This window comes from Actinomadura chibensis NBRC 106107 (assembly GCF_001552135.1).
Classification (GTDB): domain Bacteria; phylum Actinomycetota; class Actinomycetes; order Streptosporangiales; family Streptosporangiaceae; genus Spirillospora; species Spirillospora chibensis.
In genome coordinates this window covers 1-111,966 of sequence record NZ_BCQP01000038.1, presented here as the reverse complement: position 1 = coordinate 111,966, position 111,966 = coordinate 1, and the positions used below count along the sequence as shown (strand labels likewise).

The 111,966-nt window shown below is 74.3% G+C and carries 105 protein-coding genes (1 of these 105 only partly in view); 69 read left to right on the top strand and 36 right to left on the bottom strand.

Features of this window, described 5'->3' with window-relative positions; genetic code table 11:
• The 3 genes from ACH01S_RS22435 to ACH01S_RS22425 all read left to right on the top strand — a co-directional run.
• Positions 1-254, top strand: partial view of a PadR family transcriptional regulator gene (locus ACH01S_RS22435; protein WP_067894583.1) — the final stretch only. Its footprint begins 391 nt before the window's first position; 254 of the gene's 645 nt are visible here — the last part of the coding sequence; its start codon lies off the left edge, out of view; it ends in the stop codon at positions 252-254.
• A 154-nt stretch (positions 255-408) separates the two neighbouring features.
• Complete coding sequence (locus tag ACH01S_RS22430) at positions 409-1,404, top strand: ATP-binding cassette domain-containing protein (RefSeq protein ID WP_067894581.1); 996 nt, start codon at positions 409-411, stop codon at positions 1,402-1,404.
• A complete protein-coding gene (locus ACH01S_RS22425) occupies positions 1,401-2,177 on the top strand; it encodes an ABC transporter permease (protein WP_067894578.1) in 777 nt (258 codons plus the stop codon). The genes ACH01S_RS22430 and ACH01S_RS22425 overlap by 4 nt, the downstream gene beginning before the upstream one ends.
• Before the next feature lies 1 nt (position 2,178).
• Here ACH01S_RS22425 and ACH01S_RS22420 read toward each other — a convergent pair whose 3' ends face one another.
• A complete protein-coding gene (locus tag ACH01S_RS22420) occupies positions 2,179-3,480 on the bottom strand; it encodes a M20/M25/M40 family metallo-hydrolase (RefSeq protein ID WP_067894681.1) in 1,302 nt (433 codons plus the stop codon).
• Between the two features lie 249 nt (positions 3,481-3,729).
• Here ACH01S_RS22420 and ACH01S_RS22415 point away from each other — a divergent pair, with 249 nt between their 5' ends.
• The 7 genes from ACH01S_RS22415 to ACH01S_RS22385 all read left to right on the top strand — a co-directional run bounded on the left by ACH01S_RS22415 (position 3,730) and on the right by ACH01S_RS22385 (position 12,611).
• The gene (locus ACH01S_RS22415) at positions 3,730-5,361 is read left to right on the top strand and encodes a peptide ABC transporter substrate-binding protein (protein ID WP_083980990.1); all 1,632 of its coding nucleotides are present in this window, start codon (positions 3,730-3,732) and stop codon (positions 5,359-5,361) included.
• A gap of 6 nt (positions 5,362-5,367) precedes the next feature.
• Complete coding sequence (locus ACH01S_RS22410; RefSeq protein ID WP_067894570.1) at positions 5,368-6,294, top strand: ABC transporter permease; 927 nt, start codon at positions 5,368-5,370, stop codon at positions 6,292-6,294.
• Positions 6,287-7,207: an ABC transporter permease gene (locus ACH01S_RS22405; protein ID WP_067894567.1), complete on the top strand. Its 921-nt coding sequence runs from the start codon at positions 6,287-6,289 to the stop codon at positions 7,205-7,207. The genes ACH01S_RS22410 and ACH01S_RS22405 overlap by 8 nt, the downstream gene beginning before the upstream one ends.
• Positions 7,208-7,212: 5 nt before the next feature.
• A complete protein-coding gene (locus ACH01S_RS22400) occupies positions 7,213-8,271 on the top strand; it encodes an ABC transporter ATP-binding protein (RefSeq protein ID WP_083980989.1) in 1,059 nt (352 codons plus the stop codon).
• A complete protein-coding gene (locus ACH01S_RS22395; RefSeq protein WP_067894564.1) occupies positions 8,255-9,274 on the top strand; it encodes an ABC transporter ATP-binding protein in 1,020 nt (339 codons plus the stop codon). Before ACH01S_RS22400 ends, ACH01S_RS22395 begins: the two co-directional genes overlap by 17 nt.
• A 31-nt stretch (positions 9,275-9,305) precedes the next feature.
• Positions 9,306-10,166: a spermidine synthase gene (locus tag ACH01S_RS22390; protein WP_067894560.1), complete on the top strand. Its 861-nt coding sequence runs from the start codon at positions 9,306-9,308 to the stop codon at positions 10,164-10,166.
• 441 nt (positions 10,167-10,607) lie between these two features.
• On the top strand, positions 10,608-12,611 hold the full coding sequence (locus tag ACH01S_RS22385; RefSeq protein WP_067894557.1) for an ATP-binding SpoIIE family protein phosphatase: 2,004 nt from the start codon (positions 10,608-10,610) through the stop codon (positions 12,609-12,611).
• Positions 12,612-12,623: 12 nt separating this feature from the next.
• Here ACH01S_RS22385 and ACH01S_RS22380 read toward each other — a convergent pair whose 3' ends face one another.
• The 11 genes from ACH01S_RS22380 to ACH01S_RS22335 form a co-directional block, all read right to left on the bottom strand.
• On the bottom strand, positions 12,624-13,769 hold the full coding sequence (locus tag ACH01S_RS22380) for a VldE C-terminal domain-containing protein (protein WP_067894555.1): 1,146 nt from the start codon (positions 13,767-13,769) through the stop codon (positions 12,624-12,626).
• Between the two features lie 83 nt (positions 13,770-13,852).
• The gene (locus ACH01S_RS22375; protein ID WP_067894553.1) at positions 13,853-15,418 is read right to left on the bottom strand and encodes a fused response regulator/phosphatase; all 1,566 of its coding nucleotides are present in this window, start codon (positions 15,416-15,418) and stop codon (positions 13,853-13,855) included.
• Positions 15,415-17,178 carry an ATP-binding response regulator gene (locus tag ACH01S_RS22370; RefSeq protein ID WP_067894550.1) on the bottom strand — a complete coding sequence of 588 codons (1,764 nt, stop codon included), beginning with the start codon at positions 17,176-17,178 and terminating at the stop codon, positions 15,415-15,417. Before ACH01S_RS22370 ends, ACH01S_RS22375 begins: the two co-directional genes overlap by 4 nt.
• Positions 17,175-18,248 carry an anti-sigma regulatory factor gene (locus ACH01S_RS22365; RefSeq protein WP_067894547.1) on the bottom strand — a complete coding sequence of 358 codons (1,074 nt, stop codon included), beginning with the start codon at positions 18,246-18,248 and terminating at the stop codon, positions 17,175-17,177. Before ACH01S_RS22365 ends, ACH01S_RS22370 begins: the two co-directional genes overlap by 4 nt.
• Positions 18,236-18,646: an ATP-binding protein gene (locus tag ACH01S_RS22360; RefSeq protein ID WP_067894544.1), complete on the bottom strand. Its 411-nt coding sequence runs from the start codon at positions 18,644-18,646 to the stop codon at positions 18,236-18,238. The genes ACH01S_RS22365 and ACH01S_RS22360 overlap by 13 nt, the downstream gene beginning before the upstream one ends.
• Positions 18,647-18,659: 13 nt before the next feature.
• The gene (locus tag ACH01S_RS22355) at positions 18,660-19,082 is read right to left on the bottom strand and encodes an STAS domain-containing protein (RefSeq protein WP_083980988.1); all 423 of its coding nucleotides are present in this window, start codon (positions 19,080-19,082) and stop codon (positions 18,660-18,662) included.
• Positions 19,082-19,915, bottom strand: coding sequence for an STAS domain-containing protein (locus ACH01S_RS22350; protein WP_067894541.1), 834 nt, complete (start codon positions 19,913-19,915; stop codon positions 19,082-19,084). Before ACH01S_RS22350 ends, ACH01S_RS22355 begins: the two co-directional genes overlap by 1 nt.
• 221 nt (positions 19,916-20,136) lie before the next feature.
• Positions 20,137-21,009, bottom strand: a complete 873-nt coding sequence (locus tag ACH01S_RS22345; protein WP_067894531.1) for a DUF4253 domain-containing protein — start codon at positions 21,007-21,009, stop codon at positions 20,137-20,139.
• An 85-nt stretch (positions 21,010-21,094) separates the two neighbouring features.
• The gene (locus ACH01S_RS43715; RefSeq protein ID WP_157406300.1) at positions 21,095-21,265 is read right to left on the bottom strand and encodes a hypothetical protein; all 171 of its coding nucleotides are present in this window, start codon (positions 21,263-21,265) and stop codon (positions 21,095-21,097) included.
• Positions 21,266-21,291: 26 nt separating this feature from the next.
• The gene (locus ACH01S_RS22340; protein ID WP_083980987.1) at positions 21,292-23,727 is read right to left on the bottom strand and encodes an FtsX-like permease family protein; all 2,436 of its coding nucleotides are present in this window, start codon (positions 23,725-23,727) and stop codon (positions 21,292-21,294) included.
• Positions 23,724-24,470, bottom strand: a complete 747-nt coding sequence (locus tag ACH01S_RS22335; RefSeq protein ID WP_067894528.1) for an ABC transporter ATP-binding protein — start codon at positions 24,468-24,470, stop codon at positions 23,724-23,726. The genes ACH01S_RS22340 and ACH01S_RS22335 overlap by 4 nt, the downstream gene beginning before the upstream one ends.
• A 172-nt stretch (positions 24,471-24,642) precedes the next feature.
• Between ACH01S_RS22335 and ACH01S_RS22330 the strand changes: the two genes are divergently transcribed.
• Genes ACH01S_RS22330 through ACH01S_RS22320 form a run of 3 tightly spaced genes read left to right on the top strand, consistent with a single transcriptional unit; the run spans position 24,643 to position 26,962 of the window.
• On the top strand, positions 24,643-25,884 hold the full coding sequence (locus tag ACH01S_RS22330) for a sensor histidine kinase (RefSeq protein ID WP_067894525.1): 1,242 nt from the start codon (positions 24,643-24,645) through the stop codon (positions 25,882-25,884).
• Positions 25,872-26,510, top strand: coding sequence for a response regulator transcription factor (locus ACH01S_RS22325; protein WP_067894522.1), 639 nt, complete (start codon positions 25,872-25,874; stop codon positions 26,508-26,510). Before ACH01S_RS22330 ends, ACH01S_RS22325 begins: the two co-directional genes overlap by 13 nt.
• Positions 26,507-26,962 carry an NUDIX domain-containing protein gene (locus ACH01S_RS22320; protein WP_067894520.1) on the top strand — a complete coding sequence of 152 codons (456 nt, stop codon included), beginning with the start codon at positions 26,507-26,509 and terminating at the stop codon, positions 26,960-26,962. Before ACH01S_RS22325 ends, ACH01S_RS22320 begins: the two co-directional genes overlap by 4 nt.
• Here ACH01S_RS22320 and ACH01S_RS22315 read toward each other — a convergent pair.
• A complete protein-coding gene (locus ACH01S_RS22315; RefSeq protein WP_067894517.1) occupies positions 26,959-27,612 on the bottom strand; it encodes a TetR/AcrR family transcriptional regulator in 654 nt (217 codons plus the stop codon). The two genes, ACH01S_RS22320 and ACH01S_RS22315, sit on opposite strands and share 4 nt — an antisense overlap.
• A gap of 73 nt (positions 27,613-27,685) precedes the next feature.
• Between ACH01S_RS22315 and ACH01S_RS22310 the strand changes: the two genes are divergently transcribed.
• Positions 27,686-29,275, top strand: a complete 1,590-nt coding sequence (locus ACH01S_RS22310) for an ABC-F family ATP-binding cassette domain-containing protein (RefSeq protein WP_067894514.1) — start codon at positions 27,686-27,688, stop codon at positions 29,273-29,275.
• 49 nt (positions 29,276-29,324) lie between these two features.
• Positions 29,325-30,188 carry an alpha/beta hydrolase gene (locus ACH01S_RS22305; RefSeq protein ID WP_174564903.1) on the top strand — a complete coding sequence of 288 codons (864 nt, stop codon included), beginning with the start codon at positions 29,325-29,327 and terminating at the stop codon, positions 30,186-30,188.
• Here ACH01S_RS22305 and ACH01S_RS22300 read toward each other — a convergent pair.
• Complete coding sequence (locus tag ACH01S_RS22300) at positions 30,185-31,153, bottom strand: LysR substrate-binding domain-containing protein (RefSeq protein ID WP_067894511.1); 969 nt, start codon at positions 31,151-31,153, stop codon at positions 30,185-30,187. The genes ACH01S_RS22305 and ACH01S_RS22300 overlap by 4 nt on opposite strands.
• A 113-nt stretch (positions 31,154-31,266) precedes the next feature.
• Between ACH01S_RS22300 and ACH01S_RS22295 the strand changes: the two genes are divergently transcribed.
• The 7 genes from ACH01S_RS22295 to kynU are packed head-to-tail and all read left to right on the top strand — an operon-like array spanning position 31,267 to position 37,562.
• Entirely contained in the window at positions 31,267-32,706 is a 1,440-nt protein-coding gene (locus ACH01S_RS22295) for a 2-hydroxymuconic semialdehyde dehydrogenase (protein WP_067894508.1), read from the top strand.
• A gap of 11 nt (positions 32,707-32,717) precedes the next feature.
• A complete protein-coding gene (locus ACH01S_RS22290) occupies positions 32,718-33,506 on the top strand; it encodes a 2-keto-4-pentenoate hydratase (protein WP_148344815.1) in 789 nt (262 codons plus the stop codon).
• Complete coding sequence (locus ACH01S_RS22285; protein WP_067894505.1) at positions 33,506-34,249, top strand: 2-keto-4-pentenoate hydratase; 744 nt, start codon at positions 33,506-33,508, stop codon at positions 34,247-34,249. Before ACH01S_RS22290 ends, ACH01S_RS22285 begins: the two co-directional genes overlap by 1 nt.
• Positions 34,246-34,689 carry a RidA family protein gene (locus ACH01S_RS22280; protein WP_246237218.1) on the top strand — a complete coding sequence of 148 codons (444 nt, stop codon included), beginning with the start codon at positions 34,246-34,248 and terminating at the stop codon, positions 34,687-34,689. The genes ACH01S_RS22285 and ACH01S_RS22280 overlap by 4 nt, the downstream gene beginning before the upstream one ends.
• Entirely contained in the window at positions 34,686-35,258 is a 573-nt protein-coding gene (locus ACH01S_RS22275; protein ID WP_067894502.1) for a 3-hydroxyanthranilate 3,4-dioxygenase, read from the top strand. Before ACH01S_RS22280 ends, ACH01S_RS22275 begins: the two co-directional genes overlap by 4 nt.
• Positions 35,251-36,312 (top strand): amidohydrolase family protein, encoded by a 1,062-nt coding sequence (locus tag ACH01S_RS22270; RefSeq protein WP_246237219.1) that lies wholly within the window; start codon positions 35,251-35,253, stop codon positions 36,310-36,312. The genes ACH01S_RS22275 and ACH01S_RS22270 overlap by 8 nt, the downstream gene beginning before the upstream one ends.
• Positions 36,309-37,562, top strand: coding sequence for a kynureninase (kynU, locus tag ACH01S_RS22265; RefSeq protein WP_067894499.1), 1,254 nt, complete (start codon positions 36,309-36,311; stop codon positions 37,560-37,562). The genes ACH01S_RS22270 and kynU overlap by 4 nt, the downstream gene beginning before the upstream one ends.
• Positions 37,563-37,568: 6 nt before the next feature.
• Here the strand turns inward: kynU and ACH01S_RS22260 are convergent, their stop codons facing one another.
• Positions 37,569-38,813 carry an MFS transporter gene (locus ACH01S_RS22260; protein ID WP_067894495.1) on the bottom strand — a complete coding sequence of 415 codons (1,245 nt, stop codon included), beginning with the start codon at positions 38,811-38,813 and terminating at the stop codon, positions 37,569-37,571.
• Positions 38,814-38,886: 73 nt separating this feature from the next.
• Here ACH01S_RS22260 and ACH01S_RS22255 point away from each other — a divergent pair, with 73 nt between their 5' ends.
• Positions 38,887-39,906 carry an ROK family transcriptional regulator gene (locus ACH01S_RS22255; protein WP_218010352.1) on the top strand — a complete coding sequence of 340 codons (1,020 nt, stop codon included), beginning with the start codon at positions 38,887-38,889 and terminating at the stop codon, positions 39,904-39,906.
• 9 nt (positions 39,907-39,915) lie between these two features.
• Here ACH01S_RS22255 and ACH01S_RS22250 read toward each other — a convergent pair whose 3' ends face one another.
• Positions 39,916-40,602: a TetR/AcrR family transcriptional regulator gene (locus tag ACH01S_RS22250; RefSeq protein ID WP_067894490.1), complete on the bottom strand. Its 687-nt coding sequence runs from the start codon at positions 40,600-40,602 to the stop codon at positions 39,916-39,918.
• Positions 40,599-41,822: an acyl-CoA dehydrogenase family protein gene (locus tag ACH01S_RS22245; protein ID WP_067894488.1), complete on the bottom strand. Its 1,224-nt coding sequence runs from the start codon at positions 41,820-41,822 to the stop codon at positions 40,599-40,601. The genes ACH01S_RS22250 and ACH01S_RS22245 overlap by 4 nt, the downstream gene beginning before the upstream one ends.
• A gap of 45 nt (positions 41,823-41,867) precedes the next feature.
• On the opposite strand from ACH01S_RS22245, the gene ACH01S_RS22240 reads away from it, so the two are divergent.
• Together ACH01S_RS22240 and ACH01S_RS22235 are read left to right on the top strand one after the other, a co-directional pair.
• Positions 41,868-42,614 (top strand): SDR family NAD(P)-dependent oxidoreductase, encoded by a 747-nt coding sequence (locus tag ACH01S_RS22240; protein WP_067894485.1) that lies wholly within the window; start codon positions 41,868-41,870, stop codon positions 42,612-42,614.
• A 63-nt stretch (positions 42,615-42,677) separates the two neighbouring features.
• Entirely contained in the window at positions 42,678-43,631 is a 954-nt protein-coding gene (locus tag ACH01S_RS22235; RefSeq protein ID WP_067894483.1) for a quinone oxidoreductase family protein, read from the top strand.
• Between the two features lie 29 nt (positions 43,632-43,660).
• On the opposite strand, the gene ACH01S_RS22230 is transcribed toward ACH01S_RS22235, so the two are convergent.
• Positions 43,661-44,335 (bottom strand): response regulator, encoded by a 675-nt coding sequence (locus ACH01S_RS22230; protein WP_067894463.1) that lies wholly within the window; start codon positions 44,333-44,335, stop codon positions 43,661-43,663.
• A 25-nt stretch (positions 44,336-44,360) separates the two neighbouring features.
• A complete protein-coding gene (locus ACH01S_RS22225; protein ID WP_083980985.1) occupies positions 44,361-45,632 on the bottom strand; it encodes an ATP-binding protein in 1,272 nt (423 codons plus the stop codon).
• Between the two features lie 148 nt (positions 45,633-45,780).
• On the opposite strand from ACH01S_RS22225, the gene ACH01S_RS22220 reads away from it, so the two are divergent.
• The 4 genes from ACH01S_RS22220 to ACH01S_RS22205 all read left to right on the top strand — a co-directional run bounded on the left by ACH01S_RS22220 (position 45,781) and on the right by ACH01S_RS22205 (position 50,863).
• A complete protein-coding gene (locus tag ACH01S_RS22220) occupies positions 45,781-46,413 on the top strand; it encodes a class I SAM-dependent methyltransferase (protein WP_067894461.1) in 633 nt (210 codons plus the stop codon).
• Between the two features lie 87 nt (positions 46,414-46,500).
• Entirely contained in the window at positions 46,501-47,961 is a 1,461-nt protein-coding gene (locus tag ACH01S_RS22215) for a sugar porter family MFS transporter (RefSeq protein WP_067894460.1), read from the top strand.
• A 295-nt stretch (positions 47,962-48,256) separates the two neighbouring features.
• Positions 48,257-50,233, top strand: coding sequence for a threonine--tRNA ligase (gene thrS / locus ACH01S_RS22210; protein ID WP_067894458.1), 1,977 nt, complete (start codon positions 48,257-48,259; stop codon positions 50,231-50,233).
• 36 nt (positions 50,234-50,269) lie between these two features.
• A complete protein-coding gene (locus ACH01S_RS22205) occupies positions 50,270-50,863 on the top strand; it encodes a hypothetical protein (protein WP_067894453.1) in 594 nt (197 codons plus the stop codon).
• Here the strand turns inward: ACH01S_RS22205 and ACH01S_RS45435 are convergent.
• A complete protein-coding gene (locus ACH01S_RS45435; RefSeq protein WP_218010351.1) occupies positions 50,842-51,564 on the bottom strand; it encodes an Asp23/Gls24 family envelope stress response protein in 723 nt (240 codons plus the stop codon). The two genes, ACH01S_RS22205 and ACH01S_RS45435, sit on opposite strands and share 22 nt — an antisense overlap.
• Positions 51,565-51,754: 190 nt before the next feature.
• Between ACH01S_RS45435 and ACH01S_RS22195 the strand changes: the two genes are divergently transcribed.
• Positions 51,755-52,375, top strand: coding sequence for an HIT family protein (locus ACH01S_RS22195; protein WP_370671581.1), 621 nt, complete (start codon positions 51,755-51,757; stop codon positions 52,373-52,375).
• The gene (locus ACH01S_RS22190; RefSeq protein ID WP_067894451.1) at positions 52,372-52,788 is read left to right on the top strand and encodes a thiol-disulfide oxidoreductase DCC family protein; all 417 of its coding nucleotides are present in this window, start codon (positions 52,372-52,374) and stop codon (positions 52,786-52,788) included. The genes ACH01S_RS22195 and ACH01S_RS22190 overlap by 4 nt, the downstream gene beginning before the upstream one ends.
• 643 nt (positions 52,789-53,431) lie before the next feature.
• On the opposite strand, the gene ACH01S_RS22185 is transcribed toward ACH01S_RS22190, so the two are convergent.
• On the bottom strand, positions 53,432-54,274 hold the full coding sequence (locus ACH01S_RS22185; protein WP_067894448.1) for a polysaccharide deacetylase family protein: 843 nt from the start codon (positions 54,272-54,274) through the stop codon (positions 53,432-53,434).
• A 144-nt stretch (positions 54,275-54,418) separates the two neighbouring features.
• Positions 54,419-56,584: an elongation factor G-like protein EF-G2 gene (locus ACH01S_RS22180; RefSeq protein ID WP_067894445.1), complete on the bottom strand. Its 2,166-nt coding sequence runs from the start codon at positions 56,582-56,584 to the stop codon at positions 54,419-54,421.
• A 369-nt stretch (positions 56,585-56,953) separates the two neighbouring features.
• Between ACH01S_RS22180 and pgsA the strand changes: the two genes are divergently transcribed.
• The 18 genes from pgsA (at position 56,954) to ACH01S_RS22090 (ending at position 75,347) form a co-directional block, all read left to right on the top strand.
• Positions 56,954-57,592 carry a phosphatidylinositol phosphate synthase gene (gene pgsA, locus ACH01S_RS22175; protein WP_067894442.1) on the top strand — a complete coding sequence of 213 codons (639 nt, stop codon included), beginning with the start codon at positions 56,954-56,956 and terminating at the stop codon, positions 57,590-57,592.
• Positions 57,589-58,524, top strand: a complete 936-nt coding sequence (locus ACH01S_RS22170) for a phosphatidylinositol mannoside acyltransferase (protein ID WP_148344816.1) — start codon at positions 57,589-57,591, stop codon at positions 58,522-58,524. The genes pgsA and ACH01S_RS22170 overlap by 4 nt, the downstream gene beginning before the upstream one ends.
• Before the next feature lie 4 nt (positions 58,525-58,528).
• On the top strand, positions 58,529-59,698 hold the full coding sequence (locus ACH01S_RS22165; protein ID WP_067894441.1) for a glycosyltransferase family 4 protein: 1,170 nt from the start codon (positions 58,529-58,531) through the stop codon (positions 59,696-59,698).
• Between the two features lie 3 nt (positions 59,699-59,701).
• A complete protein-coding gene (locus ACH01S_RS22160; RefSeq protein ID WP_083980983.1) occupies positions 59,702-60,244 on the top strand; it encodes a LemA family protein in 543 nt (180 codons plus the stop codon).
• Between the two features lie 103 nt (positions 60,245-60,347).
• Positions 60,348-61,385, top strand: coding sequence for a DUF3048 domain-containing protein (locus ACH01S_RS22155; RefSeq protein WP_083980982.1), 1,038 nt, complete (start codon positions 60,348-60,350; stop codon positions 61,383-61,385).
• Positions 61,386-61,477: 92 nt separating this feature from the next.
• Positions 61,478-62,401: a pyridoxal 5'-phosphate synthase lyase subunit PdxS gene (gene pdxS, locus ACH01S_RS22150; RefSeq protein WP_067894438.1), complete on the top strand. Its 924-nt coding sequence runs from the start codon at positions 61,478-61,480 to the stop codon at positions 62,399-62,401.
• A 112-nt stretch (positions 62,402-62,513) separates the two neighbouring features.
• The gene (locus tag ACH01S_RS22145; protein ID WP_067894435.1) at positions 62,514-63,128 is read left to right on the top strand and encodes a DUF6928 family protein; all 615 of its coding nucleotides are present in this window, start codon (positions 62,514-62,516) and stop codon (positions 63,126-63,128) included.
• A gap of 118 nt (positions 63,129-63,246) precedes the next feature.
• Positions 63,247-63,864 (top strand): pyridoxal 5'-phosphate synthase glutaminase subunit PdxT, encoded by a 618-nt coding sequence (pdxT, locus tag ACH01S_RS22140; RefSeq protein WP_067894432.1) that lies wholly within the window; start codon positions 63,247-63,249, stop codon positions 63,862-63,864.
• Between the two features lie 3 nt (positions 63,865-63,867).
• A complete protein-coding gene (locus ACH01S_RS22135) occupies positions 63,868-64,623 on the top strand; it encodes a YebC/PmpR family DNA-binding transcriptional regulator (protein ID WP_067894429.1) in 756 nt (251 codons plus the stop codon).
• A 78-nt stretch (positions 64,624-64,701) separates the two neighbouring features.
• Positions 64,702-65,853: a GNAT family N-acetyltransferase gene (locus ACH01S_RS22130; protein ID WP_067894426.1), complete on the top strand. Its 1,152-nt coding sequence runs from the start codon at positions 64,702-64,704 to the stop codon at positions 65,851-65,853.
• 93 nt (positions 65,854-65,946) lie between these two features.
• On the top strand, positions 65,947-66,522 hold the full coding sequence (gene ruvC, locus ACH01S_RS22125) for a crossover junction endodeoxyribonuclease RuvC (protein ID WP_067894418.1): 576 nt from the start codon (positions 65,947-65,949) through the stop codon (positions 66,520-66,522).
• Positions 66,519-67,127, top strand: coding sequence for a Holliday junction branch migration protein RuvA (gene ruvA / locus ACH01S_RS22120; protein ID WP_067894415.1), 609 nt, complete (start codon positions 66,519-66,521; stop codon positions 67,125-67,127). Before ruvC ends, ruvA begins: the two co-directional genes overlap by 4 nt.
• Positions 67,128-67,179: 52 nt before the next feature.
• Positions 67,180-68,247, top strand: coding sequence for a Holliday junction branch migration DNA helicase RuvB (gene ruvB, locus ACH01S_RS22115; protein WP_067894412.1), 1,068 nt, complete (start codon positions 67,180-67,182; stop codon positions 68,245-68,247).
• Between the two features lie 178 nt (positions 68,248-68,425).
• Positions 68,426-68,929 carry a preprotein translocase subunit YajC gene (gene yajC, locus ACH01S_RS22110; protein WP_067894409.1) on the top strand — a complete coding sequence of 168 codons (504 nt, stop codon included), beginning with the start codon at positions 68,426-68,428 and terminating at the stop codon, positions 68,927-68,929.
• A 119-nt stretch (positions 68,930-69,048) separates the two neighbouring features.
• A complete protein-coding gene (secD, locus tag ACH01S_RS22105) occupies positions 69,049-70,782 on the top strand; it encodes a protein translocase subunit SecD (RefSeq protein ID WP_246237220.1) in 1,734 nt (577 codons plus the stop codon).
• 3 nt (positions 70,783-70,785) lie between these two features.
• Positions 70,786-71,958 carry a protein translocase subunit SecF gene (secF, locus tag ACH01S_RS22100; RefSeq protein ID WP_067894403.1) on the top strand — a complete coding sequence of 391 codons (1,173 nt, stop codon included), beginning with the start codon at positions 70,786-70,788 and terminating at the stop codon, positions 71,956-71,958.
• 124 nt (positions 71,959-72,082) lie between these two features.
• A complete protein-coding gene (locus ACH01S_RS22095) occupies positions 72,083-72,607 on the top strand; it encodes an adenine phosphoribosyltransferase (RefSeq protein WP_067894400.1) in 525 nt (174 codons plus the stop codon).
• A 565-nt stretch (positions 72,608-73,172) separates the two neighbouring features.
• Positions 73,173-75,347, top strand: a complete 2,175-nt coding sequence (locus ACH01S_RS22090) for a RelA/SpoT family protein (RefSeq protein WP_067894642.1) — start codon at positions 73,173-73,175, stop codon at positions 75,345-75,347.
• A gap of 25 nt (positions 75,348-75,372) precedes the next feature.
• Here ACH01S_RS22090 and aspS read toward each other — a convergent pair whose 3' ends face one another.
• The 3 genes from aspS to ACH01S_RS22075 are packed head-to-tail and all read right to left on the bottom strand — an operon-like array spanning position 75,373 to position 79,145.
• On the bottom strand, positions 75,373-77,133 hold the full coding sequence (gene aspS / locus ACH01S_RS22085; RefSeq protein ID WP_067894397.1) for an aspartate--tRNA ligase: 1,761 nt from the start codon (positions 77,131-77,133) through the stop codon (positions 75,373-75,375).
• Entirely contained in the window at positions 77,130-78,410 is a 1,281-nt protein-coding gene (hisS, locus tag ACH01S_RS22080; protein WP_067894393.1) for a histidine--tRNA ligase, read from the bottom strand. The genes aspS and hisS overlap by 4 nt, the downstream gene beginning before the upstream one ends.
• 12 nt (positions 78,411-78,422) lie before the next feature.
• Positions 78,423-79,145, bottom strand: coding sequence for an MBL fold metallo-hydrolase (locus ACH01S_RS22075; protein WP_067894390.1), 723 nt, complete (start codon positions 79,143-79,145; stop codon positions 78,423-78,425).
• Positions 79,146-79,353: 208 nt separating this feature from the next.
• Between ACH01S_RS22075 and ACH01S_RS22070 the strand changes: the two genes are divergently transcribed.
• Both ACH01S_RS22070 and ACH01S_RS22065 read left to right on the top strand, forming a co-directional pair.
• Entirely contained in the window at positions 79,354-80,106 is a 753-nt protein-coding gene (locus ACH01S_RS22070; RefSeq protein WP_067894387.1) for a peptidylprolyl isomerase, read from the top strand.
• A gap of 73 nt (positions 80,107-80,179) precedes the next feature.
• Positions 80,180-81,415, top strand: coding sequence for a DUF349 domain-containing protein (locus ACH01S_RS22065; protein WP_067894384.1), 1,236 nt, complete (start codon positions 80,180-80,182; stop codon positions 81,413-81,415).
• 25 nt (positions 81,416-81,440) lie between these two features.
• Here ACH01S_RS22065 and ACH01S_RS22060 read toward each other — a convergent pair whose 3' ends face one another.
• From ACH01S_RS22060 to ACH01S_RS22045, 4 genes are all read right to left on the bottom strand, one after another.
• Complete coding sequence (locus tag ACH01S_RS22060) at positions 81,441-82,007, bottom strand: TIGR03086 family metal-binding protein (RefSeq protein ID WP_067894381.1); 567 nt, start codon at positions 82,005-82,007, stop codon at positions 81,441-81,443.
• An 89-nt stretch (positions 82,008-82,096) separates the two neighbouring features.
• A complete protein-coding gene (locus tag ACH01S_RS22055; RefSeq protein ID WP_067894378.1) occupies positions 82,097-82,723 on the bottom strand; it encodes a DUF305 domain-containing protein in 627 nt (208 codons plus the stop codon).
• The gene (locus ACH01S_RS22050; protein ID WP_067894376.1) at positions 82,720-83,337 is read right to left on the bottom strand and encodes a thioredoxin-like domain-containing protein; all 618 of its coding nucleotides are present in this window, start codon (positions 83,335-83,337) and stop codon (positions 82,720-82,722) included. Before ACH01S_RS22050 ends, ACH01S_RS22055 begins: the two co-directional genes overlap by 4 nt.
• A 100-nt stretch (positions 83,338-83,437) precedes the next feature.
• Entirely contained in the window at positions 83,438-83,896 is a 459-nt protein-coding gene (locus ACH01S_RS22045; RefSeq protein ID WP_067894374.1) for a hypothetical protein, read from the bottom strand.
• A 172-nt stretch (positions 83,897-84,068) separates the two neighbouring features.
• On the opposite strand from ACH01S_RS22045, the gene ACH01S_RS22040 reads away from it, so the two are divergent.
• The 8 genes from ACH01S_RS22040 (at position 84,069) to ACH01S_RS22005 (ending at position 92,394) form a co-directional block, all read left to right on the top strand.
• Positions 84,069-84,851, top strand: coding sequence for a phosphatase PAP2 family protein (locus ACH01S_RS22040; protein ID WP_169809331.1), 783 nt, complete (start codon positions 84,069-84,071; stop codon positions 84,849-84,851).
• Between the two features lie 165 nt (positions 84,852-85,016).
• Positions 85,017-86,270, top strand: coding sequence for a replication-associated recombination protein A (locus ACH01S_RS22035; protein WP_083980993.1), 1,254 nt, complete (start codon positions 85,017-85,019; stop codon positions 86,268-86,270).
• A gap of 118 nt (positions 86,271-86,388) precedes the next feature.
• Complete coding sequence (locus tag ACH01S_RS22030; protein WP_067894369.1) at positions 86,389-86,841, top strand: DUF948 domain-containing protein; 453 nt, start codon at positions 86,389-86,391, stop codon at positions 86,839-86,841.
• On the top strand, positions 86,838-87,212 hold the full coding sequence (locus tag ACH01S_RS22025; protein ID WP_246237221.1) for a hypothetical protein: 375 nt from the start codon (positions 86,838-86,840) through the stop codon (positions 87,210-87,212). Before ACH01S_RS22030 ends, ACH01S_RS22025 begins: the two co-directional genes overlap by 4 nt.
• A 2-nt stretch (positions 87,213-87,214) precedes the next feature.
• Positions 87,215-89,884 carry an alanine--tRNA ligase gene (alaS, locus tag ACH01S_RS22020; protein WP_067894366.1) on the top strand — a complete coding sequence of 890 codons (2,670 nt, stop codon included), beginning with the start codon at positions 87,215-87,217 and terminating at the stop codon, positions 89,882-89,884.
• Positions 89,885-89,924: 40 nt separating this feature from the next.
• Positions 89,925-90,383, top strand: coding sequence for a Holliday junction resolvase RuvX (gene ruvX / locus ACH01S_RS22015; protein ID WP_067894363.1), 459 nt, complete (start codon positions 89,925-89,927; stop codon positions 90,381-90,383).
• On the top strand, positions 90,380-91,543 hold the full coding sequence (gene mltG / locus ACH01S_RS22010; protein ID WP_067894360.1) for an endolytic transglycosylase MltG: 1,164 nt from the start codon (positions 90,380-90,382) through the stop codon (positions 91,541-91,543). The genes ruvX and mltG overlap by 4 nt, the downstream gene beginning before the upstream one ends.
• Positions 91,540-92,394: a shikimate dehydrogenase gene (locus ACH01S_RS22005; RefSeq protein WP_067894359.1), complete on the top strand. Its 855-nt coding sequence runs from the start codon at positions 91,540-91,542 to the stop codon at positions 92,392-92,394. The genes mltG and ACH01S_RS22005 overlap by 4 nt, the downstream gene beginning before the upstream one ends.
• A gap of 6 nt (positions 92,395-92,400) precedes the next feature.
• Here ACH01S_RS22005 and ACH01S_RS22000 read toward each other — a convergent pair whose 3' ends face one another.
• Positions 92,401-93,768 carry a prenyltransferase/squalene oxidase repeat-containing protein gene (locus tag ACH01S_RS22000; protein WP_067894358.1) on the bottom strand — a complete coding sequence of 456 codons (1,368 nt, stop codon included), beginning with the start codon at positions 93,766-93,768 and terminating at the stop codon, positions 92,401-92,403.
• 166 nt (positions 93,769-93,934) lie between these two features.
• Here ACH01S_RS22000 and ACH01S_RS21995 point away from each other — a divergent pair, with 166 nt between their 5' ends.
• Positions 93,935-94,648 (top strand): HIT family protein, encoded by a 714-nt coding sequence (locus ACH01S_RS21995; protein ID WP_067894355.1) that lies wholly within the window; start codon positions 93,935-93,937, stop codon positions 94,646-94,648.
• Here ACH01S_RS21995 and ACH01S_RS21990 read toward each other — a convergent pair.
• Both ACH01S_RS21990 and ACH01S_RS21985 read right to left on the bottom strand, forming a co-directional pair.
• The gene (locus ACH01S_RS21990; protein ID WP_067894353.1) at positions 94,624-95,568 is read right to left on the bottom strand and encodes a PfkB family carbohydrate kinase; all 945 of its coding nucleotides are present in this window, start codon (positions 95,566-95,568) and stop codon (positions 94,624-94,626) included. The genes ACH01S_RS21995 and ACH01S_RS21990 overlap by 25 nt on opposite strands.
• Before the next feature lies 1 nt (position 95,569).
• A complete protein-coding gene (locus ACH01S_RS21985; RefSeq protein ID WP_067894350.1) occupies positions 95,570-96,073 on the bottom strand; it encodes an NUDIX domain-containing protein in 504 nt (167 codons plus the stop codon).
• A gap of 632 nt (positions 96,074-96,705) precedes the next feature.
• Between ACH01S_RS21985 and infC the strand changes: the two genes are divergently transcribed.
• The 8 genes from infC to pheT all read left to right on the top strand — a co-directional run bounded on the left by infC (position 96,706) and on the right by pheT (position 104,729).
• Positions 96,706-97,215 (top strand): translation initiation factor IF-3, encoded by a 510-nt coding sequence (gene infC / locus ACH01S_RS21980; RefSeq protein ID WP_067894347.1) that lies wholly within the window; start codon positions 96,706-96,708, stop codon positions 97,213-97,215.
• A 184-nt stretch (positions 97,216-97,399) separates the two neighbouring features.
• Positions 97,400-97,594, top strand: coding sequence for a 50S ribosomal protein L35 (gene rpmI, locus ACH01S_RS21975; protein WP_067894345.1), 195 nt, complete (start codon positions 97,400-97,402; stop codon positions 97,592-97,594).
• Positions 97,595-97,663: 69 nt separating this feature from the next.
• Complete coding sequence (gene rplT / locus ACH01S_RS21970) at positions 97,664-98,044, top strand: 50S ribosomal protein L20 (protein ID WP_083980979.1); 381 nt, start codon at positions 97,664-97,666, stop codon at positions 98,042-98,044.
• Positions 98,045-98,078: 34 nt separating this feature from the next.
• Positions 98,079-98,894 carry a TrmH family RNA methyltransferase gene (locus ACH01S_RS21965; protein WP_067894338.1) on the top strand — a complete coding sequence of 272 codons (816 nt, stop codon included), beginning with the start codon at positions 98,079-98,081 and terminating at the stop codon, positions 98,892-98,894.
• A 268-nt stretch (positions 98,895-99,162) separates the two neighbouring features.
• A complete protein-coding gene (locus tag ACH01S_RS43710) occupies positions 99,163-99,723 on the top strand; it encodes an STAS domain-containing protein (RefSeq protein ID WP_148344817.1) in 561 nt (186 codons plus the stop codon).
• A 203-nt stretch (positions 99,724-99,926) separates the two neighbouring features.
• The gene (locus tag ACH01S_RS21955) at positions 99,927-101,024 is read left to right on the top strand and encodes a PAS domain-containing sensor histidine kinase (RefSeq protein WP_067894633.1); all 1,098 of its coding nucleotides are present in this window, start codon (positions 99,927-99,929) and stop codon (positions 101,022-101,024) included.
• 118 nt (positions 101,025-101,142) lie between these two features.
• The gene (gene pheS, locus ACH01S_RS21950; protein WP_067894336.1) at positions 101,143-102,252 is read left to right on the top strand and encodes a phenylalanine--tRNA ligase subunit alpha; all 1,110 of its coding nucleotides are present in this window, start codon (positions 101,143-101,145) and stop codon (positions 102,250-102,252) included.
• A complete protein-coding gene (pheT, locus tag ACH01S_RS21945) occupies positions 102,252-104,729 on the top strand; it encodes a phenylalanine--tRNA ligase subunit beta (protein ID WP_067894333.1) in 2,478 nt (825 codons plus the stop codon). Before pheS ends, pheT begins: the two co-directional genes overlap by 1 nt.
• 51 nt (positions 104,730-104,780) lie before the next feature.
• Here pheT and ACH01S_RS21940 read toward each other — a convergent pair whose 3' ends face one another.
• From ACH01S_RS21940 to ACH01S_RS46545, 4 genes are all read right to left on the bottom strand, one after another.
• Positions 104,781-105,575, bottom strand: a complete 795-nt coding sequence (locus ACH01S_RS21940) for an ABC transporter permease (RefSeq protein ID WP_067894330.1) — start codon at positions 105,573-105,575, stop codon at positions 104,781-104,783.
• Positions 105,572-106,360 carry an ABC transporter permease gene (locus tag ACH01S_RS21935; protein ID WP_148344818.1) on the bottom strand — a complete coding sequence of 263 codons (789 nt, stop codon included), beginning with the start codon at positions 106,358-106,360 and terminating at the stop codon, positions 105,572-105,574. Before ACH01S_RS21935 ends, ACH01S_RS21940 begins: the two co-directional genes overlap by 4 nt.
• Positions 106,357-107,298, bottom strand: a complete 942-nt coding sequence (locus ACH01S_RS21930; RefSeq protein ID WP_246237222.1) for an ABC transporter ATP-binding protein — start codon at positions 107,296-107,298, stop codon at positions 106,357-106,359. Before ACH01S_RS21930 ends, ACH01S_RS21935 begins: the two co-directional genes overlap by 4 nt.
• Before the next feature lie 76 nt (positions 107,299-107,374).
• A complete protein-coding gene (locus ACH01S_RS46545) occupies positions 107,375-110,113 on the bottom strand; it encodes an ATP-binding protein (RefSeq protein WP_169809329.1) in 2,739 nt (912 codons plus the stop codon).
• A gap of 262 nt (positions 110,114-110,375) precedes the next feature.
• On the opposite strand from ACH01S_RS46545, the gene ACH01S_RS21920 reads away from it, so the two are divergent.
• The coding region (locus ACH01S_RS21920) for an ABC-F family ATP-binding cassette domain-containing protein (RefSeq protein WP_067894630.1) at positions 110,376-111,966 on the top strand (1,591 nt) is incomplete at its 3' end.

Here is a 111,966-nt window from a genome sequence, read left to right as displayed (position 1 = left end):
ACCTCATGGAGCGGCGGATCGCCGACGACGAGGCCGCGCTCGCCGCCGCGTCCGACCTCCCCCGGCTCTTCCTGATCGAAAGCGAGTACGACCTCGCGATCCAGCGGGCCGAGGTCGCGTGGGTGCGCGGCTTCCTCGCCGAGATCGAGGACGGCACGCTCCCGCACCTCGACCTCTGGCGGGCCTTCCACGAGACCGGGGAGCTTCCGCCCGAGCTCGCCGAGCTGGCGGAGAGGGGAGCGGCCCCGGACTAGCGCGACGGAGGCCCGGCGGCGGTGCTGCAACACCGCCGCCGGGCCGGAGAACCCACCACCGAACCCGCGCGGAGCGCGGCCCGGACGGCGAGCACGCACGTCAAGCCTATCCGGGTCGCTCCGCTCGGCACTCCTTGCGAACACGGAGACGACCATGGCGCACGCCATCGAGGCCGAGGGCCTCGTGAAGACCTATCCCGGTGACGTCCGGGCCCTGGACGGGCTCGCCGTCACCGTCGGCCGGGGCGAGATCCTCGGCCTGCTCGGCCCGAACGGGGCGGGCAAGTCCACCACCGTCAAGATCCTCACCACGCTGATCCGGCCGGACGCGGGCGCCGCCGCCGTCGCCGGGCACGACGTGCTGCGCCGCCCGGACCGGGTGCGGCGCGTCATCGGCGTCGTGTCGCAGCGGTCCGGCGCCGACCCCGACGCGAGCGGCGTCGCGAACCTCGTCCTGCAGGGCCGCCTCTACGGGCTCGGCGGGGGAGACGCCCGGCGGCGCGCCGCCGAGCTGCTCGCCCGGTTCGGGCTGGAGGACGCCGCGTCCCGGCCGGTGAAGACCTACTCGGGCGGGATGCGCAGGCGGCTCGACGTCGCGCTCGGGCTCGTCCACCGGCCGCAGGTGCTGTTCCTGGACGAGCCCACCACCGGCCTCGACCCGGAGGCCCGCGCGTCCATGTGGGCCGAGATCGCCCGGCTCGCCGGGGACGACGCCCTCGCCATCCTGCTCACCACCCACTACCTGGAGGAGGCCGACCGGCTGGCGCGGCGGCTCGCGATCGTCGACCGCGGGCGCGTCGTCGCCGAGGGCACCCCCGACGGGCTCAAGGGCGAGCTGCGCGGCGACGCCGTCCACGTGGAGTGGGCGGAGGCGCCGCCCGAGCCGCTGGTGCGCGCCGCGCTCGACCGCCTGCCCGGCGTCCGGGAGGTCGTCGTGGACGGGCCGCGGCTCAGCGCCCGCGCCGACGACGGCGCGGCGGCCGTGCCCGCCGTGCTCGCCGCGCTCGACCAGGCGGGCGCCCCGGCCGCGGCGGCGACCGTCGCGCGGCCGTCCCTGGACGACGTCTACCTCCGCTACGCCGGACGCCGCTTCGCCCAGGCCGACGCCGCGCAGGCCCCCGCGCCCGCGGCGGCGGGAGGCGCCCGATGAGCGCGCTGGTGACCGGAACCTGGTGGATGACCCATCGGCGGCTCACGGCGCTGCTGCGCAACCCCGCCGTCCTCGTCCTGACGCTGGCGCAGCCGATGATCTGGCTGTTCCTGTTCGGCGAGCTGTTCAAGAAGATCGTGGAGCTGCCCGGGTTCGGGACTCAGTCCTATATCGACTACATCGTCCCCGGCGTCGTGATCATGAACGCGGTGTCGCTGAACTCGTTCGCCGGGATGGCGACCATGGACGAGATCGAGCGCGGCACCCTGAACCGGTTCCTGGTCACGCCGGTGCGGCGCAGCGCCATCGCCAACGCGGGCGTGATCGAGCAGGCGCTCAGCACGGCGTTCCAGTCGCTCGTGATCGTCCTGCTGGGCTGGGCGGCGGGCGCGCACTACCCGGGCGGGGCGGCCGGGCTGCCCGTGCTCGTCGCGGCGGCCGTGCTGGTCGGGGTCGTCCTCGCCGCGCTGTCCAACACCCTCGCGCTGCTGGTCCGGGACCGGAACACGATCATCGGCCTGAACGTGATGCTGCTGCTGCCGCTCACGTTCCTGTCGTCGGCGTTCATGGCGAAGGGCCTGATGCCGCCGTGGATCCGGCACGTGTCGGCGGCGAACCCGGTGAGCTGGGCGCTGGACGCCGCCCGCGCCGCGCTGTCGGACGACCCCGACTGGGGCTCGGCCGCCCTGCACGGATCGTGGCTGCTCGCCCTGACCGTCGCGGCGGTGAGCCTGGCGGTCTTCTCGTTCCGCAGCTACCAGCGGTCGCAGTGACTCAGCGGGTGTCGAGGAAGCGGTCGAGGACGCGGGTGCCGAACGCCAGCCCGTCCAGCGGGACGCGCTCGTCCACGCCGTGGAACATGCCGAAGTAGTCGAGGTCCGCGCCGAGGGCCAGCGGGGTGAAGCCGAAGCTCGTGACGCCGATCCGGTGGAACGACTTCGCGTCCGTGCCGCCCGCCATCACGTACGGGACGGGGCGGGCGGCCGGGTCCTCGGCGCGGAGCGCGGCGGCGAGCGCGGCGAACGTCGGGCCCTCCGGGTCGGCCGCCGGGGCCTCCTCGTGGTTGACGAACTCGCGGGTGACCTTCGGGCCGAGGAGCCGGTCGACGGTGGCGAGGAACTCGTCGCCGGTGCCGGGCAGGTAGCGGCCGTCGACCTGCGCGGACGCCGTGCCGGGCACGACGTTGACCTTGTATCCGGCGTCCAGCCGGGTCGGGTTGGCGGAGTTGCGGACCGTCCCGGCGAACAGGCGTCCGACGCCGCCGAGCCGCGCCGCCTCCGCGTCCAGCCGGTCGTGGTCGATGGTCGTGCCGAGGGCGTCGGCCAGGCCGTCCAGCAGGGCGCGGACGCCGGGCGTCAGCCGCACCGGCCACTCGTGGGCGGCCAGCCGCGACACGGCGTGCGCCAGTTCGGCGACCGGGTTGTCGGGCGCGGGCTTCGACCCGTGCCCGGCCGTCCCGCGCGCCGTCAGCCGCATCCAGGCGGTGCCGCGCTCGCCGGTCGCGATCGGGTAGATCCGCGCGCCGCCCGCCGCGACGCTGAACCCGCCCGACTCGCTGATCGCCTCCGCGCAGCCCGCGAAGAAATCGCGGTGCTCGCGGGCGACGTACCGGGAGCCGTACTCGCCGGTGCACTCCTCGTCGGCGAGGAACGCCAGCACCAGGTCGCCGCGCGTGCGCCGCCCCTCGCGCAGCCGCCGCCGGACGGTCGCCAGCGTCATCGCGAGGGCGCCCTTCATGTCCACGGCGCCGCGGCCCCACACGCAGCCGTCGCGGACCTCGCCGGAGAACGGCGGGACGGTCCACTCCGCCGGGTCGGCGGGCACCACGTCCAGATGCCCGTGGACGAGGAACGCCGGATGCGACGGGTCGGTCCCGGGCAGCCGGGCCAGCACGCTCGCGCGGCCGGGCGCGGACTCGACGACCACGGGGGCGGCGCCGGCCTCGTCCAGCAGCCCGGCGACGTGCTCGGCGGCCGGACGCTCCGGCCGCGCCACGCCCTCGCCCCGGTTCGTCGTGTCGAACCGGATCAGGTCGGCGCAGATCTCCGCCGCCTCCGCCGCCGTTTTCGCCGACATTTCCGCCGCCTGCTCGGCGCCCGGTGAATCGTCGCGAACCTCCATTCCCGTCCCACCCCTTTCGGAACAAACCTTCATTTTCCTCCGCCGCTGACCTGTGTCAACGGTTGATCAAAAACGTCTCGATCCGGTTTCGACTCCGTCAGCGGCGTATCCAAACGGTCACCGCGAGTACGACGCTGCCAGCAATCTAGGTGCGGCGGGCGGCCAAGCGCCCGCGGCGCGACGGTGCGAGGGCCGAGGAGGAGCATGACCAGCCAGAGGGGTGCCGGAAGGGGACCGCGCCGGACGGCCGCCGGGCTCGCCGCCATGTCGCTCGCCCTGTCGCTCGCCGCGTCGCTCGGCCTGTCGGCGTGCGGCGGGGGCGACGCGGGCGCGAGCGACGGCACGTTCACGGTGGGCCATCCCGAGCCCGACCACCTGGTCCCGGGCAACACGACCAGCAGTTACTCGTTCGACGTGCTCAGCGGCCTGTTCGACAACCTGGTGGGGCTGAGGCCCGACGGGACGTCCTACGACCTCGCCGCCGAGTCGGTGACGAGCGACGACCAGAAGGTCTGGACGATCAAGATCAGGCCGGGCCGGAAGTTCCACAACGGCGAGCCGGTGACCGCGCGGAGCTTCGCGGACGGCTGGAACAACGCCGCCTACGGCCCGAACGCCTACGGCGCCAACGACTACTTCTCGCATTTCCAGGGGTACGCCGACATGAACCCCGAGGACGAGAAGGCGAAACCGAAGGCCGACAAGCTGTCGGGCGTCGAGGTCGTCGACGAGAACACGCTCAAGGTCACGCTGACCGACCCGTTCAACCAGTTCCCGCTCCTGCTGACGTATCCGGCCTTCGCGCCGATGCCGCAGGCGGGGCTGAAGGACCTCAAGGCGTTCGACGTCCACCCGATCGGCAACGGCCCGTACAAGATGGACGGGAACTGGGAGCGCAACAGGCAGGTGCGGCTCGTCCCGTTCGACGGCTACGCCGGGCCGCGCAAACCGAAGAACAAGGGCGTCGTCTGGAAGAGCTATTCCAGCGCCGACACCGCCTACACCGACCTGCGCGCCGGGCGCATCGACGTACTGCAGACGATCCCGGCCGCGAAGGTGCCCGAGGCGAAACGGCTGCTCGGCGAGCAGTACCTGCCGCGCAGGATGGGCACGATGGACTACCTCGGGTTCCCGCTGTGGGACGGCCGGTTCGCGAGCCCCGACCTGCGCAGGGCCATTTCGATGGTCATCGACAGGCAGGGCATCAACAAGGCCGTCTACAACGGCGACTACCTTCCCGCCGACTCGCTGCTCCCCGCCATCATCCAGGGGCACCGGCCGAACGCGTGCGGCGAGGCGTGCACGTTCAACCCCGCGAAGGCCAAGCAGTTGTTCCAGAAGGCCGGAGGGTTCAAGGGGACGCTGGAACTGTACTTCTCCAACGCCCAGCCCACCTACGCCCAATGGATGCAGATCGTCGCGAATTCGCTTCGCCAGAACCTCGGAATCCAGGACATCCAGTTCCGGCAGGTGCCCGCGTCCGACTACTTCTCCATGCTGAACAAGCACGAGGAGAAAGGCCCCTACCGGCAGAACTGGGAGGCCGACTACCCGAGCGCCCAGAACTACCTGGAGAACATGTGGAGCTCCGGAAGCAACCGCATGGGCTGGAAGAACAAGGAGTTCGACGACCTCATCGCCCAGGCCAACCGGACGCCCGACCGCACCGCCGCGCTCGGCCTCTACCAGCGGGCCGAGGACGTCGCCGTCCGCGAGCTGCCGATGATCCCGCTGTGGACGTGGGCGGGCCAGGGCGGGCGCTCCGACCGGGTGGAGCACGTGACGATCACCCCGTGGGCGACCGGCCTGGTCGTCAACGAAGTGACGGTGAAGTAGCCGGCGATGTGGCGCTACGCCCTCCGGCGGCTCCTCCAGGCGGTCCCGGTGTTCATCGGCACCACCCTGCTGATCTACGCGATGGTGTTCGCGCTGCCCGGCGACCCGATCCAGGCGCTCGCCGGGGACAAGCCCGTCCCGGAGAACGTCCTGCAGACGCTCCGCGAGCGGTACAACCTGAACGACCCGCTGCTCGTCCAGTACGGGAAGTACATGTGGGGGCTCGTGCGGGGTGACCTCGGCGAGAACTACACGGGCCAGAGCGTGTCGGAGATGCTCGGCGGCCGCTGGACGGTCACCGCGCTGCTCGCGCTCACCGCGTGGATCTTCGAGCTGGTCGTCGGGATCGCGCTCGGCACCTGGGCGGGGCTGCGCCGCGGCAAGCTCGCCGACACGCTCGTCCTCGGCGGGACGACGCTGGTCATCGCGGTGCCGGTGTTCGTCCTCGGGTACACGGCGCAGCTCCTGTTCGGGCTGCACTGGAAGCTCCTCCCGACCGCCGGGACGGACGACGGCTGGCCGATGAGCTACATCCTGCCCGGGATCGTCCTCGGCTCGCTCGGCCTGTCGTACGTCGCGCGGCTGACCCGGACGAGCCTCGCCGAGAACCTGCGCGCCGACTACGTCCGCACCGCGAACGCCAAGGGGCTGTCGCGGGCGCGGGTCGTCGGGCGGCACGCGCTGCGCAACTCGCTGATCCCGGTCGTCACCTACCTCGGCGTCGACTTCGGGAACCTGATGGGCGGCGCGATCGTGACCGAGGGCATCTTCAACCTGCCCGGCATCGGGCAGCAGGTGTTCACCTCCATCCAGCTCAAGGAGGGGCCGGTGGTGGTCGGCGCGGTCACCGTGCTCGTCCTGATCTTCCTGCTGGTCAACCTGGTCGTGGACCTGCTGTACGGCGTGCTCGACCCGAGGATCCGCTATGAGTGAGGGCCCGATGAGGACGCTGGAGCCGGACGGCGCGGCGGCGGTCGCGGTCGCGGGCGGCGAGATCGGCCGCGCCTCGCTGTGGGACGACGCCTGGCGCGACCTGCGCCGCCGCTGGGTGTTCTGGGGGTCGGCGGTGATCCTCGCGCTGGTGGCGCTGATGGCGGCCGTGCCCCGGCTGTTCACCGCGACGGGCCCGAACGAGGGCTGCGACCCGAACGTGTCCAAGCTCGGGCCGTCCGGCGCGCACTGGTTCGGCACCGACCTCGCGGGCTGCGACTACTACGCGCAGGTCGTGCACGGCGCCCGCCCGACGCTGCTGATCGGCGTCGCCGTCACGCTGGTCGCGCTGCTGATCGCCGTGCTGTTCGGGACGCTCGCCGGGTACTACGGCGGCGTCGCGGACGCGCTGATCGCCCGGCTCACCGACGTGTTCTTCGGGCTGCCGTTCGTGCTCGGCGCCACGGTGATCCTCGTCGCGTTCCCCGGGCACGGCATGTGGGCGATGACGCTCGTGCTCGTCCTGCTCGGCTGGACGACGATGATCCGCATCATGCGCGGCCAGGTCATCTCCGTGCGGGACGCCGACTACGTGCAGGCGGCGCGGCTGCTCGGCGCGTCCGACCGGCGGATCATGGCCCGGCACGTACTGCCGAACGCGATCGCCCCGGTGATCGTCGTCGCCACCCTCAACGTCGGCCACGTGATCGTCGGGGAGGCGACGCTCGACTTCCTCGGCGTCGGCCTCCAGTACCCGGAGGTGTCCTGGGGCCTGCAGCTCGGCCAGGCCAAGGACTTCGTCGTCGACCACCCGCACCTGCTGGTCTTCCCCGGCGCGTTCCTGTCGGCGACGGTGCTCAGCTTCCTGATGCTCGGCGACGCCGTCCGCGACGCCCTCGACCCGAAACTGCGGTGACGCCCATGACCGAAGCGACGACCGGCGGGAAGGGCTCCGCGGTCCCGGCGCCGCGTCCGGACGCCCCGCGCCCGGACGCCCCGCTCCTGGAGGTCGACGACCTGCACGTCCGGTTCCGGGTGCGCGGACGCGACGTCCACGCCGTGAACGGCCTCTCCTACACGCTCGACGAGGGCGAGACGGTCGCGATCCTCGGGGAGTCCGGGTCGGGCAAGAGCGTCGCGGCGCAGGCCGTGATGGGCATCCTCGACGTCCCGCCCGCGCGGATCGAGCGCGGCTCGGTGAGGCTGCGCGGCACCGACCTGCTCGGCCTGCCGGAGCGCAGGCGCCGCGAGTACCGGGGCGACCGCGTCGCGATGGTCTTCCAGGACGCGCTGACCGCCCTCAACCCGGTCTTCACCGTCGGCGACCAGATCCGCGAGCTGTACCGGGTCCGGCGCGGGCTCGGCCGGAGGGAGTCGAAGGCGAGGGCGGTCGAGCTGATGGAGCGGGTGCGGATCCCGTCCGCCGCGCGGCGGCTCGGCGACCACCCGCACCAGTTCTCCGGCGGCATGCGGCAGCGCGTCATGATCGCGATGGCGCTGGCGCTGGAGCCGGACGTCCTCATCGCCGACGAGCCGACCACCGCGCTCGACGTGACCGTCCAGGCGCAGATCATGCGGCTGCTCGCCGACCTCCAGGACGAGCTGCGGATGGGCATGGTGCTGATCACCCACGACCTCGGCGTCGTCGCCGGGGTCGCGGACCGGATCGTCGTCATGTACGCCGGGTCGGTCGCCGAGCAGGCGCCCGCCCGCGCGCTGTACGCGCGTCCCGCGCACCCGTACACGCGGGGGCTGCTGGCGTCGGTGCCGCGGCTCGACCGGCGCGGCGGGCCGCTGCTGCCGATCAAGGGCGCGCCGCCGGACCCGGCCGCGCTGCCGCCCGGGTGCCCGTTCCACCCGCGCTGCCCGCGCGCCGAGGCGGTGTGCGCGGCGGAGCGCCCGCCGCTCGTCGCGGTCGCGCCCGGCCACGCCGCCGCCTGCCACTTCGCCGCGGAGGTCCACGGTGCCGAAGCCGAATGACGACCCGATCCTGCGGGTGGAGGGCCTCGTCAAGCACTACCCGGTGACCCGGGGCGTCGTCGTGAAACGCGCGGTCGGGCACGTCAGGGCGGTGGACGGCGTCGACCTCGAACTGCGCCGCGGCGAGACGCTCGGCGTCGTCGGCGAGTCCGGCTGCGGGAAGTCGACGCTGGCGCGGCTGCTGCTCGCGGCCGAGCGCCCGACCGCCGGGACGGTCCGCTTCGACGGCCGCGACGTCTTCGCGCTGCGCGGGCGGGAGCTTCGGGCGCTGCGCCGCCGCATCCAGATGGTGCTGCAGGACCCGTACTCGTCCCTGAACCCGCGCATGACGGTCGGGGACATCGTGGGGGAGCCGTTCGCCGTCCACCCGGAGGCCGCGCCCAAGGGGGAGCGGCGCAAGCGCGTCCAGGAACTGCTGGAGCTGGTCGGGCTCGACCCGGGGCACGTGAACCGGTACCCGCACCAGTTCTCCGGCGGGCAGCGCCAGCGCGTCGGCATCGCCCGCGCCCTCGCGCTGCGGCCGGACGTCGTCGTGTGCGACGAGCCGGTGTCCGCGCTGGACGTGTCCGTCCAGGCGCAGGTGATGAACCTGCTCGCCGACCTGCAGCGCGAGCTGGGCCTCGCGTACGTGTTCATCGCGCACGACCTGGCGGCCGTCCGGCACATCTCCGACCGTATCGCCGTCATGTACCTCGGCAAGGTCATCGAGACGGGCGACGAGGAGCAGATCTACGAGCACCCGACCCACCCGTACACGCGGGCGCTGCTGTCGGCCGTCCCCGTGCCCGACCCGGACGCGCCCGGTTGGGCCGGGCAGATCCAGCTCGAAGGGGAGCCGCCGTCGCCGCTGGACCCGCCGTCCGGCTGCCGGTTCCGGACCCGCTGCTGGAAGGCCCAGGCGGTCTGCGCGGACGAGGAGCCCGCGCTGGCGGAGCGGGACGGCTCCGCCCACCCGAGCGCCTGCCACTTCGCCGCCGAGGGCGCCGTCCCGGAGCCGACCTGACGGCCCGGTCGGGGTTCCGTAGGGTGGGGCCATGGCACGCAAGGGCAGGCACGGTCCGAGCGCGAACCTCTACGGGATCGACGCCGGGGAGGCCGAGCTGCTCCGCGACGCCGACCGCGACGGCGGCTGGATGCTGCTCATCGGCGGCGTGCCGCAGTCCTACGTGGACCTGTCCGACCCCACCTACCTCGACTTCGAGTACATGCGGCTGATGGGCGACGTCGTCGACGCGATCGGCGCGGACGGGCAGGCGTTCGACGCCGTCCACGTCGGCGGCGCCGGGTGCACGCTGGCCCGGTACATCGCCGCCACCCGGCCGGGGTCGCGGCAGGTCGTCCTGGAGCCGGACGCCGGGCTGGTGCGGCTCGTCCGGGAGCAGCTGCCGGTCAAGAACGTCCCGGGCCTGCGGATCCGGGTGACCGACGGGCGCAGCGGCGTCGCGGCGCTCGCCGACGAGTCCGACGACCTCGTCGTGATGGACGCGTTCGCCGAGGCGTCGATGCCGCCCGAGCTCGCCACCCGCGAGTTCGTCCTCGACGCGGCCCGCGTGCTGCGCCCCGGCGGCGTCTACCTCGCCAACGTCGCCGACGGGTTCCGGCTGCCGTTCGCGCGCCGCGCCGCCGCCACGGTCCGGTCGGTGTTCCGGCACACGCTGCTGATGGGCGACCCCGGCGTGCTGCGCGGGCGCCGGTTCGGCAACCTCATCGTGGCCGGGTCGCGCGAGCCGCTGCCGGTGGCCGAGCTGACCCGCCGCGCGGCGGGCGGGATCGTCCGGGCCCGGCTGCTGGAGGGCGGCGACCTCACCGCGTTCTGCGCGGGTGCCGCGCCGCTGCGGGACGGGGAGGAGATCGTCGCGCCCGTCCCGCCGCCGCAGGTGTTCGGCAAGCCCTGAGGAAAACCGGCGGGACGCTCGGCCGCCCGCTCAATCGCTAAAGCCGGACGAAGCACGCGGTGGAGCGGCTCGTCGAGGAATCCGGACCGCCGTACACGATCTTGCGGACGACGCAGTTCCACGACCTTCCGGACATGAGGCTGAACGTCCTCACCAAGGTCCGGCGTGATCGCGCCGCCCGGGAAAACCGCGCGACCAGCCGATCGACGTCGGCGAGGTCGCGGCGCGGGGGCCGCGGCGCCCGGTCCGGGCGCCGCTCCCGCCGCCCGGACGGGCCGGGCGCGGGTTCCGCGCGGGCCGCCGCCCGGCGGCGGTACCTGGCCGAACGGCACAGCCGTGGCTGGGGTTCGGGGTGGGTCGTGAGAGGCACCGGTTTGCGGCCGTCCGGTTTACCGCCGCGTATCGGCCGCACGCGACCCCGCCATGTCCCATAATCGAGCGATGGAGTCGTCCACCCGAATTCTGATTCTCGGCACGGATTCGTCGGGGAAAATACTCCAGTTCGACCGTAACGCCGACGCAGTTCTGGCCGGAAATGGCGTCGACCTGGACGGCGCCCAGCTCGACGAGGTCATCCCCGGCGCGCTTGAGCCGCTCCTGGAGGCGGTCAAGGCCGGGCGGGAGCGCACCGCCATGCTCCCGGTGGAGACGCGTCCCGGCGTGACGCTGGACGCGGTCGTCACCGTCCACCCGATGAGCGGGAGCGCGCCCGACGTCGCGGCGCTCGCCGTCGTCAAGGTGCCGGTGCCGCTCGCCGACCGGTTCGTCGACCCCGCCGTCATCCGCCGCGCCCTGCTGGACGACGCCCTCCCGCGCATCGGCTCCACGCTCGACCTGGAGATCCTGGCCCGCGGGCTGATGGACGTGCTCGTCCCGCACTTCTGCAACTCCGGCGCGCTGCTCCTGCTGGAGAGCCACCTCGACGCCGACGAGCCGCCGGAGGGCCCGGACGGCCCGCAGCTCCGCCGGATGGCGATCGGGTTCGACGACGACGACCCGTCCTGGGACGCGCTGTTCCCCACCGGCGAGTCGCTCGTCTACCCGCCGGGAACGCCGCACGCGCGGTGCCTGGAGACGGGCGAGGCGGTGCTGTGCCCGCCGCACGGCGACGGGTCGGCCGAGCTCGCCGCCGCCTGGGGCCGCCCGCCGGTCGGGAACATGCTGAAGGGCTCCTCGAAGCTGCTGCTGCCGATCACGTCGGCGGCGGGCATCCTCGGCTTCTTCGCCTGCACCCGCAACGCCGCGCACCGCCCCTTCGACGCCTACGACGTCGAGATCGGGGTGGAGTTCGCCAACCGCGCGTCGATCTTCGTGGAGAGCGCCCGGCAGTACTCGCGGGAGCGCGCCACCGCGCTCACGCTGCAGCGCAGCCTGCTGCCGACCGGGCTGTCGGCGCCGTCCCCGGTCGAGGTGCACCACCGGTATCTGCCGGGCAGCCGCCTCATCGAGGTCGGCGGCGACTGGTACGAGTCGATCGCCCTGCCCGGCGCCCGCGTCGCGCTCGTCGTCGGCGACGTCGCCGGGCACGGCGTGAAGGCCGCGGTCACCATGGGGCGGCTCCGCACCGCGATCCACACCCTCGCCGGGCTCGAACTGCCGCCCGCCGAGGCGCTGGAGCGGCTCGACTCGCTGATGCGCACCCTCGGCGAGCGGGAGCCGCACTTCGCCACCTGCGCCTACGTCGTGTACGACGCGGTCAGCGGACGCTGCGAGGTGGCGAGCGCCGGGCACCTGCCGCCGCTGCTCGTCCCGCCCGGCGCGGAGCCGGAGTACCTGCCGGTGCCGCCCGCGCCGCCGCTCGGCGTCGGCGGCGACGGCCCGATCGTCAGCCGCGAGTTCACCGTCGAGGACGGCACGCTCCTGTTCCTCTACACCGACGGCCTCGTCGAGAACCGGGCCCGCGACATCGACGACGGGCTGGACCGGCTGCGGCACACGTTCGGGAACGGCGCCGCCGCGCGCCCGCTGGAGGACCTCTGCCAGGCCGCGCTCGACGGCGTCTACGACGACCAGCACCGCGACGACATCGCGATGCTCGTCGCGCGGCTCGCGCGCATCCCGGCGGACCGGCACGCCACCTGGGAGCTGCCCGCCGACCCGGCCGCCGTCCGCCGGGCGCGCGGGCTGATCCGCGACCGGCTCGCCCGCTGGGGCCTGGACGACCTCGTCCACCCGACGATGCTGCTGGCGTCGGAGCTGGTCACGAACGCGATCCGGCACGCGGGCGGGCGGATCAGGCTGCGGCTCGTCCGGGAGGGCGGGCTCGTCTGCGAGGTCTTCGACTCCTCGGACGGGCGGCCCCGGATCCGGCACCACGACGACTCCGAGGAGATGACCGAGTCGGGCCGCGGCCTGCACGTCGTCGGGCGCCTCGCGCAGCGCTGGGGCGTCCGCCGCACCCCGGACGGCAAGGTCGTCTGGTGCGAGCAGGGCCTCCCGCGCTGACCGTTCCCGCGGCTACCTCAGCACCGAGACGTGCACGTGGTCGTAGTGGTTCTGCGTGATGCTCCCGCGGTCCTCCATGGGCCGCCAGCCGCCGCCCCGCACGTTCCAGATGCGCTGCCGCCAGATGACGTAGGAGATCCCGAGGCGGCGCGCGTTCGCGACCGCGTACGCGGCGACCTGGTCGCCGTGGCGGCGGGCCGCCTCGGTCGGCGCGCGGCCGCCGGTGCTCTCCATGAAGTCGCAGGCGCGGCCGTCGCCGTGGTCCTGCGGGTCGCCGGTGGAGCGGTAGCAGCCGATCGTCGGGAACGGGCCGAACATCCCGGCGATCTCCAGCAGCGCGGACCGCATGGTGGGGGTCATCATGTTGCCGGTGATGGGGGAGCGGCCGCCGGTCACGCCGTCGGGGCGCCCGGTCAGCTCCGGCCCGGCGCGCCCGCCGGCCGTCGGCGCCGTCCGCGCCGGGGCGAGCGCGGCGACCTTCGTGCCGCGCGGGAGGATCTTCCTCAGCCGGGCCGCGAGAGCGCGCGTGTCGGCCTTCGGGGCGCTGATGACGAGGGCGTTGCCGTCCGGCATGCCGAGCGCCCGGGCCTGCTCGCGGGACACGACGGCGTCCACGTCGCCGATCCCGAGCGAGGCGTAGGCGCCGACGCGGACGCGTCCCGGGTCGCTGCTGCGGCCCGCCTCGACGACGGCGCCGAGCGGGAACGCGCCGTCGCGGCCCCGCTCGAACGAGACGGCGAGGCCGCCCGCCGCGATCGTCTGCCAGAGCCGGTCGGACGCGGCGGTCGGCTCCGGCGCGAACGCCCGGAACGCCGACGGGTCCACGCCGAGCAGCCCCATCCGCCGCCCGCCGACCATGGCGCGGGCGGCGTCCACGACGGCGACGCCCGCGACGCCCTTCAGGCCGCGCGCCCGCTCGACGGCGCGGGGCGGCAGCGCGGAAGTCCCGGCGACGAGCAGGTGCGGCGTGTACCGGCGGGTCAGCGGCGCGACGGCGGGCACGCGCGGCGCGGCGGCCCGGTCCACCGACACGAGGTCGCCGCGCCGCTCCGGACGGCCGGACGCCCGCCAGGAGACGACGACCCCGCCGTCCACCGCGAGCGTGAGGACGATTCCTGCCGCGATGCCCGTGGAGAGGGCCCTGCCGGTCCGTCGCATCGCGCCCCGATCACCCGCCCGTCACTCGCCGATCACTACGCCGCCGTTGGCCGCATCGTAGGCGAGCCGCGGGCCCGGCGGCATCAGCCCGCGTCGCGGCGCAGGACGACGAGGGCGACGTCGTCCTCGCGGGGGCCGAACTCGGCGATGACGCGGTCGCCGAAGCGCTCCAGCTCGTCCTCCACGTCGGCGGCGACGAGGCGGAGCCGCTCCATGTTGTCGGTGAGCGGGATGCCCCGGTCCTCGATCAGCCCGTCGGTGAGCAGGACGACCACGCCGCCCGGCGGCACCCGCGTCTCCTCGACCGCCACCCCGCCCGCCGGGAAGCCGAGCAGCACCCCGCCGCCGCCCCCGTACCGGGCGCGCCCGCCGTGCACGTGCAGCGGCGGGAGGTGCCCGGCGTTCGCGACGTGCGCGGCGCCGCTGCGCGGGTCGAGCGTCATGAGGCACATCGTGGCGGTCTGCTCGTCGTGGTACTTCTCCATGACGCCGTTCAGCAGCCGCAGGATCGTGACGGAGTCGTGGCCCTCGACGGCGAACGCGCGCAGCGCGTGCCGGATCTCCGCCATCACGGTCGCGGCGAGCAGCGAGTGGCCCTGGACGTCCCCGATGGCGACGAGCACCCGGTCGCCGCAGTCGAGCACCTCGTAGAAGTCGCCGCCCACCTCGGCCTGGTCCCCGGCGGGCTCGTACCGGACGGCGAGCGACCAGCCGGGGATCGGCGGCAGCGACGCCGGGAGCAGGCTGCGCTGCAGCGTCAGCGAGATCGAGTGCTCCTCGGTGTAGGACCGCAGCGCCTCCATCGCGAGCGCCACCGCCTGCCCGAGCTGGCGGAGCAGGTTGACGTCGTCCTCGGTCCGCGCGCCGCGCGCGGTGACGCCGATGGCGATCGGCGGGCGGTCGTGCTTGAGCCGCGACACCACGAGCGTGATGTCGCCCTGCGACATGCTGTCGGGCAGCAGTTCCAGCCACTCGTCCTCGGGCACCTCCGTGACCTCGGTCCCCGTGTCGTCGCCGAGCCTCGCGACCTCCGCCAGCCGCGCGGTGGTCTCCGGCGGGCAGCCGCGGTGCCACGGGCCGACGCCGAAGTCGATGGTGCGGCGGCCCCGGCCGTCCGGCGGCAGCACGAACACCCCGACCGGCACCCCGAAGATCGCGAACGCGCCGCGCGCCGCGACCGCCGCCATGTCCTCGAACGAGGTGGCCGCGTTGATGGCGAGGGAGGTGCGGGTCAGCTCGGCCATCCGGGCCGCCATCCGCTCCGCCGCGCGGCGCGCCTGGTAGTAGCGCAGCACCGCCTCCACGGTCGCGATGAACTCGCCCGGGTCGATCGGGTCGGTCATGTAGGCGTCGGCGCCGCGCCGCAGGCCCTGCGTGCGGTCCTCGACGTCCACGGCCTGCGCCGAGATGTGGATGACGGGCAGCGACCGCGTGTCCGGCGCGGTCTTGATCCGCTCGCAGACCTCGATGCCGCTCATGTCGGGCAGCCGGACGTCCAGCACCACCAGGTCGATGGCGTGGTCGGTGAGCCGCCGCCACGCCTCCGCCGCCGTCGCCGCCTCCACCACGGTGTGCCCGGCGCGGCGCAGCCAGCTGCCGATGATGTAGCGCTTGGTGTGGTTGTCGTCGACCACGAGCGTCTGCGTCACGGCCGTTCGCCCCCGCCGTCCCGGGCCCTGCGGATCGCGTCGGCGAGGGTCTCCGGGCGGATCCGGTCCTTGCCGAGCAGCGCGCCCGCGCGGGCCAGCCGCGGGTCGCCGGCGGGCGACGCCTCCGCCGAGGTGACCAGCACGACCGGGATCCCGGACGGCAGCCGGGCGAGGACGTCGTAGCCGTCCAGGCCCGGCATCCGCAGGTCCAGCAGGACGAGGTCGGGCCGGTCCGCCGCGACCGCGTCCAGGGCGGCGCGGCCGTCGGCGGCCTCGGTGACGCGGCCGCCGCCGTCCTCGACCAGGCCGCGCAGGACGCGCCGGGTCGGCGCGTCGTCGTCGGCGACCAGGACGTGGCCGAGGCCGAGCTCGGCGAGGCCGCGGAACGGCGGGAGCCGCAGGGTGGCCGTCGTGCCCTCGCCGGGGACGCTGTCCAGCAGCAGGTCGCCGCCGAGCGCGCGGGCGAGCCGCAGCGCGTACGGCAGGCCGAGGCCGGTCCCGCCCGCCGCGCCGCCGGGGACGCGGTAGAACTCCTCGAAGACCCGCTCCAGGTCGGCGGCCGGGATGCCGACGCCGGTGTCGGACACGACGAACTCGGTGTGCTCCGGCGTCGCCCGCGCCGTGACCCGCACCTCGCCCGCCTCGGTGAACTTCAGCCCGTTGCCGACGAGGTTGCGCAGGATGCGGGTCAGCATCTCGGCGTCGGTGACGATGACCGGGGGCGCGTCGTCCGCGTCGACGGCCAGCGCCAGCCCGGACTCGTCCGCCATCGGGCTCAGCAGCTCCGCCAGCTCGTCCAGCAGGGCGCGGACGCGCACCGGCGCCGGGCGGGCCTCGACCGCGCCCCGCTCCGCCCGCGCCATGTCCAGCAGTTCGTTGACCAGCGCGAGCAGCGTGCCGCCGGTGTCGGCGATCAGGGTGATCTGGTGGCGCTGCTCGGCGGTGAGCGGCTCGGCGGCCGGGTCGAGCAGCAGCCGGGTCAGCCCCAGGACGCCGTTCACCGGGGTGCGCAGCTCGTGGCTCACGTTCGCCCAGAACCGGTTCTTCGCCTCGCCCGCCTCGCGGAGCTGCGCCGACTTCTCCTCCAGCTCCGCGTACAGCGCGACGACGCCCCGGTTGGTCTCCGCCAGCTCCTCGGAGAGCTCGCCGTAGAGGGCCATCACGCCCCGGTTCGTCTGCTCCAGCTCGGTGTTGAGGCCGCGCAGCTCCTCCTTCTGCCGCTGGACGTCCTCCAGCGCCGCCATCAGGTCGGCGTTCTGCGTCCGCAGCTCCTCCAGCGCGGGGACGGGCTCCAGCCGGCGCAGCCGGGCGCGCAGCTCGTCCAGGTCCGCGCCGGCCGGGGGCGCCGTGCCCGGCGGCAGGTTCTTGCGGAGCCGGACGCGGACGCCGCCGCCCGGCCGCTCCTCCCGCTCGACGAGGCTCATCAGCCGGGACACGGCGGCCTGGCACGCGTCCGCGCCCTCCATCGACGCGCGCTCCATGGACGCGCGCGGCACGAGGTCCAGCTCGACGACGAGGCCGGGGCGCCGCCCCCGGTCCAGCCGGAACGCGACCGACACGGTCTCGGCGCACGCGTGCAGCTCGCGCCCGGCCTCGCTCAGCGCGGTCGCGACGCGCACCTGGTCGTGGTCGTCGAGGCCGACCTCGGCGGCGACCGTCCGGCCCGCCCGCCGGACGGCGAACACGCCCGCCTCGTCCGTGATCTCGATGCGGAGCAGCTCGGCGGTCGCGTCGGGGCCGGTCGCGTCGGGGGCGGTCACGGCGCGCCCCCGCCGGACGTCGCGACGGCGAGCACGGACCGGTCGTCGTGCCGCACCCCGGCGTCGCGCAGCAGCGTCGCCGCGATCAGCAGCGGGTCGCAGCCGAGCAGGCCGGGATGGTCGTCGAGCCGCCAGCGGCCGGTGAGGCCGTCGGAGTGCAGCACCACCGCCGCACCCGGCGGCAGCGCGTAGCCGTGTTCGCGGATCCGCTCGCCGCGCGCGCCCGCGATCCCGGGCACCGAGACCATCCCCTGCCGCCGGTCCGGCCCGACGATCCACGCGGCGACGTTCCCGATCCCGGCGAACCGGACCCGCCCGGCGGCCGGGTCGACGGCGGCGACCGCGACGGCCCCGCCGCGCGTCGCCGCCATCCCCCGGTGGACCCGCCGCAGGACGTCCGCCGGACGGGCGGGGCCGGGCGTCTCGTGCGCGGCCCGGACCGCCGCCCGCGCCGCCCGCGCGGCGAGCGGGCCGTGCCCGAGGCCGTCGCAGAGCAGGGCGTACAGGACGCCGTCCACCACGCGGGCGGTGTAGGCGTCGCCGCACTCCTCCTCGCCGTCGATCGGCAGGTTCAGCCCCGCGTACGGCGCCCCGGCCGCCGCGCCCGGCCGCTCGGCGGGCGGCTCGCCCGGCGGCCGGAACCGCGCGAACAGCACCGTGCCCGCGCCCGGACGCGAATACAGCCCGCTGTGGTCGGCGAGCCGCTCGATCGACCCGAGCCCGAGGCCGAGGGTGCCGCGCGTCGAGTAGCCGTCCACCCGGGACACCGGGACGTCGGCGATGCCCGGCCCCCGGTCGGCGCACACGAACTCCAGCGCGGCCGTCCCGCCGTCCCGCACGATGCGCAGCAGCATCTCGCCCTCCCGCGCGTGCTCGGCGAGGTTCGTCGCGGCCTCGGTCGCCGCGAGCCGCACCCGCTCCAGCCGCTCCCCGGCGAATCCGAGCCGCTCGGCGAGCGCGGTGATCCGCCGCCGGACGCCCGCGGCGGCGCTCCGCTCCTCCACCCGGACCAGCAGCGAGTCGCCCGCGGGCGGGCTGGTCGTCCATCCGGCGCCGCTCAGCGGATCCATTTGGCCACCGTCACCGTGGTGCCGACGCCCGCCTCGCTCCGCAGCCCGAACTCGTCGCAGAGCTGCCGGGCGCCGGGCAGGCCGAGGCCGAGGCCCGTCCCGCTCGACCAGCCCTCGCTGAGCGCCCGGTCCACGTCGGCGATGCCGGGTCCCGCGTCGGTGAAGACGAGCCGGACGCCGCGCCTGCCGTCCCCGCCGGTCGCCGGCTCCACCCGCATGGTGCCGCCCCCGCCGTGCGCGTAGGTGTTGCGCGCCAGCTCGCTGGCCGCCGTGACCAGCTTGGTCTGGTCGACCAGCGACAGCCCGGCCGCCGCCGCGGCGGCCCGCACCACCTGCCGGACGCGGACCACGTCGTCGTTCGACGCGATGGGCACCTCCTCGCCGGACGCGGGTGTCACGGTTCGTCCGCCATCACGGCCCGTCGTCCGCCGCGGCGGGACCGGGGCGGGCGGGCCGCGCGGCGCCCGCCGGGCCCGCCTGCGGGAGCCCGGCGCCGAGCAGCCGCATGCCCTCCTCCAGGTCCAGCGCGGTGCGCACGCCGCCGAGCGACAGCCCGAGCTCCACCAGTGTGATCGCGACCGCCGGGCGCATCCCGACCACCACCGTCTCGGCGTCCATCAGCCGGGACATGGACGCGATCGTCGCGAACATCCGGCCGATGAAGGAGTCGACGACGTCCACCGCCGTGATGTCGATGATCACGCCGTGCGCGCCGGTGGCGACGATCCGCTCGGACAGGTCCTCCTGCAGCTCCAGGGCCGTCCGGTCCTGGAGGTCGGTCTGGATCGACACGAGCAGGACGTCCCCGATCTTGAGAATCGGCACGCGTTCCATCAGCCCTCCGGCTCGCCGACGACACGCAGGCCGGAACGTTCCAGGACGTACGCGAGCGCGTCCGCGAGGGTCGCCTTCGTCACGATGTCGCCGAACTCGATGCCGAGCGCCACGATCGTCTGCGCGATCTGCGGGCGGACGCCGGACACGACGCAGTGCGTGCCCATCAGCCGCGCCGCCATCACGGTCTTCATCAGGTGCTGCGCGACCTCGGTGTCCACGGCGGACACCCCGGTGATGTCGATCACCGCGTACCGGGCGCCGGTGTCCACCAGCGCCTGGAGCAGCGTCTCCATCACGGTCTGCGTGCGGGCGGAGTCGAGGGTGCCGACGAGCGGGACGCCGAGCACGCGGTCCCACAGCCGCACCACGGGTGTCGACAGCTCCAGGAGTTGCTCGGTCTGGTCGGCGATCACCTGCTCCCGCGCCGCCGCGTACGTCTCGAACGTCGCGAGGCCGAGCTCGTCGACAAAGGACGAGAAGTCGATCAGCTCGGAGTAGGCCCGCTGGTCGCGGGTCGTCCGGATCTGCTCGTAGAGCGACTGCTTCAGCGCGAACACGCCGATCGCCGTCTCGGTCGGGCTGAACCCGTACCGGGCGCGGGCCCGGGAGATCTCGGCGAGCGCGGCCCGCAGCTCGCCCCCGGCGGTGGCGTCCCCGGCGAGCGCGCGTTCGACGAGCCCGTAGAGCTCGGTCAGCTCGGTCCGCACCTCGGCCTCGGAGAGCCGCCCGCGGACGGTCTCGCCGACCAGCTCGATCCACCGGCCGAGCACCGGCTCGCGCCAGGAGCGCAGCAGCTCCGCGATCGGAGTGTCGTCCGCGCCGCCGGTCATGCCCGCGGTCCCATCCGTGCCCCCGTCCTCGCCGCCCGTCCGCCCGGCGGTCGCGCGACGGGGCGGCGCCCGCGGCGGGTCGCCGGGTGCTCGCTCCGGGGCGTCCGTGCCACTCGCGCCACCCGGTGCTCGTCCCGTCCCACCGTAACCGTGGAAAAGCCCCGCACCACCGCGAATGACCTGGACGTTTACGCCTTATGACCAGTTTTTGGGGAGGTCGGTCAGTCCCACCAGAACGACCAGTTGGTCTTGCCGCGGATCTCCTCGGCGTACCCGGCGAGGGTCCCCGGGCCCTGGAAGAGGATGTCGGGGCAGAACGTCCAGTGCTCGGCCGCGACGTGCACCGCGTGCCGGACGGTGACCGGCGGCGCCGCGACGCTCAGCTCCAGCGTGTTGAACCCGAGCGCGACGACGCGGGCGCCGAACCTGTCCTCCCAGCCGCGCAGGACGGCGGCGAGCGGCGCCGTCCACTCGTTGTGGTTGAGGGCGCCCTGCCAGCCGACGGCGGCGATCGCGTCGGCGCCCCGCTCGACGGCGGCGAGGCCGAGGGACAGCCCGCGCCCGGCGAGGGCGCGGGCGTACCGGTCGGCCATGGCGTCGGGGTCGTCCAGCGGGACGCCCGCCGGGGCGAGCCCCGGGCAGTGCCGCCCGTAGGGGGCGAGGTCGTCGAGGTCCTCCTCGGACGCCTGCTCCGCCCAGTCGGCCCACACCTCGGACATGAACGCGTGCGGGAGGTAGTTCGCGATCTCGTCCACCGGCTCGGGCGCGATCTGGCCGGACGCCCAGGGCTGGTCGGTCTCGTCCATCAGCAGCGGCCAGAGGCCCGACGCGGCGTGCTCGGCGCGGAGCCTGCACCACAGCTCGCCGTGGACGGGCTCGTCGCTCAGCCAGAACGCGGGGCGCATCAGCAGCCGCCGCTGCGGGTAGCCGGGGTCCGGCCAGACCAGGTCCCCCTCGGGCAGCGGCACGGCCAGCGTCCGCTCGGCGGACTCGCCGCCCGGGCCGTCGCCGGGGCCGTCGCCCGGGGCCGCGGGCCGCGGGTCGAACAGCCGCGCCAGGTCGCCCGGCAGGGGCCGGACCTCCACATCATCCATTTCACGCCGTTCCGGTACAGAGCAGGCCAACGGGATCTTGGCTCTGGAGATGGTAACGGCGCGGGGCCCGCTCCCGCGGCCGGTCTCAGGGTTCCCGCCTGCCCCGGGCCAGGTAGTCGATCAGCACGGCGACGACGCCGACGCCGGTGACCGAGCTGACGGCGATCGCGAACCACGTGTCGCCGAGGACCACGTTGGCGACGGCGTTGACGGCGATGAGGATGCCGACCACGGTCCAGCGGGTGGAGTTGCTCATGGCTCGTGCCTTTCCGGTAGGGGATGTCAGGTGAGGTTCGGGGACGTGCGGCGGCGCAGCAGCGCCCGCGCCGGGAGCATGATCGCGGCCGCGCCGGTGCCGGCCACGCCGCCGAGGATCGCCGCGCCGGTCAGCGGCGGGACGGACGGCAGCGGCAGCCCGGTGACGGCCGTCGCGAACGCGAGGAGCGTGACGGCGGCGATGAGCGTCCCGGCCGCGACGCCGGTGCCGAGCACGATCGCCGCCTCCAGCCGGAGCATCCGCAGCACCTGGCGGCGGGTCGCGCCGACCAGCCGCAGCAGGGCGAACTCGCGGCGCCTGGCCGCCGTCGCCAGCGCCAGCGTCGTGACGACGCCGATGAGGATGAACCCGGCGATCGCCGCCACGACGATGTAGCTGATGAAGCCCTGGAGCCTGATCTCCTGCGACAGGCCCGCCTGGAGGTCGCCGGGGGAGACCACGCGGGTCCCGGCGTAGGCGGCGGTGACGGCGCGCAGGTCGGCCTTCCCCCGGACGAGGACGTGGTCGTCCAGCGGGACGGACGAGTGCGCCGCGACCAGGTCGCGGGGGAGCAGCACGTCGCCGAAGCCGAGCCCCCGGTCGTAGACGGCGACGACGCGGGCGTCGGTCCTCGTCCCGTCGCCGAGCCACAGCCGCGCCGTCGATCCGACGCGCAGGCCGCTCGCGACGTCGCGGCTGAGCGCCACCGTGGCGGCGCCGCGCAGGTCGGCGAGGCGGCCGGAGGAGACGTCCGGGTCCATGGTGGCGGCGGCGTCCGGGCCGACGCCGCGCGCGTTCAGCGAGCGCAGGTTCCGGTCGCCGAGCTCCTTGACCGACATGACCACGGTGGTCCGCTTGACCGGCGTCGCGGCGGTCACGCCGGGGACGCGGCGCGCGGCGGCGGCGACGTCCCGGGGGAGGCCGGGGCCCGCCGAGACGATGACCTGGTCGGCGCGGTCCCCGGCCGCGGCCTGCACCCGCGTGGCGTGCGCGACCGTCGACTGGGCGAACAGCTGGACGCCCGCGAACGCCACCGCCAGCGCGACCGGAGTGATGATCGACCCCGCGCGCAGCGCGGCCGCCCCGGCGGAGTGCTGCGCGAGCCGCCCGGCCACCGGCGAGACGGCCCGCGCGGCGCGCCCGAGGACCCGGTTTCCCGCCCGCGCCACCAGCGGCCCGAGCAGCGCCGTCGCGACGATCAAAGACATGACCAGCCCGCCGACCGACGCGCTCGCCGCCGGGCCGGTCGTGGCGGCCGAGAACCCGAGCGCGTTCACCCCGAGGACCAGGAACGCCACCCCGGTGATCACCCGCCAGCGGGGGAGCCGCGCGGACTCGGCGGCGGTCTCGCCGAGCGCCCGCACCGGCCGGATCCGGGACACCCGCAGCGAGGCGAGGAGCGCGGCCGCGACGGCGGCGAGCAGCGTCACCGCGAACCCGGCGAGCGCGGGCAGCGGGCTCAGCGACAGGCCGAAGCCGTCCGGCAGGACGCCCCGGCGGACCATCGCGGCGTGCATCGCGGCGCCGAGCCCGAGCGACAGGACGCCGCCCGCGAGCGCGGCGGGCGCGCCGATCCGCGCGATCTCCCGGACGATCCGCGCCCGCACCTGCCAGGGCGTCGCGCCGACCGCGCGGAGCAGCGCGAGCTCGCGCGCCCGCTCCCGCACCGACAGCACGATCAGCCCGCCGACCACGACCAGCGCCGTCATGATCGCGATGCCGCCGAGCGAACCGGCGATCTCCACGATGTCGGGCCGCGCCGCCGCGACCGCCCGGTCCTCGGCGTCGCCGCGCGCCGCGCCCGTCGCGACGGTCAGGCCGGGCGCGGCGGCGCGGAGCGCGCCGTCCCCGACCTTCCCGTCGGCGATCACGGCCAGCGCGTCGGCGTGGCCGGGACGCCCGTAGAGCGACGCGGCCGTCGCGGTCGTGAAGAACGCCGCGCCGGGACCGTCCCCCACCAGCCCCGCGACCCGGAACGGGCGGGGCGCCCCGTTCACCTGCACCTGGACGGTCCCGCCCGGCCGGACCCCGGACGACTCGCTCAGCACCACCTCGTCCGGCCCCTGCGGCGCGTGCCCGGCGGCCAGTCGGTAGGGGCGGAGCGGGGCCGACTCCCAGCCGTGGCCCGTGACCGCCCGCCCCGAGCCGAGCAGGACGGGGAACGACACGTCCGCGACCACGTCCCGGACGCCCGGCACCGCCCGCAGCTTCGCCGCCGCCGCGACGGGCACCGGGGCGCGCTCGGCCAGCGGGCGGCGCTGCCGCTCCGGCTCGGACCCGAGCTGCTTCATCCACTGCTCGACCTCGGCCGGTCCCGTCACGACCGCCGCGGCCGCGCCGTACCGCTCGACCGGCGCGTGCGCGCGCAGCGCCGACTCCAGCAGCACCCCGCACGCCCCGACGAGCGTCGCCGCGAACGCCAGCGCGACGAAGATCCCGACGAAGGCCCCCCTGATCCTCACAGCGTCTCCCAGCGGCTCATGACGGCGGAGACCGTCGGGGCGACCAGCTCGTCGACGACGCGGCCGCGGCTGAGGAACACGACGGAGTCGGCCCACGCGGCGGCCACCGGGTCGTGGGTGACCAGCACGACCGTCTGCCCGGTCAGGTCGGCGGCCTCGCGCAGCAGGCGCAGGACGTCCCGCGCGGTGCGGGGGTCGAGCGCGCCGGTCGGCTCGTCGGCGAACACGACCTCCGGGCGGGTGATCAGCGCGCGGGCGAGCGCGGCGCGCTGCTGCTGCCCGCCCGACAGCTCGGCCGGGCGGTGCCGCAGCCGGTCCGCGAGCCCGACCCGGCGGACGACCTCGTCCAGCCAGGCCGGGTCGGGAGCGGTCCCGCCGAGGTGCAACGGCAGCGTGATGTTCCGCTCCACGTCCATCGACGGGACGAGGTTGAAAGCCTGGAACACGAACCCGATCCGCTCGCGCCGCAGCCGGGTGAGCTTCGCCTCGCCGAGCCGTCCGAGGTCGACGCCGCCGACCCGGACCGTGCCCTCGCTCGGACGGTCCAGCCCCGACGCGCAGTGCAGGAACGTGCTCTTGCCCGACCCCGAGGGGCCCATCACGGCGGTGACCGCGCCGCGCGGGAACGTCCAGGTGACGCCGTCCAGCGCCCGCACGTCGCCGTAGTCCTTGGTGACCGCCTCAAGCGCCACCGCCGCGGCCGCCGCGGTCGCCGGTGCGGTCCCGGCCGTCAAGGTCGTCATGGGTTCCCTCCGTGGAATGCCGCCTCTCACCTGGTCGAACCTAGGTTTCGGCGGGGGCCCGGCACATGGGCGCGCGCTCCCGAATCGGTGGTGTAGCGGGCTACACCACCGGCCCGGGGGCTGACCCGGGTGCGCGCCGCTCCGCCGCCGCATACGGTGGCGGAGGGGTGACATGAACAGCGGTCTGGGCAGGGCGGTACGGCGCAGCGCGGGCGCGACCTGGCGGTTGGTCGGCGCGCTGCGCACGGCGGTGCCCGCGATGGCGGGGCTCGCCCCGCTGCTCGCCGGGCTGGTGCTGATGGTCGTCCTGCTGCCGTGGCTCCCGGCGGTGGTGCGGCCGCTGCGGGCGCTCGCCAACGCCGAGCGCCGCCGGGCCGGGAAGGTGCTCGGCCGCGAGATCCCCGCCCCGTACCGGCCGCCGCGCGGCGACGGCCTGGCGGAGGCGGGACGGCTCGTCCGCTCCCCGGACACCTGGCGCGACATCGCCTGGATGGCCGTGCACGGCTTCACCGGCGTGGTCGCGGCCGTGCTCGCCGTGGGGCTGTGGCCCCAGATCCCGTACTCGCTGTCGCTGCCGCTGTGGTGGTGGGCCGCGCCCGACGGGTCCACGTCCGCGTTCGTCACGCTGGACAGCTGGCCGCGGGCGCTGACGATGCCGTTCCTGCAGGCCGCCCTCGACGTGCTGCTCCTGCTGTGGCTCGTGCCGCGGCTCGCCCGCTGGCAGGCGCGGCTGGCCGAGGTGCTGCTCGGCCCCACCCGCCGCAGCCTCGCCGAGCGGGTCGAGGAGCTGACCGAGACCCGCGCCGAGGCGCTGGAGGCGCACGGCGCGGAGCTGCGCCGGATCGAGCGCGACCTGCACGACGGGACGCAGGCCCAGCTCGTCGCCGCCGCGCTGCGGCTCGGCCTCGCCGACCGCCGCTTCGACGCCGACCCGGACGCCGCCCGCACCCTGTTCCTGGAGGCCAGGGAGGGCGTCGAGGAGGCGCTGACGCAGCTCCGCACGGTGATCCGCGGGATCTACCCGCCGATCCTGTCCGACCGGGGCCTCGGCGGGGCGCTGCGCGCCCTCGCCGCGGGCCAGCCGATCCCCGTCGACCTGGACCTCGGCGACGGCGAGGCGGCGGCGCGCGCGCCCGCCGCCGTCGAGGCCGCCGCCTACTTCGTCGTCGCGGAGGCCCTCACCAACATCGCGCGGCACAGCGGCGCCCGGCACGGCTGGGTCACGGTCCGCCGCGAACCCGGCCGCCTCCTGGTCGCCGTGCGGGATGATGGCAAGGGCGGGGCCGATCCCGCCCGGGGCAGCGGCCTCGCCGGCATCCGCCGCCGGGTCGCCGCGCTCGACGGGACGACCCGCATCGACAGCCCCGACGGTGGAGGGACGACGCTCGACGTGGAGCTGCCGTGCGGATCGTGATCGCCGAGGACAACGTGCTCCTCCGCGAGGGCCTCGTCATGCTGCTCACCTCCGACGGCCACGAGGTCGTCGCGGTCGCGGGCACGGGCCCGGACGTGCTGCCCGCGCTGCTGGAGCACCGGCCGGACGCGGCCGTCCTCGACGTCCGGCTGCCGCCCGGGTTCCGCGACGAGGGGCTGCGCGCGGCCGTCGAGGCGCGCAAGCGGCTGCCGGGGCTGCCCGTCCTCGTGCTGTCCCAGTACGTCGAGGAGACCTACGCCGCCGAGCTGCTCGCGGGCGGCGCGGAGGGCGTCGGCTACCTGCTGAAGGACCGGGTGAGCCGGGTCGACGAGTTCCTGGACGCGCTGTCCCGCGTCGCGGCGGGCGGCACCGCGCTCGACCCGGAGGTCGTCTCGCAGCTCATGACGACCCGCCGCGACCCGCTCCAGGCGCTGACGCCGCGCGAGCGGGAGGTCCTCGGCCTGATGGCGCAGGGGCTCGACAACGCCACGATCGCCGCCACGCTGGTCATCACGGAGCGGTCGGTCAGCAAGCACATCGGCGCGGTGTTCGCCAAGCTCGGGCTTCCGCCGACCGACAGCGGGCACCGCCGGGTGCTCGCCGTCCTGGCCTACCTGAACTCGTGACCGAGACGCCGAGAGTGCGGCGGGCCGTCCGCGCGCTGCTCCTGGACGGCGACGCCCTCGTCCTGCTGCGCCGGACCCGCCCCGACCGCCCCGTCTACTGGACGACCCCCGGCGGCAAGATCGAGCCGACCGACGCGTCGCCGGAGGCCGCGCTGCGCCGCGAGCTGGACGAGGAGCTCGGCGCGACCGCCGGGCCCGTCCGCCAGGTGTTCGCGTGCGCCGAGCGGTCGCCCGAGATACACCGGGTGAACACCTTCTACGTGTGCCGCCTGACGTCGATGGACCTGTCGCGCAGGCACGGCCCCGAGTTCGCCGACCCCGCCAACGGGCGGTACGACCCGGACCTCGTCCCGTGCACGCCGGAGGCGCTGGCGTCCGTCGCCCTGATCCCGGAGATGCTCCGCGCCTACCTGCGCGACCACGCGGCCGACCTGCCCGGCCTGGTCCGCTAGCGGACCAGGCCGTCGAGGACGTAGCCGAGGCCCTCGGCGAAGGCGGCGTCCCAGCCGCCGTCCGGCAGGTGGCCGTGCGCGGCGAGGGACGGGTACCGGTCGCGGTGGCGGCGCAGGTGCTCCCCGGCGGCGCGGCGCGCGTCCGGCCCGCCGCCTTGGGCGCCGACCTGCATCAGCGCCGACCCGATCGTGTAGTTCGCCACCGCGTACGCGGCCGCGGCCGGGGACGGCCCGCCCGGCCGCGCCCGCTCCAGCGCGGCGTAGAGGAAGTCGGTGCGGGCGAGCACATTGGGGCCGAGCAGCGGGCGCCCGCCGAGGACGGCCGCCGACCACGGGTGCCGGAGCATGGCGTCCCGCCAGCCCGACACGAGCGCGATCACGTCGGCGCGCCAGTCCGGGCCGGGGGAGGGCAGCGGGACGTCCCCGAAGATCGCGTCGAGGGCCAGCTCCAGCACGTCGTCCTTCGTCTCGACGTGCCAGTACAGGGTGGTGGACCCGGTGCCGAGGCGCTCGGCCAGGCGGCGCATCGTCAGCCGCCCGGCGCCCTCCGCGTCGAGCAGCGCCACCGCCGCGGCGACGATCCGCTCGCGGGTGAGGGGCGGCGCCTCCCGGCGCGGCCGGTCCTCCCGCAGCCACACGCTGTCCGTCATGCGCCCCAGGCTAGTACATTGAGCGGGTACCGGATCAACGATCCAGTTTCCTAAACAGCGTTCAAGGAGTTGTGTGGGGCACATCGAGGTGAGCCGCCTGACCTACGCGCTGCCGGACGGCCGGATCCTGCTGGACGACGTCTCGTTCCGCGTCGGGGCGGGGGCCAAGGCGGCGCTGGTCGGCCCGAACGGCGCGGGCAAGACGACCCTGCTGCGGCTGGTCGCGGGCGACGTCCGGCCGACGGACGGCGTCGTGACGAGCTCCGGCGGCCTCGGCGTCATGCGCCAGTTCATCGGCGGCATTCGGGACGGCAGGACCGTCCACGACCTGCTGCTGTCGGTCGCGCCCGGCCGCGTGCGGAAGGCGGCCGACGCCCTGGCCGAGGCGGAGGGCGCGCTCGACGACACCGCGCCGACCCAGCTCGCCTACGCGCAGGCGATCACCGACTACACCGACGCGGGCGGCTACGACATCGAGGTCGTCTGGGACGCCTGCACGACGGCCGCGCTCGGCCTGCCCTACGACGAGGCGAAGGGCCGAGGCGTCACGACCCTGTCGGGCGGCGAGCAGAAGCGGCTCGTCCTGGAGGCGCTCCTGCGCGGCCCGGACGAGGTCCTCCTCCTGGACGAGCCCGACAACTACCTGGACGTCCCCGCCAAGGAATGGCTCGCGGAGAAGATCCGGGCCACGGCAAAGACCGTCCTGCTGGTGTCGCACGACCGGCAGCTCCTCGCGGACGCGGCCGACCGCGTCGTCACCGTCGAGTCCCGCGACGTCTGGGTGCACGGAGGCGGCTTCGCGGGGTACGCGCAGGCCCGCCGCGACCGGACCGAGCGCCTCCACGAGCTGCGCCGCCGCTGGGACGACGAGCACGCGCGCCTGAAGGGGCTCGTCCACACGCTGCGCCAGCGCGCGACGAACAACGACGCGGTCGCCTCGTCCTACCAGGCCGCGCGGACCCGGCTGCGGCGCTTCGAGGAGGCGGGGCCGCCGCAGAGCGCGCCGAAGGAGCAGAACGTCCGGATGCGGCTGCGCGGCGGCCGCACCGGCAAGCGCGCCCTCGTCTGCGAGTCCCTTGCGCTGACGGGCCTGACGCGCCCGTTCGACACCGAGGTCTGGTACGGGGAGCGCGTCGCGGTGCTCGGCTCGAACGGCTCCGGGAAGTCGACGTTCCTGCGCCTGCTGGCCGGTGACGACGTTCCGCACGGCGGCGCGTTCCGGCTGGGCGCGCGGGTCGTGCCGGGGCACTTCGTCCAGACGCACGCGCGGCCCGACCTGCACGGCCGCGCGCCCGCCGAGATCGTCATGGCGGCGAACGCGCTGACCCGCAACGACGCGATGGCCGCGCTCGCCCGCTACGAGCTGGCCCCGGCGGGCGCCCGGCCGTTCGAGACGCTGTCCGGCGGGCAGCAGGCGCGGCTCCAGATCCTGCTGCTCGAACTGTCCGGCGCGACGCTCCTGCTGCTGGACGAGCCCACCGACAACCTCGACCTGGCCAGCGCCGAGGCCCTCCAGGAGGGGCTCGCGTCCTACTCGGGGACGGTGCTCGCCGTCACCCACGACCGGTGGTTCGCCGCCGACTTCGACCGCTACCTCGTCTTCGGCGCGGACGGCGGCGTCCGCGAGTCGGACGCGCCCGTCTGGACCGCCGCCGGTAGTTGATCAATCCGCTCCGGGGCGGGAGGCTGTGCCGGAGCGGAGGGGGTTCGACATGGGCGGATGGCCGGGCAGCGAGCTGACCGACGAGGAGCTGGACGTCGCCTACAACGTGCGGCGCAAGGCGGGCGAGGAGCTGTTCGCGCGGCACATGCGGCAGTACCGGGACCTGTCGGCGCGGGCCGTCGACGGCCTGCCGGGCAGCCCCGGGATCGTCTACGACGACGCGAGCGGCGAACGCCTCGACGTCTGGGGCACCGGCGACGGAGAACCCCGGCCGGTGTTCGTGTTCCTGCACGGCGGCTACTGGATGGCGCTGTCGCGCGCCGAGTCGTCCTTCATGGCGCGGGGCCTTCACGAGCAGGGCGTCGCGACCGTCGTGCCCGACTACACGCTCGCGCCGAAGGCGACGCTGGAGGAGATCGTCCGGCAGGTGCGCGCGGCGGTCGCCTGGGTCTACCGGAACGGGGCCGAGCACGGCCTCGACCCGGACCGGATCGTCGTCGGCGGCAGCTCGGCGGGCGGCCACCTCACCGGCATGACGATGGTCGGCGGCTGGCAGGAGCCGCTCGGCCTGCCCGGCGACGTCGTCAAGGCGGCGCTGCCGGTCTCCGGCCTGTTCGACATCCGGCCGATCACCCGCGTCTACGTGAACGAGTACGTCCGGCTGGACGAGGCGCGGGCCGCCGCGCTGAGCCCGGCGCTGCTGCCCGCGGACCGCCGCTGCCCGGCCGTGTTCGCCGCCGCCGAGCACGACGGCGCCGGGTTCCTCGACCAGTCGAGGAGGTTCCACGCGCGGTGGGGCGCGGGCGACCTGATGATCGTCCCGGACCGGGACCACTTCGACGTCGTGCTCGACCTCGGCGACGCCGGGTCGGCGCTCGGCGGCGCGCTCGCCGACCTGGTCCGCGCGGTCTAGTCGGCGGGCTGGTCGGTGGGCTGATCGGCGGGCGGGGCGGTGCCGCTGATCTCGGCGGCCTCGCGGCGCAGGTGGTCGAGCATCAGCCGGGCGGACGGCGTCGGCGCGCGCTGCGCGGGCAGCGTCACCCCGACCTGGCGGCGAACGGTCTCCAGCGGCACCGGCAGCGGCTCGATCTCGGCGTCGGTGCGCGCGACCAGCTCCGGCAGCGCCGCGATCATGTCGGTGTCGCGGACGAGCGTCCGCACGGTCAGCACCGACGTGCACTCGACCAGGTTCCCCGGCGGGACGAGCCCCTGCGCGCGGAACACCTGCTCCAGCTCCGCGCGCAGCGCCGTCTGCTCCAGCGGCAGCACCCACGGGTAGTCGAGCAGGTCCGCGAGCGTCAGCGGGGCCCGCGACCGGGCGGGGTGGCCGCGCCGGGCGACCAGCCGGACCGGCTCCCCGTACAGGGTGATCTGGCGGAGGCCGCGCAGGTCGCCGATCGGGTTGAGGCGGCCGAGGATCAGGTCGATCTCGCCGTCCAGCAGCCGCGGGACCTGCGCGTCGAACGTGGCCTCCCGGACGACCACCGTGACGCCGGGGCGCTCCCTCTTCAGCGCGGCGATCGCCCGCGGCAGCAGGACGTTCGACCCGGCGAGCAGCGTGCCGATCGCGACGGTGCCGACGTCGCCGTCCGCGAGGCCCCCGATCCGCTCGCCCGCGCGCCGCAGCTCGGCGAGGACGGCCCGCGCGTGCTCGACGAACACGTCCCCGAACAGGGTGGGCGTGACGCCGCGCGGGCCGCGGGTGAACAGCTCGACGCCGAGGACGTCCTCGACCTCGCGGAGGCTGCGCGTCACGGCGGGCTGCGCCAGGTGGAGGTGCTCGGCGGCGCGCAGCACGCTGCCCCGCTCCGCGATGGCGACGACGAGCACCAGGTGCCGGAGCTTCAGCCGCCCGTTGAGCAGGTCGATCGCGCGCATGCCGCCTTACTATCACAATTTCGTGATAGCTCCTCGGCCGATTGGTATTTGCCAGGCATAGCTTCCGCGGCGGAGGATCGGATCATCGCGCGACGGCTCCCCGGGAGGGACAGATGAAGGCTGAGCACTTTGTCGGCGGCGTCTTCCGTTCGGACGGACGCCCCTTCCCGCTGGTCTCGCCGGTCGACGGGACGGAGTTCGGCACCGTCCCCGAGGCGACGCGCGAGGTCGTCGACGACGCCGTCACCGCCGCGCGGGCCGCGCTCACCGGGCCGTGGGGCGCGCCGGGCGGCGAGCCGGAGCGGGCCGCCGCGCTGCGCCGGATCGCGGACGGCATCGACGCCCGGTTCGCGGAGTTCGTCGACGCCGAGGTCGCGGACACCGGCAGGCCCCGCGAGTTCGCGGAGACGGTCGACGTCCCGCGCGCCGCGGGCAACTTCCGCGCCTACGCCGATCTGCTCTACGGGCGTCCCGAGCGGTCGTACACGACGCCGGTCCCCGGCTGGAGCGTCGGGACGGGCCAGGCCCTCAACTACACGGTGCGCCGCCCGCTCGGCGTCGTCGCGGTCGTCTCGCCGTGGAACCTGCCGCTGCTGCTGTCCACCTGGAAGATCGCCCCGGCGCTCGCCTGCGGGAACGCCGTCGTGCTCAAGCCGTCGGAGGAGACGCCCTCGACCGCGACGCTGCTCGCCCGCGTGATCGCCGACGCGGGACTCCCGGACGGGGTGTTCAACGTCGTCCACGGGCACGGCGCGGGCGCGGCGGGCGAGTTCCTCACCGCCCACCAGGGCGTGGACGCGATCGCGTTCACCGGCGAGTCCGCCACCGGCGCCGCGATCATGCGGAACGCCGCCGACCACGTCACGCCCGTGTCGTTCGAGCTGGGCGGCAAGAACCCGGCGCTGGTCTTCGCCGACGCCGACCTCGACGCCGCCGTGGACGGGACGGTCCGCTCCTGCTTCACCCACTCCGGGCAGATCTGCCTCTGCACCGAGCGCGTCTACGTCGAGCGCCCGATCTTCGACGAGTTCGTCGCCCGGCTCGCGGGCCGCGCCCGCGCGCTCGACGGCTACGGCCCGATGATCTCCGCCGAGCACCGCGACAAGGTCCTGTCCTACTACGCCCTCGCCCGCGCGGAGGGCGCGACGGTCGTCGCGGGCGGCGGCGTTCCGGAGTTCGGCGACGCCCGCGACGGCGGCTTCCACGTCGAGCCGACCGTCCTCACCGGCCTGCCGGAGACGGCCCGCGCCGTCCGCGAGGAGATCTTCGGGCCGGTCTGCCACGTCGCGCCGTTCGACACCGAGGACGAGGCGCTCCGGCTCGCCAACGACAGCCCCTACGGCCTCGCCGCCACGGTGTGGACGCGGGACCTGTCCCGCGCGCACCGGGTGGCGCCGCGTGTCGAGACCGGGATCGTCTGGGTGAACTGCTGGAATCTCCGCGACCTGCGCACCCCGTTCGGGGGCGTGAAGGCGTCCGGCATCGGACGCGAGGGCGGGGAATACTCCCTGGACTTCTTCTCCGAGCCCGTCAACGTGTGCGTCCAGATCTGAGAGCGAGCCCCGTGACCACGACGAACATCGACGCCGCCGCCGAGCGCCTGCTCGGCGCGCACTCCGGCGGCATCCCGTGCGCGCCCGTCCGCGACCTGGTCGCGACGGCGGACGACGCCTACGCCGTCCAGGACCGGCTGACCGAGCGCTGGCTCGCCGGGGGCCGCCGCCTCGCCGGACGCAAGATCGGCCTGACGTCGCGCGCCGTGCAGGAGCAGCTCGGCGTGGACAGCCCCGACTTCGGCATGCTGTTCGCCGACATGGCCGTCCCGGACGGCGCGGAGATCCCGGCGGGCGCGGTCCTCCAGCCGCGCGCGGAGGCCGAGGTCGCGCTCGTCCTGGAGCACGACCTGACGCACGAGCGGCACACCGCCGCCGACCTGATCCGCGCGACCGCGTTCGCGCTGCCCGCCGTCGAGGTCGTCGGCAGCCGCGTCCGCGACTGGGACATCACGCTCGTCGACACCGTCGCCGACAACGCCTCGTCCGGGATGTACGTGCTGGGGAACCGTCCCGTGCTCCTCAAGGACGTCGACCTGCGCCTGTGCGGGATGGTCATGGAGCGGCGCGGCGAGCAGGTCTCCACCGGCAACGGCGCCGCCTGCCTCGGCCACCCGCTGAACGCGGCGCTGTGGCTCGCCGACACCCTCGTCCGGGTCGGGCGCCCGCTGCGCGCGGGCGACACGGTGCTGACCGGCGCGCTCGGCCCGGTCGTCCCGGCCGCGCCCGGCGACGTGTTCGAGGCCCGCGTCGACGGCCTCGGCGACGTCCGCGTGGCGTTCGGGAAGGAGGAGGGCTGATGGTGGACGTCGAAGGGCTCGCCGCCCGGCTGGACGAGGCCGCCCGCGACCTCGCCGCCGTCCCGAAGCTCACCGACACCGCCCCGCTGGACGTCCCGACCGCGTACGCGGTGCAGCGGGCCGGGATCGAGCGGCGGCGCCGCGCGGGGGAGCGGCTCGCCGGGGTCAAGATGGGCTTCACCAGCCGCGCGAAGATGGCGCAGATGGGCGTGGACGACGTCATCTGGGGTCTGCTCACCGACGCGATGGTCGCCGAGTCGTCCGTGGACGTGTCCCGGCTGATCCATCCGAGGGTCGAGCCGGAGATCGCGTACCTGATCGGGCGCGAGGTCCGCTCGCCCGCCGAGGTCGAGTCGGCCGTCGCCGGGGTCGCGGTCGGGTTCGAGGTGCTCGACTCCCGCTACAGCGACTTCAAGTTCACGCTCCCGGACGTGATCGCCGACAACGCGTCCGCCGCCCGGTTCGGGTTCGGCGCCTGGCGCCCGCCGCGCGACGTGTCCAACGTCGGGCTGCTCCTGGAGGTCGACGGGCGCGTGGCGCAGGCGGGGTCGTCCGCGGCGATCCTCGGGGACCCGGCGCGCTCGCTGCGCGCCGCGGCGCGGCTCGCGCTCGGCGCGGGCATCGCGCTCGAACCCGGATGGGTCGTCCTCGCGGGGGCGGCGACGGCGGCCGTCCCGCTGCCGAAGGACGCGCACGTCCGCGTCACCGGCGCCGGGCTCGGCTCGGTGGAGGTGACCACGTGACCGACGACGCGATCCTCGTCGCCGGCAAGGCCCGCCCGCGCGGGCGGTTCCCGCACGTCAAGCGCGCCGGAGACTTCCTGTACGTGTCCGGCACCAGTTCCCGCCGCCCGGACGGGACGTTCGCCGGGGCGTCCGCCGACCCGATGGGCGTCACCGACCTCGACATCCGGGCGCAGACCCGCGCCGTCATCGAGAACGTCCGCGACCTGCTGGAGGCGGCGGGCGGCGGGCTGTCCGACGTCGTCAACGTGACGGCCTACCTGGTGAGCATGAACGACTTCGGGGGATACAACGAGGTCTACGGCGAGTACTTCGACGAGACGGGCCCGGCCCGCACGACGGTCGCCGTCCACCAGCTCCCGCACCCGCACCTGCTGATCGAGATCGCCTGCGTCGCCCACGTCCCCGCTGACCGCCCCGCTGAGGAGGCCGGATCATGACCCTGCCGCAGCTGTCCTTCGGACGGCCGTTCAACTTCGAGTCCTGGATCGACGAGCACCGCGACCTGCTGAAGCCGCCGGTCGGCAACGTCCAGGTGTTCGAGGACGCCGGGCTGATCGTCATGGTGGTCGGCGGCCCGAACCAGCGGACCGACTTCCACGACGACCCGAAAGAGGAGTTCTTCTACCAGCTCAAGGGCAACATGGTCCTCCGCGTCATGGAGGAGGTCGGCCGCCCGCCGGTCGACCTCCAGATCAACGAGGGCGACGTGTTCCTGCTGCCGCCGCACGTCCGGCACTCGCCGCAGCGGCCCGAGGCCGGCTCCATCGGCCTCGTCGTGGAGATCCCGCGCCCGGAGGGCACGACCGAGGCGTTCGAGTGGTACTGCACCGAGTGCCACCACCTCGTCCACCGCGCCGAACTCCAGGTCCGCTCGATCGTGGACGACCTGCCGCCGGTGTTCCAGGGCTTCTACGACGGCGACCGCAAGTGCCCGAACTGCGGGGCCGTCCACCCGGGGAAGCAGTGGCCGCAGGCGATGGTCCCGGCGACGGCCCCCCGTGACTGACGGCGTGACCGGCGGCGTGACCGGCGGGTGGGTCGTCGACGTCCACGCGCACGTCTTCCCGCCGATCAGCCGGGACGAGGGCCGGACGCTGGCGGGTGCGGGCGAGCCGTGGCTGCGCCTCGACGGCGGCGGCGCCGGGACGATGATGAGCGGCGACGACGAGTACCGCCCGGTCGGCGAGGCACTCTGGGACCCGGCGCGCCGGATCGCCGACATGGACGCGGCGGGCGTCGACGCGCAGGCCGTGTCGTCCACGCCGCTGATGTTCGGGTACGCGGCGGAGCCGTCCCGCGCCGCCGACTGGTGCGACCTCGTCAACGACCGTATCCTCGCGTTCTGCGCCGCCGAGCCGGACCGGCTGCTGCCGCTCTGCCAGGTCCCGCTCCAGGACCCGGCGCTCGCCTGCGAGGTCGCGACACGGGCGGCGGCGGACGGGCACCGCGGCGTCCACATCGGCAACCACGTCGGCGACCGCAACCTCGACGACGACGGGATCGTCGCGTTCCTCGCGCACTGCGCCGGGCTCGGGCTGCCCGTCCTCGCCCACCCGTGGGACATGCTCGGCGCGTCCCGGATGCGCGGGCACATGCTGCCGTGGCTGTGCGGGATGCCCGCCGAGACGCAGCTCAGCATCCTCGGGCTGATGCTGTCCGGCGCGTTCGAGCGGATCCCGCGGTCGCTGCGGCTGTGCTTCTGCCACGGCGGCGGCAGCTTCGCGTTCCTGCTCGGACGCGCCGACAACGCCTGGCGGCGGCGCGACCTCGTCCGCGCCGACTCGCCGCGCCCCCCGTCGGAGTACGTGGACCGCTTCTGCGTCGACTCCGCCGTGTTCGACCCGCGCGCCCTCCGCCTGCTCGTGGACGTGATGGGCCCCGAACGCGTCATGCTCGGCACCGACTACCCGTTCCCGCTCGGCGAGCAGGAGCCCGGCGCCGCGATCCGCGCCTGCCCCGGCCTGGACGACGCCGAACGCGCCCTTCTGCTCGGCGGCAACGCCGAGGCGTTCTTCGCCCCGGCCCAAGACCTCGTGACGACCGAAGGACTGGCGCAGTGAGTCCCGAAGAGGAGGCCCGGCGGCTCGACGCCGCCGACCCGCTGCCGACGCTGCGCGGCGAGTTCCACGTCCCGCCCGCGCCCGGCGGCCCGTACGCGGAGGCGGCGTACTTCGCCGGGAACTCCCTCGGCCTCCAGCCGCGCCGCACCGCGGACCTGCTCCGCGAGGAGCTGGACGACTGGGCGCGCCTCGCCGTCGAGGCGCACACGCGGGGCCGCCGCCCGTGGGTGTCCTACCACGAGCTGCTCCGCGAGCCCGCCGCCCGGCTCGTCGGCGCGCTGCCGCACGAGGTCGTCGCGATGAACTCGCTGACGGTGAACCTGCACCTGCTGATGGCGAGCTTCTACCGCCCGGCCGGGCCGCGGACGCGGATCGTGATCGAGGACGCGGCGTTCCCGTCCGACTCGTACGCGGTCGCGAGCCAGGCCGTCCACCACGGGCTCGACCCGGCCGGGACGGTCGTCCGGCTGCGGCCCCGCCCCGGCGAGGACGCCCTGCGCACCGAGGACGTCCTCGCCTTCCTCGAACGCGAGGGCGGCACGGTCGCGCTCGTCCTGCTCGGCGGCGTCAACTACCTGACCGGACAGCTCATGGACATCCCGGCGATCACCAAGGCGGGCCGCGCCGCCGGTGCCGCGGTCGGCTGGGACCTCGCGCACGCGGCGGGGAACGTCCCGCTGCGGCTGCACGACTGGGACGTCGACTTCGCCGCCTGGTGCACCTACAAGTACCTGAACTCGGGGCCGGGCGCGGTCGCCGGATGCTTCGTGCACGAGCGGCACGTCCGGGACGCGTCCGTGCCGAAGCTCTCGGGCTGGTGGGGGACGGACCCGGCCGTCCGGTTCCGCATGGACCCGGACATCGCGCCGCCCGCCTCCGCCGACGCCTGGCAGCTCTCCAACCCGCCGATCCTCGCCCTCGCCCCGGTGCTGGCCTCGCTGGAGATCTTCGACCGGGTCGGGATGGACGCGCTGCGCGCCAAGAGCGAGCGCCTCACCGGCTACCTCGCGTCCAGCCTCGCGCCCGTCACCGAGATCGTCACCCCGTCCGACCCGGCCGCGCGCGGCGCCCAGCTCTCGCTGCGGGTCCCGGACGCGGGCGGCCTGACGCGGCGGCTCGCGGAGGCGCACGGCGTGGTCGTGGACGCCCGCGAGCCCGACATCGTGCGCCTGGCGCCCGTCCCGCTGTACTGCACGTTCCACGACTGCCACCGCGCCGCCGAAGCCCTCGCCGACCTCCTCGGGCGGTAGGCCCGGTCAGCGATCCTGTGCGGTCAGCGTCGGGCTCTCGCTCGGTTCGGGCCGGGTCGCCGGTGTGGCGGCCCCGCCGGACGGGCGGGGGCGCAGCGCGCCCGCCGAGACCGTCATCACCGCGACGATGCAGGTGATCATGGCGAAGGCGGCCGGGTAGGAGAGGGTGCCCGCGGTCCAGCCGGTGACGGCGGGCGCGGTCAGCCCGGACAGGTAGGTGATCGTCGCGACGCCCGCCACGCCCTCGCCGGGCGTCGCGCCCCGGTCGGCGGCGGCGGCGAACACCAGCGGGACGACCGTCGCGACGCCGACGCCGATCAGCGCGAACCCGGCGATCGCGGTCCACGGCGCGCGGGCCGCCACGACGAGGACGCCGCCGAGCACCGCGACCCCGCCGCCGCAGCGGACGACCTTCGCCGCGCCGAGCCGCCGCACCAGGCGGTCCCCGGCGAGCCGCGTCGCCGCCATGCAGGTCATGAAGACGGTGAAGCTGGCGGCGGCGAGGCCGGGGCCCGCGTCGGTGACCTCGGTGAGGTAGACGGCGGTCCAGTCGGCGCTGGCGCCCTCGGCGAACGTCCCGCAGAACCCGACGAGCCCGATGGCGAGGACGGCCCGGTTCGGCAGCGCGAACCGGCGCGGCGCGGGGGCGCCCGCGGCGGGACGGTCGGGCAGCAGCCCGCGCCCGCCCGCGACGCCGACGCCGAGCAGCACGGCGGCGACCAGCCCGAGGTGCAGCCGGGCGTCCACGCCGTGGTGCGCGGCGAGGATCCCGACGCCGCCCGCCGCGAGGCTGCCGACGCACCACAGCCCGTGCAGCCCGGACATGACCGGGCGTCCGATCGCCCGCTCCACCGCGACCGCGTGCGAGTTCATCACGACGTCGCTCATCCCGGCGGCGGTGCCGTAGAGCAGCATCGCGGCGAACAGCCAGCCGGGCGCGGGCGCGAGCGCGGGCAGCGCGATGATCGCGCACCAGGCGGCGATCAGCAGCCGGACGGCGCGCCGCTCGCCGATCCGGTGCGCCACCCGGCTCGCCGTCGGCATGCCGGTGAAGGCGCCGACGGACGGGCACAGCAGCGCGAGGCCGAGGACGGTGGGGGACAGGCCGAGGTGGTCCTGGATCCAGGGGATGCGGGTGGCGAGCGTCCCTGCGACGGCTCCGTGGGCGATGAAGATCACGCCGATGGCGCGGTGCTCCCGGCTTTTCCGGGGGGCCCGGGGGGTCGTCCCCCCGGAATGACGGAGATGCATGTCCCGGAAACTAACAGGAAGGCTTCCTGATGAAAAGAGATATCAGGCAGGAACCCTGACTAATATGGCCTCCGTGAAGACCGCCGACCCGACGATGGCCCGCGCGATCAACGACCGGCTCGCGCTCGACCTGCTGCTGGAGCGCGGCCCGCTGACCGCGCCGCAGCTCCGCGACCTGACCGGGCTGTCCCGGCCGACCGTGGCCGACCTGATCGAGCGGCTGCGCGCGAGCGGGCTGATCGAGGTGGCGGGGGAGACCGGCGCGAACCGGCGCGGCCCGAACGCCCGCCTGTACGGCCTGGTCGCGGACCGCGCGCACGTGGCGGGGGTGAACCTGCGCCGCGACGCCGTCCACGTGACGGTCGCCGACATCGCCGGGAACGAGATCGGCGCCGTGTCCCGGCGGCTCCCGGCGGAGCCGGACCTCGTGGCGCTCATCGCCGACACGGTGTCCGAGGCGGCGGACGGGCGCGTCCCGCACACGCTCGTCCTCGGCACGCCGGGGCTGATCCATCCGCGCACCGGGCTCGCCGTCGGCGGCGACGTGCCCGGCGGACGGCCCGACCTCGGCCCGGCGCTGCGCGACCGGCTCGGCACCCGGGTGATCGTGGAGAACGAGGTCAACCTCGCCGCCATCGCCGAGCACCGGGGCGGCGCGGCGGCCGGGCGCGACGACTTCGCGCTCCTCTGGATGGACGACGGCGTCGGCGCGGCGATCGTCCTGGACGGGCGGCTGCGGCGCGGCGCGTCCGGCGGCGCGGGCGAGGTCGGCCTCCTCAAGATCGGCGGCGAGGACTTCTGCGACCTGGTCGAGGCCGGGGTCGCCCGGGACCTCGGCCCGGAGGCGCTCGCCGACGTGCTCGTCGAGAGCGTGTTCGTGCTCGTCGCCGTCATGGACCCCGGCCTCGTCGTCCTCGGCGGCGGCATCGGCCGCGACGGCGGCGACCGCCTCGCCGGGCTGGTCGCCGCCCGGCTCGACGCCGTCTCGCCCGCCCCCACCGAGGTGCGGGCGAGCGCGGTCGAGGGCGACACGATCCGCCGCGGCGCGGTGCTGACCGCTCTCGACCTCGTCCGCGACGACGTCTTCGGCTGACGGGTCCGGCTAGCCGCTGATCTTCGGCAGCCGCTCGCCCGTGCGGAGCCGGTCGAGGCCGAGCCAGATGAACTCGCCCGCCATCTGCTCGGCGCGCTCGCGCGGCGTGTCCGGATGCTCCAGCCACCACGACACCATCGACAGCATCGACCCGTACATGAGCGGGACGAGCAGCCGCGCCCGAGCCTCGTTCACCTCCAGCGCGGCCCGCGACAGCTTCGGGTCGGCGCGGCGGCGGCGCAGCAGCAGGTCGGCGAACGCGGCGCCGAGCCGGTCGCGGAGTTCGCGCAGCTCCAGCCCGACCTCGGGCTTGTCGATGTGCCGGACCAGCAGGGCCCACGCGGCGGGCTCCTCGGTGGCGTAGTCGAACAGCACCCGGATCATGGCGCGGATGCCCTCGGCGGAGCCGTGCTCGGCGAGCACCGCCGCGTTCAGCCGCCGCGTCAGCTCGGCGACGATCGCCTCGGTGACCTCGGCGAACAGCTCCTCCTTCGAGGCGAAGTGCTGGTAGAGCAGCGCCTTGGACACCTCGGCCGCGGCCGCCACGTGCTCCATCTGGGTCAGGTGGTAGCCGCGCGCGCCGAACTCCTCCAGCGCCACCCGGAGGAGCTGCTCGCGCCGCCGGGCGTGCGGCATCCGCCGCCGCGCGCCCGGCGCCGTCCCGGGCGGCGCCGTCCCGCCCGCGCCGTCCGTCATTTCCCCGTGTACTTGGCCAGCTCGGCGCGGGCCACGGAGCGGACGTGGACCTCGTCCGGGCCGTCCGCGAGGCGCAGCGTGCGCAGGCCCGCCCACATCGCGGCGAGCGGCGTGACGTCGCTGACGCCTGCGCCCCCGTGGATCTGGATCGCGGTGTCGACGACCTCCAGCGCGACGCGCGGCGCGATCACCTTGATCGCCGCGACCTCCGACCGCGCCGCCTGCGCGCCCTGCTTGTCGATCAGCCACGCGGTCTTCAGCGTGAGCAGCCGGGCCTGGTCGATCGCCATCCGCGCCTCGGCGATCTGCTGCTGCACGACGCCCTGCCTGGCGAGCGGCCCGCCGAACGCCTCGCGCGACAGGGCGCGCTCGCACATCAGCTCGAGCGCCCGCTCGGCGACGCCGATCGCGCGCATGCAGTGGTGGATGCGGCCGGGCCCGAGCCGGGCCTGCGCGATCGCGAACCCGCCGCCCTCCTCGCCGACGAGGTTCTCCACCGGGACCCGGACGTCGGTGAGCGTGATCTCGCAGTGGCCGTGCTGGTCCTGGTAGCCGAACACGGGCAGCGGCCGGACGATCTCCACCCCGGGCGTGTCCATCGGGACGAGCACCATCGACTGCTGCCGGTAGGGGTGCCCGTCCGGGTCCGTCTTGCCCATCACGATCATGATCCGGCAGCGCGGGTCGGCGGTGCCGGTGATCCACCACTTCCGGCCGTTGATCACGTAGTGGTCGCCGTCGCGCTCGATGCGGGTGGCGATGTTCCGCGCGTCCGAGCTCGCGACGTCCGGCTCGGTCATCGCGAAGGCGCTGCGGATCTCGCCGTTCAGCAGCGGCCTCAGCCACCTCTCCTTCTGCTCGGGCGTCCCGAACAGGTGCAGCACCTCCATGTTGCCGGTGTCGGGCGCCGCGCAGTTGATGGCCTCGGGCGCCAGCTCGACGGACCGGCCGGTGACCTCGGCGAGGCTCGCGTAGTCCGTGACGGACAGGCCGTGCGCCGGGTCGTCGCTGTCCGGAAGGAACAGGTTCCAGAGGCCCCGCTTGCGCGCCTCCACCTTGAGGTCCTCGACGACCCGCGGGACGTGGTGCTCCCGTCCCGCCGCGCGCAGCTCGGCCCGCTGCGCCGCGTAGACGGGCTCGGCGGGGTAGACGTGGGAGGCCATGAAGTCCTGGAGGCGGCCGAGGTGGTCCCGGGCCCGCTCGCTCAAACCGAAGTCCATTCCGCTAGAGTAACTGACGGGTCAGTTACTTCTGGAGGGAGCCCCATGCCTTCGTTCGCGGCGGACGGCAAGGTCGCGCTGATCACGGGCGGGGCGCACGGCATCGGGGCGGCGGTCGCCCGGAGGCTGGCGCGCGGCGGCGCGCGGGTCGTCCTCGCCGACGTCGACGCCGAGGCCGGGGGCGCGCTCGCGGCGGAGCTGGACGGCGCGTTCGTCCGCTGCGACGTCCGCGAGCCCGCCGACAGCGAGGCGGCCGTCGCCGTGGCGGTCGACCGCTTCGGCGGCCTGGACGTCGCGTTCCTCAACGCGGGCGTGGCCGGGGGAGGCGGCCTCGGCGACGGGTTCGACCTCGCCGGGTACCGGCGGGCGATGGGCGTCAACCTCGACGGCGTCGTCTTCGGCGTCCACGCGGCGCTGCCCGCGCTGCGCGCCCGCGGCGGCGGCGACATCGTCGCGACCGCCAGCATGGCCGGGCTCACCGCCGCGCCGTTCGACCCCGTCTACGGCGCGAACAAGGCGGCCGTGGTCGGGCTCGTCCGCGCCCTCGGCCCCGCCCATGAGGGGGAGGGGATCAGGGTGAACGCGCTCTGCCCGTCCTTCGCCGACACGGACATCCTCGTCCCGCTGAAGGGGCACCTCCAGGAGACCGGGTTCCCGATCCTGGACGTGGAAGACGTCGTCGAGGCGTTCATGCGCCTCCTCGCCGGGGACGGGACCGGGGAGGCGTGGTACGTGGTGCCGGGCCGGGAGTCCGAGCCGTTCCGGTTCCGCGGCGTCCCCGGGCCGCGCTGAGGAAGTCCGGCCGACAGCGAGCCGACAGCGGGCCGACAAAGGGCCGACAGTGACGGGAGAGACATGCGCGCGATCCAGATCACCGAGTTCGGCGGGCCGGAGGTGCTCACCGTCGCCGACCTGCCCGAGCCGTCCGCCGGGCCGGGGCACCTGCTCATCGACGTCTCGCGGGCCGGGGTCAACTACGCCGACACCCACCAGGCCGAGAACAGCTACCTGCAGGAGTCCACGCTGCCGATGGTGCCGGGCGGCGAGGTCGTCGGCGTCGCGGACGGCCGCCGCGTCGTCGCGCTCACCGGCACCGGCGGCTACGCCGAGCGGGCCGTCGCGCCCGAGGCGCTCGCCTGGGACGTCCCGGACGCCATCGACGACGTCACCGCCCTCGGCATGATCATCCAGGGCGCGTCGGCGTGGGTGCTGCTGCGCCGCTGCGTCCACCTGGCGGCGGGGGAGTCGGTGGTCGTGCACGCCGCCGCGGGCGGGGTGGGGAGCCTCGCGGTCCAGCTCGCGAAGGCGTGGGGCGCGGGACGCGTCATCGCCACCGCCTCGTCCGAGGAGAAGCGGGCCCTCGCCCGCGACCTCGGCGCGGACGTCGCGATCGACGCGACCGAGCCCGACCTAGAGGACGCCCTCGTCGACGCCAACGGCGGGAAGCGGGTCGACGTCGTCCTGGAGATGACCGGCGGGAGCGTCACCGACCGGAGCCTGCGGGCCCTCGCCCCCTTCGGACGCCTCGCCTTCTACGGGATGGCGTCGCGGGAGGAGCCGGCGGCGGTCCGCCCGGCGACGCTGCTGGCGCACTCGACGACCATCGCGGGCATGTGGCTGCCCCACGTCTTCCAGCTCCCCGGGGACGTGATGCGCACCGCCCTGGACGAGCTGTTCGGCCTCGCCGCCGCCGGGCGGCTCCGCGTCGTCGCGGGCGGCGAGTACGCCCTCACCGACGCGCGCCGCGCCCACGAGGACCTGCGCGCCCGCCGGACGACCGGCAAGCTCGTCCTCGACCCGTCCCGCTAGCCCTGCCCGCGGGCCCTAGCCGACGAGTCCTAGCCGACGAGGCCGTTCTCGTAGGCGTAGACGACGGCCTGGGTGCGGTCGCGCAGGGTCAGCTTGGTGAGCACGTGCCCGACGTGGGTCTTCACCGTCTGCTCGGCCAGCACCAGCTCCGCCGCGATCTCGGCGTTGGACAGCCCGCGCGCGATCAGCCGGAGCACGTCCAGCTCGCGCGGCGTGAGGCCCGCCGTCGCCTGCGGGCTCGGCCGCTGGTGCCGCCGCCGGCGCGCGAAGTCGCCGATCAGCCGCCGGGTGATGGACGGCGCGAGCAGCGCGTCCCCGGCGGCGACGATCCGCACGCCGCTGACGAGGTCGGCGGCCGAGGCGTCCTTCAGCAGGAAGCCGCTGGCGCCCGCGCCGAGCGCCTCGTAGACGTACTCGTCCAGGTCGAACGTCGTGAGGACCAGCACCTTCGGCCGCGTGTCCGCCGGGTCGGCGTCGGCGGCGGGCTCGCCGACCAGCTCGGCGGTGGCGGCGAGGCCGTCCATCTCCGGCATCCGGATGTCCATGACGATCACGTCCGGGTCGAGCGCCCGGGCCATCTCGACGGCCTCCCGGCCGTTGCCCGCCTGCCCGACCACCTCGATCCCGGGGTCGGAGGACAGCAGCGCCGCGAGCCCGTCGCGGATCATCACCTGGTCGTCGGCGATCAGCACCCGAATCGTCACCAGGACACTTTATGGCCCCTGAAGATCAGTCCGGGTCGCCGTAGGGGAGTTCGGCGACGACGGACCAGCCGGCGTCGTCGCGGGGGCCCGCGTCCAGGGTGCCGCCGAGCATCGTCACCCGCTCGCGCATCCCGACGAGCCCGTGCCCGCCGCCCTGCGCCTGCTCCGGTGTGCTGCGCGGCCCGTCGTCGGCGACCGACACCGTCAGCGACTCGGCGCCGTACTTCACTTCGACGTGCACGCGCGCGCCCGGCGCGTACCGGGACGCGTTGCTCAGCGACTCCTGGACGATCCGGTACGCCGACAGGTCGACGCCCGTGGTCAGCGGACGCGGCATCCCGACCACGACCGTCGCCACCGACAGCCCGGACCGGCGCGCGGCGGAGACCAGGTCGTCCAGCCGCTCCAGACCGGGCTGCGGTGCCCGCTCGGCGCCCTCGTCGTCGCTGCGGAGCAGGCCGACGACGCGGCGGGTCTCGGTGAGCGCCTCGCGCGCCGCGTCCCGGACCACGCCGAACGTCTGCCGGGCCGCGTCCGGCAGGTCGGGGATCTTGTACGGGGCGGCCTCCGCCTGCATCGCGATCACCGACATGTGGTGCGCCACCACGTCGTGCAGCTCCCGGGCGATGCGGGCGCGCTCCTCCAGCACGGCCTGGCGGCGGAGGTCCTGCCGGTGCTGCTCCTCGCGCCTGCGCAGCTCCTCCATCGCGGAGTGCCGGCCGCCCACCGCGTCGCCGAACGTCAGCGCGACCGCCGCGATCCCGGCGAGGATCATCCCGAACCAGCCGGGCATCCCGGCCACCACGGCGGGCAGCAGCACCCCGGCGATCATCACCGCGCCGACGCCGACCGCGGTCTGCCGGTCGGCGCCCACCCCGGTGAAGAACAGGATCACGATCATGGCGAGGATCGCCGTGACCGGCCAGGGCATGAAGCCCTCCCCGTGCCGGGCGAGGACCGTGAGGAACATCCCGGCCGCCGCGACCCGCCAGGCGGCGAGCGGCCAGCGCGCCGCGAAGATCAGCGGCGTGGCCTGCAGGACGCCGAGCGGCCAGGCGAGCCCCGGTTGCAGGTGGTAGCCCGCGATCGCGATGGCGATGGACCCGGCGGTGAAGCCGACCGTCAGCGCGAAGAGCAGCGCGATGAGCGGGATGCGCAGGGCGAGGGGCTCGGGCAGCAGCGTGACCGCCGGGTCGTCCCGGCCGGGCACGAGGGCGGCGCGGACACCGGCGACCAGCCGGGGCCGGACCCCGGGCGCGGCGCCGTCCGCGCCGGGGCGGCGGTCTGTCTCGTTCATTTGCGTCGAGCCTAGAGCGCGGCGCGCCGGTCCGGCCTGCCCCCGGGGAGGGAGATCCGTCCCGCCCCCCTGGTATCAGCGCTGGCCCGCGGCTCGCCGGGGCTCCGGTGATCTTGCGGTCCCGGGCGGGCGGACGGAGACTGCGGGAATGAGCGATCTCAGCCATCCGATCTTCGCCCGGCTCTATCCGCGGCTCGACGCCGGATGCGCCAAGGCGGGCGGCGACGCGCACCGCGCCGAGCTGCTCGCGGGCGCGTCCGGCCGGGTGCTGGAGGTGGGCGCCGGATACGGGGCCAACTTCGCGCACTACCCGCCCGAGGTCACCGAGGTCGTCGCGATCGAGCCGGAGCCGCGGCTGCGCGCCATGGCGGGGCGCGCGGCGGCGGAGGCGCCCGTCCCGGTGACGGTGCGGCCCGGCGTCGCCGAGGACCTCGACGTCGACGACGCCTCGTTCGACGTGGCGGTCGCCTCGCTCGTGCTGTGCTCGGTGCGGGACCCCGTCCGCGCGCTGGCGGAGCTGCGCCGCGCCCTGCGGCCGGGCGGCGAGCTGCGCTACTACGAGCACGTGCGCGGGTGGACGCCGCGCAAGACGCGCGTCCAGCGCTTCACCGACGTGGTCTGGCCGTTCCTCGCCGCGGGCTGCCACGTGTCCCGCCCGACCGACGAGTGGATCGCCCGCTCCGGGTTCACCGTCCGGGCCGAGCGGCGCTTCGAGTTCCCGGCGCCCGCGCGGGTCAACCCGGCGTCGCCGCACGTCCTCGGGACGGCCGTCCGCGACTGACGCCGCGCCCCGCCGCGCGGCGTTCGCCGCAAAGTCCCCCATAAGGTCGTCCGCATAAGGTTCCGCCGCCGGGGAAGATCCGCCTCCATGACCGAACAGGAGAGCGGGACGCGCAGGACCGGCCGGGACGAGGACGGGACGTCCCACTCCTCCTTCACCGCCGCGCTCCTCGCCGGGGCCGCCGCGCTCGGCGGGTTCCTGTTCGGCTACGACTCCTCGGTCATCAACGGGACGGTCGACGCGCTGAAGGACCACTTCGGCCTGAGCGGGTTCGTCGTCGGGTTCGTCGTGTCCGCCGCGCTGCTCGGCTGCGCCGTCGGCGCCTGGTTCGCCGGGCCGATCAGCGACCGGATCGGACGGGTCCGGGTGATGCTGATCGCCTCGACCCTGTTCGTGATCAGCTCGCTCGGCTCGGCGCTCGCGTTCAACCCCGTGGACCTCACGTTCTGGCGGCTGGTCGGCGGCCTCGCCATCGGCGCCGCGTCGGTGATCGCGCCCGCCTACATCGCCGAGATCGCGCCCGCCGCGCTGCGCGGACGGCTCGGCTCGCTGCAGCAGATGGCGATCGTCCTCGGCATCTTCGCGGCGCTCGTCGTCGACTACGTGATCGCCCGCGTGTCGGACGGCGGCGCCACCGGAACGTTCCCCTGGGGCGGCGGCGCCTGGCGGTGGATGTTCGCCAGCGCCATCGTGCCCGCCGTCCTGTGGGGCCTCATCGCCACGTCGATCCCCGAGTCGCCGCGCTACCTCGTGAAGAAGCACCAGACGGCCCGCGCCCGGCGGGTGCTCGCCCGGGTGATGGGACACGGCGACGTGGACGGCAAGATCGCCGACATCGAGCACTCGATCGCCACCGACCGCCCGGTGCGGCTCGGCGACCTGCGCGGGCCCCGGCTCGGCCTGCTGCCGATCGTGTGGGTCGGCATCCTGCTGTCGGTGTTCCAGCAGTTCGTCGGCATCAACGTGATCTTCTACTACTCGTCGTCGCTGTGGCAGGCGGTCGGGTTCTCCGAGAACAACGCGATGCTCACGTCGGTGATCAACTCGCTGGTGAACGTGGTGTTCACGCTGGTCGCGATCGCGCTGGTGGACCGGGTCGGGCGGCGTCCGCTGCTGCTCGGCGGCGCCGCCGGGATGGCGGTCTCGCTCGGCCTGCTGACGATCTGCTTCGCGACCGCCCCCGTCGTGGACGGCAAGCCGCACCTCGGGGGGCTCGCCGGGCCGGTCGCGCTCGTCTCGGCCAACGTGTTCGTCGCCTCGTTCGCCGCGACGTGGGGCCCGGTGGTGTGGGTGATGCTGGGCGAGATGTTCAACAACTTCATCCGCGCGTCGGCGCTCGCCGTGGCCGCCGCCGCGCAGTGGCTCGCCAACTGGGTGGTCACCACGACGTTCCCGGGCGTCTCGGGGTTCTCCCTGGGGCTCGCCTACGGGATCTACACGGTCTTCTCACTCCTCGCGTTCGTGTTCGTGATGCGGGCCGTCCCCGAGACCAAGGGCCGCGAACTGGAGGACATGGACACGCTCGCCGCCCCGCGCGCACGCGCCTGACGCTCGGCGGCGCCTCGGCGTGCCCTTGGGTTACAGTGGAGCCATGCCGTACGCGATCGAGACGACGACGCCGGGTCACTCCCGGCGCCGCGACGGCATGTCCTGACCACGGGACGACAGACCACGCGCGGAAGGGCCCCGGGAGCGATCCCGGGGCCCTTTCCGGCGTCCGGGACCGCCGCCCGGCCCTCCACCACGAGAGGAGCCGCAGATGAAACCGGATGCGTCCGGGGCGCACCCCGAGTCGATAGCATCGGAACCCGCTGACCCCTATCCATCACCCCGAGGAGTATCCGTGTCCGAGCTGCGCATCACCTTGGACGGGGGCGAGCGGGCGGTGCCGGCGGGCACCACCGCGGGCCAGGCGCTGGACGCCGACGGCCGCACCGTGATCGCCGCCCGGGTCAACGGGGAGCTGCGCGACCTCGCGGCGGGCCTGCGCGACGGCGACGCCGTCGAGCCGGTCGAGATCGGCTCCGCCGACGGCCGCGCGATCATGCGGCACTCGGCGGCGCACGTGATGGCGCAGGCCGTCCAGGAGCTGTTCCCCGACGCCCGGCTCGGCATCGGCCCGCCCGTGGAGAACGGCTTCTACTACGACTTCGACGTCGCCGAGCCGTTCACCCCGGACGACCTCAAGCGCATCGAGAAGAAGATGCGCGAGATCGTCAAGCAGGGGCAGCGGTTCTCCCGGCGGGCGGTGTCCGACGCCGAGGCCCGCGCCGAGCTGTCCGCCGAGCCGTACAAGCTGGAGCTGATCGGCCTCAAGGGCGCGGGCGCCGCCGAGGACGCGGCCGAGGGCGCGAGCGTCGAGGTGGGCGGCGGCGAGCTGACCATCTACGACAACCTCGACGCCAAGTCCGGCGACCTGCGCTGGAAGGACCTGTGCCGCGGCCCGCACCTGCCGTCCACCCGGGTCATCCCGGCGTTCAAGCTGATGCGCTCCGGCGGCGCGTACTGGCGGGGCAGCGAGAAGAACCCGCAGCTTCAGCGCATCTACGGCACCGCGTGGGAGTCCAGGGAGAAGCAGGACGAGTACCTGAAGTTCCTGGAGGAGGCCGAGAAGCGCGACCACCGCCGCCTCGGCGCCGAGCTCGACCTGTTCTCGTTCCCGAACGAGATCGGCAGCGGCCTCGCCGTCTTCCACCCGAAGGGCGGCGTCGTCCGCAAGGTCATGGAGGACTACTCCCGCCGCCGCCACGAGGAGGAGGGGTACGAGTTCGTCAACACCCCCCACATCACCAAGGGCCACCTGTTCGAGACCTCCGGGCACCTCGGCTCCTACAAGGAGGACATCTTCCCGCCCATGGAGGTGGACGGGGCCGAGTACTACCTCAAGCCGATGAACTGCCCGATGCACAACCTGATCTACCGGGCGCGCGGCCGGTCCTACCGGGAGCTGCCGCTGCGGCTGTTCGAGTTCGGGTCGGTGTACCGGTACGAGAAGTCGGGCGTCGTGCACGGCCTCACCCGCGTCCGCGGCATGACCCAGGACGACGCGCACATCTACTGCACCGAAGAGCAGATGGGCGACGAGATCAAGCGCCTGCTGAACTTCGTCCTGGGGCTCCTGCGCGACTACGGGCTGAACGAGTTCTACCTGGAGCTGTCCACCCGCGACGACTCCGACAAGTTCATCGGCTCGGACGAGATGTGGGAGAAGGCCACCGCCGCGCTCCGCGACGCCGCCGAGTCCACCGGGCTCGACCTCGTCCCCGACCCGGGCGGCGCGGCGTTCTACGGGCCGAAGATCTCCGTCCAGGCCAAGGACGCGATCGGGCGCACCTGGCAGCTGTCCACCATCCAGGTCGACCCGAACCAGCCGGAGCGGTTCGGCCTGGAGTACCAGGCGTCGGACGGCAGCAGGCAGCGCCCGATGATGCTGCACCGCGCCCTGTTCGGCTCCATCGAGCGGTTCTTCGGCGTGCTGCTGGAGCACTATGCGGGCGCCATGCCGCCGTGGCTCGCGCCGGTGCAGGCGGTCGGCATCCCGATCGGCGACGGGCACGTCCCGCACCTGCGCAAGGTCGCCGAGCGGCTGCGCGAGCGCGGGATCCGGGTCGAGGTGGACGCCTCGTCCGACCGGATGCAGAAGAAGATCCGCAACGCGCAGAAGCAGAAGGTCCCGTACATGTTGATCGCGGGCGACGACGACGTGGCCGGGGACGCCGTGTCGTTCCGGTACCGGAGCGGCGAGCAGAAGAACGGCGTCCCGATCGCGGACGCGGTCGAGGAGATCGTCAAGGCGGTCGAGGCCCGCGTCCAGATCTGACCGGGCCGCCCGGGCACGTGGGAGAGGGACGGCGTGATGAGGAGGACGAGGAGACGGGCGCGGCGCCCCCCGGCCCTCTGGGTCCGGATCGCCGGGTACGGCGGCGCGGCGCTGCTCGCGGCCGCCGCGGTCGCCGTCCTCCTCCTCCCGCTGCTGGACGGCTCGGCGGGCGGCGCCGGGACCACGGGCGCGGCGTCGAGCCCCTCCAGCCCGGCGACCGGCGGGACGCCGGGCGGCGGCGCCCCGCCGGACCCGACGAACGCGGCCCCGCCGCGGAACGGCGGGTCGCCCTACCCCGGCGGCCAGAACGGCGGCGGGGGCGGCGGGCCGGAGATCCCCGAGCAGAACGGGTCGTCCGCGCTCGGCTGGTGCCCGCGCGGGACGGCCTACTACCGCGCCGCCCGCGACGGCGTGGACGTCGCGATCGCCGTCGCCTCCAGCGGGGCCGTGCGGGCCGAGCTGGCCCTCCAGGGGTACGCGCCGCAGTCCCAGCAGACGACCGTGAAGGGCGGCGGCCCGCACACGTTCCACTTCCGGGGGGTCGCGCCGCGGCTCGTGCGGCGGGTGACGGTCACGACCGTGTCGGTGGGGGTGGCGATGCAGACGTGCTACGCGCGCGCCGCGGCGTGACCGGACGGCACGCGGACGTCCTCGACCGAGACGTTGACGGCCGCGACCCGCATCCCGACCATCAGCCCCGTCACCCGCGCCACGTTCGCCTGGACGACCTTCGCGACGTCCTGGATCACGGTGCCGTACTCGACCGCGACGGAGACGTCGAGCGTGATCTCCTCGTTCGCCACCGCGACCCGGACGCCGCCCGCGCCGGGGCGCTCGACCAGCGCCGAGATCCCGCCGACCTCCCGCGCCGCGATCCCGGCGATCTTGCCGATGACCTCGTCGCCGACCGTGACGCGGCCTTCGACCGGCGCGGTGATGTCGCCGGAGGACCCCTGCAGCGTCATCGGCAGCGCGTTCGCCCCCGACGTCAGCGCGCTGGACTCGGGCGCCGGCCGGCCCGGCCCGCCCGCCCGCGGCGGGACGGAGGACAGCGGCGCCCGGAAGGGCCGCACGGGCGCGGCGGGCGGCGCACCCAACGGCCCACTCTGCGAGCCCGACCCGCCCTGCGCGGACGGCCCGCTCTGCGGAGACGGCCCGCTCTGCGCGGACGGTCCGCCCGGTGCGGGCGAGCCGCTCTCCGGGGACGGCTCGCTCCCGCTCTGCCGCGGCGCCGCGCCCTGGCGGGCGGCGGGCCCGGGGAAGAACGGCTGGGGGCCGGTGTCCGGTCCCGGCTCGCCGTCGCCGGTAAAGCCCTTCTCAAGCCCGGTCATGATCGCTCCCCACGGTTCGGTCGGGGGACCATCGTGGCGGAGCGACCCGCGCGGCGTCACGCGGGGGCCGCGGCCGGGCGCGTCCCGCGGGCGCGCGCCCCCGCGCGCACGCGGGGGAGCCCGGCTGCATGGCGCCGGGCGTCTCTCTCTATGCTGCTGGTCAGGCCGTGAACTGAAGGAGACCGCCGCCTTGAGCGCAGAGCCGGAGGAGTCCGTGGTGCAGCAGGGGCGCGAGGACGCGTCCGGGGCCGGGGACGAGCGCGGGCCCCGCTTCGAGGAGGAGCGGGGCGGCGCGGGCGCGCCCGACAACTTCCAGCGGTTGTGGACCCCGCACCGGATGGCCTACATCAAGGGCGAGAACAAGCCGACGGGGGCCGGGTCCGGCGACGGCTGCCCGTTCTGCGACATCCCGCGGATGGCCGACGAGGAGGGCCTCGTCGTCGCGCGCGGCCGGTCGGTGTTCGCGGTGCTGAACCTCTACCCGTACAACTCGGGGCACCTGATGGTCGTCCCGTACCGGCACGTCGCCGACTACACCGACCTCGACGAGGCCGAGTACCTGGAGCTGGCCGTCTTCACCCAGCGGGCGCTCGCCGCGCTGCGCAAGGCGAGCGGCGCGCAGGGCTTCAACGTCGGGATGAACCTGGGCCTGGTCGCGGGCGCGGGCATCGCGGCGCACCTGCACCAGCACGTCGTCCCGCGCTGGGGCGGCGACACGAACTTCATGCCGGTCGTCGGGCACACGAAGGTGCTGCCGCAACTGCTGCGCGACACCCGCCAGCTCCTCGCCGACGCCTGGCCCGCGCCATGACGCGGCGGGAGCGGCCGGTGCTGCTGTACGACGGCGACTGCGGGTTCTGCACGTCGTCCGTCCGGTTCCTGGAGCGGTACGTGCCGCACCGGGCGGAGCTCACCGCGTTCCAGTTCGCCGATCTGGAGGCGCTCGGCACGACCGCCGAGCGCGCCCGGCGCGAGGTGCTCTGGGTGGACCGGACGGGCCGCGTCAGCGGCGGCGCCGAGGCCGTCGGACGCCTGCTGACCGACGCGGGCGGCGCCTGGCGCGCCCTCGGCGTCGTCATGCGGACGGTGCCGGTGAACTGGGTCGCCGAGGCGGCCTACCGGGCCGTCTCGAAGAACCGGCACCGGCTGCCCGGCGGGACGGCGGCGTGCGAGCTGCCCGCCGCGCGGCGTCCCGGCGCGGCGGACCGCGAACGCTCCCGCTGAAACGCCACCGCGGAGCGGCGGAAAATGACCGCATCAGGTCAGTCCGTTCCATTTCAATTTCCAGCGGCCATCCAGGAGGAGATCACCTGGAAGTGCGTGGACATGATTGGACGGCGCCGTCCACGGCCACGGCGGCGGCTCGCGAATCGCGGAATGGGAACCCCGTCAGTTGATCGGCTGATCGCGCCCCTGCCAAACTGATGCCGCGATCGACCGCCGGGACGACAAATCAGAACATGTGGGTCGCCGGTGATCGACAACGCCTACGGGACGGTCCGCTTCCACAAGAAACCGGAACCCCGCGGCCGCAAGGTATTCGTCGGGCGTCGGGCGCCGCGTCCCCGCAACAAGATCACGAACCCTGCGCGGCTACAGCCTCAATGCAAGATCAGCTCCTAGCAGCTCGGAAACCCCCGCGGAGGCTGAGTCCGATGAACGCGGAAACGCGGTGAACGCGGGCCACGCCGCCCGCCGGTAATCGAAACCGCGACGACCAGCCGCCTTCACCAATGGCCGGTGAAGTCCGTCGACACGGAATTCGCGCCTTCCGGCCGTCCCGTTCCGCCGTCGGTGCGAGCCTGGGCCCGCACCGGCGGCCGTCCGCGACGCGGCACGTACGGCCGGGCCCGCGCGGGAACGCCCGTCAGGACGAGCGCTGCTCCGACGGGGGCGGCGCCGACGCCGCCATCAGCTCGGACACGGTGACGAACTCGAAGCCCTTGGCGCGCAGCCCCCGGATCATCGGGACGAGGTTCCGCAGCGCCACCAGCCGGTCGGGCTGCCCCGTGTCGTGGGCGAGGACGATCGTCCCCGGCCGGGTGTTGCCGACGATGTAGTCGACGAGCTGCGGCGGGTCGTGCTGGTACGTCTTCTCCAACATCTTGATCGACCAGAGCGTGAGGCTGTAGCCGAACTGCCCGGCGGCGCTCAGCGTCGTCCCGCCGAGCCGCCCGTAGGGGGGCCGCAGGTGCTTCGGCTCCTTGCCGGTGATCCGCTCGATGGCCGCGTGCGCCCGGTGGATCTGCCGGCAGGCGTCCTCATGGCCGAGCAGCGCGAGGTCGGCGTGGCCCCAGGTGTGGTTGCCCGCCTCGTGCCGGTCCATCCGGCCGTGCACCAGCCGCGCGTTGCGCACCAGGCGCTCGCCCACCAGGAAGAACGTCGCCTTGACCCGCTCCTGGTCGAGGACGTCGTGGACCATCGGCGTCCACTTCGGCATGGGCCCGTCGTCGAACGTCAGCGCGACCAGCTTCTGCGACGTGTCGACGGACCAGGTGACGTCGACGTGGCCGTGGACGGCGGCGGGCGTCCACGGCCCGGCCTCCGGGATGGCCATCGCCGCGGCCTCGTCGTCCGTGCGCGGCAGCGCCGCGCTGATCCCGGTGCCGAGCGCCAGCCCGCTCGCGGCGACGCCCAGACCCTTGATGACCTTGCGGCGCGTGGGCGTGGCGGGCGTGCCCGGCGCGTCGTGGTCCCCCGATTTTCTCATGGCGAGAACAAGGATCCCACGGCGCCGCGGGCCCGGCCTCAACCTCCGGGCCGAGTTGTCGATCAGCCTCCGGGCCTAAGCGCGCTCAGTCCTAGGGATGACGCTCCGGCGCGGGCCTCGCCCGCGCCGGAGCGCCCGGGCGGGTCAGCCGTCCTTCGACTCGGCCGCGACCTTGTCGGCGAGGTGCGAGGGGAGCGGTTCGTAGCGGAGGAACGTCCGGCTGAACGTCCCGGTTCCCTGCGACATGGAGCGCAGGTCGATGGCGTAGCGGATGATCTCCAGTTGCGGCACCTCGGCCTTGATCATGGTGCGGCCGCCGGGCACCGACTGGGAGCCGAGCACCCGGCCGCGCCGCGACGACAGGTCGGACATGATCGCGCCCACGTAGTCGTCGGCGACCAGCACGTCGACCTCGTCCACCGGTTCCAGGAGCAGGATCGGCACCTGGCCCGCCGCGTCCTTCAGCGCGAGCGCCCCGGCGGCCTGGAACGCCATGTCGGACGAGTCCACCGAGTGGGCCTTGCCGTCGTGCAGGGTGACCTTGATGTCGACGAGCGGATACCCGGCGGACACGCCGCGCGCCATCTGCTGCCGGACGCCCTTCTCCACCGAGGGGATGAACTGGCGGGGGACCACGCCGCCGACGATCTTGTCGACGAACTCGAACCCCTCGCCGGACGGGAGCGGCTCCACGTCGATGTGGCAGATCCCGTACTGGCCGTGCCCGCCGCTCTGCTTGACGTGCCGGCCGAGGCCCTTCGCCGTCCCGCCGAACGTCTCGCGCAGCGGCACCCGCAGGTCGATCCGCTCGACCTCGACCCCGTACCGGGACCGCAGCCGGTCGATCAGGACGTCGGCGTGCGCCTCGCCCATGCACCACAGGACGAGCTGGCGCGTCTCGGAGTTGTTCTCAAGCCGGAGCGTCGGGTCCTCCGCGACGAGGCGGCCGAGCGCCTGGCTGAGCTTGTCCTCGTCGGCCTTGGACTTGGCCCGGATCGCCACCGGCAGCAGCGGGTCGGGCATCGACCAGGGCGCCATCACCATCGGGGAGCCGGGATCGGACAGCGTGTCGCCCGTCTCGGCGCGGCTGAGCTTCGCGACCGCGCAGATGTCGCCCGCGATGCACGACGACGCCGTCCGCTGCGTCTTGCCGAGCGGGGAGGTGAGCGCGCCGACCCGCTCGTCGACGTCGTGGTCCTCGTGGCCGCGGTCCGCCATGCCGTGCCCGGAGACGTGCACGGTGGTGTCCGGGCGCAGCGTCCCGGAGAAGACCCTGACGAGCGAGATCCGCCCCACGTACGGGTCGGACGTCGTCTTGATCACCTCGGCGACGAGCGGCCCGTCCGGGTCGCACGCCACCTCCCTGGCGGGGCCGCCCTTCACCGGGGTCACCGACGGGATGCCGTGTTCGAGGGGGGAGGGGAACGCCTGGCTGATGACCTCCAGCAGCTCCTGCATGCCGATCACCGGGCCGGGGTGGTCGCCGTGCGGGACGGACGTGGCGAGGACGGGGTAGAAGCTGCCGCGCGCCACCGCGGTCTCCAGGTCCTCGATGAGCGCCTTGACGTCGATGTCCTCACCGGACAGGTACCTGTCCATGAGCGACTCGTCCTCGCTCTCCTGGATGATCCCCTCGATCAGCGACGCGCGCTGCTCGGCGATCTGGTCGAGGTACTCCGGATCGGGGTCGCACTCGGTGCGCGTCCCGGTCGCGTAGTCGAGGCAGCGCTGCGTCAGCAGGCCGATCAGGCCGGTCGGCCCGTCCCCCGAGCCGACCGGGAAGTACAGCGGGGCGACGCCCTCGCCGAAGACGTCCTGGCAGCTCATGACGACGTCGTCGAAGTCGCCGCGCTGCTGGTCGATCTTCGTGATGACGACCGCGCGGGGCATCCCGACCGCCGCGCACTCCTCCCACAGCATCCGGCTGAGCCCGTCGATGCCGTCCACCGCCGAGATCACGAAGAGCGCGGCGTCCGCGCCGCGCAGCCCGGCCCGCAGGTCGCCGACGAAGTCGGCGTAGCCGGGGGTGTCGATGAGATTGATCTTGACGCCGCCGTAGTCGAACGGGGCGAGCGCGAGGTTGACCGAGCGCTGCTGGCGCACCTCGACCTCGTCGTAGTCGCTGACGGTGGTGCCGTCCTCGACCCTGCCCGCGCGCTGCAGCGTGCCCGTCGCGGCGAGCAGCGCCTCGACGAGTGTCGTCTTCCCGGCGCCCGAATGGCCGACCAACGCGACGTTGCGCACCTTGTCGCACCCGCCGGCCTCCGGTGCCCTGCCGGGGGCTCCCGGGTGGCCTCCCTTGTCCGCCATGACTACCTCCTCGGACGGGTCTCCGCGCGTGTCGCGCGGGCAGGCCCGCGTGCGGTACCGGCCCGGCCCCGGCGCGGGGGCCCGGCCCTGACGTCCGAGTGCGGCGTCCGACCTCGTCCAACGTGCGTGACCGACGTCACACCCGTACCACCACCTTTTCCCGTGACGGGCGGGATCACAAGGGGTGGACGGCAATCAACTGTGATCTGTCCGCGCCGGGGCGCGGCAAACCGTCCCCGGACGCGGGCCCCGCCCCGGCGCTCCGCCTCCGCACGCCGCGGGCCCGCCTCCGCACTACGATGGGCGCGCCGCGGCGGACCGCGACGTCACGCGGCCGACGCCCCCAGCGAAGAACGAGATCGGACGGCGATGCTCAACAACATCAGGCCCGCGCTTGAACGCGTCCTCACCCCCGTCGGAAACGCGGTCGCGCGGAGCGGGCTCTCGCCCAACGCCATCACCGTCGTCGGGACGCTCGGCGTCGCCGCCGGCGCGCTCGTGCTGTTCCCGCGCGGCGAGTTCTTCTGGGGCACGATGGTCATCACCGCGTTCGTCCTGTTCGACATGCTGGACGGCGCCGTCGCCCGCGTCACCGGGAAGATCTCCAAGTTCGGCGCGTTCCTCGACTCCACGATGGACCGGGTGGCCGACGCCGCGATCTTCTCCGGCCTGATGATCGGCCTGTACCGCGACGACCAGGACCTGCTCGCCGGCGTCGCCCTGTACTGCCTGGTCTCCGGGGTCGTGGTGTCCTACGCCAAGGCCCGCGCCGAGGGCCTCGGGTACACCTGCAACGTGGGCATCGCGGAACGCGCCGAGCGGCTGATCGTCGCGCTCGTCGCCGCCGGGTTCGACGGGCTCGGCGTCCCCTACATCCTCGCGGTCGCGCTGTGGGTGCTCGCCGGGCTCAGCACCGTCACGGTCGGGCAGCGGTTCGCCACCGTGTACGCGCAGGCGCGCGCCGCGGCCGCCGCGGCGGCGGCGCGGGAGCCGGAGCCGCACCCATGACCCCGGCCCGGCCGCCGTCGCGCGGGACCGGTCCGTCGCTGCGCGACGAGGTGGCCGACGCCGCCTACGCGGTCGGCTGGACGGTCGTGCGGAAGATGCCGGAGACGGCGGCCAGGCTCGCGTTCGCCGCGCTCGCCGACCGCACCTGGCACCGCTGCGGCTCCGGGGTGCGGCAACTGGAGAAGAACCTGTGCCGCGTCCTCGGCAAGGACGCCGTCGACGACGAGGTCCGCGTCCTCAGCAAGAAGGTGCTGCGGTCCTACTTCCGCTACTGGCTGGAGGTGTTCCGGCTGCCCGAGTACGACCGGGAGCGGATCCTCGGCCGGATGCGGGTCACCGGCGAGCAGAAGATCTTCACCACGCTCGACTCCGGGCGCGGCGTGATCCTCGCGCTGCCGCACATGGGCAACTACGAGCACGCGGGCGCGTGGCTGGTGCACAGCGGGTACCCGTTCACCACGGTCGCCGAGCGGCTGCGGCCCGAGTCGCTGTTCGACCGGTTCGTCGAGTTCCGCGAGGGGCTCGGCATGGAGGTGCTCGCGCACCGGGGGGCGTCCGCCTACGGGCGCATGGCGCAGCGGCTCCGCGCGGGCCGCCCGGTGTGCCTCGTCGTCGACCGCGACCTCACCGCGAGCGGCATCGACGTCGAGTTCTTCGGCGCCACCGCGCGGATGCCCGCCGTGGCCGCCGCGCTGGCCGTCCAGACCGGCGCCGCCCTCATCCCCGTGACACTCTGGTACGAGGGGGAGTACTGGGCCGCGCGCGTCCACGACGAGATCCCGGTGCCGGACGGCGGCGGCAGGCAGGAGAAGATCCAGGCGATGACGCAGGGGCTCGCGCGGGTCTTCGAGGCGGGCATCGCCGCCCACCCCGAGGACTGGCACATGCTGCAGAAGGTCTGGGTGGACGACCTCGCGGACGAGGACCGCTGAGGCGATGAAGGTCGGCATCGTCTGCCCGTACACGTGGAATGTGCCGGGCGGCGTCCAGCAGCACATCGGCGACCTCGCCGAGGCGCTGGTCGCGCTCGGCCACCGGGTGTCGGTGATCACCCCGGCGGACGACGGCGCGCGGCTGCCGCCCTACGTGACGTCCGCCGGGCGCGCCGTGCCCGTGCCCTACAACGGGTCGGTGGCGCGGCTGGCGTTCGGGTTCCGGTCGGCGGGCCGAGTCCGGCGCTGGATCCGCGAGGGCGGGTTCGACGTCCTGCACGTCCACGAGCCGACCGCGCCGTCGCTCGGCCTGCTCGCCTGCTGGGCGGCCGACGGGCCGATCGTCGGCACCTTCCACGCGTCCTACGAGCGGTCGCGGGCGCTGTCGGTGATGTCGCCGATCCTGCAGAGCGCGCTGGAGAAGATCACCGGCCGGATCGCGGTGTCGGAGGCCGCCCGGACCAGCCTCGTCGAGCACCTCGGCGGCGACGCCGTGCTGATCCCGAACGGCGTCGCGACCGAGCGGTACGCGGTCGCGGCCCCGCTGCCCGGCTGGCCCGGCCGCGCGGACGTCCCGCGCGGCCCGGACGACCCGGCGGCGCTCGGCTTCCTCGGCCGGATCGACGAGCCCCGCAAGGGCCTGGACGTGCTGCTGCGCGCCTTCGAGATACTCGCGCCGGCGCGGCCCGGCCTGCGGCTGCTGATCGCCGGGCCCGGCGACGCGGACGACGCGCTCTCGCGCGTCCCGCCGGGGCTGCGCGACCGGGTCGTCGTGCTCGGCCTGGTCAGCGAGGCCGACAAGGTCCGCGCCTACCACTCGGTGGACGTGTTCGTCGCGCCGAACCTCGGCGGGGAGAGCTTCGGGATCGTCCTCGCCGAGGCGATGTCGGCGGGCGCGCCGATCCTCGCCAGCGACATCGAGGCGTTCGACCGGGTCCTGCTCGGCGGCCGGGCCGGGGCGCTTTTCCCGGCGGGCGACCACGCGGCCCTCGCGGCGGCGGCCGGCGAGCTGCTGGACGACCCGGCGCGCCGCAAGCGGCTGTCGGCGGAGGCCCGCGCCGCCGTCCGCGCCTACGACTGGTCCGCCGTGGCGAGGGACGTGCTGCGCGTGTACGAGACGGTCACGCTCGCCGGCGCGGGCGCCCCCGTCGTCGAATCCGGCCTCGGGGCCTGACCCGTGTCCTACGACTGGATCATCGACGTCCTGTTCTGGTTCGCCGTCGTGTTCCTGGTCGGCGTGTACGTGTCGTGGCGCGCCACCCGGCTCGACCGGCTGCACGTCCGCGTCGAGACGGCCCGCGCCGCGCTGGACGCCGCGCTCGTCCGGCGCGCCGCCGCCGCGCTGGAGCTCGCCGCGTCCCGGCTCCTCGACCCGGCCGCCAGCCTCGTCCTCGCGACCGCCGCGCACGAGGCCCGCACCGCAGACGCCGACAACCGCGAGTTCGCCGAGAGCGACCTGTCCCGGGCGCTGCGCGCGGTCGTCGACCAGCCCGACTTCGTCGGCGCGCTCACCGCCGGGGCCGCCGGCGACGGGGAGGCGGTGCTGGAGGAGCTGACCTCGTCCGCCGCGCGGGTCGCCTATGCCCGCCGGTTCTACAACGACGCCGTCCGGCAGGCGCGGGCCGCGCGCCGCAAGCCGCTGATCCGGGTGCTGCCGCTCGCCGGGCGCGCCCCGCTGCCCGACTTCTTCGAGATCGACGACGACCCGCCCGGGGCGTGATCCCGCCGCGGGGCCGGCCCGTACCGCGGACGGGGACGGGCGCATCCGGGCGTTCGCTACCCTCTAGGACTCTCTGGGCGACCGGACAAGGGAGGGGCAGATCGTGCGATCCGTCTGGGACAGCACCGTCAGGGGCCGGGGGGCCGTGTGGTTCGGCCTGCTCGCGCTCGGCGCCGCCGCGCTGTCCGCCTGCTCCGACTCGGGCGGCCCGAAGTCCGCGGCGCCGCCGAGCAGCACGGGCGCGCCCAGCGAGAGCCCGACGCCGGCCCCCGCGACGCACCCCTTCAACGGAGGCACGAAGGGGCTGGCCAACCCCGTCCTCGCGGTCAAGGTCGAGAACACGCGCCCGGCGCTGCCGCAGAGCGGGGTGTCGGCCGCCGACATCGTGTACGTCGAGCAGGTCGAGGGCGGTGAGACGCGGCTGATGGCGGTGTTCTCGTCCCGGCTGCCGAAGCGGGTTGGACCGGTCCGCAGCGCCCGGATCTCCGACCTGCACATCCTGCCGCAGTTCGGACGCCCCGCCTTCGCGTTCTCCGGCGTCCAGAGCAAGATGAAGAAGTACGTGCGCAAGGCGCCGCTGTACGACCTGTCCCAGGAGTCGGCGGGCGCCGCGTACTTCCGTTCGGGGGCGCGGCGCATCCCCTACAACCTCTACGCCGACCCGAGGGACCTGCTGAAGCGGGCGCCGAAGGCCGCCAAGCCGCGCGACATCGGCTTCCGCTTCGGGGACGCCCCAGCGGGCGGCAGGCGCGTCAGGTCCTTCACGGCGCGGTGGCCCGCCGCGACGATGGGGTTCACCTGGTCGGCCAAGCAGAGGCGGTGGCTCGCGAGCTGGGGCGGGCGGCCCGACGTCGCCGCCGAGGGCGGCGTCCTCGGCGGACGGACGGTCGTCGTCCAGTACGCCAAGACGACCCGGTCGAAGTTCCACGACTTCCTCGGCAGCTACACGCCCCTGATCCACACCACCGGGACGGGACGGGCCGTCGTCCTGCGGGACGGCAAGGCGTTCAGCGCCAAGTGGTCGCGCCCGTCCGAGAGCCAGGGGACGACCTACACCACGGCTGACGGAGCGCCCATGAACTTCGCCCCCGGGCAGGTCTGGGTCGTGCTCGTCAACGACGGGAAACCGTACATCCCGTAACCGCCGCGCCGCGCGCGCTGACACAATGCGGGTCGAGACGCCGGACGAGCAGGCAATACCATGGAAGGGACTTATCGTCCGTGCAGTGAGGAATGCCCGTGTCCACTTCCACTCCCGTCCCTGAGAACGCCGCGCCCGAGACCGGGACCGCCCGCGTCAAGCGCGGCATGGCGGAGATGCTCAAGGGCGGCGTGATCATGGACGTCGTCACGCCCGAGCAGGCCAAGATCGCCGAAGACGCGGGCGCGGTCGCCGTGATGGCCCTGGAGCGGGTGCCCGCCGACATCCGCGCCGAGGGCGGCATCTCCCGGATGAGCGACCCCGACATGATCGACGGGATCATCGCCGCGGTGTCCATCCCGGTGATGGCGAAGGCCCGCATCGGCCACTTCGTCGAGGCCCAGGTGCTGCAGGCGCTCGGCGTCGACTACGTCGACGAGTCCGAGGTGCTCACCCCGGCCGACTACGAGAACCACATCGACAAGTGGGCGTTCACCGTCCCGTTCGTGTGCGGCGCCACCAACCTCGGCGAGGCCCTGCGCCGCATCACCGAGGGCGCGGCGATGATCCGCTCCAAGGGCGAGGCGGGCACCGGCGACGTCTCCAACGCCACCACGCACATGCGCAAGATCCGCGCGGAGATCCGGCGGCTGCAGAACCTGCCGGAGGACGAGCTCTACGTCGCGGCGAAGGAGCTCCAGGCCCCCTACGAGCTGGTCAAGGAGGTCGCCGAGGCCGGGAAGCTGCCCGTGGTGCTGTTCACCGCCGGCGGCATCGCGACGCCCGCCGACGCCGCCATGATGATGCAGCTCGGCGCGGAGGGCGTCTTCGTCGGCTCCGGCATCTTCAAGTCCGGCAACCCGGCCCAGCGCGCCGAGGCGATCGTGAAGGCCACCACCTTCCACGACGACCCCGGGGTGATCGCCAAGGTGTCGCGCGGGCTCGGCGAGGCCATGGTCGGGATCAACGTGGCCTCCCTCGGCGACGACCAGAAGTTCGCGGGCCGCGGCTGGTAACCGGATCGGGGGACCCCTCTCCACACCGGCCCCTGACAGGGTTTACGCTGGCGGCGCGGCCGGTGAGGAGCGCGGCTCCTCGGGCGGTGCCCGGCCGCGGGAGGGGTTGAGCATGGCTTGGTCGGTCGCGCTGGCGTGCGCGAGCGCGGGTGAACCCACCGAGGTGTTCCGGCCGGGCCTCGTGCCCGATCCGGACGCCGCCGCCGCGATCGCGCGCGGCCTGTACCCGGCGGACACGCTGACGGAGACCGGCGACACCGTCCTCGACTTCGCGCTCTGGCCGTACGAGGACGAGCTGTTCGTCGGCGCGTTCGAGCGGGCGCTGCTGCTGTGCGACCGGCGGCTGTTCTGCCTCGACGACGACGCCCGCCGCATCGCCGACACGGCGGCCGCCGCGCTGCCCGGGTCGCGCTGCGGCGTGCTCGTCCTGCACACCGTGATCCGCGGCTGCTGGTTCCGCTGGTACGAGTCCGGCGAGCTGCGCCGGGACGTGTTCGTCACGGCCGAGGACGGCGTCGTCGTCGACCAGGGCGAGCGGCTGCCCGCCGAGCGCCCGTTCTGGCGGGCGATCGACGCGGGCGCGCCCGACGTCCCGCTGCCGTTCGACCCGGAGGAGTTCGGGCTCGCGCTCGCCGAGGAGCACATGTTCGGACGCGGCATCGCCGACCGCGGCAAGGACGGCTTCCTCCCGCTCGAACTGCCGCTCCGCCGCTTCAAGCACGCCTGAGGCGCGCGGGCGGCGGGACGGGCGGCGGGAAGAGCCGCCGTGTCGTGGAACGTTGTACGGAACGTCCGTACGGAACGTCTAAGGTTGGACGATCTCCACGACCCCGGGAAGGTTCGACGTGACCGCTGTGCCCACGATCGGTGTCCTCGCCCTGCAAGGCGACGTGCGCGAGCACACGCGCGCGCTGGAGGCGGCGGGCGCGCGCGCCCTCGGCGTGCGCCGGCCCGAGGAGCTGGAACGCGTCGACGGGATCGTCCTGCCGGGCGGGGAGTCCACCACCATGTGGCGCCTCGCGCGCTCCTTCGAGCTGCTCGAACCGCTGCGCAAGCGGATCGAGGCGGGCCTGCCCGCGTACGGCTCCTGCGCCGGGATGATCATGCTCGCGGACCGCATCCGGGACGGCGTCGCGGGCCAGGAGACCGTCGGCGGGATCGACATGACCGTGCGCCGGAACGCGTTCGGCCGCCAGGTCGACTCGTTCGAGTCCGCCGTCGAGCTGACCGGCATGGGGGACGAGCCCTACCACGCCGTCTTCATCCGCGCGCCGTGGGTCGAGTCGGTCGGCGACGCCGTGGAGGTACTCGGACGCACCGAGAGCGGTCCGAGCGCCGGTAGGATCGTCGCCGTCCGCCAGGGGCGCCTCATCGCGACCGCGTTCCATCCGGAGTTGACAGGCGACTACCGCGTGCACCACTACTTCGCCGATCTGGTGCGCCGGGCGACAGAGGAGGAATGACAGATGTCCGGCCATTCCAAATGGGCGACCACCAAGCACAAGAAGGCTGCCCTCGACGCCAAGCGGGGCAAGCTCTTCGCCAAGCTGATCAAGAACATCGAGGTGGCGGCGCGCACCGGCGGCGGCGATCCCGACGCCAACCCGACGCTCTACGACGCCATCTACAAGGCGAAGAAGAACTCCGTCCCCAACGACAACATCGAGCGCGCGCGCAAGCGCGGCGCCGGTGAGGAGGCCGGAGGCGCCGACTGGCAGAACATCACCTACGAGGGCTACGCGCCCGGCGGCGTCGCGATCCTGATCGAGTGCCTGACCGACAACCGCAACCGGGCCGCGTCCGAGGTGCGGGTGGCGCTCACCCGCAACGGCGGGTCCCTCGCCGACCCCGGCTCGGTCTCGTACATGTTCAACCGCAAGGGCGTCGTGATCGTCCCGAAGTCGGGCACCAGCGAGGACGACGTCATGATGGCCGTCCTGGACGCCGGGGCCGAAGAGGTCAACGAGCTCGACGAGGACAACTTCGAGGTCGTCAGCGAGGCGGGCGACCTCGTCGCGGTCCGCACCGCCCTGGTCGACGCGGGGATCGACTACGAGTCGGCGGAGAGCAAGTTCCTGCCGACCGTCACCGTCCCCCTCGACGAGGACAACGCCAAGAAGGTGTTCCGCCTCCTCGACGCCCTGGAGGACTCCGACGACGTCCAGGACGTCTACGCCAACTTCGACGTCCCCGACGACGTCCTGGCGGCGATCGACGCCTGAGCCGCGCCTTCCGCCGACGCCGCCGCCCGCCCGGGGCGGCGGCGTTCCGCGTCCGGGGCATGGCGTAACGTCTCGATCATGCAGGTTCGCGCGCTCCGACCGGACGAGATGGACCGCGTCCGCGACATCCGCGCCCGCGCCTTCGGCCCCGTCCCGGACGACCTCTGGGCCCGCCGCGTCCAGATGTCGGCGCCGTCGGCCGAGGCCGGGCGGCAGTTCGCCGGGTTCGACGGCGACGAGGTCGTCGCCACCGGCGCGCTGTACGCGATGACGCAGTGGTGGCACGGCAGGCCGGTGTCCATGGGCGGCGTGAGCGCGATCACCGTCGCGCCCGAGCGGCGCGGGAGCGGGCTCGCCCGGACGATGGTCACGAGCCTCCTGGAGCGGTGCGCCGCGTTCGGGCATTCGCTGGCCGTGCTGTATCCGGCCACGACGACCCTCTACCGGCGCCTCGGCTGGGAGCACGCGGGCGCGCAGCACCACGTCGAACTGCCCGCCGAGGAACTGCGCGCGGTGGCCGCCGGGCGCGTCCCCGTCCGGCGGGCCGGGCCCGCGGACGCGGCGCGGGTCGCCGCCGTCGTCGACCGCGCCCACGAGGACGCCCGCGACTGCGGCCCGGTCGGCTTCGACGAGCCGCGCTGGCGGGGCATCCTCTCGCTGCCCGGCCTTTTCAGTTATCTGGCCGACGACGGCTTCCTCGCCTACCGGTGGGCGGACGGCAACACCCACCTTGAGGTCGTCAAGATCGTGGCGTCGTCGGAGCGGACGCTGCGGGCCCTGTGGGCGATCGTCGGGTCCGGCTCCTCGACGGCCGAGACCGTCCGGGCGTGCGTGTCTCCGATGGATCCGGTGCTGTGGATGCTGCGCGAGCGCGAGAAGGAGAACGTCCACCGCAGCCAGTGGATGCTGCGCCTGGTGGACGTGCCCGCCGCGATCGAGGCGCGCGGCTTCCCCGACGGCGTCGCCGGTTCGGCGCCGCTGCTGATCGACGACCCGCAGTGCCCCGCGAACTCGGGCCACTGGCGGCTGGAGGTCGCGGACGGACGCGGACGGCTGGAACGCTCCGCCGCGGACCCGGCCGCCGTCCGGGTCGGGGCGCGGGGGCTCGCCGCGCTCTACGCGGGCGTGCCGGTGCCGACGCTGCGCCTGTCCGGCCTGCTCGGGGGCGGCGACCCGGGCGTCCTGCCCGCCGCGTTCGCCGCCGCGCCGTTCACCCTCGACTACTTCTGAGCGCCTCCTTCCGCCCGACACGCCCGCGGCCCGTGCCGGTGTCACGCCGAGTTGGTAGCGTGTTCGGCCGAACAGGTGATCGAAGGAGCGGCCGTGCGGGTGATGGGGGTGGACCCCGGGCTCACCCGGTGCGGGGTGGGGGTCGTCGAGGGCGCCCCGGGCAAGCGGCTCCGGCTGGTGCACGTGTCCGTCGTGCGGACCGCGCCCGGCGACGAGGTCGCCCTGCGCCTGCTCGGCATCGAGACGGGCATCGAGGCGCTGGTGGACGAGCTGCGCCCCGACGCCGTCGCGGTCGAGCGCGTGTTCGCCCAGCACAACGTCCGCACCGTGATGGGCACCGCGCAGGCCGCCGGGGTCGCGATGCTGGTGGCCGCCCGCCGCGGGCTGCCCGTCGCGCTGCACACCCCGAGCGAGGCCAAGGCCGCCGTCACCGGCAACGGCCGCGCCGACAAGGCGCAGGTGACGAGGATGGTGACGCGCCTGCTCGCGCTGGACGCGCCGCCGACCCCGGCGGACGCCGCCGACGCCCTCGCGCTCGCCATCTGCCACGTGTGGCGCGGCGGCGCGCGGGACCGCCTCGCCCGCGCCCAGCGGACGCGGATCGAGCAGGCGGCGGAGGCCGAGCGCGCTCGGCTCGCCGCCCGGAGCAGAGGAGGAACCAGCCAGTGATCGCCTTCGTCAGCGGCCGGGTGGCCGCCGCCGGACCCGACGGGGCGGTGATCGACGTGCACGGCGTCGGCCTGTCGGTGCAGTGCACCCCCGCGACGCTCGCCGGGCTCCGGGTCGGCGACCACGCGAAGGTCCCGACCTCGCTGGTCGTCCGCGAGGACTCCCTCACCCTCTTCGGGTTCGCCGACGACGACGAGCGCACCGTGTTCGAGCTGCTGCAGACCGCGAGCGGCGTCGGCCCCCGGCTGGCGCTGGCGATGCTGGCCGTGCACACCCCGAACGCGCTGCGCCACGCGGTCGCCGCCGAGGACCTGACCGCGCTGACCAAGGTCCCCGGCATCGGCAAGAAGGGGGCGCAGCGGATCGTGCTGGAGCTGCGCGACCGGCTCGGCGGCCCGGTCGGGGACGCCGCCGCCGACCTCCGCGCGCCCGCCCGCGCCGAGCCGTGGCGCGAGCAGGTCCAGATGGGCCTGATCAACCTCGGCTGGTCCGCCAAGGACGCCGACGCCGCCGTCTCCGCCGTCGCGGCCGACCTCGACGGCGCCGAGACGCCTCCCGTCGCCGTGCTGCTGAAGTCCGCGCTGAAGAAGTTGAGCAGAGGATGAGCGAAAGCGAGCCGGGGGGCGTGGGGGGTCGTCCCCCCACAGGGAGGCGCGGATGAGCGAGCCGGAGCGGTTGGTGTCGGCGGACGCGGTCGGCGCCGAGGAGCAGGCGATCGAGGCCGCGCTGCGGCCGAAGAAGCTGGACGACTTCGTCGGCCAGGAGCGCGTCCGCGAGCAGTTGTCGCTGGTGCTGCACAGCGCGCTGCGGCGCGGCCGGACGCCCGACCACGTGCTGCTGTCCGGCGGGCCCGGCCTCGGCAAGACGACCCTCGCCATGATCATCGCGGCGGAGCTGGGGCGGCCGCTGCGGATCTCGTCCGGCCCGGCGATCGAGCGGGCCGGGGACCTCGCGGCGGTGCTGTCCACGCTCGCCGAGGGCGAGGTCCTGTTCCTAGACGAGATCCATAGGCTGGCCCGTCCCGCCGAAGAGATGCTCTACATGGCCATGGAGGACTTCCGCGTCGACGTCGTCGTCGGCAAGGGCCCGGGCGCGACCGCGATCCCGCTCGACATCGCGCCGTTCACGCTGGTCGGCGCCACCACCAGGGCCGGGATGCTGCCGGGCCCGCTGCGCGACCGGTTCGGCTTCGTCGCGCACATGGACTTCTACGAGCCCGCCGAACTGGAGGTGATCGTCCGCCGGTCGGCGCGGCTGCTGGACGTGGAGATCGCCGCCGACGCCGCCGCCGAGGTCGCCGGGCGCTCGCGCGGCACCCCCCGGATCGCCAACCGGCTGCTGCGGCGCGTCCGCGACTACGCGGAGGTCCGCGGCGACGGGACGGTGACCTGGGAATCCGCGCGGTCCGCGCTCGCGTTGTACGAGGTGGACCAACGGGGCCTCGACCGGCTCGACCGGGCCGTCCTCGGGTCGCTGCTGCGCAAGTTCGGCGGCGGTCCGGTCGGCCTGTCGACGCTGGCGGTGTCGGTGGGGGAGGAGCCGGAGACCGTGGAGGTCGTCGCGGAGCCCTTCCTCGTCCGGCAAGGCCTGCTGGCCAGGACGCCGCGCGGGAGGGTCGCCACGGGCGCCGCTTGGGCGCATCTGGGGCTGACCCCGCCGCCGACCGCGCCCATGGCCGGGACGCTGTTCGATATGGACCGGGACGATCCGGAAAGCTCGGAATGATGATCTTCGGGTAACGGGTTGGGAACTTCCCGGCGTCACCGATCGTCGCGTCGTTGCCGGGGTCTCGCGTACTCTCTAGACTCCGGGACCTGGTTCACCGTCTCCAGCCGGCGGTCCCGTGGTACGTGACCGGTCCGGTCACTGGCTGGGCAAACGACATCGGAAGGATGCCCCGGTAATGGGCAGCGACATGATTATCGCGGCGGGCTCGGGCGGAAGCGGGGCCTTCAACCTGCTGCTGCTCCTCGCCGTTCCCCTGGTCTTCTACTTCTTGCTGATCCGCCCGCAGAGCAGGCGGCGCAAGGAGCAGATGCAGATGCAGAACGCGATGACGCCAGGCGCGCGCGTGCTGACGACCAGCGGGATGCGGGCCACCGTCGTGGAGGTCGACGACGACGGCGTCGTGCTGGAGATCGCCGAGGGCGTCGAGGTCCGCTTCGTCAAGCAGGCCGTGATGCAGGTCCTCAAGGACGACGACCCGGACGAGGTCGACGACGAGCTCGACGACGAGCTTGAGGGGGACGGCGACGACCAGGACGGGGACGACGACCGCGTCGACCTGCCCAAGGACGCCGGCACCGACGCCTCGGCAGAGGACGAGGCGGACGGTGAAGACGGGGCGGACGAGTCCGAGCCCAAGGGGAGGGCCAAGGTCAAGGCGGCGGACAAGCCGTCCGCCTGATCTCTTCCGGTTTCGACTCCAGACGGGAAGTAAGACGACAAGTGGCTCCGTCAAGCAGCGCTCCCAAGCCTGGGCGCACGCTCCTCGCGCTCTTCGCTACCTTGGTCGTCCTCGCCGGCGTGGCGGTCTGGCAAGGGCAGACGAAGCCCAAGCTCGGGCTCGACCTCGCCGGCGGGACGACCGTGACCCTCACCGCCAAGACCCCGAACGGCAAGAACCCGCCGGCCGAGCAGATGAACCAGGCCGTCAAGATCATGACTCAGCGGGTCAACGGCCTCGGGGTGTCGGACGCGGAGGTCACCAAGCAGGGCAGCAACAACATCGTGGTGAACGTCCCCGGCGAGGGACAGGGCCGCGTCGTCAACCTGATCGGAACCACCGCCAAGCTCCAGTTCCGGCAGGTGTTCGCGGTCGCCGACGGCAAGCCCACCTCGGGCGCGCCGCCGGCCCCGACGCCGAGCCCCACCGGCAAGGCCAAGGACGGGTCGAAGAAGGACGGCAAGAGCCCGTCGCCGTCCGCGTCGCCGTCCGGGGGCGCGTCGGCGTCCCCGTCCGGGACGGCCACGCCGCGCGGCCGGGCGCTGTCGGGCGCGCTGGCCGCGCCGACGCCGAAGCCGTCCGGGTCCGGCTCCCCGGCGGCCACGCCGTCGCCGTCGTCGCCGCTGGTGCAGCCGTCCGGGCAGCCGCAGGCGCCCGCGCAGGACTACCCCGGCGTCACCGACAAAGCGGTGATCAAGCAGTTCGAGTCGCTCGACTGCTACGGCGGCGACAAGCGCGCTCCCGGCGCGAACGACCCGAACCGCCAGTTCGTCGCCGCCTGCGACCAGAAGGCGGAGGACGACCGGGTCACCAAGTACATCCTCGGCCCGGTCCGGGTCCTCGGCGAGAACGTCGACAAGGCCAACGCGATGCCGCCGAACTCCCAGCAGGGCCAGGCGAGCTGGTCGGTGTCGCTGAAGTTCGACGGCAAGGGCGCCCGCCAGTTCGGCGCGGTCACCACCGACGCCTACGGCGCCTACCAGCAGGACCCGAACTCCCCGCGGGCACAGGTCGCGATCGTCCTGGACGGCCAGGTCGTCTCCGCGCCGAGCATCCGGGAGGGCGCGATCACCGGCGGCACCGCCAGCATCGACGGCCCGCCCGAGAGCTTCGACCAGCAGTACGCCAACGACCTCGCCAACGTGCTGAAGTACGGCGCGCTGCCCCTTGAGTTCAAGCAGAGCTCGATCGACGAGGTGTCGTCGACGCTCGGCTCCGACCAGCTCACCGGCGGCCTCATCGCGGGCGCGATCGGGCTCGGGCTCGTCGTGCTCTACTGCCTGTTCTACTACCGGGGACTCGGCCTCGTGGCGGTGTCCAGCCTCGCGGTGGCGTCCATGGTCACCTACCTCGCGGTCGTCATCCTCGGCGAGGGGATGGGCTTCCGGCTGTCGCTGCCGCACATCATCGGCCTGATCGTCTCCATCGGCATCACGGCCGACTCGTTCATCGTCTACTTCGAGCGCCTGCGGGACGAGCTGCGCGCCGGCCGCCGGCTCCGCCCGTCGGTCGAGAACGCCTGGAAGCGGGCGCGGCGCACCATCCTCGTCGCCGACGCCGTGACGTTCCTCGCCGCGCTGGTGCTGTACTTCCTCGCGGTCGGCGGCGTCGCCGGGTTCGCGTTCGCGATGGGCCTGACGACGCTGATCGACATCGTCGTGGTGTTCTTCTTCACGAAGCCGCTGGTGGCGCTCCTGTCCCGGACGAACTTCTTCGGCCGGGGCCATCCGCTGTCCGGGCTCGACCCGAGACGGCTGCACCGCGCGGCGCAGAAGTCGTCCGCCGCCGCCGTCGGCACGAGCCAGGAGGGCTGAGCCATGGGACTGCGTGCGGTGACCTCACGGGTCTACCGGGGCGAGATCAGCGCCGACATCGTCGGCCGCCCGAAGATCTGGGCCACGATCTCCGGGCTGCTGCTGGCCCTGTCGATCGCCGGGCTGCTCGTCCAGGGGCTGAACTTCGGCGTCGAGTTCAAGGGCGGCTCCGTCTTCACCTTCAAGTCCGCGGGCACCTCGATCGAGGACGTGCGCGGCGCCGTCACCGGCGGCGGCGCGCACCAGGCGATCGTGCAGAAGGCCGGCGGTGACTGGCGGGTGACGACGGAGAGCCTGTCGTCGGCCCAGGTCACCGAGGTCAAGACGAACGTCGCCAAGAAGCTGAGCGTCGCCCCCGACAAGATCAGCACCCAGGTCGTCGGCGCCTCGTGGGGCGGTGAGATCCAGAAGAAGGCGTGGCAGGCGCTCATCGTCTTCATGATCTTGATCATCGGCTACCTGTCCGTCGCGTTCGAGTGGCGGATGGCGCTCGCCGCCGTCGTCGCGCTGGTGCACGACCTGATCATCACGGCGGGCGTGTACGCCTGGTCCGGCTTCGAGGTCACCCCGGCGACGCTGCTCGGCTTCCTGACGATCCTCGGGTACTCGCTCTACGACGCGGTCGTGGTCTTCGACATGATCAAGGAGGTCACGAAACCGCTCGGGCCGACGTCCAAGACCACCTACAGCGAGGCGGCCAACCAGGCGCTCAGCAGCACGCTGGTCCGCTCCCTGAACACCTCGCTGGTGGCGATCCTGCCGGTCGGCGCGATCCTGTTCATCGGGACGACGCTGTTCGGCGCGGGCACCCTGAAGGACCTGTCGCTCGCGCTGTTCGTCGGCATGATCGTCGGGACGTACTCGTCGATCTGCGTGGCGACGCCGCTGCTCGTGCAGTTCAAGGAGCGCGAGCCGAAGTACAAGCAGATCCGCCAGAACATCGCCCGGCGCGAGCAGAGCACGAAGCGCCAGGCCAAGACCGCGAAGGTCAAGGCGACGGCGGGCGCCTCCGGCGGCGGGTCGGACGACGAGCCGTCCGGGCAGGACGCGGCCGACGACGCGGGCGGGTCCGCCGACGACGTCCGCAGCGCCGTCACCGTCCGCAAGGTCGTGAACACCGGGCCGCGCCAGCAGCCGAAGCGCGGCACCCGGCAGCAGCGCCGCGGCGGCAAGTAAGCCGTCCGGCGGCCGTGCCCGCGCCCGCCGGGGCGAGTCAGCCCCGGCGGACGCGGGCACGGCGCGTGTCCGGGCCCGTCCGCCCGGGCCGCACGAGAGTGGAATACGTCACAGGGAGCGCAACGTGGACCTCGGCAAGCTGATCCAGGACCGGATCCGCGACGTGGACGACTACCCGAAGGCCGGGGTCGTCTTCAAGGACATCACGCCGCTGCTGGCCGACCACGTCGCGTTCGCGGGCGTCGTGGACGCGATCGTCAACCACCACGGCCGCGGCACCATCGACAAGATCGTCGGGATCGAGGCGCGCGGGTTCATCCTCGCCGCGCCCGTCGCCTACCACTTCGGCGCCGGCTTCGTGCCGGTGCGCAAGAAGGGGAAACTGCCCGCGGCGACCCACGAGGAGACCTATGATCTCGAGTACGGGACCGAGACGATCGAGATCCATCTCGACGCGCTCGAACCGGGCGACCGTGTACTGATCGTCGACGACGTCCTCGCCACCGGCGGGACGGCCGCGGCCACCGCCGAACTCGTCCGCCGGGGCGGCGGGGAGATCGCCGGGCTGTCCGTCCTGCTGGAGCTGTCGTTCCTGAACGGGCGCGACAAGCTGCGGAATCTGGACGTCCATTCACTCGTTACGGTCTAGTACGAAATAGGCGCCGGATACACTGGCGCCATCAGGGCCCGGTGGGGACGGGCGCACCCCGCGGGTCGGGGGAATGAGCGCCCGCGTGGACCAAGGAGGCTGGGTGCCAGGTGAGGTGGTATCGACCGACGCGGTGAAGGACACCGCCGCGCCGACGACGGGGGACGTCCAGGCGCCGCCGGGGCCGGAGCGCCCGCCCGGGCAGCAGCCCGCCGCCGGGAGGCCCGGCGCGCGGCGAGCACCGACCGACAGGCCCGCCGAACCGTCCGCCGCGAAGCCGGCCGCCGCGAAGCCCGCGCCCGGCGAACCCGCCGAAAGCCCGGCCGAAGCCCCTGACCGAAAACCCGCCGAGAAGCCCGCCGACCCCGCCGCCGACAAGCCCGCCGAGCCCGCCGACAAGCCCGCCGACAAGTCCGGCAGGGCGACCGGCGCCGAGAAGCCCGCGGCGTCCGCCCGGAACTCCGGGCCCGCCGTCCCGTCCAGGCCCACGCCGGCCACGATTCCACCGTCTGCCGCCCGGGTGCGCCGTAGGCTCGCCAGGTTGGGCGCCCAGCGCGGCCCCGCTATGAACCCGGTACTCGAACCACTGATCAAGACGGTCCGCAACACCCACCCGAAGGCGGACCTGCGGCTCATCGAGCGCGCCTACGACGTCGCCGCCCACTACCACCGCCACCAGAAGCGCAAGAGCGGCGACCCCTACATCACGCATCCCCTCGCGGTCGCGACGATCCTCGCCGAGCTCGGCATGAACACCGAGACGCTCTGCGCGGCGCTCCTGCACGACACCGTCGAGGACACCCCGTACACGCTGGAGCAGCTGACCACCGAGTTCGGCGACGAGATCGGCGCGCTCGTCGACGGCGTCACCAAGCTCGACAAGGTCAAGTACGGGGAGGCGGCGGAGGCCGAGACCGTCCGCAAGATGGTCGTGGCGATGTCCCGCGACATCCGCGTCCTGGTGATCAAGCTCGGCGACCGGCTGCACAACATGCGCACGCTGCGCTACATGCCGCGGCACAAGCAGGAGAAGAAGGCCCGCGAGACGCTTGAGGTGTTCGCGCCGCTCGCGCACCGCCTCGGGATGAACACGCTGAAGTGGGAGCTGGAGGACCTCGCGTTCGCCACCCTGTACCCGAAGCGGTTCGACGAGATCGCCAGGCTGGTGTCCGAGCGCGCCCCGCGCCGCGACGTCTACCTGCAGGAAGTGATCGAGAACGTCTCCACCGACCTGCGCGAGGCCCGGATCAAGGCCACCGTGACCGGGCGGCCGAAGCACTACTACTCGATCTACCAGAAGATGATCGCGCGGGACGTCAGCTTCGACGACATCTACGACCTGGTCGGCATCCGGGTCCTCGTCGACAGCGTCCGCGACTGCTACGCCGCCCTCGGCTCGATCCACGCGCGGTGGAACCCGGTCCCCGGCCGGTTCAAGGACTACATCGCGATGCCGAAGTTCAACATGTATCAGTCGCTGCACACGACGGTGATCGGCCCGGAGGGCAAGCCCGTCGAGCTGCAGATCCGGACGTGGGGCATGCACCGCCGCGCCGAGTACGGCGTCGCCGCGCACTGGAAGTACAAGGAGGAGACGGTCGGCGGCCGCAAGGCCGGTGACATGCAGTGGCTCCGCCAGCTCCTCGACTGGCAGAAGGAGACCGCCGACCCGGCCGAGTTCCTGGAGTCGCTGCGGTTCGACCTGTCGGTGTCCGAGGTGTTCGTGTTCACGCCGAAGGGCGACGTGATCGCCCTGCCGCAGGGCGCGACGCCGGTCGACTTCGCGTACGCGATCCACACCGAGGTGGGGCACCGATGTATCGGCGCCCGCGTCAACGGGCGCCTCGTCCCCCTCGAATCGACCCTCGACAACGGCGACACCGTCGAGGTGTTCACCTCCAAGTCGCAGGACGCGGGCCCGAGCCGCGACTGGCTCGGCTTCGTCAAGAGCGCCCGCGCCCGCAACAAGATCAAGCACTGGTTCTCCAAGGAGCGCCGCGACACCGCGATCGAGTCCGGCAAGGACGCCATCGCCCGCGCGATGCGCAAGCAGAACATGCCGCTGCAGCGGATGATGTCCGGCGAGGCGCTGCTCGCCCTCGCCCGCGACCTGCGCTACCCGGACGTGTCGTCGCTGTACGCGGCGGTCGGCGAGAGCCAGGTGTCGGCGCAGAACGTCGTCCAGAAGCTCGTGGACGCGCTCGGCGGCGTCGAGTCCGCCGACGAGGACCTCGCCGAGATCGCGCTGCCGACGCGGCGCAAGCGGAGCCGTCCCGCCGGCGACCCGGGCGTCGTCGTCGCGGACGACCCGGACGTCTGGGTCCGCCTGTCCCGGTGCTGCACGCCGGTGCCGGGCGACGACATCGTCGGGTTCGTGACGCGCGGGCACGGCGTGTCCGTGCACCGCGCCGACTGCGCGAACGTCGCCAGCCTGAAGTCGCAGCCCGACCGGCTGATCGACGTCAAGTGGTCGCCCGGGGAGGACTCGGTCTTCCTCGTCGCGATCCAGGTGGAGGCGCTCGACCGGCCCCGGCTGCTGTCGGACGTGACCCGCGTTCTGTCCGACCAGCACGTGAACATCCTGTCGGCGTCGGTCACGACGACCCGAGACCGGGTCGCGGTCAGCCGGTTCACGTTCGAGATGGGCGACCCGAAGCACCTCGGGCACGTGCTGAAGGCCGTCCGGTCCATAGACGGCGTGTACGACGTGTACCGGACGACGAGCGGCGCCACCCGCTAGGGGCGGCGCCGCCTTCCTCGTCCGCCTAGTCTTCGGCGGGCTCGTCCTCGGGGATCACGTCGACGCCGGCCTCCGCGCGCTGCTGCGGGCTGATCGGCGTGGGCGCGGCGGTCAGCGGGTCGTAGCCGGACGCCGCCTTCGGGAACGCGATCACGTCGCGGATCGAGTCCTGCCCGGCGAGGAGCATGACGGTCCGGTCCCAGCCGAAGGCGATGCCACCGTGCGGGGGCGGGCCGAACTTGAACGCCTCCAGCAGGAACCCGAACTGCGACTCGGCCTCCTCCTTCGACAGGCCGAGCACGTCGAACACCCGCTGCTGCATCTCCGCCCGGTGGATACGGATGGAGCCGCCGCCGATCTCGTTGCCGTTGAGGACGAGGTCGTAGGCGTCGGCGAGGGCCGAGCCCGGGTCGTCGTGGAAGGTGTCGGCGAACTCCGGCTTCGGCGCGGTGAACGGGTGGTGCACCGACGTCCAGCCGATCCGCTCGCCCTTGTCGTCCTCGACCGGCTCGAAGATCGGCGCGTCGACGACCCAGACGAACTCCCACGCCGTCTCGTCTATCAGGTCGCGGCGGCGGCCGATCTCCAGCCGGGCGGCGCCGAGCAGCTCCTGCGTGGCGTGCCGCTTCCCGGCGCCGAAGAACACCGCGTCGCCGGGGGCGGCGCCGGTCTTCGCGGCGAGGCCGTCCTTCTCGGCGTCGGACAGGTTCTTCGCGACGGGGCCGCCGAGCGTCCCGTCGTCCTGGACGAGCACGTACGCGAGGCCGCGGGCGCCGCGCGCCTTGGCCCAGTCCTGCCAGGCGTCCAGTTCCTTGCGGGTCTGGGACGCGCCGCCCGGCATCACGACCGCGCCGACGTACGGGGCCTGGAAGACGCGGAACGACGTGCCGGAGAAGTACTCGGTCATGTCGGTCAGCTCCAGGCCGAACCGCAGGTCGGGCTTGTCGGAGCCGTACCGGGCCATCGCGTCGGCGTAGGTGATGTGGGGGATCGGGCGCGGGATCTCGTACCCGGCGATCTCCTTCCACAGCCGCGCGACGAGGTCCTCGCCGACCTTGAGGACGTCGTCCTGGTCGGCGAACGACATCTCGATGTCGATCTGGGTGAACTCGGGCTGCCGGTCGGCGCGGAAGTCCTCGTCGCGGTAGCAGCGGGCGATCTGGTAGTAGCGCTCCAGCCCGCCGACCATGAGGAGCTGCTTGAACAGCTGCGGCGACTGCGGCAGCGCGTACCAGTGGCCCGGCTTGAGCCGGACGGGGACGACGAAGTCGCGCGCGCCCTCCGGCGTCGAGCGGGTCAGCGTCGGCGTCTCCACGTTGACGAAGCCGTGCTCGCGCATCACCTCGTGCGCCAGGAACGACGCCTCCGAGCGCACCTTCATCGCCCGCGCGACGGAGTCGCGGCGCAGGTCGAGGTAGCGGTACTTGAGCCGGATCTCCTCGTTGACGTTGACGTCGCCCTCGATCGGGAACGGCAGCGGCGCCGCGTCCGACAGCACCTCGATGTCGGCGGCGGCGACCTCGACGTCGCCGGTCGGCAGCTCGGGGTTCTCGTTGCCCGGCGGGCGGACGCGCACCTCCCCGACGACCTTGACGCAGAACTCCGAGCGGAGGTCGTGCGCGGCGTCCTCCTCGCGGAAGACCACCTGGGCGACGCCGGAGGCGTCCCGCAGGTCGATGAACGTGACGCCGCCGTGGTCGCGGCGGCGGCCGACCCAGCCGGCCAGCGTGACCTGCTGCCCGGCGTGCTCCTTGCGGAGCGTCCCCGCCTCGTGCGTGCGGATCATTTGGAGAGCCTCTCCTTCAACGTCGTGACGATGCCGGTGAGCGGGACGGCGGTCTGCTCGCCCTCGGCCAGGTCCTTGACCTGGGCGACGCCGTCCGCGATATCTCGCTCCCCGAGGATCACGGCGTACCGGGCGCCGGACCGGTCGGCGTCCTTCATCGCGCCCTTCAGCCGCTTGCCGCCGAACGCCATGTCGGCGGCGATCCCGGCCCGGCGCAGCTCGTCCACCAGCGCGAACATCCGCCGCTCCGCCGCGTCGCCGAGCGCCACCCCGAACGCCTCGCAGCGCGACCGCGGCTCGAACGCCGCCTCCCCGCCCTCCTGCGATTCGGCGTCCAGCGCGAGGAGCGTGCGGTCGAGGCCGAGGCCGAACCCGATGCCGGGCAGCGGCGGGCCGCCGATGTCCTCCGACAGGCCGTCGTAGCGCCCGCCGCCGCCGATGCCGGACTGCGCGCCGAGCAGCGGGTGGTCGAACTCGTAGGTCGTCCGGGTGTAGTAGTCGAGCCCGCGCACGAGGGTGGGCGTGTCCTCCCACTCGATGCCGAGGTCGGCGAGCAGCTCGCGGACGCGGTCGTGGTAGGCCTTGCACGCCGGGCACAGGTGGTCGGCCATCAGCGGGGCGCCGGCGAGCTGGGCCCGGACCTGGGGGCGCTTGTCGTCCAGCACCCGGAGCGGGTTGATCTCGACGCGGGCGCGGGTGTCCTCGTCGAGGTCGAGGCCGCGCAGGAAGTCCTGCAGCAGGGCGCGGTAGGCCGGGCGGCACTCCTTGCAGCCGAGCGAGTTCAGCAGCAGCCGCACCCGCGTCAGCCCGAGGGACCGGTACCAGTGCCACGCGATCGCGATCGTCTCGGCGTCGACGCGCGGGTCCTCGCTGCCGATCGCCTCCAGGTCGAGCTGGTAGAACTGCCGGTACCTGCCCTGCTGCGGGCGCTCCGCGCGGAACGCGGGGCCGGTCGTCCACACCTTCACCGGCAGCGCGCCCCGGTGCAGGTTGTTCTCCAGGACGGCGCGCAGCACCGACGCGGTGAACTCGGGGCGCAGCGTCAGCGACCGGCCGCCGCGGTCCTCGAAGGTGTACATCTCCTTGGACACCACGTCGGTGGACTCGCCGACGCCGCGCCTGAAGAGGTTGGTGTCCTCGAAGACGGCCAGCTCCAGGTAGCCGTAGCCGGCCAGCCGCGCCCGCTCGGCGAACGCCTCGCGGACGGCGTAGAGAAGGTCCGCGCGCGGCGGGACGTATTCACTGACCCCCTTGGGGGCCCGGAAGCTCGAACTCATGGTCTCTCTGGCTCAGAATCCCTTGTTGGGCCCGTCCGCCGGGACCGCCCGGTCGCTCCCTGACTCCGGAGAGAGCTCCGAGAGGAACGGGTTGGTCGCGCGCTCGCGGCCGATTGTGGTCTGCTGTCCGTGGCCGGGCAGGACCGCCGTCTCGTCGGGCAGGGTGAGGCACACCCGGGACAGGCTGGCGAGGATCTGCTCGTACGATCCGCCCGGCAGGTCGGTGCGTCCGATGGACCCGGCGAACAGCAGGTCGCCGCTGAACATCACGTCCGGCAGCTCCGCGGTCTTCGGGGTCCGGAACGTCACCGACCCGGGCGTATGGCCCGGGGCGTGGTCGACGGTGAAGCTCAGCCCCGCGAGTTCCAGCACCGACCCGTCGGCGAGCTCCTCGACGTCGTCCGGCTCGGACAGCTCCAGGCCGCCGAAGAGCTGCTGGCCCGGGCCGAGGGACAGCCCCTTGGCCGGGTCGGTGAGCAGCTCGCGGTCGTCCGGGTGGATGTAGGCGGGGACGCCCTTCGCGCCGCAGACCGGCGCCACCGACCAGACGTGGTCGATGTGGCCGTGGGTCAGCAGCACCGCGACCGGCTTCAGCCGGTGCTCGCGCAGGATGGCGTCGATCCCGGCCTCGGCGTCCTGGCCGGGGTCGACGATCACGCACTCCTCACCCGCGGCGGGCGCCACGACGTAGCAGTTCGCGGCGAACGATCCGGCGGGGAACCCGGCGACGAGCACGGTCGTCCTTCCTTCGAGGCATCACGGGTGGCCTGTCCGAGGGTACCGGCGCGGCCGCGGCCGCGGCGAACGGGATAACGGCCGCCGTGTCGCGGGACGGGGGTCCCGGGGCCCCGCGGGCCCCTCCCTGAAAGCGGGCGCGATTTTACTCGCGGGTGCCGCTACTATGCGCTGCACGTTCACCTGATCACACCGGAGGGACAGGCCCGTGGCGGGGAAGGACCGCAAGAAGGAGCTCGCGCGCCAGCGCTATGAGCGGCAGCAGCAGCGACGGGCCGAGGAGGCGGCGCGGGCGCGCCGCCTCAAGCTCGTCGGCGCGGCGGGCGCGGTGGCGGTGGTGGCCGTCGGCGGTGCCGTGTTCATGGTGGCGACCGGCAAGGACGACGAGTCCACGGCCGACGGCCCGAAGTGCGCCTACAAGGCGGCCCCGAACGAGGGCGCGCCCAAGGGGCTCGGCACCCCGCCGTCGAAGCCCGCGCACACGAAGACCGTCCAGGCGACGGTCAAGACCAACAGCGGCGACGTGGAGATGCAGCTCTACGGCGAGAAGGCGCCCTGCACGGTCGAGTCGTTCGTGTACCTCGCGCAGAAGAACTTCTACGACAAGTCGCCGTGCCACCGGCTGACGAGCGGCGGCCTGAACGTCCTGCAGTGCGGCGACCCCACGGGGAAGGGCACCGGCGGGCCGGGCTACCAGTTCGCCAACGAGAACACCAGCGGCGCCACCTACACCGAGGGCACGCTGGCCATGGCGCACAGCAGCCTGCCCGACTCCAACGGCAGCCAGTTCTTCATGGTGTACAAGGACTCGCAGCTCCCGCCCGACTACACCGTGTTCGGGAAGATCACCAAGGGGCTGGACGTGCTGAAGAAGATCGCCGATGCCGGCTCGGACCCGAAGGGCGACGGCAAGCCGAAGAAGAAGGTAGAGATCCAGGACGTCACGATCGCCGGGAAATAGGCGAACGGGATACTAAGGTGTGGAGGGTCCGGAGGGCGGTAGTTCGTCCGGACCCGCGATTCAGGAGGCAAGGGTGTCCAGCGCGACCGATCCCTGGGGCCGGGTGGACGAGGACGGCACCGTCTATGTCAGGACGTCCGGCGGCGAGCGGGTCGTCGGCTCCTGGCAGGCCGGCGCGCCCGAAGAGGCCCTGGCCTACTTCAAGCGCAAGTACGACTCGCTCGTCACCGAGATCGGCCTGCTCGAACAGCGCGTCCGCACCACCGACCTGCAGCCCGCGCAGGCCCAGCAGAGCATCGACCGGCTCCGCGAGGCCGTCTCCGAGGCGCACGCCGTCGGCGACCTCGACGCCCTCGGCCGCCGCCTGGACGGCCTGACCGAGCAGGTCGGCCGCCGCCGCGAGCAGGTCAAGGCCCAGCGCGAGCAGCACCGCTCCGAGGCCCGCGTGGTCAAGGAGCGGATCGTCGAGGAGGCCGAGCGGATCGCGGCCGAGGAGACCCACTGGAAGAACGGCGGGGAGCGGCTGCGCCAGCTCGTCGAGGAGTGGAAGGCCGCCGACCGCATCGACCGGCCCACCGAGACCGCCCTGTGGAAGCGCCTGTCCTCTGCCCGCAACGCGTTCACCAAGCGCCGCAAGGCCTACTTCGCGACGCTGGACGACCAGCGCGAGGAGTCCCGCCGGGAGAAGGAGCGCCTGGTCGCCGAGGCCGAGGCCATGGCGGACTCCACCGACTGGGGCGAGACCGCCGCCGCCTACCGCGACCTGATGCGCCGCTGGAAGCTCGCCGGGCGCGCGTCCCGCGACGCCGAAGAGGACCTGTGGGCGCGCTTCAAGGCCGCCCAGGACACCTTCTTCCAGGCCCGCAGCGCGGTGTTCGCCGAACGGGACGCCGAGTTCCGCGAGCACGCCGAGGAGAAGGAGAAGCTCCTCGCCGAGGCCGAGCGGCTGCTGCCCGTCCGGGACGTCCGGCAGGCCAGGCAGGCGCTGCGCGCCATCCAGGAGCGCTGGGAGGCCGCCGGGATGGTGCCCCGCGACCAGCGCGACCGCCTCGAAGGACGGCTCCGCAAGATCGAGGAGACCGTGCGCGCCGCCGAGGAGAACGAGTGGCGCCGCACCAACCCCGAGGCCCGCGCCCGCGCCGAGGCGACCGTCGCCCAGCTGCGCAGCTCCATCGAGCAGCTGGAGAAGCGCCTCGGCAAGGCCCGCGCAGCGGGCCGCGAGAAGGACGTCAAGGACGCCGAGGAGGCCATCGACGCCCGCCGCGCCTGGCTCGAAGAGGCCGAGCGCACCCTCGCCGAATTCTCCTGATCCGATCTCCTGCCGGGCCGCGCCGCTAGGACGGGGTGCGGCCCAGGAAGGAGAGCATCCGGGTCTGCTCGTCGGCGCCCCGCGGGGGCTGGCGGGGCGGGGCCAGGTGGCCTCGCGCGCGCAGGGGGGCGGCGACGACCTGGGCGGTCGCGAAGGCGTGGTGGACGAGGTCCGGGTCCAGGCGGGACGGCTGGCCCGTGGCCTCGGCCAGGTCCCAGGCGTGCACCAGCGGCTCCAGGATGTAGCCCTCAAGGAAGTCGCCGAGCGGCAGCTCGCCCAGCCCGCCGAAGGGGACGGGACGGCCGAGCGCGGCCGGGGTGAGGGCGGCGGCGCACTCCTTGCGGGCCGTCCGCCAGCTCATCAGGACGTCGTCCGGCGCGAACCGGGCCGGGTCGGCGTTGACGTCCGGGGCGGGCTCCCCGGCGGCCAGCGCGAGGACCATGTGCTGCCCGCCGGTGACGTGCCCGGCGACGTCGCGGGCGGTCCAGCCGGCGCACGGCGTCGGCGCGTCCCACCCGTCCCGGGGGACGCCGGCGACCAGGCCCTCGAACAGGTCGAGGGCCCGGTGGTAGCCGCTGAGGTTTCGAGCCATGGTGGTCAGTGACGCGCGATCCGACCGCCCTGTCAAGCGTTATCACGAAGGTCGCCGACCGGCCGGGCGTCCGGCCGGCCGGCCGGACGTCAGGCGGCGGCGCGCTGCCGGAGCATCCCCTCCATCTGGCGGATCTCGGCGCGCTGGCCGTCCACCATGGTGCGGGCGAGGCGGCGGACGCGGTCCCGCCCGGTGCGGGCCAGCACCGCCTCCGCCATCGCGACGCCGCCCCGGTGGTGGGCGATCATCAGCCGCAGGAACCGGGCCTCGGCGTCGCGTCCGGACGCCCGCTCCAGGTCGGCGAGCTGCTCGCGCGTCGCCATGCCGGGCATCGCCGCGTCGCCGCTCGCGGCCGGGTTCCCGTGGCCGCCGTGCCCGGACATCCAGCGCATGCGGCCCGCCGGGTCGGTCTTCGGCAGGCCCCACTCGTCCAGCCAGGCCGTCATCATGCCGATCTGGGCGGACTGGGTGTTGATGATGTCGTAGGCCAGCAGCCGGACCCCGGGGTCGTCCGTGCGGTCCCGGACGATGAACGACATCCGCACCGCCTGGGCGTGGTGGGCGCTCATGTCGCGGGCGAACCCGGCCTCGGGGCCGTCCGTGCCCGGCTCGCCCGAGCGGGCGACGCTGAGCGCCACCAGCGCCGCGCCGGTCAGCAGGACGAGGACCGCGAGGACGACGGTGAACCGCCGTCCCCGCGGCGCCCCGCCGCTCACGGGGTGTCCTTGGCCCCGTCGCAGGGCGCGCCGGGCTCGGGCGTCTGCGGGCCCTTGACGTAGGCGCGCAGGAACTGGTCCACGCGCGCGTCGGACGCGTCCTGGACCTTGACCTGCCGCCCCCACGCGCTGAGCGCGATCGGGGCGTCCAGCGACGGGTACGGGCTGAGGAACGTGTAGTCGGTGCCGTTGACCTTGCCCTTGAGCGCGTCGAGCTGGGCTGCGGCCAGGCCGGGCCGGTACGCGATCCAGACGGCGCCGTGCTCCAGCGAGTGGACGGCGTTCTCGTTGCGCAGCGGGGCGTCGTACACGCGTCCGTCGCAGTTCTGCCAGGTGGGGTCGTGGGCGCCGCCCATCGGCGGGGCGGTGTCGTAGCGGACGGCGCTCGTGGTGTGGTCGCGGGACAGGCCGTCCTTGGTCACCATCCCGGGGATGGACGCGGAGTCGTCCGCCGACGACGGGCGGGACTGCATGAACGCGTACCCGATGGCGATGAACGCCACCATTCCGATCACGGTGAAGAAACCGATGACGCCCCAGGGGACCTCACGCTTGGTGAGCACGTTCTTCTGGGCCTTCTTGCGTGCGTTCTGGTTGCGGGCGCTCTTGGACATGAGAGCGGTCCTCTCGTACAGGCTGTGAATTGGCTGCGGACATGAGGGCAGCGCCGTATCGCGGTCGACACGGCGGCGGGACGGCCTTACGGCCGGTCCGTCACAGCCGGAGAACCTGGAGAGCGGGCCGGGGCGCGAGCGCGGACGCGCCCGCGAGGAGCGGGGCGGGCGCCCAGGCTGCGCGGGCGGGCAGCCGCAGGCCGCGGCGGCGCAAAACGGCCGCCAGCCCCAGCAGGGCGAGGGTGAACAGGACGGCGAGGCACAGGCACACGTCGACCGGCGCCTGCGACGGCACCCGCTTCGCGGGCCCGGACACCGCCGCCCAGCCGGCCGTTACCGCGTCCGCGGCGCTGTGAAGGCTCTGGAGCGGCGAAACCCCGGCGTCCCGCGCCTCGGCCCCGGCGGCGGACGACGCGGCGGCGACAGGGACGCTCACGGCGTGCTGGGTGCAGACGCGCGGCGGCGGCGCGTGGCCCAGCCCGTAGCTGAAGATCAGTCCGCCCACGACGAAGAGCGCCACGAGCAGCCCCGCCGGCCCGTGCCGACGGCGCCGGGTCATACCGGACACTCCGTCACGCTCCCGAACGCTCGAATGCGCCCTACGCGCCGTTCCAACGCGGCAGCCCCGCCCCAGGTTCCATGGGTTCCGTCGAACCCGCGACCCTCGGACGAGGCGGAACCCTCCTGACGTAGCAGGAGGATCCGGTCGGGCCGCCCCGAGGATGAAGCCTATGACTCGATCGGGGGCCGAGGGCGCGGCGTTGCGGAACGAACGGCGGATCTCGCGTGTGGTGCTGGCAACCGTCCTCCAGATCGGGGTCATGGCCGTGGTCCTGCTCGTCTACGAGTACGGCCGCCACCTCGCGGACGGGCGTCCCGCCCAGGCGTTCTCCAACGCGCGCTGGGTGTGGGACGCCGAGCGCGCCCTGCGCCTGCCCGACGAGGCGTCCCTGCAGAACTGGGCGCTGGGCTGGGACGGCTGGGTGCGCGCCGCCAACCAGTACTACGTCCGCGTCCACTTCCCGGCGACCACGGTCTTCCTGGTGTGGGTGTGGTTCCGGCACCGGCCGGCGTGGCCGCGTGTGCGCGCGGCGGTCGTCCTGTCGGCGGCGGCGTCGCTGGCGCTCCACTTCGCGTTCCCGCTGGCCCCGCCTCGGATGCTGCCCGGCCATGGGCTCATCGACCTCATGCGCGCCTACGGGCCGAGCGCGTACGCGGCCGAGCCCGGCAGCGGCCTCGCCAACCAGTTCGCCGCGATGCCGTCGCTGCACGTCGGCTGGGCGCTGCTGGTCGCGTGGGGCGTCGTCCGGTACGGGCGCAGCCGGTGGCGGTACGTCCTCGCCGCCCATCCCGTGATCACGCTGCTCGTCGTCGTGCTCACCGCGAACCACTACTGGCTGGACGGCGTCGTCGGCTCGGCGATCGTCGTGGCCGCGCTGTGGGCGACGTCGGCCGTCCCGTGGCTGGACGACGGGGAGGGCGGGCCGTCCGGCGCTGTCGGCCCCCCGAGATAGTGTCGGAGCGTGACCGACAGGGCGGAATCGGGCGAGCCTGAGGGCCTCTTCGACGCCCCGGCGCCACCGGAGGCCGCGGGCCGTCCGGCGACGCCGGGCCTGGACGCGCGCCCCGACCGGCACCAGGCGGCGCAGCCCCTCTCGGCGCAGCCGCTCGCGGTGCGGATGCGCCCGCGCGCCCTCGACGAGGTGGTCGGGCAGGGCCACCTGCTCGGGCCCGGCACCCCGATCCGGCAGCTCGTCGACCGGGACGTCCCCATGTCGCTCGTCCTGTGGGGCCCGCCAGGCACGGGCAAGACGACCCTCGCCACGGTCGTCAGCCACGTCACGTCCCGCCGGTTCGTGGAGATCTCCGCGGTCAGCGACGGCGTCAAGCGCGTCCGCGCCGAGATCGACCTCGCCCGGCGCGAGCTCGGCATGGCCGGGCGGCAGACCGTCCTGTTCGTCGACGAGGTCCACCGCTTCAACAAGGCCCAGCAGGACGCGCTCCTGCCCGCCGTCGAGAACCGCTGGGTGTCGTTCATCGGCGCCACCACCGAGAATCCGTTCTTCTCCGTCATCAGCCCGCTGCTGTCCCGGTCGCTGCTGCTCACCCTGGAGCCGCTCGGCGACGACGAGCTGCGCGAGGTGATCCGCCGCGCGCTCACCGAGGAGCGCGGCCTGGACGGCGCGGTCACCCTCGACCCCGCCGCCGAGGACCACCTCATCCGCCTCGCGGGCGGCGACGCCCGCCGCGCCCTCACCTACCTGGAGGCCGCGTCCCTGGTCGTCGACGACGGCGGGACGGTCGACGCCGACGTCCTGGAGAAGGCCGTCGACCGGGCCGCCGTCCGCTACGACCGCGAGGGCGACCAGCACTACGACGTCATCAGCGCGTTCATCAAGAGCATCCGCGGCAGCGACGTCGACGCCGCGCTGCACTACCTCGCCCGCATGATCGAGGCCGGCGAGGACCCGCGCTTCATCGCCCGGCGCCTCATCGTGCACGCCAGCGAGGACGTCGGCATGGCCGACCCGACCGCGCTGCAGACCGCGGTCGCCGCCGCGCAGGCGGTCGAGTTCGTCGGCCTGCCCGAGGCCCGCATCAACCTCGCGCAGGCGGTGGTGCACCTGTCGCTGGCGCCGAAGTCCAACGCGGTGATCATGGCGGTGGACGGTGCGCTCGCCGACGTCCGCAAGGGCCTCGCCGGGCCCGTCCCCGGCCACCTGCGCGACGCGCACTACAAGGGCGCCGCGAAGATCGGGCACGGGGAGGGCTACAAGTACGCGCACGACCACCCGGGCGGGGTCGTCCGGCAGCAGTACGCCCCGGACGCCGTGCAGGGCCGCGAGTACTATCGCCCGACCAGGCACGGAGCCGAATCCCGGTTCACCGAGGTCCTCGCGCGGATACGCTCCGTCCTGCGCGGCGAGCGGTGATCGCCCGCCCTGGCCCGTGGTCCCGCCGCGCGGCGCGGGGGACCGGTAAGGTCTGTCAGGCCGTGTCGCCTCCGGGCGGCCCCGGCCGAGCCGAACTCGCACGAAACGGAAAGCCCTGATGCTCACTGGTGGACAGCTCGCGGGTCTCATCGTGGCCGTGTTCTGGGCGGTGCTCGTCTCGTTCATCGCGCTCACCCTGCTGCGGCTCTCCCGCCTCCTCGCCGAGGCGGGCAAGGTCGTCCGCGAGATCGGCGACCAGGCCGCCCCCCTGCTGGACGACATGTCCCGGACGGTCCGCCGCGCCGACGAGCAGCTCGGCCGCACCGACGTCATCACCAAGCAGGTCGCCGGGGTGACGCAGAACGTCTCGGCGGTCACCACCGTCATGACCTCGGTGGTGGGCGGGCCGCTGGTGAAGGCGGCCGCGTTCTCCTACGGGGTCCGCAAGGCGCTCGCGAGCGGCGGCCGCGACGGCGACGAGCGGGCCGCCGCGCCCGGCAGGCCGCAGCTCCAGGCCCGTCCGCAGCCGCGCCGGCAGTCCCGTCCCACCACCGGGAGGGGGCGGCGATGAAGCGGCTGTTCTGGGTGACGGTCGGCGCGGGCGCCGGAGTGTACGTCTCGCACCGCGTCAAGCGGCGCGTGGAACGCTTCGCCCGGACGTGGTCGCCGGGCGGCGTCGCGGCGCGGGCCGTGGCGACCGGCCAGGGCGCGGGCGACCGGCTGAGGCATTTCGCCTCCGACGTGCGTACCGAGATGAGGGCCCGCGAGGACGAGCTCCGCGAGGCCGTCCGCATGGACCAGGCCCCGCCGGACGCGCTCGCCGCCCGGCCCCGCCGGGTGCTCAGGGCGCGGTACACGATCGTGGGAGAACCCGGCAACGGCTTCGACCACGGCACCGACCACAGCATCGACCACAGCGACGACGACAAGGATGGCCACTGATCATGGAGTCGGCAGAGGTGGCGCGCCGCTTCCTCGGTTTCTTCGAGGAGCGCGGGCACACGGTGGTGCCCTCGGCCAGCCTGGTCGCCGAGGACCCGACCCTCCTGCTGGTCAACGCGGGCATGGTCCCGTTCAAGCCGTACTTCCTCGGCCAGCGCACACCGCCGTCCCCGCGGATGACCAGCGCGCAGAAGTGCGTCCGGACGCCGGACATCGAGGAGGTCGGCAAGACCACCCGGCACGCCACGTTCTTCCAGATGCTGGGCAACTTCTCCATCGGCGACTACTTCAAGGAGCAGGCGATCCCGTTCGCCTGGGAGCTGCTGACCCGGTCCCGGGAGGACGGCGGCTTCGGCTTCCCCGAGGAGAGGCTCTGGGCCACCGTCTACACCGACGACGACGAGGCCGCGGCGATCTGGCACGACAAGGTCGGCGTCCCCCTCGACCGCATCCAGCGGCGCGGCATGGAGGACAACTTCTGGTCGATGGGCGTCCCCGGCCCGTGCGGCCCGTGCTCGGAGATCTACTACGACCGCGGCCCCGAGTACGGCCGCGAGGGCGGCCCGGTCGCCGACGAGGACCGCTACCTCGAAGTGTGGAACCTCGTCTTCATGCAGTACGAGCGGGGTCCGGGGGAGGGCAAGACCGACTTCCCGATCCTCGGCGACCTGCCCTCGAAGAACATCGACACCGGCATGGGCCTGGAGCGCATGGCGGCGATCCTGCAGGGCGTCGACAACATCTACGAGACCGACACGCTGTGGCGCGTCCTCGACCGCGCCGCCGGGCTGACCGGCACCCGGTACGGCCGCGAGCACCGCGCGGACGTGTCGCTGCGCGTCATCGCCGACCACGTCCGCAGCGGGACGATGATGGTCGCCGACGGCATCCGCCCCGGCAACGAGGGCCGCGGCTACGTGCTGCGCCGCATCCTGCGCCGCTCCATCCGCAACCTGCGCCTGCTCGGCGGCGAGGACGCGGGCCTCATGCACGAGCTGACCGCCGTCGCGATCGCGGCGATGGGCGAGCAGTACCCGGAGCTGGTCCGCACCGCCGCGAACATCCACACGGTCATCGACGCCGAGGAGGACTCCTTCCTCCAGACGCTCCGCACCGGCACCGCGATCTTCGACACCGCCGTCGAGCAGACCCGGCGGGCGGGCGGCGCGACCCTCGCGGGCGACCAGGCGTTCAAGCTGCACGACACCTACGGGTTCCCGATCGACCTCACCCTGGAGATGGCGTCCGAGCAGGGCCTCCAGGTCGATGAGGAGGGCTTCCGTCGGCTCATGCGCGAGCAGCGGGAGCGCGCCAAGAAGGACGCCCGCGACAAGAAGACCGGCAACCTCGACGTGTCCGTCCTCGACGAGCTGCTCACCGGCGCGGGCGGCCGGGTCGACTTCATCGGCTACCGGCACCTGCTCGGCGACGCCCGGCTCGTCGGGCTGCTGGTGAACGGCGCGAACGCGCCCGCGGCGGGGGAGGGCACCGAGGTCGAGGTCGTCCTCGACCGCACCCCCTTCTACGCCGAGGGCGGCGGCCAGCTCGCCGACCACGGGGTGATCCGGCTCGGCAACGGCGCCGTCATCGAGGTGACCGACGTCCAGTCGCCGCTCGCCGGGCTCATCGTCCACCGCGGCCGCGTCGCGAGCGGCGAGGCGCGGGCGGGCGACACCGCGCACGCCGAGGTGGACGTCGAGCGCCGCCGCGCGATCTCCCGCTCGCACACCGCGACCCACATGGTGCACGCCGGGTTCCGGCGGGCGCTCGGCGAGTCCGCGGCGCAGGCCGGGTCGGAGAACTCGCCGGGCCGGTTCCGGTTCGACTTCACCGCGTCGGGCGCCGTCCCGCCGAGCGTGCTCCGCGACGTCGAGGACGAGGTCAACGACGTCCTCGTCGGCGACCTCGACGTCCGCGCGTTCCACACCTCGATCGACGAGGCCCGCGCGATGGGCGCGCTCGCCCTGTTCGGCGAGAAGTACGGCGACGAGGTCCGGGTCGTCGAGGTCGGCGAGTACTCCCGGGAGCTGTGCGGCGGCACGCACGTCGCGCGGTCCGGGCAGCTCGGCCTGATCAAGGTGCTGGGCGAGGCGTCGATCGGCGCGGGCGTCCGCCGCGTCGAGGCGCTCGTCGGCATCGACGCGTTCCGGTTCCTGGCGCGCGAGAGCGTCCTCGTGGCGCAGCTCGCCGAGCAGCTGAAGGCGCGCAAGGAGGAGCTGCCCGAGCGCGTGTCCGGCGTCGTCTCCCGGCTGCGCGAGGCGGAGAAGGAGCTCGAAAAGCTCCGCTCCCAGCAGGTGCTCGCCGTCGCCGGGTCGCTCGCCGACGGCGCGAAGGACGTGAACGGCATCGCGTTCGTCGGCCACCGCGCCCCGGACGGCACCGGCGCCGACGGCCTGCGCAAGCTCGCCGTCGACGTGCGCGGGCGGCTGACCGCCCGGCCCGCCGTCGTGATGGTCGCGGGCGTGCCGAAGGACCGTCCCGTCGTGGTCGTCGCCGTCACCGAGGGCGCCCGCGAGCGCGGCCTGAAGGCGGGCGCGCTCGTCGGCCTCGCGGCGAAGGCGCTCGGCGGGGGCGGCGGCGGCAAGGACGACCTCGCCCAGGGCGGCGGCGCGAACCCGGGCGCCGTGGGGGAGGCGCTCGCCGCCGTCCAGCAGGCCGTAGGGGCCGCGTGAGGCCGGGGCTTCGGGGGGAACACGCGCCGGGGTCCGGGCCATGAGGCCCGGCGTCCGGCTGGGGGTCGACGTCGGGAGCGTGCGCGTGGGGGTCGCGCGCTGCGATCCCGGCGGCATACTCGCGACGCCGGTGGAGACGATCAAGAGCGGCAAGGGCGACGTCGACCGGCTGGTCGCCCTCGCCGCCGAGCACGAGGCGATCGAGGTGGTCGTCGGCCTGCCGACGTCCCTGTCGGGACGCGAGGGCCCGGCCGCCCAGGCGGCCCGCGCGTTCGCGGCGAGGCTGGCGGGCCGGCTCCCCCAGGGGTCGGTCCGGCTGTACGACGAGCGCCTCACGACGGTGACGGCGGAGAGCGGCCTGCGGGCCGGAGGAGTGCGCGGCAGGGCGCGGCGCGCGGTCGTCGACCAGGCGGCCGCGACCGTCCTGCTCCAGGCCGCGTTGGACGCGGAACGGTTGACGGGCAACCCCCCAGGCGAGATCGTCCGGGAGAGCTCATGAACGACTTGGACCTGTTCTCAGACCCCTACGGCGAGGGCCAGCCGCCCGACGACCGCCACGGCGGCAGGCGCGACCAGCGGCGCGTCCGCAGGCGGCAGAAGCGGCGCCGCCGCAACGGCCGCGCCGCCGCCATGTTCGCGCTGGCGTTCCTCGTCGCCGTGTTCGGCACCGCCGGCGTCCTCGGCTACGCGTGGCTGGACAACCGGACGCACCCGCCGGACTACTCGGGCGCCGGGTCCGGGAACGTGACCGTCCAGATCAAGGACGGCGCGAGCGGCTCGGTGATCGGGCTGACGCTGGAGCGGCACCGCGTGGTGAAGAGCTCGCGCGCGTTCGTGAAGGCCTACAACAAGGAGGCGCGGGCGTCGAGCATCCAGCCGGGCTTCTACCAGATGCGGCGGGAGATGTCGTCGGCCGCGGCGATGGCCCTGCTGCTCGACCCGAAGTCCCGGGCCGGGAACCAGATCACGATCCCGGAGGGGCGGCGGGCCGTCGAGGTCTTCGAGCTGCTGGGGAAGAAGACGGGGATCCCCGTCCGCGAGTTCCAGGCGGCGGCGAAGCGGCCGCAGTCGCTCGGGCTGCCCGCGTACGCCAAGGGCAAGGTCGAGGGGTTCCTGTACCCGGGGCGCTACGACCTCGACCCGAACGGGACGGCCGAGCAGATCCTCAAGCAGATGGTGGGCCGGTTCACCCAGGAGGCCGAGAGCGTCGACCTCGTCGGGAAGGCGCGCCAGGCGCGCATGAACCCGACCACGGTGATCACCCTGGCCAGCCTGATCCAGGCGGAGGGCGGCAAGCCGAGCGACCTGCCCAAGATCTCCCGGGTGATCTACAACCGGGTCGACAAGGGCATGCCGCTGCAGTTCGACACGACCGTCCTGTACGCGCTGAACAAGCGGACCCTCACCGTCACCAACCAGGACCTCCAGGTCGACTCGCCCTACAACACCTACAAGCACAAGGGCCTGCCGCCCGGACCGATCGCGAACCCGGGCCCGGACGCGATCGAGGCGGCGCTCGCTCCCGAGGAGGGCGACTGGCTGTTCTTCATCGCGACGGACCCGTCCCGCAAGATCACCGAGTTCGCGGTGACCGACGCCCAGCGCGTCCGGCTGGAGCAGAAGTTCCGGGCGTGGCAGCGGGCGCACCCGGGCCAGTGACTCCGGACGCGACGGGCCGCCGCCGGGCGGCGGTGCTCGGCTCGCCGATCGCGCATTCGCTGTCCCCGGCGCTGCACCGGGGGGCCTATGCGGCGATGGGCCTGCACGCCTGGTCCTACGAGGCGATCGAGTGCGGCGAGGACGGTCTCGCCGCGCTGCTCGACGGCCTCGGCCCCGAGTGGGCGGGACTGTCGCTGACGATGCCGCTCAAGCGGGTCGCGCTGGGCCTGGTCGACACCGTGTCCGACCTCGCGGTGAAGGTCGGCGGGGCCAACACGGTCGTGCTGCGGGACGGCCGCCGCCACGGCGACAACACCGACGTCCACGGCATCGTGACCGCGCTGACCGAGGCCGGGCTGGACGCCCCGCTGGCGAAGGAGGGGGCGTCGGCGGTGGTGCTGGGCGGCGGCGCGACGGCGGCGTCCGCGCTGGCCGCGCTCGCCGGGCTCGGCCTGGACGGGGCGGTCCTCGCCGCCCGCACCCCGGAGCGCGCCGCCGAGGCGGCCGACGTGGGGGAGCGGTTCGGGCTCGCGGTCCGGGTCGTGCCGCTCGACCGGGTCACCGAGCACCTGCCCGCCGACCTGGTGGTGTCGACGCTGCCCGGCCGTGCCGCCGACCCGTTCGCCGAGCCGGTCGCCGCGTCCGGCGCGGCCCTGTTCGACGTCGTGTACGCGCCGTGGCCGACCGCGCTCGCCGCCGCCGTCGAGCGCGCGGGCGGGACGGTCGTCGGCGGCTTCGAGATGCTGCTGCACCAGGCCGTCCGGCAGGTGGCGCTGATGACCGGGCGCGACGACGTGCCCGTCGCCGCGATGCGCGCCGCGGGCGAGGCCGAACTCGCCCGGCGCGGCTGATCCCTCTCACCCGGGCGGGTCGCGCGGCGGGCGGCGCCGCTTCACCGACTCGTCGACGCTGGTCAGGACGATCGGCAGGATCACGCTCAGCCAGAAGTCCCGCCAGCCCCACGCGCCGGCGGCGACGCCGAGCACGCTGCCCGAGCAGACCGCGCCGAGCACCACCGCCGCCCAGTGCCGCCGCGCGAACCCGACCGGGTCGCCGAGCCTGCGGTGCGGCAGCAGGTCGCCGAGCGGGCGGCCGCGGGCGTGGGCGCGCTGCACGACGGTCGCGTCCGGCAGCCAGTGCAGGACGTCGCCGCTGCCCGCGAGCGGGAGGCGGCTGAGCGCGATCAGGGTCTCCAGCCGCCACCACAGCGTCCACAGCGAGGTGCGCCCGCCGCCCGGGCCGCCGTTGGAGCGCGGGTCGGCGGCCTCGCCGCGCACGAGCGTCCGGAACGCGCGCGCGACGGCCGGGCCGTGTGGCCCGCGCGGGTCCCGCAGCAGCGCGGACAGCGCGATCGGCAGCCCGTAGTGCCACAGCGCGAGCCGCCACACCGGCTTCGCCCCGGCGCCGTGCGGCGAGACGTCGTAGGTCTCGATCCAGGTGTGGTCGTCGTCGGGGTCGAGGTGGGCGAGGAGCCAGTCGTAGGCGTCCAGGAGCCGGTCGGTCCGCAGTCCTGGACGCGCCTCCGACAGCGTGACCAGCGCGAACGCGGTGTGCGTGACGGTCGGCGCGGACTCCTGCGTCGGGCCCCAGCCGGGGCGGGCGGCGGTCCGGTCCGCGGTGAGCCACTCCACGCCCCGGTCGACCGCCGGGTCGTAGGGGTTGAGCTGGCTGAGCGCGCGGAGCGCCAGGCACGTCAGCCACACCCGGGACCGGCAGCCGCGCAGCGACCCCCATCCGCCGTCGGGGTTCTGGTTCTGCAGCAGCCACTGGTAGGCGCGCTTCAGGTCGGGGGCGTCGTCGCGGAGGTCGCAGCGGGCGCGGGCGAGGAACCGGGCGATCCAGCCGGTCGCCTCGACGACGGGCATGCCGAGGCTGGTCTTGGTGGCCCAGCCGCCGTCGCGGAGCGCGTCGCCGGACGCGGTCTGCCGGGACGCGAGGAACGCGAGCCCCTCGTCGAAGTACTCGAAGGGGCGTCCGGCCTCCACGAACGCCAGCAGGCCGAGGGCGGTCGCGGTCATGCCGGGCTCGGGGCGCGCCAGCTCGTGGTACCAGCCGCCGCCGGTGCCGAGCGCGTGCGCGTAGGTGTCGCGGAGGACGTCGAGGGATTCCTCCAGCCGCGCGTGCAGCACCGCGAGGTCAACGGCGGCCGTGCCGGGGGCGGCGGGCGCGGCGGCGGGAGGTTCGGCGCGGGGGGCCGGTGCGGGGAGCGGGGTTCTCTGGTTCACGATGGTGCCTTCTGCTGACTTTGTTCCCGCGTAGCCAGGTTTTGTACCGCATGGGTTCTATGTCGGTATCCGTCGGCGTACAGATCACTGGCGGATACCGGCCGCGTCCGCCGGGCACCGGGCACGGTGGAGGGCGGGACCGCGCGACGCCCGGACTGGAGGAGGCTTGGTCGAGCCGACGCCGCGGCACGAGCCCGGCCATGACTGCGTCCTCTGCCCGCCCCTGCGGTTCCGGTTCAACGAGATGGCCGACCTGCCGGGCGAGGCGGGCGTCGTCGCGCGCGACGCCGACTTCCTGCTGATGCCGGACGTCGCGCCGCTCGCCGAGGGCCACCTCCTCCTCGTGACCCGCGAGCACCAGCAGTGCGCCGCCGCCTTCGCCCCGCCGCTGTGGGAGCGGGCCCTGCGCTGGCGCGACCGCGTCGCCCGCCTGTACCGCCGCGCCTACGGTTCGGACGACCTGCTCCTCTTCGAGCACGGCCCGGCGAGCCCGCAGGGTGGCGGCGCGTGCATCGACCACGCGCACTGGCACTTCCTGCCCGGCGCGCACGGCGTGCGGAGGGCCGCCGAGGACCGGGGGCTCCCCGGCGCGCCCGCCGGGCACGCCGCGCTGCGCGCCCGCTTCCGCGCTGGGCGCTCCTACCTGCTGATCGAGGAGGACGGCGTCGCGACCGTCCATCCGGGGGACGGCGTGCGCAGCCAGTTCCTGCGCTGGGCCGTGACCGCCGCCGGACGGCCGGGCGGGGCGTGGCGCTGGCAGGAGACGTTCGGCCTCCCGGCCAGCAGGCGCCGCTTCCTGCTCACCCTGCGATCGTTACGGGCCGCGGTCGAGGACGAGCCGCTGTCCGGCGCGCCTCAGTCCTCCGACAGCCACCAGTAGAGCTCGGACGCGGCGAGCCGGTCGCCGAACCCCGCCCGCTCCACGCCGTCGCGGTATCCGCTCGGGTACTCCATCGGCGGCCGTCCGCGCCGGTGGGCGAGCACCCGCTCCAGGGACGTCGGCCCGAACCGCAGCAGCCACAGCGGAGAGCCTTGGACGGTCTCGTCCAGGATCGGCAGAAGCGCCTGCACCTCGCTCCCGGCCGTGGGACCGGGGCGGCCGAGTAGCCGCGCCAGGGTCGGCGCCTCGGAGACGACCAGGTCGGCGAGCGCCAGCGTCGGCAGGACGTCCTCGGCCGGGAGCCGCTCGTCGACGTCGTGCGGGACGAGGTCGAACGCGACCTTCGTCCCCGCGCCGCGGGCCAGGCGCGCCGCCGCGTGCAGCGCGTCCCGCGAGACGGGGGACAGGAGCGAGTAGCCGTCGATCGCCAGCACGTCGGCGGCCGCGATCCTCGCGGCGGCCGCCGCGACGTCCCCGCCGGTCAGGCGGCGTGCGGGCGGGTCGTCCCGGACGACCAGCAGCCGGACGCCGGGCCCGCCGCCGCCCCCGTCGTCGCGCAGCATGACCGACACGCCGTTCGGCGCGCCCGGGTCCACGCACAGCAGGTCGCCCGCCCCGAGCCGCCGCAGCTCCCGGCGGATGACCGGCGTGAAGTCGTCGTCGCCGACCTTGGCGAGGACGTCCACCCGGCGGAAGCAGCGGGTCGCGGCGCGGGCCAGGTTGACGGCCGTCCCCGCGACCACGGCGCGCGCGGGTGCGTAGGAGAGGCGGTCGGCGTCCAGGTCGGCGAACCGGACGCCGGGCAGCGCGGCGCGGACCTCGATCCCCACGTCCCCGATGACGACCATGGCGAAGCGGCGCTCGTCGGCGCCGTCCAGTCCCGGCCACTCCGCCGGGGACGGGCCCCTGCCGCCCGGCATCTCAGCCGGACGACGCCAGGAACGCCCGCATCACCGGGCGCAGGCTCGGAATCAGCTCGTAGGCGCCGATCTCGTCCAGCGGGACCCAGGCGCACCCGTCGAGATGGTCGCTCTCCTCCTGGTTCTCCAGGCTGGGGTCGAGCGTGACCGGACGGCACCGCCGCGCCGCCGCCACCACGCGGATCTGCCCGCCCGCCGGGCGGCCGGGGCCGGGACGGTCGGGCATGAACCACTGCCACAGGTGGAACGGCGGACCGGGGTCGATCTTGAGGCCGACCTCCTCCCACACCTCCCGCCTGATGTGGTCGTCGAGGCCGAGGTCGGCCTCGACCTCCAGCCGCCCGCCGGGCACCTCCCAGCGCCCCGGGTGGAACGGGTCGGACGCCGACTTGCGGACGAGCAGCAGCCGCCCGCCGGACACGATGAACGCCTTCTGCGCGAACTGCAGGGTGATCGGGGAGAGGGCGGTGAGGGGGCCGGCCGCGCCGGCCTCGGCCGAGGGCATCGCGGAACTACCTCCCCTGGCCCTGGGCGGGCCGCTCCGGAGGGTGCGGGGCGTCCCCCCACATGAGATCGGGCCGTGGTCCCGTCACCGTAACAGCGCCGGACCGTGACGCCGAGAGGACCGCCGGGCCAGAACTTCCTCACCTGTCCGGCCGGGCCCCGGCGGCCCCGGACGCCCCGCGCCGCGCCGGAACGACCGTCCGGCCCGGGAATGGGCGCCGGCCCCACGCTGTTGAGCACGGTGGCGTACCTCACTCAGGCACCACGGCGGGTCCCGCCGACGGCCGCGGCCCGGCCGGCGCGGGGGCTCCGCGCGGGTGGTATTCTTGGTGGCCGACCGGCTCTGCGCGCGCGACCCAGCGGTGGCGCGCGCCGGGCACACAAGCGGAGGCCACCTCCCACCTGACCGGCCTGCAAGGCCGGTGGGTCTCGGTCCGGCGAACGGGCGCGCGGCGCTCGTCCAGCCGTCGTCCCCGAGCGGCCAGGCCGCCGGGGAGACCGAAGGTGGCCCCGTGCGTGACGTCGTGCGGGGCTTTTCTCGTGGAAGCCTCGGGGTACGACCGGTCAAACGAACGTGAACGGCCCCAAGGAGGTCCCATCAGCGCCGAACCGCGTATCAACGACCGCATTCGCGTGCCCGAGGTCCGGCTCGTCGGCCCGAACGGCGAACAGGTGGGCATCGTGCCCATCGCCAAGGCCCTTGAACTCGCGCGCGAGTCGGACCTCGACCTCGTCGAGGTCGCGCCCACGGCGCGCCCGCCCGTCGCCAAGCTCATGGACTACGGCAAGTTCAAGTACGAGTCCGCGATGAAGGCGCGTGAGGCGCGCAAGAACCAGGCGCACACGGTCATCAAGGAGATCAAGCTCCGCCCGAAGATCGACCCGCACGACTACGAGACCAAGAAGGGTCACGTGGTGCGGTTCCTGAAGGCCGGGGACAAGGTGAAGGTCACGATCATGTTCCGCGGTCGTGAGCAGTCCCGTCCCGAGCTCGGTTTCCGGCTGCTGCAGCGGCTCGCCGACGACGTCGAGGAGCTCGGCTTCGTCGAGTCGCGGCCCAAGCAGGACGGCCGGAATATGATCATGGTGATCGGCCCGCACAAGAAGAAGACGGCCCGCGGTCAGGAGACCGAGAGCGCCTGACGGCCGTCCCGGGACCGCCCGCGCGGCGGGCCCGGTACCGCGACCTCGCGGGCGGAGCGGGGTCACGGCGCACGTAGATTGAAGCCTGACCAGGCGCGTCCACGGCAGCCCGTGCGATGCGTCGATCAGGCGCGCCCCCGTGCCGTCCGCACGGGGCAGGGACATGAGGGAGACGACGGCGACCATGCCGAAGACCAAGACCCACAGCGGTGCCAAGAAGCGCTTCAAGCTGACCGGCACCGGCAAGGTGATGCGCCGCCGCGCCAACCGCAACCACCTGCTTGAGCACAAGCCGTCCAAGCGGACCCGGCGGCTGGACGGCCCGGCCGTGGTGGCCGACGCCGACGCCAAGAACATCAAGAAGCTGCTGCGCAAGTAGCACCCGACCGGCAACATCAGCGACCGGCCGAGGCCCGACGGCCCCGGCCCCCACGAAGGAGTTCAGCACGTGGCACGCGTGAAGCGGGCGGTCAACGCCGCCAAGAAGCGTCGGGTCGTCCTGGAGCGGTCGAGCGGCTACCGCGGCCAGCGCTCTCGCCTGTACCGCAAGGCCAAGGAGCAGCAGCTCCACTCGATGACCTACGCGTTCCGTGACCGCAAGGACCGCAAGGGGCAGTTCCGCCGCCTGTGGATCCAGCGCATCAACGCGGCGGCCCGCGCCAACGGCATCACCTACAACCGGTTCATCCAGGGCCTGAAGGCCGCCGAGGTCGAGGTCGACCGGCGCATGCTCGCCGAGCTCGCCGTGAACGACGCGCCCGCCTTCGCCGCCCTGGTCAAGGTCGCCAAGGACGCGCTCCCCGCCGAGGGAAGCACGGAGGCGGCCTGAGCCCGGGCATCCGGACTCGGGCGAACGACGCGACATGGCGGGCCGCGAGCTGACCTCCGTCCGGTCTCCACGGGTGAAGGCCGCTCGGCGGCTCGCCAAACGGGCCTTCCGGCGCCGCGAGAACCGGTTCCTCGCCGAGGGGCCGCAGGCGGTCCGGGAGGCGCTGGAGATCCCCGGCGGGCTCGCCGAGCTGTTCACCACGGCCGAGGCGGAGGCCCGCCACCCCGAGCTGGTCGCCGCCGCCGAGCGGGCGGGCGCGCCGGTGCTGCGCGTCAGCGGCGAGATCATGGCCGAGCTCGCGCAGACCGTCACCCCGCAGGGGCTGCTGGCGGTGTGCGGGTTCGTGGACGTTCCGCTGGAGAGGGCGCTCGCCGCGCGTCCCCGGCTGGTGACCGTCCTCGCGCACGTCCGCGACCCCGGCAACGCGGGCACGGTGCTGCGCACCGCCGACGCGGCGGGCTCGGAGACGGTCGTGTTCACCGACGCGTCCGTCGACCCCTACAACGGCAAGTGCGTGCGCGCTTCCGCGGGCAGCCTGTTCCACCTGCCCGTGGTCGTCGGCCCGCGGTTCGACGCGCTCATCCCGGAGCTGCGCGCCGCGGGGCTCACCGTCCTCGCCGCGGACGGCGGGGGCAAGCGCACGCTGGACGAGGCGCTCGACGACGGCCTTCTCGCGCGGCCCACCGCCTGGGTGTTCGGCAACGAGGCGTGGGGGCTGCCCGCCGAGATCCTCGGCAGCGTCGACGAGGTCGTGCGCGTCCCGATCCACGGGCGCGCCGAGAGCCTGAACCTCGCGACGGCCGCGGCCGTATGCCTCTATGCCTCGGCCCGCGCCCAGCGCGGGAGGTGACCGGCGGCCCGCCGGCCGCCGCTGCGGTGCGTGACCGGATGGCCGCAACCGGTCGTCCCGGTCGCCGTGCTCCGGGCGGTGAGCTGGGAGGATGTTCCGCACGCCGGCACCGGTCCGGGGGTGGAGCGACCGGTGCGGGACTCGTCCGCAGGTAGGAGCGGAAACGGGCCTGACGAGGGAGTTCTCGGCCCCGGTCCGCTGCCTACGGTGTTGATCAGTGCTTTGACCAGGGGCGGCGCCGATGCCGTGCAGAGTGGGGGCGAACGTGATGACCGAGGAGATCTGGCCGGCCAGAAGGGCGGGCCGGCGCGGGCCGGAGGTGCGGTGCGCGCCGCGCGCTCCCGCCGCGGCTCCCGGGGTCTCCGGCGCGCGGGCCGGGGGCGACCGCGGCCCGGCCGGACGCGTCCCGGGCGGGCTCGCCGCGGGTGCCGTCCCGAGCGCGGCCCCGAACGCCGCCCCGAGGGACGCCGACCTGCGGGTCGAGGTCGCGCTGCGGCACGGCGACACCGCCGTCGTCGCGGTCGCGGGCGAGATCGACCTGCACACGGCCGACACCCTGCGCGCGCGGCTCGTCGAGCTGCACGGCGCGGGGACGCGCCGCCTGGTGGCCGACTTCGCGGCCGTCCCGTTCTGCGACGCGGCCGGGCTCGGCGCGCTCGTCGCCGCGCACAACCAGGTGTCGGCGACCGGCGGCGAGATCGCGCTCGCCGGGGTCCGCCCGGCCCAGCTGCGGCTGCTGCGGATCACCGGGCTCGACCGCCTGTTCGCCGTCCACCCGGACGTGCCGGACGCGCTCGCCGGGCACGACTCGCCGAGCACGTCCCGGTGATGTCCGCGGGCCCGGCGGCGCGGGGCCGGTCCCGGGGCCGCCGCGATCCCGCCCGCGGGCTACAGATGCCTTTCCGCAGGGGGCTTTCCGGGTCCCGCAAGACGCCCGACTGCGGCTAGAGTCTCTTCTCGACAGGCCGCGTTCCCTTCGGTGTTCTGGAGGCCGCTGTGGGCGGAGAGGAAGCCCCTCGCGTGGCCGCCCGCGTGCCCGCGCAGAGGTCCGCGGCCGGCCCCGGCGGGGATCCGTCCGGCCGCGCCCCGGTCGCCGCCGACGACCTGCCCGACGGGCTCGTCGTCGCGGGCCGCGACGCCCGGGTGGTGGTGTTCAACGCCGCCGCCGCGCGGATGACCGGCGTCGAGGCGGGGTCCGCGCTCGGCCGCGACTTCCGCGACGTCCTGCCGCTGCACGACGCCGAGGGCCGCGACTGGTGGAAGTGCCTCGCCCCTTACGACGGCCTCGCCACCCGCACCCGCCACCCCGAGCGCGTCCTGTTCCTGCCCGACGGCACGGAGGTGCTGGTCACCGCCGCCTACCGGCGCGACGGGGAGGGCCGCGTGGAGCGGTTCACCGTGTGCCTGCGCGACGCCCTGCACCGCGCCCGCCAGGAGCGCGACCGCGCCGACCTCGTCTCCACCGTCGCGCACGAGCTGCGCTCCCCGCTGACCAGCGTGAAGGGCTTCACCGCGACGCTGCTCGCCAAGTGGCACCGCTTCAACGACGACCAGAAGCGCGTCATGCTGGAGACGGTCAACGCCGACGCCGACCGGGTCACCCGGCTGATCACCGAGCTGCTCGACGTGTCCCGCATCGAGGCGGGCCGCCTGGAGATGCACCGCCAGGTCGTCGACCTGCCGGAGGAGGTCCGCAAGGTGATCGCGGGCCGGGTCGCGGCGGGCGAGGCGGAGGACCGGTTCCGCTTCGAGACGCGCGGCGAGCTGCCCGAGATGTGGCTCGATCCCGACAAGATGGACCAGATCCTCGGTAATCTCGTGGAGAACGCGGTGCGCCACGGAGCGGGCACCGTGACGATCGTGGTCGAGCCGGACGCGCACAAGGAGGGAGCCGCCGTGTCGGTGCGCGACGAGGGCGAGGGCATCCCGCCCGAGGCGGCCCAGCGCGTCTTCCGGCAGTTCTGGCGCGGCCCCGGCGGCAACCGCCGCGGCGGCACCGGCCTCGGGCTCTACATCGTGAAGGGCCTGATCGAGGCGCACGGCGGCGTGATCTCCGTGCGGCGGGCGCCCGGCGGCGGCGCCGAGTTCCGATTTACCGTGCCCGCAGGGGCCCCCGACCACGCCGGCTGAGCCCGGCGGCCGCCGGGCCCCTGGACGGGCCGCGCGTTCCGCGCACGCTTTCCGGATCTTCACCGCCCGCGCACTAGACTGCGGGCGTCCCACGCCGACCGGAGTCGATGACACAGCCATGTCTGCACCCAACAAGTCCTTTGATCCCGTCGAGGTGTCCGCGCTGAGCGCGGAGGAGCTGGAGCGGGCCCGCGACGCGGCGCTCGCGGCCATCGCCGCCGCCGCCGACCTCGACGAACTGAAGCAGGTCCGCCTGGCGCACGCGGGCGACCGCTCCCCGCTGGCGCTCGCCAACCGCGAGATCGGCGCGCTGCCGCCCGCCGCCCGCGCCGACGCGGGCAAGCGCATCGGCGCCGCCCGCGGGGCCGTCGCCCAGGCGCTGAAGGCGCGCCAGGCGGAGCTGGAGGAGGAGCGCGACCAGCGCGTGCTGGTCGAGGAGACCGTCGACGTCACGCTCCCGTGGGACCGCGCCCCGCGCGGCGCCCGCCACCCGCTGACCACCATGCAGGAGCGGATGGTCGACGTCTTCGTCTCGATGGGCTTCGAGGTCTCCGAGGGCCCCGAGGTCGAGGCCGAGTGGTACAACTTCGACGCCCTCAACTTCCTGCCCGACCACCCGGCCCGCACGATGCAGGACACCTTCTTCGTCGAGTCGGAGGAGTCGGGCCTGGTGATGCGGACGCACACCTCGCCGATGCAGATCCGGTCGCTGCTGTCGCGCGAGCTGCCGGTGTACGTGGTCGCGCCGGGGCGCACGTTCCGCACCGACGAGCTGGACGCCACCCACAGCCCCGTCTTCCACCAGTTGGAGGGCCTCGCGGTCGACGAGGGCCTGACGATGGCCGACCTGCGCGGCGGCATCGACGCCTACGTCAAGGGGATGTTCGGCGAGGGGCTGAAGACGCGGTTCCGGCCGTCGTACTTCCCGTTCACCGAGCCGTCCGGCGAGGTGGACATGCAGTGCTTCGTGTGCCGGGGCGGGTCCGCCGAGCCGGGCGCCGAGCCGTGCCGCACCTGCGGCTCGGAGGGCTGGATCGAGCTCGGCGGCTGCGGCATGGTCAACCCGCGGGTGCTGCGCGCCTGCGGCGTCGACCCGGACCGCTACAGCGGCTGGGCGTTCGGGCTCGGCGTCGAGCGGACGCTGATGTTCCGGCACGGCGTGGAGGACATGTACGACATGGTGGAGGGCGACGTCCGGTTCACCCTCCCGTTCGGGACGGAGATCTGATGCGGGCCCCGCTTTCCTGGCTGCGCGAGTACGTCGAGCTGCCCGCCGGCGTGACGGGACGCGCCCTCGCCGAGAAGCTGATCGCGGCGGGCCTTGAGGTCGAGACGGTCGAGCGCGCCGGAGCCGACATCACCGGGCCGCTCGTCGTCGGCGAGGTGCTGGCGTTCGAGGAGCTGACCGGGTTCAAGAAGCCGATCCGGTACTGCCAGGTGAACGTCGGCGACGCGAACGGGACGGGCGAGCCGCAGAACATCATCTGCGGCGCGACCAACTTCGCCGTCGGCGACCGCGTGGTCGTGATCCTGCCGGGCGGCGTGCTGCCCGGCGGGTTCGAGATCGGCGCCCGCAAGACCTACGGCCGGGTGTCGGAGGGCATGATCTGCTCGATCAGCGAGCTCGGCATCGGGGAGGACCACAGCGGCATCCTCGTCCTGCCCGCGGACGCGCCGGTCGGCGCGGACGCGATCGAGCTGCTCGGGCTGCGCGACGACGTCCTCGACATCGCCGTCACGCCCGACCGGGGCTACGCGCTGTCGATCCGCGGCCTGGCCCGCGAGGCGGCGACCGCGTTCGACGTGCCGTTCAAGGACCCGGCGGACGTGGAGCTGCCTGAGAAGAACGGTGAGGCGTACCCGGCGAGCATCGGCGACCCGACCGCGTGCGACCGGTTCGTCCTGCGCGAGGTGCGGGGGCTCGACCCGGACGCGCAGACCCCGATGTGGATGCGGGTCCGCCTGCACCGCGCCGGGATGCGCCCGGTGTCGCTGGCCGTGGACGTCACCAACTACCTGATGCTGGAGCTCGGGCAGCCGCTGCACGCGTTCGACCGGGGCAAGCTCACCGGCCCGATCGTGGTGCGCCGCGCCGCCCCCGGCGAGGAGCTGGAGACGCTCGACCACGTCAAGCGCAAGCTCGACCCCGAGGACATCCTGATCACCGACGAGTCGGGCCCGATCTCGATGGCCGGGACGATGGGCGGCCTCGCCACCGAGATCGACGAGCGGTCGTCGGACATGGTGATCGAGGCGGCGCACTTCGACGCGATCGGCACCGCGCGGATGAGCCGGCGGCACCGGCTGCACAGCGAGGCGTCGCACCGGTTCGAGCGCGGCGTCGACCGCGAGCTGCCGCTGTACGCCTCGTACCGGGCGGCGCGGATGCTCGCCGAGCTGGGCGGCGCGGAGGTCCTGCCGGGCGTGACGCACGCCGAGGCGCCGGTCGAGCCGGTGACGGTGACGATGCCCGCCGGGCACCCGGGACGGGTCGCGGGCATGCCGTACACGCGGGACGCGGTCGTCCGCCGCCTGGAGCAGGTCGGCTGCGCGGTCGCCGGCGACGACGTGCTGACCGTGACGCCGCCGTCGTGGCGTCCGGACCTCACCGAGCCGAACGACCTGGCCGAGGAGGTCATCCGGCTCGAAGGGTATGAGGAGATCCCGGCGCGGGCGCCGCGCCCGGTCGCGGGGCAGGGGCTGACCGTCCGGCAGCGGCTGCGGCGCCGGGTCGGCCGCGCGCTCGCGGGCGCCGGGTACGTGGAGGTGCTGGCGTTCCCGTTCGTGTCCGACAAGGACCTGGACGGTCTCCAGCTCCCCGCCGACGACCCGCGCCGCCGCACGATGCGGCTGGCGAACCCGATGTCGGAGGAGGAGCCGCTGCTGCGCACCACGCTGCTGCCCGGCCTGTTCAAGGTCCTGGCGCTGAACGTGGGACGCGGCTTCGCCGACGCCGCCCTGTACGAGCTGGGCGTGGTGTTCCGGCCGCGGCCGGATGCCCCGGAGCGGGCGCCGCGCCTCCCGGTCGACCGCGGCCCGACGCCGGAGCAGCTCGCGGAGGTCGAGGCGGCGCTGCCGGACCAGCCTCACCGGGTGGCGGTCGTCCTGTCGGGCGACCGGGAGCCGTCCGGCTGGTGGGGCGGGGCGCGTCCGGCGCTGTGGGCGGACGCGATCGAGGCCGCCCGCACGGTCGCCCGCGAGGTCGGCGTGGAGCTGACCGTGAAGGCCGACCAGCACGCGCCGTGGCATCCGGGCCGGTGCGCCGCGCTCTACGCGGGCGGCACGCTCGTCGGGCACGCGGGCGAGCTGCACCCGCGCGTCACGAAGGCGTACGGGCTGCCCGCGCGGACGTGCGCGATGGAGCTGGAGCTGCGCCTGCTCGGCGAGCCGGTGGCGGTGACCGCGCCGCACGTGTCGACGTATCCGGTCGCGACGCAGGACGTCGCGCTGGTCGTCGGCTCGGGGGTGCCCGCCGCCGAGGTCGAGGCGGCGCTGCGCGACGGCGCGGGCGGGCTGCTGGAGGCGATCCGCCTGTTCGACGTCTACACCGGCGAGCAGGTGGAGGAGGGGCGCAAGTCCCTCGCGTACTCGCTCCGGTTCCGCGCCTCGGACCGGACGCTCACCGCCGAAGAGGCGTCGCGGGCCCGTGACGCCGCGGTCGCCGCGGCGGCGGAGCGCACGGGCGCAGTGCTGCGCGGCGCCTGACCGATCCCGCCGAGGCCGCCCCGGACCGGCGTCCGGGGCGGCTTCGCCGTCTCAGCCCGCGTGGTCGAGGGTTCCGTCGCGGCGTCCGGCGGAGACGAGCCGGTCCATCGACACCGCCGCGACGGCGTACCAGCAGGCCCCGACCAGCGCCTCGGTGGCGAGCAGGCCCGCGACATGGCCGATCGGCGCGCCGTCCAGGATGCCGCGCACCGCCTCCAGCCCGTGGACGACGGGCAGCGCGTTCGCCGCGGTCCGCAGCGGCCCCGGCCATACCGACACCGGGACGTTCACCCCGCCGAACGTCATCACGATCCCGTAGGCGAAGTTCAGCACGAGCCACTCGGCGCCGCGCGTCCGCAGCGCGACGCCCGCGAGCGCGCACCCGTACCCGTAACTGCTCGCGAGGATCAGCACGATGACCGGGATCGCGTATCCGGCGCGCGGCCACGGCAGCGGGACGCCGAGCAGCGGCGGCAGCACCAGCCACGCGGTGAGGGAGCTGACCAGCCCGGTCACCGTCCACTGGAGGCCGCGGCCGAGGTAGACGGGCAGGTGCCCGGACGGGGCGATGGCGAGCAGCGGCAGCGTCCCCATCCGGCGCTCCCCGGCCAGCGAGATCACCACGATCGTGGACTCCATGCAGGCCAGCACCACGATGTTGCCGACCAGCACGTACCGCATGGTCGTGTCGTCGCCGACGTAGCCGCCGAGCAGGGCGTAGAAGGTGGCCTGGCAGAGCAGCCGGACGAGCCAGCCGAACGTCCACGTCCGCCACGTGTACACGGCGCCCATCTCGGCGAACCCGAGGATGAGGGCCTCCCGGACGATCCTCAGCGTGTGCCTCACGCGTGCCCCACCGTCCCGAAGCGCCGGGCCCGGTCGACGTTGCGGCGGGTCAGCCACAGCCCGGCCGCCAGCGCCGCCGCGCCGAGGCCGAGGATCGCCGCGAGGCCCCCGGCCGGGCCGCCCGCGTCGCCGCGGACGGCGCCGCGCAGCAGGTCCGCGCTCCACGACAGGAACACGACGCGGCTGACCGGGTGCAGCCAGCCGGGCAGCGCCGCCGCCGGGACGAGGATCCCGCCAAGGATGTAGAACGGGTAGCCCAGCGAGTTCTGCAGCACCTCCCGCGCCCGCGTCAGGGCGAGCACCGCCGACAGGAGCGTCGCCGTCCCGACCGCCGCGAGGCAGGTCGCGGCGACCGCGGCGGCGAACAGCGCGGGGTCGGCGACGGTCAGCACGCGGCCGAAGCCGAGCGCCGCGACGAGCCACGACTCGGCGAACGCCGCCGCGCCGGGGAGGGTGACGAGCGTGACCCGTCCGGCGACGATCAGTCCGAGCGGGACGGGGGCCGCGACCAGCGCGTGGAGCCGTCCGGCCCAGCGGTCCTCGGGGACGATCCGTCCCGCGTAGTCGAGCGCGGCCACCCACAGCCCGATCAGGCCGGGGGCGAGGACGGCGTTGGCGAGGACGTCCGGCCGGTGCGAGGTGATGGTCAGCGCCAGCATCGTCGTGGTCTGCATGGGCGCGATGAGCAGGACCAGGGCGTGCTCGGGGCTCCGCCGCGAGAGCCGCGCCTGGAGCAGCGCCGCCTGCCACAGCACGCGGGCCCATGCCGTCCGGGGCGCGCTCATACCCGCATCCCCCGGTCGCCGACGGCGCGCAGGTAGACCTCTTCGAGGGTGGGGCGCCCGCGCCGGGCGGTGAGGACGTCCCGGTCCAGCAGCCAGGCGAGGACGCGGCGGGTGCCGTCCCGGTCGCCGGTGTGGACGCGCCAGCCGCCATCCCCGCCGTCCCGGCGCTCGACGTCGGTCACGCCGGGCAGCAGCGCCAGCGCGTCGGCGAGGGACGGGTCCGGATGGTCGTAGTCCACGCATTCGCGGTCGCCGAGGAACCGCCCGACCCCGGCGGGCTCCCCGGTCAGCAGGAGGGCGCCGCGGTCGATCAGGGTGACGCGGTCGCAGAGCGCGGTGGCCTCGTCCATGTCGTGCGTGGCGAGCAGGAACGTGCGCCCCTCGGCGCGCAGTTCCAGGACGAGTCTCCGGAAGGCGTTCGCCGCGACCGGGTCGAGGCCGGAGGTCGGCTCGTCCAGGAACAGGACGCGCGGCTCGTGCAGCAGGCCGCGCGCCAGGTGCAGGCGCTGCCGCATGCCGCGCGAGAAGCGCTCGACCGGCTCGTCGGCGCGGTCGGCGAGGCCGACGCGGTCGAGCAGCGCGGCGGCGCGGGCGCGCGACGTCCGGGCGTCGAGCTTGTACAGCGCGCCCCAGAACAGCAGGTTGCGGCGGGCGGACAGCCGGTCGTACAGGCCGCGGTCGCCGCCGAGGACGAGCCCGACCGACGCCCGGACGGCCCGGGTGTCGGCGACGACGTCGCGGCCGAGGATCCGCGCGGACCCGGCGGACGGCAGCAGCACGGTCGAGAGGATCTTGACGAGGGTGGTCTTGCCCGCCCCGTTCGGGCCGAGCAGGCCGTGGATCTCGTTCTGGTCGACGGTGAGGGACAGGTCGTCCAGGGCGACGACGCCGTCCCGGCGCCGGCGCGCGTAGACGCGGCGCAGGCGCGAGGTTCGCACGGCGGGTTCCATGGCCCCCACCGTCGCCGTAAGGCGGGTGGCGAAGCGCTAAGGCGGCGCCTTAACCCGGGAGGCGTCAGACGAGGCCGCGGTCGCGGGCGGCGGCCACGGCCTCGGCGCGGGACCCGGCGCCGAGCTTGGCCATGATCCGCGACACGTGGACGCTCGCCGTCTTCGGGGAGATGACCAGCTCCTCGGCGATCTCCCGGTTGCCGCGGCCGCGGGCGAGCAGCCGCAGCACCTCCGACTCGCGGGCGGTGAGCGGCCCGCCGGACGTCCCGGCGAGGCCCGCGCGGCGGGCCCGCTCGGAGATCCGGCGGGCGAGCGGCGCGGCGCCGAGCCGGGCGGCGATCCCGGCGGCGCGGCCGAGCCGTTCGGCGGCGGCGCCGCGCTCCCCGGCCTCAAGGTCGGCGCAGGCCGCGTCGAACAGGGCGCTGGCCAGCGGGTACGGCCGTTCCAGCGTCTCCCAGCCGGTGATCGCGGCGGGCCACGCGGACGCGTCGCCGGTCAGCGCCGCCACGGTCGCCGCGTGCGCCGCCGCCACCGGGGTCGCGGCGGGCAGCCGCGCCGCCAGCGCCGGGATCTCCGCGCGGCGCGGCCCGCCGGCGCGGGCGGCGGTCTCCAGCAGCGGCCACAGGTAGCACGGCTGGACGGCGAGCCGCGGATGCCGCAGGACGGCGTCGAGGGCGGCGCGGGCCGCCGGGCGGTCGTCCTCCGCCAGCCGCCACTCGATGAGCATCTGGGCGAGCGGCAGCGTCGTCTGCGGGAACCCGGCGTCCAGCGGGACGCCGAGCGCCGCCGGGTCGGGCTCGGGCCCCGTGCCGCGCGCGGCGAGCAGGGCGGTCTGCCAGATCGCCGTCTGCACGCGGAACGCGGCGGCGTGGTGGTGCTCCAGGCTGCGCCGCAGGGACTCGGCGGCCTCGTCCCAGCGGCCGAGCAGGTACAGCGCCTCGACGCGGTTGACGGCGAGGGGCAGCCCGGCGCTGCGCGCGAGCCCGGCGTCTTCGGCGGCGGCGAGGCCCTCGTCCGCGAGCGCGAGGCCCACGGCGGTGCGGCCCGCGTTCACGTGGCAGTGCGCGAGCTGGTTCAGGGTCCGGATGTGCTCCCACGGGGCGCGTCCCGCGTGCCGCAGCCGCTCCAGGGGCGCGAGGTCGCCGTCGCCGTCGCGGGCCTCCGCCGCGGCGACGGCGACCTCCAGCGCGGACGCCGCCGCCGGGAGGCCGAGGTCGCGGGCCAGGCGCAGCCCCTGCCGCGCGAGCCGCCCGCCCTCGCCGGTCTCCCCGTAGACGAGCAGCCGGGGGCTGATCCGCGCGAGCACCCAGACGCGGGTCGGGTCGGGGCGCGCGGCGAGCCTCTCGGCCTCGCGCAGGTCGTCCAGTTCGCCCTCGTCGCCCTCGTACCCGCGCAGCATTCCGCGGAGGACCAGCAGACAGGCGGCCGTGCCGGGGGCGGCGGCGCGGTCGGTCCCGGCCAGCGCGCGCCGGACGAGCGGCATCCCGCGCGCCGGGTCGCCGACGGCCCCGGCCGCCTCCGCCGCCGCCATCAGCACCTCGTGCCGGGCGCGCCCGGTCAGCTCGGCCGCGTCCGGGACGCGGTCCCACAGCCCGAGCACGCGTTCCAGCAGCGCCAGCTCCTCGGCGTAGGCGGTGGCGGCCCGGCGCTCCCCGGCCGCGCGCCACGCCGCCTCGAGCGCCCTCGCGTGGTCGCCGCAGCCCTGCCAGTGGACGGCGAGCGCGCTCGCCGGCGCCTCGCTGAGCGCGGGCGCCCGCTCGATCGCCGCGGCGTAGCGGCGGTGGAGGGCGGACCGCTCGCCTGGCAGCAGGTCGGCGTGGACGGCCTCGCGGAACAGCGCGTGCCGGAACGCGTACCCGTCGCCGTCCGGGGTGAGCAGGCCGTGGTCGGCGGCCGGGCGCAGCGCCTCGCTCAGTTCGGCGTCGTCCAGCCCGGTCACGGCCGCGAGCAGGCCGTGCCCGACGCGGTCGCCCGCGGCGCTCGCCGTCCGCAGCGCGTCGCGGGCGGCCGGGGGCAGCCGCCGGACGCGGTCGAGCAGCAGGTCGCGCAGGGTTCCGGGCACCGCCGCGCCGGGGCTGCCGACGAGCGCCTCGACGAACAGCGGGTTCCCGCCGCCGCGCGCGTGCACGTCCCGCACCAGCCCCGGGTCGGCCGTGCCGAGCAGGCCCCGCACCTGGTCGGCGACCTCGGACACGGTGAGCGGCGGCAGGTCGAGGCGGGTCACATGCGGGAGCCGGGCGAGGTCGGCGAAGAACGGCCGCGGCTCCGGCTCCTCCGGGCGGAACGTGACGACCGGCAGCACCCCGCCGCGCGGCGGGTTCCGGAAGAGGAACGACAGGAGGTCGCGGGTGGAGCGGTCGGCCCAGTGCGCGTCCTCCACGACGAGGGTGAGCGGCTCGTCCGCGCCGAGCCGCTCGACCAGGGTCAGGACGTGCTCGAACAGCCGGAGCTGCCCAGTGCCGTCGTCTGGCGGGGGCGGGGCGGCGGTCAGCCCCGGCATCAGCCGTCCGAGTTCGGGGACGGCCGTGCCCGGCATCAGCGCGACGACCGCGTCCCGCCCGGCGCGCCGCAGGATCGCGCTGAACGGCGCGTACGGCAGGCTCGCCGCGCCGAGGTCGAGGCAGCAGCCGGTCAGCGCCCGGCGGTCGCGGGCGAACTCGGTGATCAGGCGCGTCTTCCCGGCGCCCGCCTCGCCGCCGACGAGGACGGCGGCGGGCTCGCCCGCGCACGACCGCGCGTGCGCGGCGCGTAAGGCGTCCAGTTCGGCGGCGCGCCCGGCGAACACGGGTCCGGCGGTTCCCATCCGGTCCAGCATGCCGGGTCTTGGCGCGACTTGCGTACCGATAAGCCATCGGCTACCCTATTTCGCGCCACATTGTCGCCCGGTTGGGGAGTCCATTGAGGATCTGAGGTCCGACACCGCGCAGCGGCCGTCCATCGGCCCGCGCACGTGACCTCAGTGCGGACTCTGATCCCGCCGGGCTTTTCCATGCCCGCCGGCGCGTCGCGCGTTCCCGCGGTGTCTCCATGCGTCCCGCACCTGCTCATCACCATGGAGGCCACCCATGTCTTTTGCCGTCGTGTGCTCGGATCTGACGTTCGCCTGGCCGGACGGCACCGTCGTCCTGGACGGCCTCGACGCCGCCTTCGGCACCGGCCGGACGGGCCTGATCGGCGTCAACGGATCCGGCAAGTCCACCCTGCTGAAGATCATCGCGGGTGAGCTGCGCCCGGCGTCGGGCAAGGTGAGCGTCGAGGGGGAGACCGGCTACCTGCCGCAGAACCTCGTCCTGGACGACGCCGCCACGGTCGCGGACCTGCTCGGGATCGCCGCGACCCGCGCCGCGCTGCACGCCATCGAGCGCGGCGAGGCGACCGAGGAGAACTTCGCCGCCGTCGGGGACGACTGGGACGTCGAGGAGCGCGCCCGCGCCGAGCTCGACCGCCTCGGCCTGCACCACCTCGACCTCGACCGGACGGTGCCGACGCTGTCGGGCGGCGAGGCCGTGATGGTCGGGCTGGCGGCGCGGTTCCTCGCCCGTCCCGACGTCCTGCTGCTGGACGAGCCCACCAACAACCTCGACCTGGACGCGCGCCTCCGCCTGTACGACGCCGTCGCGTCCTGGACGGGCGTGCTGGTCGTCGTCAGCCACGACCGGGAGCTGCTCGACCGCGTCGACGAGATCGCCGACCTGCGGGACGGCGCGGTCCGGACGTTCGGCGGCAACCTGTCCGCCTACGAGGAGCTGCTCACCGTCGAGAAGGAGGCCGCCGAACGGACCGTCCGCGCCGCCGAGACCGACCTGCGCCGCCAGAAGAAGGAGCTGGAGGACGCGCACGTCAAACTAGCCAGGCGCAAGCGGTACGGCGACAAGATGAACGAGAACAAGCGCGAGCCGAAGATCGTCATGGGCGCGCGGAAGCGGGCCGCGCAGGAGTCGGCCGGCAAGCACCGCATCATGCACGAGGAGCGCCTCGCGGACGCCCGGACGCGCCTCGCCGAGGCGGAGGACGCCGTCCGCGAGGACGCCGGGATCCGCGTCGAGCTGCCCGCGACCCGGGTCCCCGCCGGGCGGACGGTCGTGACCGTCACCGGCCTCCCGGCGCCGCCGGAGCCGGAGCCGGGCACGCTGGCGGAGCTGATCGTCCGGGGGCCGGAGCGGATCGCGCTGGTCGGGCCGAACGGCTCGGGCAAGACGACGCTGCTGCGGGCCCTCGCGGGGGAGCGCGTCCCGGACGGGACGTCCGTCCGGATCGGCGTGGAAGGCGCGCGGTACCTGCCGCAGCGGCTCGACGTCCTCGACGACGGGCTGAGCGTGTTCGAGAACGTCCGCGCGCAGGCGCCGTCGGCGACCCCGGCCGAGATCAGGAACGGCCTGGCGCGGTTCCTGTTCCGGGGGGCGCGGGCCGACCGTCCCGCCGGGACGCTGTCGGGCGGCGAGCGGTTCCGCGCCGTCCTCGCGTCGCTGCTGCTCGCCGAGCCCGCCCCGCGGCTCCTGCTGCTGGACGAGCCGACGAACAACCTCGACATGGCGAGCGCCGCCCAGCTCTCCCAGGCTCTCGCCGCCTACCAGGGGGCGCTGGTCGTGGTCAGCCACGACGTGCCGTTCCTGCGGACCCTCGCCCTGACCCGCTGGCTCCGCATGGACCGCGCGA

What these genes read in the sequence shown, in the direction of transcription:
- ACH01S_RS22295 (WP_067894508.1), top strand. Translation starts at nt 31,267, where the DNA reads ATGAAGGCTGAGCACTTTGTCGGCGGCGTCTTCCGTTCGGACGGACGC.
- ACH01S_RS22405 (WP_067894567.1), top strand. Translation starts at nt 6,287, where the DNA reads ATGAGTGAGGGCCCGATGAGGACGCTGGAGCCGGACGGCGCGGCGGCG.
- ACH01S_RS21985 (WP_067894350.1), bottom strand. Translation starts at nt 96,073, where the DNA reads ATGCCCTCGGCCGAGGCCGGCGCGGCCGGCCCCCTCACCGCCCTCTCC.
- ACH01S_RS22305 (WP_174564903.1), top strand. Translation starts at nt 29,325, where the DNA reads ATGGGCGGATGGCCGGGCAGCGAGCTGACCGACGAGGAGCTGGACGTC.
- aspS (WP_067894397.1), bottom strand. Translation starts at nt 77,133, where the DNA reads ATGATCCGCACGCACGAGGCGGGGACGCTCCGCAAGGAGCACGCCGGG.
- ACH01S_RS22145 (WP_067894435.1), top strand. Translation starts at nt 62,514, where the DNA reads ATGGCTTGGTCGGTCGCGCTGGCGTGCGCGAGCGCGGGTGAACCCACC.
- pheS (WP_067894336.1), top strand. Translation starts at nt 101,143, where the DNA reads ATGTCTGCACCCAACAAGTCCTTTGATCCCGTCGAGGTGTCCGCGCTG.
- ACH01S_RS22240 (WP_067894485.1), top strand. Translation starts at nt 41,868, where the DNA reads ATGCCTTCGTTCGCGGCGGACGGCAAGGTCGCGCTGATCACGGGCGGG.
- ACH01S_RS22220 (WP_067894461.1), top strand. Translation starts at nt 45,781, where the DNA reads ATGAGCGATCTCAGCCATCCGATCTTCGCCCGGCTCTATCCGCGGCTC.
- ruvX (WP_067894363.1), top strand. Translation starts at nt 89,925, where the DNA reads ATGAGGCCCGGCGTCCGGCTGGGGGTCGACGTCGGGAGCGTGCGCGTG.
- ACH01S_RS22060 (WP_067894381.1), bottom strand. Translation starts at nt 82,007, where the DNA reads ATGGCTCGAAACCTCAGCGGCTACCACCGGGCCCTCGACCTGTTCGAG.
- ACH01S_RS22315 (WP_067894517.1), bottom strand. Translation starts at nt 27,612, where the DNA reads ATGACGGACAGCGTGTGGCTGCGGGAGGACCGGCCGCGCCGGGAGGCG.
- ACH01S_RS21935 (WP_148344818.1), bottom strand. Translation starts at nt 106,360, where the DNA reads ATGAGCGCGCCCCGGACGGCATGGGCCCGCGTGCTGTGGCAGGCGGCG.
- ACH01S_RS22035 (WP_083980993.1), top strand. Translation starts at nt 85,017, where the DNA reads ATGCGCCCGCGCGCCCTCGACGAGGTGGTCGGGCAGGGCCACCTGCTC.
- ACH01S_RS22345 (WP_067894531.1), bottom strand. Translation starts at nt 21,009, where the DNA reads ATGGATGATGTGGAGGTCCGGCCCCTGCCGGGCGACCTGGCGCGGCTG.
- ACH01S_RS22350 (WP_067894541.1), bottom strand. Translation starts at nt 19,915, where the DNA reads ATGACCGGCGGCGCGGACGACACTCCGATCGCGGAGCTGCTGCGCTCC.
- ACH01S_RS43710 (WP_148344817.1), top strand. Translation starts at nt 99,163, where the DNA reads ATGACCGAGGAGATCTGGCCGGCCAGAAGGGCGGGCCGGCGCGGGCCG.
- mltG (WP_067894360.1), top strand. Translation starts at nt 90,380, where the DNA reads ATGAACGACTTGGACCTGTTCTCAGACCCCTACGGCGAGGGCCAGCCG.
- ACH01S_RS22215 (WP_067894460.1), top strand. Translation starts at nt 46,501, where the DNA reads ATGACCGAACAGGAGAGCGGGACGCGCAGGACCGGCCGGGACGAGGAC.
- alaS (WP_067894366.1), top strand. Translation starts at nt 87,215, where the DNA reads ATGGAGTCGGCAGAGGTGGCGCGCCGCTTCCTCGGTTTCTTCGAGGAG.
- ACH01S_RS22090 (WP_067894642.1), top strand. Translation starts at nt 73,173, where the DNA reads ATGAACCCGGTACTCGAACCACTGATCAAGACGGTCCGCAACACCCAC.
- ACH01S_RS22050 (WP_067894376.1), bottom strand. Translation starts at nt 83,337, where the DNA reads ATGTCCAAGAGCGCCCGCAACCAGAACGCACGCAAGAAGGCCCAGAAG.
- ACH01S_RS45435 (WP_218010351.1), bottom strand. Translation starts at nt 51,564, where the DNA reads ATGACCGGGCTTGAGAAGGGCTTTACCGGCGACGGCGAGCCGGGACCG.
- ACH01S_RS21990 (WP_067894353.1), bottom strand. Translation starts at nt 95,568, where the DNA reads ATGCCGGGCGGCAGGGGCCCGTCCCCGGCGGAGTGGCCGGGACTGGAC.
- ACH01S_RS22260 (WP_067894495.1), bottom strand. Translation starts at nt 38,813, where the DNA reads ATGCATCTCCGTCATTCCGGGGGGACGACCCCCCGGGCCCCCCGGAAA.
- ACH01S_RS22380 (WP_067894555.1), bottom strand. Translation starts at nt 13,769, where the DNA reads ATGCGACGGACCGGCAGGGCCCTCTCCACGGGCATCGCGGCAGGAATC.
- pheT (WP_067894333.1), top strand. Translation starts at nt 102,252, where the DNA reads ATGCGGGCCCCGCTTTCCTGGCTGCGCGAGTACGTCGAGCTGCCCGCC.
- ACH01S_RS22165 (WP_067894441.1), top strand. Translation starts at nt 58,529, where the DNA reads ATGAAGGTCGGCATCGTCTGCCCGTACACGTGGAATGTGCCGGGCGGC.
- ACH01S_RS22365 (WP_067894547.1), bottom strand. Translation starts at nt 18,248, where the DNA reads ATGGATCCGCTGAGCGGCGCCGGATGGACGACCAGCCCGCCCGCGGGC.
- ACH01S_RS22170 (WP_148344816.1), top strand. Translation starts at nt 57,589, where the DNA reads ATGACCCCGGCCCGGCCGCCGTCGCGCGGGACCGGTCCGTCGCTGCGC.
- ACH01S_RS22030 (WP_067894369.1), top strand. Translation starts at nt 86,389, where the DNA reads ATGCTCACTGGTGGACAGCTCGCGGGTCTCATCGTGGCCGTGTTCTGG.
- ACH01S_RS22250 (WP_067894490.1), bottom strand. Translation starts at nt 40,602, where the DNA reads ATGACGGACGGCGCGGGCGGGACGGCGCCGCCCGGGACGGCGCCGGGC.
- pgsA (WP_067894442.1), top strand. Translation starts at nt 56,954, where the DNA reads ATGCTCAACAACATCAGGCCCGCGCTTGAACGCGTCCTCACCCCCGTC.
- ACH01S_RS22205 (WP_067894453.1), top strand. Translation starts at nt 50,270, where the DNA reads ATGAGGAGGACGAGGAGACGGGCGCGGCGCCCCCCGGCCCTCTGGGTC.
- ACH01S_RS43715 (WP_157406300.1), bottom strand. Translation starts at nt 21,265, where the DNA reads ATGAGCAACTCCACCCGCTGGACCGTGGTCGGCATCCTCATCGCCGTC.
- yajC (WP_067894409.1), top strand. Translation starts at nt 68,426, where the DNA reads ATGGGCAGCGACATGATTATCGCGGCGGGCTCGGGCGGAAGCGGGGCC.
- ACH01S_RS22275 (WP_067894502.1), top strand. Translation starts at nt 34,686, where the DNA reads ATGACCCTGCCGCAGCTGTCCTTCGGACGGCCGTTCAACTTCGAGTCC.
- ACH01S_RS22235 (WP_067894483.1), top strand. Translation starts at nt 42,678, where the DNA reads ATGCGCGCGATCCAGATCACCGAGTTCGGCGGGCCGGAGGTGCTCACC.
- ACH01S_RS22425 (WP_067894578.1), top strand. Translation starts at nt 1,401, where the DNA reads ATGAGCGCGCTGGTGACCGGAACCTGGTGGATGACCCATCGGCGGCTC.
- rpmI (WP_067894345.1), top strand. Translation starts at nt 97,400, where the DNA reads ATGCCGAAGACCAAGACCCACAGCGGTGCCAAGAAGCGCTTCAAGCTG.
- ACH01S_RS22385 (WP_067894557.1), top strand. Translation starts at nt 10,608, where the DNA reads ATGGAGTCGTCCACCCGAATTCTGATTCTCGGCACGGATTCGTCGGGG.
- secF (WP_067894403.1), top strand. Translation starts at nt 70,786, where the DNA reads ATGGGACTGCGTGCGGTGACCTCACGGGTCTACCGGGGCGAGATCAGC.
- ACH01S_RS22330 (WP_067894525.1), top strand. Translation starts at nt 24,643, where the DNA reads ATGAACAGCGGTCTGGGCAGGGCGGTACGGCGCAGCGCGGGCGCGACC.
- ACH01S_RS22135 (WP_067894429.1), top strand. Translation starts at nt 63,868, where the DNA reads ATGTCCGGCCATTCCAAATGGGCGACCACCAAGCACAAGAAGGCTGCC.
- ACH01S_RS22300 (WP_067894511.1), bottom strand. Translation starts at nt 31,153, where the DNA reads ATGCGCGCGATCGACCTGCTCAACGGGCGGCTGAAGCTCCGGCACCTG.
- ACH01S_RS22245 (WP_067894488.1), bottom strand. Translation starts at nt 41,822, where the DNA reads ATGGACTTCGGTTTGAGCGAGCGGGCCCGGGACCACCTCGGCCGCCTC.
- ACH01S_RS22225 (WP_083980985.1), bottom strand. Translation starts at nt 45,632, where the DNA reads ATGAACGAGACAGACCGCCGCCCCGGCGCGGACGGCGCCGCGCCCGGG.
- ACH01S_RS22355 (WP_083980988.1), bottom strand. Translation starts at nt 19,082, where the DNA reads ATGGAACGCGTGCCGATTCTCAAGATCGGGGACGTCCTGCTCGTGTCG.
- ACH01S_RS22390 (WP_067894560.1), top strand. Translation starts at nt 9,306, where the DNA reads ATGGCACGCAAGGGCAGGCACGGTCCGAGCGCGAACCTCTACGGGATC.
- ACH01S_RS22285 (WP_067894505.1), top strand. Translation starts at nt 33,506, where the DNA reads ATGGTGGACGTCGAAGGGCTCGCCGCCCGGCTGGACGAGGCCGCCCGC.
- ruvB (WP_067894412.1), top strand. Translation starts at nt 67,180, where the DNA reads ATGAGCGAGCCGGAGCGGTTGGTGTCGGCGGACGCGGTCGGCGCCGAG.
- ACH01S_RS22410 (WP_067894570.1), top strand. Translation starts at nt 5,368, where the DNA reads ATGTGGCGCTACGCCCTCCGGCGGCTCCTCCAGGCGGTCCCGGTGTTC.
- ACH01S_RS22420 (WP_067894681.1), bottom strand. Translation starts at nt 3,480, where the DNA reads ATGTCGGCGAAAACGGCGGCGGAGGCGGCGGAGATCTGCGCCGACCTG.
- ACH01S_RS22025 (WP_246237221.1), top strand. Translation starts at nt 86,838, where the DNA reads ATGAAGCGGCTGTTCTGGGTGACGGTCGGCGCGGGCGCCGGAGTGTAC.
- ACH01S_RS22040 (WP_169809331.1), top strand. Translation starts at nt 84,069, where the DNA reads ATGACTCGATCGGGGGCCGAGGGCGCGGCGTTGCGGAACGAACGGCGG.
- ACH01S_RS46545 (WP_169809329.1), bottom strand. Translation starts at nt 110,113, where the DNA reads ATGGGAACCGCCGGACCCGTGTTCGCCGGGCGCGCCGCCGAACTGGAC.
- ACH01S_RS22335 (WP_067894528.1), bottom strand. Translation starts at nt 24,470, where the DNA reads ATGACGACCTTGACGGCCGGGACCGCACCGGCGACCGCGGCGGCCGCG.
- pdxS (WP_067894438.1), top strand. Translation starts at nt 61,478, where the DNA reads ATGCCCGTGTCCACTTCCACTCCCGTCCCTGAGAACGCCGCGCCCGAG.
- ACH01S_RS22045 (WP_067894374.1), bottom strand. Translation starts at nt 83,896, where the DNA reads ATGACCCGGCGCCGTCGGCACGGGCCGGCGGGGCTGCTCGTGGCGCTC.
- ACH01S_RS22185 (WP_067894448.1), bottom strand. Translation starts at nt 54,274, where the DNA reads ATGAGAAAATCGGGGGACCACGACGCGCCGGGCACGCCCGCCACGCCC.
- hisS (WP_067894393.1), bottom strand. Translation starts at nt 78,410, where the DNA reads ATGAGTTCGAGCTTCCGGGCCCCCAAGGGGGTCAGTGAATACGTCCCG.
- ACH01S_RS22400 (WP_083980989.1), top strand. Translation starts at nt 7,213, where the DNA reads ATGACCGAAGCGACGACCGGCGGGAAGGGCTCCGCGGTCCCGGCGCCG.
- ACH01S_RS22190 (WP_067894451.1), top strand. Translation starts at nt 52,372, where the DNA reads ATGACGCGGCGGGAGCGGCCGGTGCTGCTGTACGACGGCGACTGCGGG.
- ACH01S_RS22130 (WP_067894426.1), top strand. Translation starts at nt 64,702, where the DNA reads ATGCAGGTTCGCGCGCTCCGACCGGACGAGATGGACCGCGTCCGCGAC.
- ACH01S_RS22415 (WP_083980990.1), top strand. Translation starts at nt 3,730, where the DNA reads ATGACCAGCCAGAGGGGTGCCGGAAGGGGACCGCGCCGGACGGCCGCC.
- ACH01S_RS22180 (WP_067894445.1), bottom strand. Translation starts at nt 56,584, where the DNA reads ATGGCGGACAAGGGAGGCCACCCGGGAGCCCCCGGCAGGGCACCGGAG.
- ACH01S_RS21965 (WP_067894338.1), top strand. Translation starts at nt 98,079, where the DNA reads ATGGCGGGCCGCGAGCTGACCTCCGTCCGGTCTCCACGGGTGAAGGCC.
- ACH01S_RS22430 (WP_067894581.1), top strand. Translation starts at nt 409, where the DNA reads ATGGCGCACGCCATCGAGGCCGAGGGCCTCGTGAAGACCTATCCCGGT.